This is a genomic window from Hyphomonas johnsonii MHS-2 (assembly GCF_000685275.1).
In the GTDB taxonomy this organism is placed as follows: domain Bacteria; phylum Pseudomonadota; class Alphaproteobacteria; order Caulobacterales; family Hyphomonadaceae; genus Hyphomonas; species Hyphomonas johnsonii.
Genome location: NZ_ARYK01000001.1, coordinates 278,920 through 390,152 on the forward strand (window position 1 = coordinate 278,920; position 111,233 = coordinate 390,152).

The following is a 111,233-nucleotide window of genomic DNA, read 5'->3' on the forward strand; positions in this document are numbered from 1 at the left end:
CCTGTTCTTCTATCAGGTCTATTTCCAGGACGAGGGCCCGCCCGAGGCCGAGCTGGAAAACGACCCGGCCGAGACGATCCGCAAGTTCTATTATGCGATCTCTGGCGACGCGCCGGACGGCACATGGCCCACCGACAAGAAGCATGGCGACACGCTGCTGCACCGCCTGCCGGAACCACCCATGCCGCTGCCCTGGCTGTCGGCAGAAGACGTCGCCTATTACGATGCCCAGTTCCGACAGTCCGGTTTTCGCGGGCCGCTCAACCGGTATCGCAACTGGCACCGCGACCATGCCTTCCTGACGGCGCATGCCGCCCCGATGACCATCGCCCAGCCCTCGCTCTATATCGGCGGCACACGAGACCTCGTGCTGAAGATGTCTCCCGGCGACATGCTGGGTGCGATGAAGGAAAACCTCGGCGACCTGCGCGGCGCCACCCTGCTCGAAGGCTGTGGCCACTGGACCCAGCAGGAACGGCCCGACGAGGTGAACCGGCTGCTGCTGGACTGGCTGGGTGGGCTGTAGGGCGCGCGAAATTCCGTTCCTCCCCGATACAATTTGAAAGGCTCACGCATGTCCATCTGGCGGCAAACCAATATTGATCTCGACCAAATCAGCGCTGCCCAGCAGGATACGATGGGCGGCCTGCTCGGCATCACGCTCGTCGGCATTGGCGACGACACGCTGACTGCGCGCATGCCGGTCGATCACCGCACGATTCAGCCGCATGGGCGCCTGCATGGCGGCGCATCTGTGGCGCTGGCCGAAACGGTCGGCTCGATTGCGGCCAACCTTGTGCTCGATCCGGGCGAGAGCGTCGGCGTTGGCCTCGAGATCAACGCCAATCACATCCGCCCGGTGAAGGACGGCTTTGTCTTTGCCACCGCCAAGGCCGAGGCGCTGGGCCGAACGACCCAGATATGGACCATCCGCATTACCGATGAATCCGACCGGCTGGTGTGCCTGTCGCGCTTCACGGTCGCCGTGATTCCCGCCCGCAGGGCGTGAGCGCGGCAGCGCCTGATGCGCCTGACGCGCTAGAAATTCACCCGGTTGGATATCGCCCCGTCGACGATGAGGTTTGACCCTGTCGTGTAGGAGGAGGCCGGGCTGGCCAGGAAGACGGCTGCGTTGGCGATCTCCTGGGCTGTGGCGCACCGGCCCGTCGGGTTGCGGGCGAGGGCCTGCTTGAAGAAATCCGGCTGGTTGGTCTCGACCATGTGCCAGACGCCACCCTCGAAATAGACCATGCCCGGCGAAACCGTGTTCACGCGCAGGCCGTTGGCGGCGTGCTGCCGCGCAAGGCCCTTCGCCATGTGGATGAGGGAAGCCTTCATCGGCCCGTAGGAATCGCCACGGTCGGCAACTGCAGCCGAGATCGATGTGATGATCACGAAAGCGGCGTCGCCCGAGGCCTTGGCGGCCCGTGTCAGGAACGGCTCGGCCGCCTCGAACGCGTTGACCGCGCCCAGCACGTCCAGCTCGAAATTCTGTTTCCAGGCGTCGGGCGCATTGCCCTGTGCCATGGCGCCGGCATTGGACACGAGGATATCGATCCCGCCGAGTTCCTTGCCGGCCGAGGCGATCCAGGCTTTCAGGCCTTCGCCGTCGGTAATGTCCACGGATGCGCCGGTCGCTTTCACACCGAGCCCTTCAAGCGCCTTGACCGTTTCGGTCACCTGGCCTGCGTTGCGCGCACAGACGGCGACGTTTGCGCCTTCGGCGGCCAATGTATCCGCAATGGCCCGGCCGATGCCGCGGGTACCGCCCAGGATGACTGCATTCTTGCCTTTGAGATGGAGATCCAATACCGTTTTCCTTCTTGCCTGCACCGCTGTCCTCGGGACCGCGCGCGTGATGACCGACACTGTGGCAACAAAAGCGGGACATTCCAACACACGTCATGGTGCATCGTGGTTTGGTGGCGTGTCCGGACCCGGCAGGTGCGGGCGGCGGCGTTTGGTGGTACCCTGAGGCCGGTAGGGGAGACAGGGACATGAGTGACGACGCCGCGACGGTGAAGCCAGCATCGTATGAAACACCCGGCGTGCACGACATGCTGGAACCATCAGCCCGGGCGCTGAGCGAGTATATCGTCCGCATCGCGGTGCTGCCGTTCACCCTGTTGATGATCAAGCCGCGCGACATTGCCCGCCTCGTCGCAAGCGGCGCCTATCGCCCCCTGCCGCCCCCCTTCCTGCTGACCTTCGTGACCGGCGTCGCGGTGTCCGGCGTTGTGTCGAACCTCGGCCTGCTGTTCACCTATGGCGATCCGATGGACGGCGCGACGGGTGCCAGCGGGGCCGCGCAGGCCTTTGTGACCGCCGTGCTGACCTCGTTTCGCGAAGCCGACGGCATCAAGGCCCTGCTGTTTGCGATCCCTTACGTCGCCGCGATCTGGATCTTTTCGGGCATTGTGTCGTGTTTCATGGGGCGGGGCTTTCGCAACGTGGAACCGATCCTTGCCTTCCTGTCATTCACGATGGCCGCGATTGTCGAGTTCGGCATCCTCATCATGGTGATGGTGCACGTCCTGGCCTATGACAGCGAAACGGCGTTCGCCTATGCCGGGCTGGGAACGATCCTGCTGTTCTTCTTCATTCTGGTCATGCTGGTGAAGCTGTTCAGGTACCTGATGCATGTCCGCGCGCCGACGCGCTGGAACTGGATCGGCCTGCTGCTCGGGTTCAGTGTCGCGTCGGTCATCCTGCTGCTTGCCGCGCTGGTGGCCTTCGTTCCGGCCGGCATGATCATCGACAACAAGATCGCGGCAGAGATCGCTGCCACGCCCGGACTCTGACGGCGCGGGCAGGATGCAGCCGGCATCCCGTCAATCGACAGGTCGCTAGTCCTCGCCGCGGTCGATGCCGGCGCGGTCGAGATTGCCGAAGCGGGTGATATTGGCGTCGAAGGCGAGGTCGACCTTGCCGATGGGGCCGTGGCGCTGCTTGCCGATGATCACTTCGGCGATGCCGTAAATCTGGTCCATCCGGGCGCGCCACTGGGTCCATTTCTCGTTGGAGGATGGATCGTTCGGGTCGGCACCCGGTTCGGAACGGGCGAGATAGTATTCCTCACGATAGACGAACATGACGACGTCGGCATCCTGCTCGATCGAGCCGGATTCGCGAAGGTCCGACAATTGCGGGCGCTTGTCGTCGCGCTGCTCGACGGCGCGGCTGAGCTGGGACAGGGCGAGGACCGGGATGTTGAGATCCTTGGCCAGCGCCTTGAGCGCGGTGGTGATCTGGGTCACTTCCTGCACGCGGTTGGTGTTGGAATTGGTGTTGCTGACGGTGATCAGCTGCAGGTAGTCGATCACGATCAGGTCGAGGCCGACAGAGCGCTGCAGGCGCCGGGCGCGGGCAGCAAGCTGGCTGATCGAGATGCCGCCGGTATCATCGATATAGAGTGGCAGGTTCTGCAGCTCTTCAGTGGCCTCGCGCAGGCGTTCGAAGTCTGCCTTGTCGAGGTCGCCCTGCCGGATGCGGTGGGTGGTGATGCCCGTGCGCTCGGCAAGGATACGCGTAGCGAGCTGTTCGTTCGACATTTCCAGCGAGAAGAAGCCGACGATGCCGCCTTCCACGGTTTTCTTCGAGCCGTCATCCTGCACTTCGGCCCGGTAGGCGGACGCCGCATTATAGGCGATGTTGGTCGCGAGCGAGGTTTTCCCCATCGAGGGACGCCCGGCGAGGATGAGCAGGTCGGAGCGGTGGAAGCCGCCAAGCTTGTCGTCGAGGTCGCGCAGCATGGTCGGGATGCCGGCGATCTTGCCTTCGCGCTTGAACGCCGCTTCGGCCGCCTTCAGCGACTCCGTCAGTGCTTCGGAAAAGCTGGTGAAACCACGTCCGGTGGCACCGCGCTCTGCAAGGTCGAACAACTGGCGTTCGGCCAGCTCGATCTGGCGCTCGCCGGTTTCGTCGGGGCCGGGGGTCAGCGCGCGGCCTTTCAGCTCTCCGCTGATGTCGACCAGGGCCCGGCGCATCGCCAGGTCGCGAATCATGTGGGCGTAGTCCGAGACTTCCGGCCCGAAGGCGGCGCTGTCGAGCAGCTGCTCCAGGTAGCGCGCGCCACCGATCTCGGTGAGTTTCTCGGCTTTCTCGAAATGCTCGCGCAGGGTGACCCCGTCGGCCACCCGGCCCTGCTGGATCATGTTGGCGGCGACGTCATACAGCTCCTGGTGGGCCGGGGCGTAGAAGTCCGACGGGCGCAGGATATCGGCGACACGCTGGTAGGAATTGTTGTCGAACAGGATCGCGCCCAGCACGGCGGCCTCGGCCGACAGGTTGTTTGGCGCGGAGATCAGGTGTTCGGAGGAATGATCGTCGAGGGGCATGCGATTGTATTAGCTCACCTGACGCGGGATTTCTTCCCTCATCTGGCAGTGTCCCGTGAAATCGCAGGGGTGATGCACAAAAAAAGCCGCAGCTGTGGATAGCTGCGGCTTTTCTGGTTTGTTTCGCCGAGGCGAACGAAGCCTAGTCCTCGTCTGGACCGCCGATCATGTCGGACAGTTCAGCTGCGGCTTCCTTCAGCTCGCTGGCCTGTTCGTCTGCGAAGGCTGCGTTGGCTTCCTGCAGGGCGGCGACAATGTCTTCGCCCTTGGCCTGACGCTCGGCTTCTTCGGTCGAGCGGGCGATGTTGGCCTGGACATTTACCGTGACTTCCGCGTGCAGGCGGATGGCAACGTCATAGATGCCGATCGCCTTGATCGGCTTGTCGAGGCGAACGCCGCTGCGCGGGAACTTGTGCCCGGCAGCTTCTGCAGCATCGGCGACGTCACGTGCGGTCACCGAACCGTAGAGCTGGCCGGTGTCGCCAGCCTGGCGGATCATCGTGAAGACGGCGCCTTCAAGCGTCTCGCCTTCAGCCTGGGCTGCGGCACGGGCCGTTGCGTTGCGCTGTTCAATCACTTCACGCTCAGCTTCGAACCGCGCGCGGTTCTTGTCATTTGCGAGAAGGGCCTTGCCCTGCGGGATGAGGAAGTTGCGGGCGAAGCCGTTCTTCACGGAGACTTCGTCTCCGATCTTTCCAAGGCGTTCGACGCGTTCAAGAAGGATCACTTGCATGTCGGTGTCTCCTACTTCACTTCAAACGGAAGCAGGGCCAGCATGCGGGCGCGTTTGATCGCCTGGGCAAGCTTGCGCTGGTTCTTGAGGTTGACGGCCGTGATCCGGCTGGGCACGATTTTCCCTTTTTCAGAGATATAGCGCTGCAGCAGTTTCACGTCCTTGTAATCGATTTCCTGGGCGTGTTCGCCGGTAAACGGGTCCACCTTGCGGCGACGTCCGAACGGGCGGCGGGCAGGAATGTTCGTGATATTCAGTTTCTGAGCCATGTGTCCTGTCCTCTCTAGTCGCGACGGCGTTCTTTGCGCGACAGGACAGCCGAAGGCTCGTCACTGTGCGACTCGACGCGGATCGTCATGTAACGCATCACATCGTCGGAAATGCGCAGGCGGCGTTCCAGTTCGTGGATCGCTTCGGCAGGGCCGTCGATGTTCAGGAGCGAATAATGCGCCTTGCGTTGCTTCTTGATCGGATAGGCAAGGTTGCGCAGGCCCCAATACTCGGTGCGGCCGACAGTTGCGCCTTTTTCCTTGAGAAAGCCGGACAGTTCTTCGACAAATGTGTCGACCTGTGCCGGCGAAATGTCAGGTCGTGTGATCACGACGTGCTCATATAGTGCCATGTTTTTATTCCCAAAAGTGAGGCATGCGGCGCAAGACAGGGGGAAACTGTCTGGCGATGGCCCCTCTTCGTCCGGCTCATTCCGGGCTAGTGAGGACCGCATCCCTGCGAGTGAAGGCGCGTCTTAAGCCTATATTGGCGTATATTTCAAGCGCTTGCGCACATCGGCGAGCCCCATTAGGCACGACAAAAATCCGGAGGAAGACACGATGACAGGACTGGCATTCATATTCCCGGGTCAGGGCAGTCAGGAAATCGGCATGGGCAAGGCGCTCGCCGACGCATTCCCGGCCGCACGCGACGTGTTTGCCGAAGTCGACGAGGCGCTGGGCCAGGACCTGTCGGCCCTCATGTGGACCGGCGATATCGACGCGCTGACCCTGACGGCAAACGCGCAGCCGGCACTGATGGCGCACAGCGTGGCCGCCATGCGGGCGCTGGAGGCGGGATTCGGGCTGTCGGCGGCGGATGCGAAATTCGTGGCAGGCCATTCCCTTGGCGAATATTCGGCACTGGCCTCGGCCGGCGCGATCAGCGTGGCTGATACCGCCCGCCTGCTGCGCATCCGGGGCAATGCCATGCAGGGCGCCGTCCCGGCAGGAGCTGGCGCGATGGCGGCCTTGCTGGGCGCAGACATCGCGCAGGCCGAGGCCGCGTGCGAAGCCGGCCGTGCGACCGGCGGCGCCTGTGAAATCGCCAATGACAACGCGCCGGGCCAGCTGGTGCTGTCAGGCTCGAAGGCGGCGATCGACGCGGCCTGCGAACACGCCCGCGCGAATGGTGTGAAGAAGGCGATGGCGCTGAACGTGTCGGCGCCGTTCCACTGCTCGCTGATGCAGCCCGCAGCCGACGCGATGGCAGAAGCGCTGTCGGGGGCGGCCATCAAGGCACCGGTCGTGCCGGTTGTCGCCAACATATCGGCCACCGCGACATCCGACCCGGACACGATCCGTTCGAATCTGGTCGCCCAGGTAACCGGGCGTGTAAGATGGACCGAAAGCGTGCAGTACATGGTCAGCCGGGGCGTCACAGCCACCGCCGAGGCTGGCGCCGGCAAGGTGCTGACGGTGATGCAGCGCCGAATCGAAAAGTCACTGAATGGCTTCACCCTGGGCACGCCTGAGGACCTCGAAGCCTTCGCAGCATTTATCAAGGGAGAAGCCCATGTTTGATCTCACTGGCCGGACGGCCCTGGTTACCGGCGCATCGGGCGGCATCGGCCGGGCGATCGCGCTGGCCCTGTCGGAAGCGGGCGCCAAGGTCGCGCTCTCCGGAACACGCGAAAACGTGCTGGAAGAAGTGGCCGCCACGCTGAAGGGCGAGAGCGCCGTCGTCGCCTGCAACCTGTCGGACGCCGAGGCGGTCGACGGCCTGGTGGGGCGCGCCGAAGAGGCGGTCGGCCCACTCGACATCCTGGTGGCGAATGCCGGCATCACGCGCGACAAGCTGCTGATCCAGATGAAGGATGACGACTGGAACGACGTCCTGCAGGTCAATCTCGGCAGCTATTTCCGCCTCACCAAGAGTGTCGTCCGGGGCATGATGAAGCGCCGCTATGGCCGGATCATCGGCATCACGTCGATTGTCGGCGTGACGGGAAATCCGGGCCAGACAAACTATTGTGCGTCCAAGGCCGGGATGATCGGGTTCACCAAATCGATCGCCCAGGAAGTCGCCAGCCGGGGCATCACCGCCAACACGATCGCACCCGGATTCATCGAATCACCCATGACGGACGGGCTGCCGGAAGCCCAGAAAACAGCCCTGCTTGCGGGTATTCCGGCAGGCAGGTTGGGGCAGGGTGGAGACATCGCCGCAGCCGCAGTATATCTTGCATCCAGCGAGGCCGCTTATGTGACGGGGCAAACGCTGCATGTTAATGGCGGTATGGCAATGATCTGATTTCGCTACAGTAACCGTTGCGGCTAGGGCTTGGCGCTATCGCCAAGTGTGTGCTAGGCGCAACACAATGGTTCAGAAATGAGCCGGCTATCGGGCATATCTAGAGAGGTATTCATGTCTGACGTTCTTGAGCGTGTTAAAAAAATCGTAGTCGATAATCTCGACGTGGATGCCGACAAGGTTGTTGAAAGCGCGAGCTTCATCGACGATCTCGGCGCTGACTCGCTGGACCTGGTCGAACTGGTCATGGCCTTCGAAGAAGAATTCAATATCGAAATCCCCGACGATGTACAGGAATCGATCCGCTCTGTTGGCGACGCGGTGACTCACATCAAAGCACATATCTGAACCCGGCGGTTTCTGAATGTCTGACCGCCGCGTAGTTATTACAGGAATCGGGATTGTCTCACCGCTCGCCTTCGGGCGTGAGGCAACCTGGGAGCGCCTTATTGAAGGCAAATCCGGAGCCGGACGCATTGATGTGTTCGACCCCGAGGACATGCCTTGCAAGATCGCGTGCCAGGTGCCGTGGGCCAATGGCCGGGGCGGCGGTGCGGGTGATCCGCACGCGTTCAAGCCGGAGGACTTCGTGTCCCCGAAGGAACTGCGTCGCATCGACGAATTCATCCTCTATGCCATCGCTGCGGCAGATGAGGCGGTCGAGGATGCCAACTGGCGACCTGAAGAGACCGAAGAACTCGAACGCACCGGCGTGATGATCGGTTCGGGGATCGGCGGTCTGGAATCCATCTACAATACCGCCATCACCCTGCACGAGCATGGCCCGCGTAAGGTCAGCCCCTTCTTTATTCCATCCGCGCTGATCAACCTTGCCTCCGGGCAGGTGTCGATCAAGCACGGCTTCAAGGGCCCCAATCATGCCGTCGTGACGGCATGTGCGACAGGCGCTCATGCCATTGGCGACTCCGCGCGTCTCATCAAGTACGGCGATGCCGACGTGATGCTGGCCGGTGGGTCCGAGGCAGTGATCGGCCGTATCGCCATTGCCGGCTTCTGCGCCGCCAAGGCGATGTCGACGAGTTTCAACGACACGCCGGAAAAGGCGTCACGGCCCTATGACAAGGACCGCGACGGTTTCGTCATGGGCGACGGCGCTGCGATTCTGGTGCTGGAGGAATACGAGCATGCCAAGGCACGCGGCGCGAAGATATATGCCGAAGTGGCGGGCTATGGCCTGACTGGCGATGCCTATCATATCACGGCGCCTGCCGAAGGGGCCGAAGGCGGCTATCGCGCGATGATGATGGCACTGAAGCATTCCGGCATGGACCCGACCGAGATCGATTATATCAATGCGCACGGAACCTCGACGCCGAAAGGCGACGAAGGCGAAGCTGGCGCGGTCGAGCGGGCCTATGGCGACCATGCTGCGAACATGTCGATGTCGTCGACCAAGTCTGCGGTCGGCCACTTGCTGGGCGCAGCCGGCGCGATCGAAGCAGCGTTCTGTGCGCTGGCGATTCGCGACCAGGTGATGCCGCCGACGCTGAACCTCGACAATCCGAGCTTCGAGACCAAGCTGGATCTCATTCCCCACAAAGCCAAGAAGGGCCGCGTACGGGCCGCCATGTCGAACAGTTTCGGCTTTGGCGGGACCAACGCATCGCTCATCCTGCGCGAGGTGGAATAAGCCACTATCGCCGAGCGGGGGCGGGCATGTAGGCTGGCGCAGCCAGGATTCGTGTGAGGCTGTCGTCATGAAGTTCATCAAAGGCCTGATCTCTCTGCTCGTTGCAGTAGTGATCCTGTCGGCCGCTGCGGCTGGCGCAGGCTGGCTGTGGCTGCAGAACGAAGTCGCCCGCGATGGCCCGTCGGTTGCCGAAACCATTTTCATTGTCGAACCGGGCGAGGGCCTGCTCAGCGTCGCTGCGCGCCTCGAAAAACAGGGCATCATCCGGAACGCCCGCCTGATGCACCTGAAGGCGCGGATCGACGGGACGGAAACGGCCCTGAAGACCGGCGAGTTCACGCTCGGGCCGCAGGCCAGCCTCGGCGAGGTGCTCGACATCCTGGTCGAGGGCAAGGCCGTGATGCACAAGCTGACGCTGCCCGAAGGCCGCACGACGGCGCAATTGCTGCGGCTCATCGAGGCCGATCCCGTACTGACCGGCCCGATGCCGGAAACGCCGCCTGCCGAAGGCAGCCTGCTGCCGGACACCTATCTCTACCATCGCGGCATGACGCGGGTGAAACTGATCGCGCAGATGCAGAAGGCGCAGGACGACCTGCTGAAGGACTTGTGGCCAAAGCGCCAGGAAGGCCTGCCACTGGCCAATCCCTACGAGGCGGTGATCCTTGCCTCGGTGGTCGAGAAGGAAACCGGTAACGCCGAAGAGCGCCCGGAAGTGGCCGCCCTGTTCACGACCCGGCTGAAGCGAGGAATGCGCCTGGAAAGCGACCCGACGATCATTTACGGCGTGTCCCGGGGCGAACCGCTCTACAACAAGGCCGGCAAGCGGCGCACGCTGCTGCGCTCGGAGATCGACCGCAAGACGGACTGGAACACCTACCAGATCGACGGCCTGCCGAAGACGCCGATCTGCAATCCTGGCCGCGACGCGATTGCGGCCGTCCTCGATCCACCGGAAACCGAGTACATCTTCTTTGTTGCGGATGGCAAAGGCGGCCACCTGTTCGCCAAGACGCTGGCAGAGCACAATCGCAATGTCGCTGCCTACAGGAAATATGAGCGCGAAGAGATCGCGCGGGAAAGGGCTGATAAATGAGTATTCTGTCAGGCATGACCGGGTTTGCCCGGGTCGCCGGCGAAGCGGACTGGGGGAGCTGGGCCTGGGAAGCGAAAAGCGTCAACGGGCGCAGCCTGGACGTGCGCGTCACCACGCCGCCGGGGTTTGACCCGCTGGAGCGCCGCCTCAAGGCGGCCGCGTCGAAACTGTTCAATCGCGGATCGCTGCAGGTGTCGCTGCGCATCGACATGGCGGCCGGCGCAGACAGCGTGACGGTGAACGAGGCGCTGCTGGCGTCGCTGACGGATGCCGCGCAGGCGATCCACGGCGCGGGCCTGTCGGGCGAGGCGATTGCCACGCTGATGACCCTGAAGGGGGTTGTGGAGACCGGCGGCAGCTCGCTGCGCGACCTGGCGCTGGATGAGGCCAACATGACGCTTCTGGGCGCAGCGGGCGAAGAGGCGCTGGCAGAGCTGGCCACCGCCCGGAAGGCCGAGGGCGAGTCGCTGAAGGCCATCATGACCGGGCTGGTCTCCGAGATGGAGGGACATGCGGCGACGGCGGCGACCTTCGCCGAGATCCAGCCCAGCCTGCTGAAGTCCCGGCTGCACAAGCAGCTCGACGAACTCGATACCGAGGGCCGCGTCGATGCCGACCGCGTCGGCGCCGAGATTGCGATGGCCGCGGCCAAGGCGGATGTGCGAGAGGAGCTGGACCGGCTGGCCGCCCACTTTGCCAGCGCGCGCGACCTGCTGGCAGACGGCTCGCCGGCGGGACGGAAACTCGATTTCCTGGCGCAGGAACTCAACCGCGAAGCCAATACGCTCTGCTCGAAATCGGTCAGCCTGGATTTGACGAATGCAGGACTCGGCCTCAAAGGAGTGATTGACCAATTCAAGGAGCAGGCTGCGAATGTCGAATGAGCAAGGGGGAAAGCGCCGGGGGCTGATGCTGGTCCTGTCGAGCCCGTCGGGCGCCGGCAAGACGACGCTGTCGCACATGTTGCTGAATGAATTCGAGGACGTGAACCTGTCGGTCTCTGCCACCACACGGGCGCCGCGGCCCAACGAGCAGGACGGCGCGCACTATCATTTCAAGACGGTCGACGAATTCAAGGAGATGATCGCGCGGCGCGAATTCCTCGAATGGGCGCATGTCTTCGACAAGTATTACGGCACCCCGCGCGTCGACACCGTGGCGAAGCTGGACAGTGGCGAGGACATCCTGTTCGACGTCGACTGGCAGGGCGCCGATGCGCTGCACGACGAGATGCCGAACGATGTCGTCTCGGTGTTCATCCTGCCGCCCAGCATCGAGGAGCTGGAAGCACGCCTGGCCGCCCGCGAGGGCATGACGCCGGACGATGTGGCCCGGCGGATGGTCGATGCGCGCCGCGAGATCATGCACTGGCGCCGCTACGACTATGCCATTATCAATGACAACCTGGACGAGGCGTACCAGCGCCTTCGGCGTATCCTGCTGGTGGAGCGCCTGAAGCGCCTGCGCCAGATCGACCTTGACGACCACGTCCGCCGCCTATTGGGAGAGGCCTGATCGCAGGCCTTTCGCACCTGTTCCCCTGTTTCCCCCACGCCGGCCCGGAAAGACCTGCGCATGACCGAGAAAGACCACCCGAAAGACGACAATGCCGCCGGCACCCCGCCGGAGGCTCCGCCGCGGCCCAAGGCGCGCCGCGTTTGGCTGCTATGGCTGCTGCCGCTGGCCGCGCTGGTGGTCATCGCCTGGTATTTCCTGCGCGGGGGCCTCGACCGGACCCACACGTTCAGTGAAGTCACCAGCGTCTTCGCCGAGCACGCGGTGGACTAGTTTCGGGCACGCGCTGCTGCGTTTGTTTCGCGGGGCGGATGTGCACGAAAAGCACCTGCAGGTTCTCATGGGACCGATCAGCTCCTGGCAATGAAGGGCGGATCGCCATTCTGGAGAAAATACGGAATGACTAATCGTGTGGATCGACCGCGCCTACTTTTCCGGCCGCATCCTGTTCTTGGATGGAGCTTGAATCCTGGTGGGCAAGTTGTCGTGGGCTTTCGCGACGGGATCGTGCAACGGGTTGGTGAAGATGGCTGGCGGCACGTGCCCGCCCGGGTAGCCAGCAGCGGTCACCGCCTGTGCATTTACGGCTGCTCGTTCACCTACGGGACCGGGCTGGCTGACGATGAAACCTTCACGGCCCTGCTGCAGGCCTTGCTTCCCGACGCGCGGGTGCACAATCGGGGCATTGGAGGCCACGGGACGGTCCAAAACCTCCTCCAGTTCCGAACTGACCTTCGTGAAGGCGCCGTCGACGCGGCCATATTTGCGGTTATCAGCGATCACAAGTACCGGAACATCGTACACCCGCACCGGATGCGCCAGGTGCGTGGTCCTGAATGGCATCGGATCGGCATTGAACACCGGCCCACCGCACACCGGGCGGCCGATGGGACGCTCGCGATTCGTTACAGTCCATTTTGGCGGCCAGGCCTGATGTACAGTGATCTCGATGGCTACCTGCCGGATGCGGAGGATATCCTGCCCGACGACTACTCTATCAATTCCACCACGTTCGCCGTCCTCGAGACCGCGAAAGAGATGGCGCAAAGCCACGGCGTGCCCCTTTTGATCGCACTGCTTGATGATCTCGACCCTGGTTTCAATGCGGGACTCATTCAGCAGTTTCCCGACGCGCTAGACGTTTCCACGCCATACGACCCCGTTCACACGTTTCTTCCAGCGGACATCCATCCGAACGTTGAAGCGAATCGCCTCTTCGCTGAACGTCTGGCGGACCCCGCCGCTTTGCTATGCGAACATGACGGAGTGGCGCGATGATTGAGAATCCGCGCGTCGTCCTTGGTGTATCATCGTATTTTCATGATTCTGCGGCGGCACTGGTCGTGGACGGTCGCCTCGTCGCCGCGGCCCAGGAGGAACGCTTCACGCGAAAAAAGGGCGATGCATCGTTCCCGGACAATGCCATCGAATATTGCCTCAGCCAGGTTCCGCGCGGCAGGGCGATGGAGGCGCTTGCGTATTATGAACATCCCGGCCTAAAGATCGAACGCATCGTCCGGTCAGCGCTCGATAATGCTCCAAAGGGAGCCCTGAATTGGCGCCGCACGCTAAAGACGCTCCGGGAGCTTGATCAGGAACTGCCCAGGGACCTGCTGCGAGTCTTCCCTGACCCGGACAAGGTGCAATTCGTTCCGCATCACAAGTCGCATGCGGCATCGGCTTTCTATCCCTCTCCTTTCGAGCGAGCGGCCGTGCTTGTCGTTGACGGTGTTGGCGAATGGTCGACGACAACGCTCTGGCGCGGGGATGAGACCGGGCTGACGGCGCTGCGTGAGATCAGGTTTCCCCACTCCCTAGGCCTCCTTTATAGCGCCTTCACGCAGTATTGCGGGTTCAAGGTAAATTCAGGGGAGTACAAACTCATGGGTCTCGCGCCGTTCGGGCGGGCGCGCTTTACCCAATTGATTCTGGACAAGCTGATAGACGTGAAGGACGATGGGTCGTTCGCTCTCAATATGGAATATTTCGGCTTCGCCACCAGGCCTAGTACAATCGGTCCTCTGTTCGAGGGATTGTTCGGTGAACCGCCCCGGCCAGAGCGAGCTCCGATGACTCCGCACTACATGGACGTGGCCGCGTCCGGACAAGCGGCGCTGCAGCATGTCATGCGCGCCTTGGCGACCAGCGCGCTTGCGATCAGCGAGCTGGACAACCTCTGTCTCGCCGGAGGCGTTGCTCAGAACTGCGTCGCGAATTCGGACATCGCGCGCAATGTCGCTGGGCTCAAAGGCCTCTGGATCCAGCCAGCGCCCGGTGATGCAGGCGGCGCCGCCGGAGCGGCATTCGTGGTCGCGCAAAAACGACCCCGCCAAGCAACGCCCGGCTCTGCAAGGGACGCCATGTCTGGCGCGCTGCTTGGGCCGGACTATACCGACGATGCCGTCGCGGAAGCGCTTGAGGCTGCCGGCGTCGTCTACGAGCGCCCAGCGACACCTGAAGACCTGATCTCGGAATGCGTGACAGCCCTGCAGGCGGGCGAGGTTATCGGCCACTTTCACGGGCGCATGGAATTTGGCCCCCGCGCATTGGGCAACCGATCCATCCTGGCCGACCCGCGGCCAGCAGGGACATTGCACCGGGTGAACCTGAAAATAAAATTCCGTGAAGGCTGGCGCCCGTTTGCACCCGTCGTCCTGGCCGAAGAGGCGGAACGCCTGTTCGAGCCGCCATTCGACAGCCCGCACATGTTGCTGGTGGCCCAGTTGCGCCAGGAATTTCGTGGCGACAACACATTGCGTCACGCCCGTGCGTCGGGCGGGTACGAGCCTGCGCAATTGCAGGGCGCGGTGACCTCCGATTTCGCAGCGGTGACTCACGTTGACTACAGCGCTCGCCTGCAAACGATCGATTCTACATCTGAATCACGTATGCGGAGCATCCTGGATGCTTTCTTCCAGGCGACGGGCTGTCCGATATTGCTCAACACCTCGTTCAATGTCCGCGGTGAGCCGATTGTGTGTTCCCCAGCGGACGCAGTCGCGTGTTTCCTGAACACCGATCTCGATGTGCTGGTGGCGGGCCCGTTTATCGTCCAGAAGGCAAAGCAGCCTGGACATCTGAAGGCCAGAATGGGGAGAATGCACTTTGATCCGGATTGATGATGTCGAACTGCTGGAGCTGTTCCAGACCGTAATTGTCTCGCAGGCAACGCCGCCGAAGGATGAAACGGCCTTGTCGGGTTCCAGCTATTTTCTGCCCGTGCCAACGACCCTGAACCAGCGCCCGACGAGACTGTCCGACCTTGGGGGTGGGGCGAGCATCATTGCCGCTGTCTCGGTGCAGCTGGAATCCAATGGCGACTCACATCTCGCAGGCGTGATGCGTCAGTGCGAGCGCGCGCTGACACATCCAGCCCTGTTCGTCGACACGGATGGCGAGTCTGATCGGCGCTTGCTGGGGTATGTCTATCCTGTCGTTTGAGACTGGCGTTGCAGGGGGGCAGTGTCACCAGAGGGCACGGCAGAGTGAGCGGGCGCTCCAGCGCCTGAAGGGTGAGCCCCTGCCACTGGCGCCAATTCGCAACCCAGCGCACACTGCGGGTCCTGAAACCTGACGGGAGGAACACGGAATGCGGGAATACCATGTCACGGCGCGGCGCGTGGATTCGCATGGCAGCGAGGCACGGACGAAAGAGGCCGTGCTGGTGATCGATACCGACCTGAAGGGGCGGCTGGATGCGTTCAACCCGGCGGAACTGTTGCTGGCATCCGTGGCGGCCTGCATGCTGAAAGGCATTGAGCGCGTGACGCCGATGCTGGATTTCCAGCTGCGCGGGATCGACATCAGCCTGCGCGGCATGCGCCAGGATTCACCGCCGAAAATGGTGTCCATTGCCTATGAGATCATTGTCGACAGTGACGAGACGGACCAACGCCTCGACCTGCTGCACAAGAATGTCCGCAAGTTCGGCACGATTTCCAATACGGTCGCGGACGCGCTGGAGCTGACGGGAACGCTGACGCGGAAAATCTCGAAAGCATAGGCAGAACGTCGCGGCGCTTGCCGGTGACTTGATTCAGGTCTTCGCCAAACTCGCTGCCAGCCGCCTGAAATCATCCTGGGTCAGGGTTTCTGCGCGGGCGGTGGGGTCGATGCCGACGCTTGTCAGCCAGTCGGTGGCTTTCAAGCCGTGCTTTTTCGCAAACGGCTTGAGGGCGGCGCGCATCATCTTGCGGCGCTGGCCGAAGGCGGCGCCGGTGACCTGTTCCAAGAGGTCGATATGGGCGAAGCGCTCGGCCGCGGGCAGCGGCTCCAGCACGGCGACGGCGCTGTTGACCTTGGGCGGTGGATGGAACGCGCCGGGCGGCAGGGTGAAGGAAATGTGCGGCCGCGTGGCGGACTGGACCAGCACCGCGAGGCGGCCGTAATGGTCCGTACCCGGCGCGGCGCAGATGCGCTCGGCAACTTCCTTCTGGAACATCAGGGCCATCTCGCCGCGCCAGTCACCGGCCTTGAGCCAGCCGACCAGCAGCGGCGTGCCGACATTGTACGGAAGGTTGGCGATGATCATGGCGGGCTGCGTGGCGCCGGCCTCTTGGACCAGTTTCTCGAAATTGACCTTGCGGGCGTCCTTGCGCAGGACGATGAGGCGGCCGTCTTTCGCCTCGGGCCACAGCGCCAGCGCCTCGGCAAAGCGGGGGTCTGCCTCCACCGCGATGACCGTGCCGGCACCTTCGTCGAGCAGGGCGCGGGTCAGGCCGCCGGGGCCGGGGCCGACTTCGATGACGACGCGGCCGGCCACCGGGCCGGCGGCGAGGGCGGCGCGGTGCAGGATGCTGGGGTCGAACAGGAAGTGCTGGCCGAGCGCCTTGCGGGCGGGGGCGTCGGTCAGGCCGGGGCGGTCGCCTGCGGTCATGGTGTGGCCCTCCGGGCGTCGGCCATCGCGGCGGCAAGGCGGATGGCGGCAATCAGGCTGTCGGGGCGCGCAGTGCCGGCGGCGGCGGCGTCATAGGCGGTGCCGTGGTCCGGGCTGGTGCGCACCACGGGCAGGCCGAGCGTGACATTGACGCCGCCCCACAGGTCCAGCGTCTTGACCGGGATCAGGCCCTGATCGTGGGTCATGGCGATGACGGCATCATAGGCGCCGGCGAGGGCTTCGGCGAACACGGTGTCGCCGGGGCGGGCGTCTGACATGTCGATGCCCTTCTGGCGCAGCAGGTGGGCGGCGGGATTGATGATGCGGACTTCCTCGTCGCCGATCGTGCCGTTCTCGCCGGCATGGGGGTTCAGCCCCGAGAAGGCGATGCGCGGAGTGGCGAGGCCGAAGTCGCGGGTCAGGGCGGCGGCGACGATCTCACCGAGGGCGACCAGCGCGGCGGTGTCGAGCGCGCCCGGCACGTCGGCGAGGCGGATGTGGATCGTGGCGAGGGCCACCCTGAGGCCGCCGCCGACCAGCATCATGACCGGGCGCGGCGCGGGCGCGCCGGGAGCAGCGCAGAGATGGGCGACATATTCGGTGTGGCCGGGATAGGCGAAGCCGGTGCCGTAGAGCAGGGCCTTGTTGATCGGGTTGGTGACGAGGCCGCCGGCCTGGTGGGCGAGTGCGTGCGAGGTGGCCAGCGCGATGGCGCGGATGATGGCGGGCGCGGCACTGGCGTCGGGCTGGCCCGGCTGCACGGCCGGCACGTCGGCCAGCGGCAGGACGGGCAGCGCCTCGGCAAACACGCCCAGCGCGTCTGACGGAGCTGAAATTTCGCGGACCGGGGCCATGCCGGCATACAGCGCCGGGGCGCCGATGACATAGAAGGCGAGGCCGGGCTCGGCCCGCAACTGGTGCCAGGCCGCCGCCGTGATGGCGGGGCCGCAGCCGGCAGGATCACCCATTGTCAGGGCGAGGGGGAGTGGGGGCAGGTGGGTCACCGGCGGAGGTGTCGTGCCAAATGCAGGTTGGCGCAAGCCCTAGCGATAGATGATGGTCGCTTCGCGGCGCAGGTTGCGCAGCTCGCGTTCGGAAATCATGCTCAGTTCGCGGCTGCGCAGGCTGCCCTTGAGGTCGTCGCGTGACGGCAGCGCCTCGGCGCCATCCTCGCGGGCGCAGACATACATCACGGCCAGGCCGCCCGACGCGGCGAATATCTCCGTGGGCTGGCCGACTTCAACCGCCAGGATGAGCGCCTTGCCTTCAGGGCCGAGCTCTTCGATGTTGATTTCGTCGAGGTCGTTGGAGCGCAGGTTGGTCTTCGAGTTGGCGACGCTGGAAACGTCGTCACAGGTCTTGATCGAGTCCACGGCCGCCTTGAGATCGGCTTCCGAGCCATCGGTCGCCACGAGGCGCTTCAGGTTCACTTTCGTCACAGCTTCGCTGGGTTCGCGCTTGTTGGCGACGAGCAGGATGTAGACGCCGTTCTCGACCTCGACGGGGTCGAGCAGGCCGGGCTGTGCGGCGCCGGACACGGCGGCGGCCAGTTCAGGCGCCAGGTCGTCGGTCGAGATCCAGCCCATGTCGCCGCCGGTCGCGGCCGTCGGTGCCGAGGAGAGGCGCTGTGCGGCAACCCGGAAGTCGGCGCCCTGGCGCAGCTGCTCGGCGACCGTGTTTGCGGCCGTCAGCGCCTGGACGCGGGTCTCTTCGTCGGGGGCGAACAGGAAGATCTCGGAAACGCGGTACTGGGTTTTCTGCGAGGCAGAGCGCATCCGTTCCAGCTGGTCGTCGACCTGGTTCTCGGACACGCGGATGCGGCTGCCATACAGGCCGCTCATCACGCGGTTCCAGGCGATTTCGGCGCGCATCTGTTCTTCGAGGCTGGCGGGGTTCACGCCGGCGTCCAGCAGCTGGGCTTTCAGCACGTCACCGGTGGTGCCGCCCTGGCGGGCCATGTCCTCGACCGCGCCGTCGATTTCACGGGCCTCGATCTCCATGTCGAACTCGGAGGCTTTCTGCAGTTGCAGGGACTCGTCGATCAGCTGTTCCAGTGCCTGGCCGGTGATCTGCTGCACCTGTTCGGGCGTGGGTTGTTCACCGCCGACGCTGAGCAGCAGGAGCCGCGCGCGCTGGCGGACATCGGAATAGGAAATCGGCTTGTCATTGACGACCGCAGCGACGCCTTCGAGCGCCAGGCGATTGGGGTCTGCCTCGTCCTGCGCGATGGCTACGCCTGTAGCAGCCATTGCGAAGACCAGTGTAGCAAGAAGGAACTGACGGACCATGAATCTCTCCAGCAAGACCCCACCCGGGCCCCAAGTCGTTTATCTGTTGCGGACCATACAAGTCTTATGCCCGTGCGCAACGGATCAGGGCAGTGAACACCGCTGCGTTACGGAAAATTAGGCTTCAGGGCAATGCCGGGCTGAACCGGCTCCATTCCGGGATCAATCAAATTCGCTGGACCCGAAATCGCCGATCGACTTCAGGGAGAAACGGAACTGGAAGTTCTCCGACGGGCCGAGCGTGCGGTCGCTCAGTTCCGAGCGCTGGTAGATGATCTCGAAGCGGGAACAGTCGTCCTCGTAGGCGATGCCGATTTCCTGCTTGGCATTGAGGTTTGCGGTGATGTCCCGCAACTGGCCGAAAACCAGGGAATAGCGGTCGGTGACCTGCAGTTCGCCGCGCAGGAAGATGCCCTCGTCCGGCTCGCCGGAGACGCTGATGCGCTCGTTGATCTGGTAATACTGGCCGGTTGCCCGCAGGCGCTTGTAACTGGTGCTGAGGCGCGCGTCGACGCGGTTCAGCTTGAGGCCGTCATCATCGAGGCGGACACGGGTATCAAGGCGCAAGGCCCGGCCGAAATCGGCAGTCGCGGTGCCGATCCAGTCAGAACTGGTGCCGTCGAGGTTGCTGGCGACGTCGAAGTTCGGGTCGGCACGCGACCGCCACCGGCGGCCGAACGTGGTGCTGAACGCAGGCCCGTCCTTCCAGACGGCACGGGCAGTCAGGCCGGCGGCAATCTTCCCGTCTCCCTCGTAGAGGTCATAGTTCCCGAAGCCGTTGGCCTGGAACAGTGCCGACTCGTCGAATTCGTAGAGCAGGCTGTCCTCGTTCGGGATGGCCGAGTCGTTGGTATTGGCAAATCCCCAGGCGGCCATGACCGTGGGCTCGAGCATGATGTCGACCGTCTTGCCAGGCCGCACCATCGGACGGCCAAGCCTGAACCCGGCATTGCCGACCGCGCGGGCGACATCTGCCTTGCCCGAGAGGTCCTCGTCGAGGGCATAGTAATCGGCGCGCAGTTCGGCAAAGGGCTCGACCGTGAAACCGCCCGGCAGGATGTTCAGGTCCGACCAGTCGCCGCCAATGCTGACACGCTGGCTGTCGACGCCGGAATCGCGCGTGAGCATCGCTGAGGAGGCGTTGACGCTGGCGAAACCATATTTGCCGAGATCCCAGTATTTCTGCCCGTAGAAGACAGGGGCAACGAAGGGCAGGGTGCCGTCACCGTCGCCGGCGCGCAGGCCCTGGAAATCAAGGACTGCGGCATCCGCGTAATAGCTGTCGCCTTGGCCGACCGCGAAAAGCTGCGACAGCAGGCGGCGCGGCTGGCTCTGGTAGAGGCCGCGGCGTTCGTTCTGGCCGCTGAGGTCATAGCGCCGGTCGAAGAGGTCGTCGGTCTGGGTCTCGACACCGAAACCCCATTGCCATTCCGGCGTGATCGCGAACAGGCCCTTGCCGTAGATGTGCCCGCGCCACTTTTCATCGCCAAACCGCAGGCCGTCGCTGTCAAAGTCGGTCTCGCGCGTGAGGCTGGTATTGATCTTGATCGCGCCGGAATAGAACCGCTTGCGATAATCCAGTTCCAGCAACGGGTTGACGTTGGCCGAGACCAGCGGCGAAATCGTGAGGTCGGAATGGTCTGAAATGACCCAGTAGTACGGCTGCTGGTAGAAGGTGCCGAGCTTGGACGAAACGCCCGCCGACGGCACCAGCAGGCCCGAGCGCCTGTCCGAACTCGGGTCCGGGTGCGCCAGGTAGGGGAAGTAGAAAACCGGGATGCCGGCGATCTCGAACACCGCATCGCGGTAGGAAATCATCTGGCTTTCCTGGTCGAGCACGGCGCGCCGGGCCCGCAGGGCCCAGGTTGGCGTCACATCCTCGGCGCAGACCGGGCAGGCCGTGTAGATCACCTGGTCGAGGGCATTGATGCCGTTGGACTGGCGGATTGCGGAATTGGCCACCACGGTCGACCCTTCCGCCAGGCGGGCCGAATATCCGATCGCATAGCCGTCAGCGAGGTTGGAATTGACCTCCAGCTCGTCGGCGAATTGCTGGGTGCCGTCCGATTCGACAATGACGACATTGCCGGTGGCGCGCACCTTGTCGGTGGTCTTGTTGTAGATGATCCGGTCGGCGCGCAGGACCCGGCCCTGGTAGAATGCCTCGACATTGCCCTCGGCGACGATGCTGTTCTCGTCGCGGATTTCGTAGAGATAGTCGGCTTCCAGCACGACGTGTTCGCTGGGAGCAGCCGCTTGTTCCTCGGTGGATTCCGCAGGCGCCTGCGCCACGGCCACCAGGGGCGCGGCAGAGACCATGCCCAGTGCTGCGGCGTAGAAAATCCAGTTCGCCAAGTGAGGGCACCCCTAGTGATAATGCGCCGTCATAGGGCCGGCTGGCCCGCGCAATCTACAATGATTTGACTGGAGGCTTAGAGGTGAAGGCCTGAATCGTCCAGCCATGCACGGCGGATCGTGCGCTTTTCGTGCAGAAGGCGGTGCACACGCGCCACAGCACCGGCATTCAGACCGCCCGCGCAGCAAGGCCGCCGGGCAGTGTCAGGGCGTCGCCGGAAAGCTCGAGTTCCATAAGGATTGCTGCACATCGCGCCGCACCGAGCCCGGTGGCGCGGGCGATTTCGTCAATCGGCATCGGATGCGGCGACAGGGCCTCCAGCACGCGGGCCACCTGGTCGGTCGGTACAGGGGCGTCATCGGGGGCCGATTCAAACGGGCCGGCTGGCGGGGCCGAGACCTGGCCGAAGCGCAGGGAGGAGAGAATCTCCAGCACATCGCCGGCATGCCGGACCAGCGAGGCCCCCTGGTAGATCAGGGCATTGGTGCCGGCCGCACGGGGATCGAGCGGTGAACCGGGGACTGCCATCACCTCCCGGCCCTGCTCACCGGCCATCCGGGCCGAGATCAGCGATCCGGAGCGCTCTGCGGCCTCGACAACAACAACGCCGCGGGACAGGCCGGTGATGATGCGGTTGCGGCGAGGGAAATCCTGCGCCTTGGCGCGGTAACCGAACGGGCTTTCGGACACGATCAGGCCATCGGCGGCGATTTCGGCATACAGGCGTTCGTGCTGGGGCGGGTAGACATGGTCGATCCCGCCGCCGAGGACGGCCACGGTGCCTGTGGCGAGTGTTGCCGCATGGGCTTCGCCATCAATGCCGAGCGCGAGGCCGGAGACGGTCACGAAGCCTGCTGCGCCGAGCCCGGCCGAGATGTCGCGGGCCAGCTTGCGGCCGGCCGCCGATGCGTTGCGGGCACCGACGATGGCGACAGTGGGCTCGGCAGCGAGGGCGGCGCGGCCGAGGAGGGTGAGGACGGGGGGCGGTGGGCCAAGCGTGCGCAGGAGCGGCGGGTAGTCCGGCTCGCAACTGGCCACGAGGCGCGCCCCGAACCGGCCTGTCGCGTCGATCTCGGCGGTCACCTCGTCAATCGCCGGGATGCTGATCGCCCGGCCGCGCCCGGCCTTGTGCGCGATGCCGGGCAGGGCGTCGAGCGCGGCGCCGGCACTGCCATAGCGCCGCAGCAGCTGGGCGAAGGTGACGGGGCCGACATTCTGGGTGCGGGCGAGGCGCAGCCAGTCGTGGCGCTCTGTGTCGGTCAGGGGCCGCCCCGGCGTCATGCCTCGGGTTTGGCCTTCGGCGCACCGAAGCGCGGCTCGGTGCCCTTGAGGAGGCGGGAGAGGTTGGCCCGGTGGGTCCAGAACACGAGCAGGGACAGGATCGCCAGGCCGACGAGGACCGTCTTGTTGCGCTCGCCGAGCAGGAAAGCGCCGGGCGGCACGAGCACGGCGGCAGAGAGGGCGGCCAGCGAGGACACGCGCGTTGCTGCGAAGATGACCAGCCAGACCGGCGCGGCAACGAAGAAGCCGGGCAGCGTGGTGAATGGCAGAAGCCCGGCATAGGTGGCGATTCCCTTGCCACCCCTGAAGCCGAGCCAGACCGGGTAGCAGTGCCCGACAAAGGCCATGGCGCCCGCGATGAAGCCGACATCCCGTCCGGCCCAGAGGGTGAAGGCGAGGGCGATCAGGCCGGCCTTCAGGCTGTCGAGCAGCAGGGTGGCGAGGGCGAGGTCCTTGCGCCCGGTGCGCAGGACATTGGTCGCGCCGATATTGCCGGAGCCGATCTCGCGGATGTCACCGAGGCCCGCCGCGCGGGTGATCAGCAGGCCGAAGGGGATGGACCCGGCGAGATAGCCGCAAACCACCGCGGCGGCATATGCGATCCATGCAGACATGATGCCCTCTCCCGTACGGCCTTGTTGCGACTGGTCTACGAAGCGGAACTGCGCGCGGCAAGGGCTTGCAGGTCAATCGTCAAGCAGGGCGGCGCGCATGGGCTCGTTCCACGTCTCCGTTTGCACATCGTAGACATTGAAATTCCCGGAAAAGCCCCAGTGGCACCACCCGAATCCGTGCTCCTCGGCGGCCTTTCGCGCGGCCCGCACCCATTGCGCGCGGTCCGCGTCGGGCACGCCGCCATAGACACCAAATTCGCCCAGCAGAAGCGGCTGGTTGTGCGCATCACGGAAACCGGCGGCTGCCGCGAAGTCCCGGCGCAGGCGGTCGGTATCGACGCCTGCACCCCAGGACCGGCCGGGCGGCGGGGTCGGCTTGTAGAAATCGGCGCCCTGATGCGTGAAGGCAAAGGGTTCGTAATAGTGGAGTGAAAGGATCGTGAACGGGTCGGCCGGCGGGTTGCTCTTGAGCAGGCCCCTCAGGGTTCCCCATTCCGCCGTCGCGAGGATGACCCAGCGGGTCGGCTGGTCGGCGTGGATATTCCGCACGATACGCTTGTTCAGCGCATCTGTCCGCTGCGGGGTCATCTTGCGGTTCGGCTCGTTCAGCACTTCGAAGATCAGGGAGTCGGGATAGTCGCGGTAATGGCTGGCAAGCTGTTTCCAGATGCCCTCCAGGCGCCGTTCGTGGCGTCTGGGCCGCGCGTTCATCTGGTTGTAGTGGTGGACGTTCAGGATGACATTCATGCCGCGCGCAAGGGCATGGTCGATGAGGGCATCGGTCCGCTCGAGCATGTCCGGCTTCAGCTTGTACTTGCCCCACCAGCCGGCATGGGCCGACCACCTTACCGGGATGCGGATCGTGTCAAAGCCGGCCTCGGCCAACCGGTCGATGTCCTCGGTCCGGACCGTATAGCCCCAGTCGCCCTCGCGCGGGGCTTCGAGCGCGTTGCTCAAGTTCATGCAGCGCTGGACGGGTGAGACGGGCGGGGGTGGCGTGGTGGGCACCGGCTGCGGCGCTGTTGTCAACGCCATGGCGAGGGTTGCGCAGGCAAGCGCAATCCCGAACCGTAACAGCCTGTTTCCTGTGCACCCCATGCTGCGATGTGACAGCAAGCATGGGAGCGGTCAACGCCGTGGATTACCCGCAGGGCAGTTTTGCGCGATGTCGCCCCCAACCGGTCAGCTGGCGGCGAATTCGAACACGGTTTCACCACCGACCAGCGTGCGCATGACGCGGCCCTGCAGGCGCCGGCCATCGAAGGGTGAATTGGTCGAGCGCGAGCGCAGGTGCTCGCGGTCGCAGAGCCAGGGCTTGCCGGGATTGAACAGGATGAGATCAGCCGGCGCGCCGGGTTTCAGGCGGCCCTGTGGCAGGCCGAGCAGGTCAGCCGGGCCGCTGGTGACGGCAGCAAGCGCGTCGAGCAGCGGCAGGCCTGCGTCGTTGACGAGGCTCATCAGGGCGGCGAGCGTTGTCTCAAGCCCGGCGGCCCCGAAGGCGGCCTCGCCGAAGGGCAGCCGTTTTTCTTCGGGCGGCTGGGGATCGTGGGCAGAGACGACGGCATCGATCTCGCCGCGCTTGAGGGCGTCGATCAGGCCCTGCCGCGTTTCCTCGTCGCGGAAGGGCGGGTTGACCTTGCAATAGGTGAGATAGTCGCCGACGTCGCGCTCGTTGAAGAACAGGGTGTGGGCGGCGACGGTGGCGTGGACCTTTGCGCCGCGCGCCCTGGCCTCGGCCACGATTTCCAGCGTGCGGGCGGTGGACACCTGGTCCAGAAGCAGGCGGCACCCCGTCGATTCGGCGAGCATGACATCGCGGGCAGCGCCGATCCATTCGGCCTCGACCGGCATGCCGGACAGGCCGGCACGGGCGGCGAAGGCGCCGGCATTCATCACGCCGGACGCAGACAGGGCACGGTCGTCAGGGCGGGACATGACGAGGGCGCCGCGACTGGCGGCATAGGCCATCGCCCGCTTCATGATCGAGGCATTGGGGACAGGCACGTCGCCATTGGTGAACAGGACGGCCCCGGCGTCTGCCATCAGGCCGATCTCGGCCATCTGTTCGCCGTTCAGGCCCACCGTCAGCGCGCCGGAGGGATAGATCCGGGCCTTCGCGGTTTCGCGGGCCCGCTCGGTGATGAAGCGGACAAGGGCGACATCGTCGAGCGTCGGGCGGGTGTCGGGCATGACGACGAAACTGGTGACACCGCCGGCGACAGCTGCGCGGGACGCGGTGGCGAGGGTTTCCTTCTGCTCGTCGCCGGGTTCGCCGGTCTTGACGCGCAGGTCGATCAGGCCGGGCGCGAGGCAGAGACCGCCGGCGTCAAGGCTGTCCCTGGCATCCTTGTGCGGGCCGGACTGGCCTTTTGCGATGTCCCTGATCTTGCCCTTGTCGATGAAGATCGCGCCGGGTTCGTCCATGCCGGTGGCCGGGTCAAGCAGGCGGGCATTGTGGATCGAGAGGCTCATGTGCGTGTCCCCGCGAGAAGGTCGAGGACGGCTTCGCGCACGGCGACGCCCATCTCGACCTGTTCGGTGATGACGGAGCGGGGGCCGTCGGCAATCGCGCTTTCGATCTCGATCCCCCGGTTCATCGGGCCGGGATGCATCACCGTGGCGTCCGGCAGGGCCAGAGCGAGCCGGTCGGCCGTGAGGCCGAAATACCGGAAATATTCGCGTCGGCTGGGCAGGAAGGCACCGTCCATCCGTTCCAGCTGCAGGCGCAGCATCATGACAATGTCGGCGCCCTTCAGGGCCGCGTCGAAATCTGTCGTCGCGCTGGCGGCGCCCCATGTGTCGGTGCCGGGCGGCAGCAGGGTGCGGGGGCCGCAAAGGTGGACCTCGGCGCCAAGCAGGTGGAGCGCCATCGTGGTGGAGCGCGCGACACGGCTGTGGGCGATGTCACCGCAGATGACGACCTTGAGGCCTTCGATGCGGCCCTTGGTGCGGCGGATGGTGAGCGTGTCGAGCAGGCCCTGGGTGGGGTGCTCGTGGGTGCCGTCGCCGGCATTGATGACGGCGCAGTCGACCTTGCGGGAGAGGAGTTTCGCGCCGCCCGAGGCCGAGTGCCGGATGACCAGCACGTCCGGCTTCATGGCGTTCAGCGTCATGGCCGTGTCGATCAGGGTTTCGCCCTTCTTCACGCTGGAATGGGCGACCGGCATGTTGATGACATCGGCGCCGAGGCGTTTGGCGGCGATCTCGAAACTGCTCATCGTGCGGGTGGAATTCTCGAAGAAGAGATTCACCACGGTGCGGCCGGTCAGCACGGGATCGGCGCGCTGGCCGGCGCGGGTGGCATCCGCATAGCGGTCTGCAAGATCCAGTATGTGCGTAATATCGAGGGGATGAAGACCTTCGATTCCCAGCAGGTGCGCGTGATCGAAGCTGTAAGTGTATCCCGCCTTAGGCATGGAGGCCCTTTCGATTTGGGGCGGTTTAGGCGTGATTCCGGCTGTCTGCAAGTCTCAGGCGCTGACGAGGAGGTAGAGCAGGGGCAGGGTCAGCATGGCGAGGACGGTCTGCACGGCGATCAGGTTGGCCGCGAGGGGGGCGTCGCCGCCGAGTTCGCGGGCAAGGATGTAGGAGCTGGTGGCTGTCGGCGTGGCGGCGCAGATCACGGCAATGGTCAGCGCCATGCCGGAGAGGCCAAAGGCCAGGCCGAAGCCGATGGCGAGCGCCGGCAGGCCGAGCAGGCGGACCAGCGACCAGGTCAGCGTGCGCCGGCCGGCGCGCTTCAGGGCGGAGAGGTCGACACCGGCCCCGGCGGACAGGAGGCCAAGGGCGAGCGCGGCATCGCCGAGAATGCGCAGCATGTCATTGGCCAGCCGGGGCAGCTCGACATTGGTGGCGGCCAGCGCGATTCCCAGCACGCAGGCGAGGACGATCGGGTTGCGGGCCAGCGCGAGCAGCGGCCTGGGGGCCGGGCCATGCGGTGTCTCGGCATGCGCGATGAGGGCGTAGACCGAGAGGACGTTGGCGGTGGGGATCATCACGGCAGCGGCGATGGTGACGAGGGCGAGGCCTTCCTGGCCATAGAGCAGGCTGCCGATGGACAGGGCGATCATCGTGTTCCAGCGCACGTTGGACTGGATGATCGTGCCGACGGCGGGGCGCTCCATGCCGGGCAGGAGGCGGGCAGCCAGGCCGATGCCGGCGAGCACGAGCTGGGCGAGGATCAGGGCGGCGGCCAGGCGCCACGGTGCGGTTTCGAATGGCGTGTTGGCGAGGGTGCGGATGATCAGCGCGGGAAACAGGACGACATAGGACAGGCGCTCGATGGCGCGCCAGCTTTCCGCCGGAATCCATTTTCGGACGGAGAGGACATGCCCCAGCGCGACGATCGCGATGACCGGCAACAGGGCATAGAGGAAGCCCGTCATCCCGCGCGGTCCAGCAGGGCGAGCGTGGATTTCAGGATGATGGCAGCGGCCTGCGCGTCGATGCGCTCGGCAAGGCGCTTGCGGGAGATGGCCGCTTCCAGCATGGCGTTTTCCGCCTCGGCGCTGGACAGGCGCTCGTCCTGGAAGAGGATCGGCACGTCGCGCTTCAGCAGGATATTGTAGGCGAGGGCCCGGGCGGACTGGGCCCGGCGGCCTTCGGTGCCGTCCATGTTGAGCGGCAGGCCGATGACGAGGGCGACTGCGCCGCGTTCGTCATAGATCTCGAACAGGCGGGCGAGGGAGGGGGCCAGCGTCTTGCCGCGGTGCACGACCTCGACGGGGCTCGCGATCATGCGCAGGGCATCGGTCGCGGCGACGCCCATCGCCTTGGCGCCGGGGTCGATGCCGAGAAGGACGCCGGTGCGCGGCAGTGAGTCGAGTTCAATGACAGCCATAGCGCGCTCACATAGCGCCTTGAAGCCTTGTTGCCTATCGCGTATTCCGGCCGCATCGAAGCCAAACGACCGGAGCCCGCGCCATGAGTGTTACCAAGGATGATGTCCGCAAGGTTGCCCGCCTGTCGCGGATTGCCGTGCCGGAAGAGCGCCTCGAGGAGATGGCCGGCGAGCTGAACGGCATCCTCGGCTGGATCGACCAGCTGAACGAAGTGGACATTGACGGCGTCGAACCGATGACGTCGGTTGTGGCGACGACCCTGCCGATGCGCGAGGATGTGGTGACGGATGGCAACATCCAGGACCAGGTGCTGGCCAATGCGCCGAGCAGCGCCGACGGGTTCTTCGTCGTGCCGAAAGCCGTCGAATAGGCCTGCCGCGCCTTTCAGGACATCGAACTTAGTTTCTGCCCTGCCTTATTTAAGGCCGAGGCACGCCCCACCTGTAGGAGTGGACCCGTTTCGGGTCCCAGCACAGGAAGACGATCATGGCCAAGGGTCAGAAGAAGACGAACAAGGAAGTCCGAAAGCCGAAGGCGGAGAAGGTGAAGACCAACGCGTCCAACCCCTCCCTGAAGACCGGCGCGATCAAGGGACTTGAGCACCTCAAGCGCTAAAACGTAATCCGCCACGCCTTGCGCCGCTGTTCCCGTCCGGGACCGGCGGCCAGAGGCGTGGCGGCGGCGACCGGGAAACGAAAACCAGTGTTTACAGGAAGATAAGAACCGGATCGGTGAAATTTCACCGATCGGTTTCAGCATAATTCAAAGGCCGTGTGTCAGGTTGGGACGAAACCGATCTGTCTTTGGCTGGAGAAAACATGTCGATCGCTGCGCCTTCCGTGCCCGTTCCTTTCGAGGACCAGCCAGTCCCGCGCTTCTACAACCGGGAAGCGGCCGCGTTCCACACGCACCTCGGAACCTATGTGCCCCGGCGGATCGAAGACCTGATGGAAGCGGCGGCCCGTGACCACGGCAAGAAGCCGTTCCTGTCGACGGCCCTGCCGAACGGTGCCAGCGCGACGCTGACCTTTGCCGCCGTGGAGAAGCATTCGGCCAATCTTGCCCGTTACCTGCGTGACGAACTCGGCCTGGCCAAAGGCGCCGTCGTTGCGATCCAGTCACCGAACTGCATGTCCTATATCGTGGCCATGCTGGGCGTCCTGCGCGCCGGGCTGGTGCTGACCAATATCAACCCGATGTACACCGCCTACGAGACGCGCCGCCAGCTGCGCGATGCCGGGGCGAGCGTGCTGATCACGTCCAGCCTGTTTCCGGATGCCACGGAAGACGCCCTGCTCGGCACCGGGGTGGAGCGTGTCATCACGCTGGCGCTGACGGACTTTTTCGCGCCGGTCAGCAAGGCGGCGATGAATTTCGTGCTGCGCCACGTCAAGAAGATGGGCCGCCCGCTGGCGGTTGCCAACGTGTCGATGGCGGCGGCGCTGAAACGCGGTGCGCGGCATGCGACCCCCGTCGCCGACTATGCGCCGGACCGCACGGCGGACGAGGACGCCATCTACCAGTATTCGGGCGGTACGACCGGCGTGTCCAAGGGCGTGCGCCTGACCGAGGCGGGCCTTGTGACCAATGTCGACCAGTTCGCCAGCCTGTCGCCGCACATGATCGACAAGCCGGGCCAGACCATGTTGCTGGTACTGCCGGTCTATCACGTGTTCGGCCTGTTCGCGTCGATCATCGCGCTGCGCAACGTGGCGCACCTGGTGCTGGTGCCGAGCCCCAAGCCGCTGTCGAACCTGAAGGCGGCGTTCCGGAAATTCCGGCCGGACGTGTTCCCGGGCGTGAGCACGCTGTTTGAAAAGCTGATGGACGAAAAGTGGTTCTACCAGAACCCGCCCCAGCTGACCCTGACGATTTCCGGTGCGATGGCGCTGAGCCCGTCGGTGCGCGCCGACTGGACGGCCCTGACCGGATCAAGCGTCATCGAAGGCTATGGCATGACCGAGACAACGACGCTGATCAGCGTCAATACGCCGGATGCCCGCACACGGGTCGGTTCGGCAGGCATGCCCCTGCCGGGCACGGCCGTGGCGATCCTGCGGGCGGATGGCAGCCTTGCCGCGCCGGACGAGACCGGAGAAATCGCGGTGGCGGGGCCGCAGGTGATGGCCGGCTATCTTGGCCGTCCCGAGACGACGGCGGCGGCCTATCATGCCGGCTGGCTGAAGACCGGCGATATCGGTTATCTCGACGATGACGGCTATGTCTACCTCGTGGATCGCAGCAAGGACATGTTGCTGGTCGGCGGATTCAACGTGTTCCCGAGTGAGGTCGATGCCGTGCTGGCCGACCATCCGGGCATTGCCGAAGCGGCGGTTGCAGGCGTCACGGACGGCGAATCCGGCGACATGATGCATGCTTTTGTGGTGCGCCGGGATCCGGCCCTGACGGCGGCCGAGGTGCAGGCCCACTGCGCCGGGCGCCTGACTGGCTACAAGCGGCCACGCCGGGTGCATTTTGTCGACGAGCTGCCGAAATCGCCGATCGGCAAGGTGCTGCGCCGGGAGTTGCGGGCCCTGGTCGGCGCCCAGACCTGAAACTTCGCAAAGAAGAGTTGATTACTTCACTTCCTGAAGCGCGTTACTCTACACCCTGAACTACCTGGCAGGGCAGGCCGGGCGTACTCCTGGGCGCATCAACCAACCCACAAGGAGATACACAATGACAACCCGGATTTCCAAGCACCGCACCGTTGCCAAGGCTTTCAATGCGCTGGCAACGGCCCTGTTCTACCTGGCGATTACCGTGATGGTTTTCTTCCCGGCCAGCTACACGGCCTACATGATCACCTGAGCCTGAGGGGTCAGATGATCTCGTCAGCGAATTCCTCGTAGTCGATGAGGATTTCGTCGCCGGGCCTGAGGGCCTGGCGGGCTGTCAGCGTCACCGTCTCGGCGGCGGCGTCGACGACAAAGTCGGCATTCGCCTCGGGACTGTGATTGCACATCGAAATCTCGCCGAAAGCGACCGCCGCGCGCGTCGCGCCGGAGGCATCCTCATCGACATAGAAGACGTAATGGTGGAGCAGCGTGGAGCGCACCGTGGCGGTGTCCTCGTGCGAGAGGATCAGCAGCGGATAGGCTGCAATGATGTCGCCGGCCCGGATGGGGGCGGCGGCGAACAGGCCACGACCGTGGAAGGGCGAATTCTTTACCTCGACGGTCGAGGCCTGTGTGGAATGGGGCATGGCGCCTTGTCTAGCACAGCCGCCTTGCGGCGCTATTCCGATTTTTCCGCTTCGGGCGCCGGCTTGGCCCGGGAATCCCATTTGTGCATGGATTTCACCGTACAGCGCTGGACGCCGAGGCCTGACGTGTTGTTGAAGCCCGAAATGGAATCGGATGTGATGATGTGATCGCCCCGGTTCAGGCAGCTCAGGCTCGAATCGACCGCAAGTTGCTCGGCCTGGTCAAGGTTGAAGCAGTTGCCGTAGACCTCGATGAGGTAATCGTCATTTCCCTTGGACAAGACGACAGTGTCGCGGGTGGCATCATGGAAACCGTCAATGGTTGAAGTGAAGCAGATCTTGTTGACCTCTTCGCCGAGTCGGGCGTCTCCGGCGAACTGGGCGACCCCCTTCGGCTTGGCGTCGCCGGGGGCCTGACTGGCGCAGGCGGCAAGGAAAATGGTGGAAAGTGCAATAACGGTGAGGCGCATGACGAATCCCTTTCAGGTGCTGTCCCGGAAAGCGCTAAAAACCGGGCAAAGTATGAGGATTGTGATGATGCGCCGGGTTCCGGGAACTGACAAGCGCGGACACGGAGACTTGAACTTTCCCCTCAAGCCGTCATAGCAGGCGGGCAGATTTCTTCACGGGATTATACATGACCGATTTGACCAAACTCACCCTCGCAGCAGCACTGGATGGCTTGAAGAACAAGCAGTTTTCCGCGCGCGAGATCACGCAGGCCTTCGTGAGCGCCATCGAGGGCGCCCGGGTCCTGAACGCCTTCGTGGTGGAGACGCCGGAGAAGGCGCTGGCCATGGCCGATGCATCTGATGCGAAACTGGCCAAGGGCACGGGCGGCAAGCTGGAAGGCGCGCCGCTGGGCATCAAGGACCTGTATTGCACCAAGGGCGTGCGCACGACGGCGTGCAGCGGCATCCTGGGCGAGTTCACGCCGACCTATGAATCCACCGTCACGCAGAACCTGTGGGACCAGGGCGCAGTCATGCTGGGCAAGCTGAACATGGACGAATTCGCCATGGGCTCGTCGAACGAAACGTCCAAATTCGGCAATGTGATCAACCCGTGGCGTCGGGAAGGCGACAATCAGAGCCTGACACCGGGCGGCTCGTCGGGCGGGTCGGCAGCCTCCGTGGCGGCAGACCTCTGCCTCGCGGCGACGGCATCCGATACCGGCGGCTCGATCCGCCAGCCTGCTGCCTTTACGGGCACTGTGGGCATCAAGCCGACCTATGGCCGGGCCAGCCGTTACGGCATGGTGGCGTTTGCCTCCTCGCTCGACCAGGCCGGCCCGATCGCCAAGACCGTCGAAGACAGCGCCATCCTGCTGGACGTGATGTGCAGCCATGACGCCAAGGATTCCACGTCCCTGGACGTCGAAACGCCTGACTGGCGCGGTGCCGTCACCCAGGGCGTCAAGGGCATGCGCATCGGCATTCCCAAGGAATACCGGATGGACGGCATGTCGGAAGAGATCGACGCGCTGTGGGAACAGGGCATCGCCTGGCTGAAAGCCGCCGGGGCGGAGATCGTCGATATCAGCCTGCCGCACACCAAATACGCGCTGCCAGCCTATTACATCGTGGCGCCGGCGGAAGCCTCGTCCAACCTCGCCCGCTATGACGGCATGCGCTATGGCGCGCGCGTCGAGGGCAACAACCTGACGCAGACCTATGAAGGCACGCGGGCCAGCGGCTTTGGCAAGGAAGTGCAACGGCGCCTGCTGATCGGCACCTATGTGCTGTCCAGCGGCTATTACGACGCCTATTACCTGCGCGCGCAGAAGGTGCGCACCAAGATCCTCAACGATTTTGTCGAGGCCTTTGAAAGCTGTGACGCGGTGCTGACGCCGACCTGCCCGAGCCCCGCCTTTGCCTTTGGCGAGAAGAGCGGCGACCCGGTCGAGATGTATCTCAATGACGTGTTCACGGTGACGGCAAATCTTGCCGGCCTGCCGGGCATTTCGGTGCCAGCCGGCCTGTCGAAGAACGGCCTGCCGCTGGGCCTTCAGGTGATCGGCAAGGCGCTGGACGAGGCGGCTTGTTTCCGCGTTGGCGGCGAACTGGAACGTGCAGCTGGCTTCGTGGCAAAGCCGGGCCGCTGGTGGTAGGCTGGCGCGCATGAAACGCTTTCTCGTTCTTTTCGCTGTCATGCTCGTTATATCGCTGGCCCTGATGTGGGGAATGCTGGCGCAGAACGGGTATGACCTGTTCGCGCCCAGCATGTCGGGCATGTTGCTGGTGGCCTTCCTTGTGGCGGCCTATGTGGCGTTCCGGGTGTCGCGCATCCTGGCGCGGCGGGCACAACGGGCCGAGGATGCGGCATTGCCGGGCGATGCGCCGAAGTCCGGCCTGCTGGCGGGCCTGTTCAATTCCAAGAGTGCCGCGCACCAGGCACGTGAGGCGCGGGTGGCGGCGCGCCGCAAGCAGCTGATCGCCGAAGGCAAGCTGGAAGATGACACGCCCGCCGAGGCCGCCGCAGCGCCAGCGCCCACGTCCGAAGTGCCGACGCGCGTGCCGCAGTCTGCCTCGGTGCAGGAAAAGATGGATGCCCGGCGCGAGCGTTACCGGCGCGCGAAGGAAGCAGGCAAGATATGATCCCGTTTGAACTGGCAGGAACCCGATGACCACACGCACACCCTACGTACTCAAAGGCGAAACCGGCGACTGGGAAGTCGTCATGGGGCTGGAGATCCATGCGCAGGTGGCGTCCAACGCCAAGCTGTTCTCGGGCGCTTCCACGGCGTTCGGTGCCGACCCGAACTGCAATGTCTCGCTGGTCGATGCCGCGATGCCGGGCATGCTGCCTGTGATCAACTGCAAATGCGTGGAACAGGCGGTGCGCACGGGCCTTGGCCTGAAGGCCGAGATCAATCTCTACAGCCGGTTCGACCGCAAGAACTATTTCTATCCCGACCTGCCGCAGGGCTATCAGATCAGCCAGTTCGCCCATCCGATTGTCGGCGAAGGCGAGATTGATGTCGATGTCGAGCCCGCCCATGGCGGCGAGGCCTACAGTTTCCCGTGCCGCATCGAGCGCCTTCACCTGGAGCAGGATGCCGGCAAGTCGATCCACGACATGGACCCGAACTCGACCTATGTGGACCTCAACCGCTCTGGCGTGGCGCTGATGGAAATCGTGTCGAAGCCGGACGTGCGTTCGCCCGCCGAGGCGGCCGCCTATGTCAAGAAGATCCGCGCCATCGTGATTGCCCTCGGCACCTGTGACGGCGACATGGAAAAGGGCAACCTGCGCGCTGACGTGAACGTGTCGGTGTGCCGCCCGGGCCAGTACGAGAAATTCCGCGAGACGGGTGATTTCAGCCATCTCGGCACGCGCTGCGAGCTGAAGAACATGAACTCGTTCCGCTTCATCCAGCAGGCGATCGAATACGAGGCGCGCCGCCAGATCGAGATCATCGAGGGCGGCGGGACGGTGGACCAGGAGACACGCCTGTTCGACGCGGACAAGGGCGAGACCCGTTCGATGCGGTCGAAGGAAGACGCGCACGATTACCGTTATTTCCCCGACCCTGACCTGTTGCCGCTGGAAATCGAGCAGGCCTGGATCGACGAGATCAAGGCGAGCCTGCCGGAGCTGCCAGACCAGAAACGCGCGCGGTTTGAATCCGAGTACGGCATTTCGCACTATGATGCGGGCGTGCTGATCGCGGACGCGGAGAAGGCCGAGTATTTCGAGGCCGTGGCCAAGGGCCGCGACGCGAAACTGGCGGCCAACTGGGTGACGCAGGAACTGTTCGGCTATCTCAACAAGGAAGGCCTGGAGCTGGCTGACAGCCCTGTTTCAGCCGAAGCGCTGGGCGGCCTGATCGCGCTGATCAGTGACGAGACGATCAGTGGCAAGATCGCCAAGGACGTGTTCGCGCGCATGATTGCGGGCGAGGGCGAGGCAGCCGCGATTGTCGAGAAGCACGGCCTGAAACAGGTGACCGATACCGGCGCGATCGAGAAGGTGGTCGACGAGATCATCGCGGCCAATCCGGAACAGGTCGAACGTGTGAAAGAGAAGCCCCAGACGCTTGGTTGGTTCGTCGGACAGGTGATGAAGGCTTCGGGCGGCAAGGCCAACCCGAAAGCCGTCAACGAGATCCTGAAGGCGAAACTGGGAGTATAGGGCCGCCAGCGTTGCCTAGTTGGTGAAGCAGACCTTGTTTGCGAGGCCCCCCTGCGTTTCGCCGGTAATGTAGCACCGCGTGGTCGGTGCCTTGTAGGGCTCGTTGATCGCGCTTGGCCTGTCGGCATAATCCTGCAGGCGCTGGTTGATCTCGTCCCACTCACTCGGCTTGGGTGGCAGTGACGCCTCAAGCTGCTCTTTCTCGTAACGCGCCCTGGCTGCGTGGAAAATGCCGACAGGGGTCTCGTTGCACATGGTCTGGGCCCATTTGTCAGGCGTCTGCGTCAACAGGCGGTAATATTCCGCTTCACCAGTGGTCTGCGGACTGCGCTTGCCGAACTGCACATCGCCCCAGGCATATCCCCAGAGGATGGAACACCCCTCCTGCACGGCAATGCGCTCCTCATTCGGTGCAGCCTTGTCCAATTGCGACCTGACGCGCCGTGCCCAGACAGATTGCGTGATTTCATGCGGGTGAACGCGCTTGCGCGATGCGAAAGGGTCTTCCACCGTCTCAAAAGTGTCGAGCGGCTGTTCCAGGGCCCATTGCTGGACAGCGTCCGGGATGGCGGGTTCGGGATAGCCGTCTGCCACCTTCGCGCCATAGTCGACCGCCCATTCATAGGCGCCCTCCGGCAGCGGCCGGGTTGCGGCGTGCTCGTGCGATATGGTGCGGTAAACGAGGCTGTAGGTGATGTCGAAGGCATCGAGGCCTGCGACCCGCTGGGCGATTGTTCGATTGTCATAGGCGACCTGCTGTTGCTTCCTGTGTTCGAGGAAGGCGTTGATCGCCGGCAGGCCTGCCTTCGGCACGACCCGGCATGCCTTGCCGGGAGACGAGACGCCCGGCTTGGTCATGTATTCGAACAGAGCGATGCCCCAACCGTCATGGGCTGCCAGTTCGCGCGACAGGTTTTCGGAACCGTAAGTAATCCGTGTGGCGAGCTGCATGCACGCGTCCATGTCGAATTCGCCGCTTGCAAGGCCCAGCTGGTCAAGCGTTGGCAGCGCGGGCGCATCACCGAAACAGGTGCCGAGACTCTTCATCGCATATGCGATTGCTTCAGGTGGCGGGCTTTCCTGGAACAGGTTCTTCAGGGGCTTCTTGTCGAAACCATCGGTGCGGTTCTTGGCGAGCGCCTTGCGGATCGAACCGTTCGGCTTGAAACCGCATTTGCCTTTGGATTTGCCTTCAAAGCATTCGGCAAACCTGTCTTGCTGGTTCACCCAGTTCGGAAACTGCCTGACTTCGCTGAAGCCATAGGCATACCAGTACCAGATGAACAATGGATGCGAATAGTCGTCCAGGAGGCGACCATATATCGGCGCCTCCGACCACATCATGCATGTGGGGCTGTCGAGGGAAGACCTGTCTTGTGCGTCGGCCGTTCCAAAGACGACGAGTGACGCGAACAGAAGTGTAACGAGCCGACTGAACATGAATGCGAATCTCCAAATGCAGGCATTCAGGTTATTCGGAATCTCGCGATTTCCTATCCGCTTTTGGAGAATGAATTGCGATAAATTGAGCGGCCATATCCCTTACAGCTTGGCGCGAATCTTCGCGGCCAGTTCCTCCAGCTCTCCCATGTCTGCCATGCCGGCGGTGCCGTGGCGGACGAGGGGGACGTTTTCCCAGCGGGGAAGCACGTGGAAGTGCAGGTGGTAGACGGTCTGCCCGGCCGGGGCACCGTTGAACTGGCTGATGATCAGGCCATCGGGCTTGAAGGCGGCCTCGACCGCCGTCGCCACTTTCTGGACGATGAGCATGTAGGCGCCGAGCTTTTCCGGCGGCATGTCGAGGAAATTGCGGGCCGTGACATGCTTCGGCACGACCAGCGTGTGGCCCTTGCTTTGCGGGAAGACATCCATGAAGGCGAGTGACGTGTCGTCCTCGTAGACTTTCACGGCGGGCATCTCGTCGCGCAGGATCTTGGCGAAGACATTGTCGGGATCATAGGGGGCGTGAAGGGTCATGAAGGATCGTTTCTTTCATTTGCAGGCCGCTTTTCGGCGCGCCGGATTTCAAAGATCTCGTTCCATGTTATCAGCACCAACGCCAAAAGGAACAGCAAGCCCTTGAGGTTTGGCGGCTCGGCGATTGTCAGCCCGAAATCAAAGAAGGGGACAACGTCAACTTCCGGCATCGTCACCCATTTCGGGGGGATGATCTTGTCGATCAGCCAGAACACGGCGATGCCGAACAGGTTGAACACACCGACAAAGATCGCAAGCCCGGTCCATACGCGCCAGTAACGGTGATGGATTGGGTCCGTCGCCTGCCCGGTGACTTCGATCAGACGCTCTTCGGCTGTCTGGACCATTTCGTTGAGGTGCGCCCGGGCGGGTTCCAGCTGCATCGCGGGAAGACGCACCTGAATGCCGCCAAGCGCCGGCACAAGGTACCATTCGAGTATCGCGTGATTGAGATTATCGATGGTGGCGTCGAAGCCGGCGTCCTGCAGTGCAGAGCAGACGACGAGCGCTTCCTCGACACGGCTGTAACTGCGCAGGACGACGGATGGACTCATCCGTCCTTCTTAAACGGTGCTCTACCTGCGAGATAGTCCATATCGGATTCAACTGCTTCACGTTCGCGGGTGAGATAGTCGGCGACGGCGTCGCGCAGGCCCGGATGGGCGATCCAGTGGGCAGAGCGGGTGAGCATGGGGACATAGCCGCGGGCCAGCTTGTGGCCGCCCTGGGCGCCCGCCTCGACATATTTCAGGCCGTGCTCGATGGCGAAGTCGATGGCCTGGTAATAGCAGGTCTCGAAGTGCAGCATGGAACGGTGGTCGCTGCAGCCCCAGTAGCGGCCATAGAGCGTGTCCGAGCCGATCAGGTTCATGGCCCCGGCGATCGGCTCGCCATCTTCCATGGCGAAGACGAAGAGTAGGTCGCCCGCCATGCGTTCGCGCAGCAGGGAGAAGCTCTCGCGGGTGAGATAGGGCGAACCCCATTTGCGGCTGCCGGTGTCGATGTAGAAATGGAAGAACCGGTCGAGATGGTCTTCGGTGATCGCGTCGCCGGTGAGGTGGACGAAGGTAAGGCCTTCCTGCGCTTTCGCCCGCTCCTTGCGCAGGTTCTTGCGCTTGGCCGAGGACAGCGCCGCGAGGAAGTCGTCGAAGCCGGCATAGCCATCGTTTTCCCAGCGGAACTGCTGGTCGGTGCGCGCGAGCAGGCCGGTATTGGCGAGCAGGTCGGCGTCCTCGGCATCGACGAAATTGATGTGCAGTGACGAGACCTTGTTTTCCTCGGCGAGCTGGATGGCGCCAGCGAGGAGGGCGGCTTTCAGTTGCGGCGCGTCAGGGCCGGGCGGCACGAGGCGGCGGCGGCCGGTGACGGGGGTGAACGGCACGGCGGCGAGGAGCTTGGGGTAATACGCCCCGCCTGCGCGTTCAAAGGCGTCGGCCCAGCTGTGGTCGAACACGAATTCGCCGCGCGAATGCATCTTGGCGTAGAGCGGCATGGCGGCGCGCAATGTGCCGCTCTCGCCGCGGATCAGCAGGTGGCGCGGGATCCAGCCGGTGTTCGGCGTGGCGGCACCGGAGCTTTCCATCGCTTCGAGGAATTCCCAGCTGAGGAAGGGATCGTAGCGCTCGCCGGGCGGGTTGGCGACGGCGTTCCATTCCTGCGGGGATACCTCGGCCAGGGCCGGGACGATGGTGATCTTGAGCGCAGTGTCGTCCATGCCCTTCAATCTAGGGCGCGTGGCATCATGATGCCAGTGGAACGGGCATGTGTTCGAAAATGACGGCGCCGTTCAGCAGGCGCACGCGCTTCAGTTCGACCGGGTTGCGCACGGTCCAGGCAACGAAGGCAATGTCGCGCCCGGCCAGCGTGACGGCGGCGCGTTCCACATCGGCGACGTTGATGCCGAGGAAATCGACATTGCGCTCGACGGCGCGGGCGAGCGTGGCGTCAAAATCGGAAATGCTCGTGCGCTTGACCGGATAGACCAGCTGGCCGCGCATGATCGCTTGCGGCACGGCGTCGACGGCCTCTTCGTTGAAGCTCATTGCGGCGGCCGGGCCGATATGCGTCATCAGGCGTTCGCAGACACTGCGGGCAAACGCGGCCGGATCGGTGACGCCGTCGATCTTCATCTCGGTAAGCAGCGGCAGCGAATTCGGCCAGATGTCGAGCAGGGCATCTAGCGTCGGGATCGGCTGGTCGCTTCCGGCGAGGCGAAAGGAATGCAGGTCTTCCGTGTCCTGCTGCTCGAACTGGGCGTCGACGCCGGTCATCCGCAGCAGGTTCTTGTCGTGGAAGACCATCACCTCGCCGTACTTGGACGGCCGCACGTCATATTCGATACCGAGGCCGGCTTCGGCCGCTGCGCGGAAAGCGGCGAGGGAGTTTTCCGGCGGGCCTTCCGGCGACCAGAGGCCGCGATGGGCGTAGGAAAAGGTGGTCAGGTCAAAATGCCGGGCCATGCGCTTCAGTCCGCGATTTCGAAGATGCCGTCGACTTCCACGGCAACGCCGAGCGGCAGCACCGGACAGGCGACAGCAGACCGTGCATGGCGTCCGGCATCGCCGAACACTTCGACCATCAGGTCCGAACAGCCATTGATGACCTGCGGGATGTCGGTGAAATGCGGCGCGGCATTGACGAAGCCGCCAAGCTTCACGACGCGCCGGACGCGCGACAGGTCGCCGACGGCAGCCTTGCACTGGGCGATCAGGTTGATGCCGCACTGGCGCGCTGCGTGCTGGCCGGCCGAGAGTTCCATGTCATCGCCGAGGCGGCCAGTGATGCGGCCGGTCGGGGTGGCGCTGACCTGGCCCGACACGAACAGCAGGTTGCCGGTGATCACATAGGGAACATAGGTGGCGACCGGCTTCATCGGTGCAGGCAGTTCGATGCCGAGGGCATCGAGGCGGGCTTCAGGTGTAGGCATGGGATGGGGCTCCGGTTCGCGGCCAAACAGAAGCCCACACATGCCGCAGGTCGCGGGTCCGGGCAAGTCAGCCCGTTTCGCCCTTTTCCCGGGCGATGCGTGCGGCGCGCCCGGTGACGACGGCGTCCTTGCCGAACTTTGCGCGGGCGAGGTCGGATGCGCGCTCGGCGGCGGCACGCTTGGCAATGCTGGGGTCGAGCAGGTCGGTGGAATCGGCGCGGTGATCATCAAGGCCCGAGAGGCCGACGCCGATCAGTCGGAATCGCTCGCGCCCATTGGCCTCGCGGGCGAGCAGGGGCCGGGCGGCACGAAAGATCTCCTGCGCCAGCTGGGTTGGTCCTGACAGCGAGATGCGGCGCGTGAGCGTGCGGAAATTGCCGGTTTTCAGTTTCAGCGTGACGACGGCGCCAACCACGCCGGCCGCCTTGGCCCGGTCGGCGGTTTTCACGCACAGGCTCCAGAGATGGTCTTCCAGGGCGGCGAGCGCCGACAGGTCTTCGCGGAACGTGGTTTCGCTGGAGACGGACTTGCGTTCCTCGTCATTGCGCACCGGGCGGGTGTCGATGCCGTGCGCGCGCTGTTTCAGCCACATGCCGGTTTCGCCATAGCGGGCGATCAGGTGCTTCATGTCGGCCTGCTGGATGTCGGCGACAGTGTCGAACCCGTCGGCGGCCAGTTTCTGGGCGAATTTCGGGCCGACGCCGTGCAGGAAGTCGATTGGCCGGGGGCCGAGCATGGCTTCGGCCTCGCCGGGCGAGATGACGGCGAACCCGCGCGGCTTGTCGAGCTCGCTGGCCGTCTTGGCGAGGAACTTGTTGGCCGACAGGCCGATCGAGACCGTGATGCCGACATCGCGCTCGATCTCGCGGGCCAGCCGGGCGAGGCTGACGGCCGGCGGCGCGTGGTGGACGGTCTCGGTGCCGGTGAGGTCCATGTAGGCCTCGTCGATCGACACCGGCTGGACCAGCGGCGTCAGGGCTTCCATCTTTTCGCGGATGCGGGCGGCCGCTTCGGTGTACTTGGGGAAGTTGGATCCGATCACGACCGCATCCGGGCACAGCTTCAGGGCCTGGAACATCGGCATGGCCGAGCGTACGCCGTACAGCCGTGCGATGTAGCAGCAGGTCGACACGACGCCGCGCTGGCCGCCGCCGACGATGACGGGCTTGTCGCGCAGGCCCGGATCGTCCCGCTTCTCGATGGCGGCAAAGAAGGCGTCGCAATCGAGATGCGCGATACTCAGGGTGGTGAGCGAATCATGCGATAGGACCCTGCCTCCGCCACAGTTCGGGCAGGTGGTGAGTGCATCCCGCTCAAGATGCAGGCAGTCGCGACAAAGGGAATGCATGGCAAGGATGTTCATGCCATGTTCCGGCTTTCCGGGCAATCGGGCATGCGGCAGGGTGTAAAGTGGTGTTAAGCATTTAAGGTATAGCTGGACGGTGGCGGTCACCATCTGACCGAATCGCTAACAGTTACGGGGAATCATGACCAAGGCGCGGACCAGAAAAGTGCTGGTTGTTGAGGACAATGAACTCAACATGCGTCTCTTCTGTGACCTGTTGGATGCCTATGGATTCGGCACCTACCAGTGCCGCGACGGCGCCAAGGCTGTCGAGATTGCCCGCAAGGAGCTGCCTGACCTGATCATCATGGACATCCAGCTGCCCGAAGTGTCAGGGCTGGATATCACCCGCTGGCTGAAGGACGACGACAAGGTTGCCCATATCCCGGTGCTGGCCGTGACGGCATTCGCCATGCGCGCCGACGAGCAGCGCGTTCGCGAAGCCGGGTGCGAGGGCTATCTCTCCAAGCCGATCCAGATCATGACATTCATTAAGGCCGTCGAGGCCCTGATGCCGAAGGAGCCTGCAGCATGAGTGCGCGGGTCCTGGTCGTTGACGATATCGAAGCCAACCGCCGCCTCCTGCAGGCGAAGCTGGAAGCGCAGTATTTCACCGTGCTGCAGGCCGAAAACGGCCAGCATGCGCTGGACGTTGCCGAACAGGAACTGCCCGAAATCATCCTGCTCGACGTGATGATGCCCGGAATGGACGGCTACGAGGTGTGCCGCCGCCTGAAGGCCAATCGCCTGACGGCGCATATCCCGGTCGTCATGGTGACGGCGCTCAGCGATTCCGAGGACCGGGTGCGCGGGCTGGAAGTCGGCGCCGAGGATTTCCTGACCAAGCCTGTCGATGATTTCGCGCTGATGTCGCGCATGGGCGCCCTGATGCGCTACAACGCCGTCGCGTCGGAATTGCGCCAGCGCCAGGCAAGCGGCCTGAAGGCCGGCGCGATGGACGAAACCCAGGATGAAGAACTGCATCGCCCGGCGCGTGTCTTCATCATCGACGACAATCCCCGCACCTCGGCCCGCATGGCCACGATGCTGCGCAATGACGGCCACACTGCCACGACGCTGCTCGAGGCGGGCGACATGAGCAACCTGGCGACCATGGGCGTCGACATCATGATCCTGTCGATCTCGGCCAAGGCATTCGATCCGCTCAGGCTGTGCGCGCATTTCAAGATGACGGAAGCGACACGGGCGGTTTCGATCATCCTGGTCTGCGACCCGTCAGATCGCGCGCGGGCCGGCAAGGGCCTCGATATCGGTGCCAGTGACGTGATCTTCTCGCCCGTCGACCGTCAGGAACTGCTGGCGCGTGTGCGGACCCAGACGCGCCGGTCGCGGTATATCGAATTGCTGCGCCATCGCGTCGACCGGGGCCTCGAACTGTCGGTGATCGACCAGCTGACCGGCCTGTACAATCGTCGCTACATGATGAGCCAGATGCAGCAGCTGATGCAGCGCGCGGTGATGGGTGGCAAGCCGGTATCGATCGTCATGTGCGACATCGACTATTTCAAGTCGGTCAACGACACCTATGGGCACGATGCGGGCGACGAGGTGCTGCAGGAAGTTGCCGGCCGCCTGCGCGAGAATGTGCGCCCGATGGACGTTGTCTGCCGGCCGGGCGGCGAGGAATTCATGGTCATCATGCCGGACACGCCGGGCGACCTTGCCTGTGCGGCAGCCGAACGTATCCGCAGGGCAGTGGCGAGCCAGCCGTTCATGGTCAGCGGCGGCAAGCGGGAGATCACGATCACGCTCAGCGCCGGAGTCGCGACGATCCGCGGGCCGGACGACACGATCGCCGATATCACGAAGCGCGCGGACACGGCGCTGTACCAGGCCAAGATGGGCGGGCGCAACCGCGTCGAAAGCGTCGCCGCCTGATTGACTTTGCAGGCCGTGAAGCCCACTTCCGGGCTTCGGATCGGCTGCAGGGACCCGGACATGAATGACCGCTTTGCCGCGTTCCGGCATTCTTCCTACAGCCGTTATTTCACCTCCCGCTTCTTCACGGCCTTTGCGGCGCAAATCGTGTCTGTTGCCGTCGCCTGGCAGATCTATGACCAGACGCAGAATGCCATCTATCTTGGCTGGATCGGGCTGGTGCAGTTCCTGCCGGCGCTGTTGCTGGTTTTCGTGACCGGGCTGGCATCGGACACGTTTGGCCGGCGCGTGGTCATGGGCATTTCGATTATCGTCGAGATGTCGTGTGCGGCAGCGCTCCTGTTCCTGGCGGCCACCAACCAGTTCCACCCGATCTGGGTGCTTGCCATCCTGACCGTGTTCGGCGTGGCGCGGGCCTTCCTGGCGCCGGCCGCATCCAGCCTGGCGGTGAATGTCGTGCCGCGCGACGACTTCCCAAACGCGGTCGGGTGGAACGCGTCAGCCTGGCAGATGGCGTCGATCATCGGGCCGGTCGTGGGCAGCCTGCTCTACGGCATTGCGCATGTGGCGGCCTATGGCACGGCGGTGGTGATGTTCGCCGTCGCGGCGGTGCTGATCTTTTCCATCCCCAAACCGCCACAGAAGGCGGGCAGCGAGCCGAAGACGCTGGGCATGGTGCTTGGCGGGTTCACCTATGTCTGGAAGCAGAAGATCGTCCTGGGGGCCATCTCGCTGGACCTGTTCGCGGTGCTGCTGGGCGGGGCCGTGGCCCTGATGCCGGTCTATGCACGCGACATCCTGCAAGTGGGCGAGACGGGCCTCGGCCTGCTGCGCGCCGCGCCGGGCATCGGTGCGCTGATCGTGACCGGGCTGATCACGTCCTTCCCGATCCGCGACCATGCCGGCATCATCATGCTGGTCTGCGTGGCCCTGTTCGGCCTGTCGACGGCGCTGTTCGGCTATTCGACCGTCGCCTGGCTGTCGATCCTGGCGCTGGTGCTGGTCGGCGCGTTCGACATGGTGTCGGTGTATATCCGGGAGATCCTGCTGCAGCTGTGGACGCCGGACCACGTGCGGGGCCGGGTGAACGCCGTCAATTCGATCTTCCTGGGGGCGTCGAACGAGCTGGGCGAGGCGCGGGCCGGGTTCATGGCCGCCAAATGGGGCGCGGTGTTCACCGTTGTGGCCGGTGGTTACGCGGCCGCAGGCATCGCTGTGGCCTGGTCTGTCCTGTTCCCGGGCATCCGCAAGGCGCGCAACCTGCACGAAGGCAACCCGAACCATTGAGCCCGGACATGCAAAAAGCCCGCTCTTGCGAACGGGCTTTTTCAAAACTTGCAGAAAAACAGGATCTTACTTGATCTTGCCTTCCTTGAATTCGACATGCTTCTTGACGATCGGGTCGTACTTTTTCAGCACGAGCTTTTCCGTCTTGGTGCGCGGGTTCTTCTTGGTGACATAGAAGAAGCCGGTGTCGGCCGTCGAATTGAGGCGAATTTTGATAGTGGCTGGTTTGGCCATGGGATTGGCTCGCTTGTGCTAGCGTCTGAAACTGGAAAGCGGCTTAATGACGGGGCGCGGGGGTGAAGTCAAGCAGTGTTCCTGCTCTAAAGCCGGTCCAGCGAGTGCCCGTTGCGTGTCCAGCGCAGGAAGGGCGGGCCGTGAGGCGTCCCGGGCCTGGCCAGCCGTTCGCCGATTTCGCCCAGCATGAACCGGGTGACGGAGGGCAGGTCGAGGTCGAGCGAGTCGGTCAGCGTCACCCATTGCAGGTCTGACAGTTCGGCGCCATCGACGGGCGGGCGCTCGTCGATCAGCGCGTCCTGGGCGTCGGCCATGAAGAATCGGGCGTCGAACCGTTTCGGGCGGAAGGGCGGCGTGACGGCGCGGCCGATGAACTGGAAGGCCCTGAGACTGGGCATGACGCCCTCGCTGTAATAGCGGTCCCAGCCGGCGGGCGGCTTGCCTTTGGCCTGGCCGGGGCGGCCGACAATCAGGCCGGTTTCCTCGAAGGTTTCGCGGATCGCGGTCAGGGCGAAGGCGTGAGGGGCGCGGCGGGTGCCGATGGCGAGCTTGGTGGCGACGGGGTCCGACAGGGGGGTCAGCGTGGGTGCGCGGGCATCCTGCGGGTCAACCCTGCCGCCCGGAAAGACGTATTTTTCCGGCATGAAGCTGTGGCGGCCCGAGCGCTTGCCGAGCAGGACGCGAGGCTCCGGGCCGTCGCGGCGGACGAGGATCAGCGTGGCAGCATCCTTGGGGCGCGGGCTGGGTTCGCCGGTAAGGACGACGTCGCCATCGTCCTCGGTATCAAAGGCTGATTTCAAACCCGGCAGGTGCTTGTTCATCTCCGCGGACCCTTTGCCTTGCCCTTGCGCTTGTGCTTGGGAAGCGTCTTCTTGTTGAACCTTGGCGCGCCGGACCGCGGCGGTCCACCCTTACGGCGGGGCACGTTGCCGATATCCATGTTGCGCCGCTGTTCCTTGCGGCCTTCCGGGGCAGGCAGCGGATCGGACAGCATTTCGAGCAGGAGGCCGCCCTGCAGGGGCGTGACCTCTTTCAGTTTCACGCGGACGATCTGGCCGAGGGTATAGGTCTTGCCGCTGCCGCGGGCGTAGAGCGCCATGGCGGCCTCGTCCTGGACCCAATAGTCGTTCGAGATCGAGGAAATCGGAATGAACCCGTCTGCGCCGCTTTCGGCGAGCGCGACGAACAGGCCGGAACCGGTGACCCCGGTGATGCGCCCGTCGAATTCGGCCCCGACGCGATCCTTCAGGAAGATGGCGAGGTAACGGTCAGTCGCCTCACGCTCTGCAGCCATCGAGCGGCGCTCGGTGTCGGAGATGTGCTGGGCGGTCTGTTCGAGCTGTGACGCGGCTTCCTTGCTGAGGCCGTCGGGACCAAGCTTGAGCGCCGAGATCAGGGCCCGGTGGACGATCGTGTCGGCATAGCGCCGGATCGGCGAGGTGAAGTGGGCATAGCGCACGAGGTTCAGGCCGAAATGGCCGAGGTTCTCCTCGCTGTAGATGGCCTGGGCCTGTGTGCGCAGGATCATCTGCGTGACCATCTGGTCATAGTCGCCGCCACCCGTCTCGGCGAGGAGGTGGTTGAACTTGTGGGTCTGGGGCCGTTCGCCGATGTGCCATTTGAGGTCGATGGTCTGCAGGAATTCCGCAAAGGCGGCGATCTTGGCGTCGGACGGTGTGTCGTGGACGCGGTAGATCAGCGGGCTTTTCTGGCGTTCCAGCGTCTCGGCAGCGGCGACGTTGGCCTGGATCATCATCTCTTCGATCAGGCGGTGCGCTTCGAGGCGCTGCTTGGTGTAGATGCCTTCGACTTCGCCGGCCTCGTTGAACCGGATGCGGCGCTCGGGCAGGTCGAGGTCGAGCGGGCCACGCTTGTCGCGCGCCTTGGCGAGGGCGGCATAGGCGCCCCAGAGCGGCTTCAGCACGGTTTCGAGCATCTCGCCGGCCTTGCCACCCGGCTTGCCGTCAATCGCGGCCTGGGCCTCCTCGTAGGACAGCTTGCCAGCCGATTTCATCATGCCGCGAATGAAGCGGTGCGAGCGCTTGTTGCCATCCGTGCCGAAGATCATCTCGACAGCCAGCGTGCGGCGCAGTTCGCCTTCCTTCAGCGAGCATTCGTCGGCTGACAGCTCGAATGGCAGCATCGGCACGACGCGGTCGGGGAAATAGGTCGAGTTGCCGCGCTTGTAGGCTTCCTTGTCGAGGGGCGAGCCCTCGGTGACATAGGCGGCGACATCGGCGATGGCGACGATCACGCGCCAGCCATCGTCAAGCTTTTCGGCGAAGACGGCGTCATCATGGTCGCGGGCATCGGCGGGGTCGATGGTGATCAGCGGGACCTGTGTCAGGTCTTCGCGCTCGGCGGCGGCCGGGACGGCCGTGCGGGCCTGTTCCAGCGCGGCTTCGGGGAATTCGGTGGGAATGTCATGGGCGTGGATGGCCAGCAGGCTGGCCGAACGCGGATCGGAGATATGGCCGATGATCTCGGTGATCTCGCCAAGTGCGGGGCCGTACTGGCGCCGGCCCTGGGGCTTTGGTTCCGCGATCACGAGGTCGCCGTCCTTGGCACCATTGCGGTCGGCTTCCTGGATCAGGAATTCGCGCCGGTCCTTGCGAGATGCGGGGGCAACCTTGCCGCCGTTGGGGGCGGCGGAATAGAGGCCGATCAGGCGGTCTGACAGGCGTTTCTCGAAAATGGTGATCGACCGGGCGCGCCATTCGCCGTCGCGCTCGGATATCTTGCACAGGGCGCGGTCGCCGACGCCGGGGGCCTTGGCCTTGGGCTTGCCGGAGGGGCCGGCATAGACGATGTCGGGGCCGAACGGCCCATTGTCGCCGACCGACTTGCCGATCAGGTCGCCGTTCTTGTCGATGCGCTGGAATTCGACCACGCCGGTGGGCGGCGGCCGGTCGGCCTGGGCCCAGGCCCGCTTGCCGGTGCGCTGGAGGACGCCTTCGGATTCAAGGTCCTTGAGGATGGCGCGCAGCACATTGCGTTCCTCGCCCTTGACCCGGAGGCCCTTGGCGATGGCTTGTTTCGTGGTGGCGGTGGGGTTGTCCCGTATGTAATCGAGGACAGTTTGCTTATCTGGAAAAGTCATATTCCGGCATATAAGGGATTCTTGGGCGAAATGCTCGTGGATAGTTCAGGTGGAGGTTGCAACTCCGCCTGCCCCCCCTCTAGCTCCCCCCTTTCAGGGGGGAGAACAGTCCGCAGCGTGTGGAAAGATCGGTGACCTGGGAAAGGGGCTCCTCCCCCTGCAAGGGGGAGGCCGGGTGGGGGTCAATCCCCAGGTTCGGTCCTATCCGCCCCCGGCAATCCCAGCACATCCACGGGCGTCAGGGCGAACGAGCCTGCCTGTTCGCCCCACTCACCCGTCAGGATCTCGTAGTGGAGGTGGCGGGGGATGAGGCTGGCGGCGGTGTTGCCCATCACGCCGATCGTCTCGCCTGACAGCACGCTGTCGCCGGCGGCGAGGTTGGGCATGCTGGCAAGATGGGCGTAGCGGGTGAAGACGCCGTTTTCGTGGGCGATGACCAGCATGTTGCCGAAATCATCCCGGAAGGCGGCCTCGCGCACCGTGCCGTCGGCAGCGGCGTAGATGCTGACGGGATCGGGATTGTAGAGGTCGAGGCCGGTATGCACCTGGCCGTTGCGGGCGCCAAAGCCCGAGGAAAGGCAGGCCGTTTCGACCGGCGCGCGGGCGAGGGTGACGCCGTTCAGCGTGGCGCTCGCCGTGTAGCCGAGAATGTGCAGGCCAGCATCGGCGGGCGGCGCGTTGGCGACGGCGAGCGTCGGGCAGAGCGACAGCGTGACCGGGAAGGCATGGATTTGCGGCAGGGCCGGCTGCGGGACGGGCAGCGCCTCGACCGTTTCGTCAGCCAGCGGCGACAGCGGGGCGGGGCCGGGCCGTAGCGCGAAGATGCCGACCACGCACGTAGCGAGCAAGGCGTAGGGCGCGAACTGGCGTGGCGACGGGGCCATTGCGAGGGACGCCTTCCGGGCCTTGCGGCCCGGACCGGGTCAGTCCTCTGTCTTCGCGGCGGGCTTTTTCTTGGCCGCCGGTTTCTTCTTGGCAGGGGCTTTCTTCTTCGCCGGTGCCTTTTTCTTGGCGGGGGCCTTTTCCGCGCGGGCGTTCACGAGTTCGACAGCCTGTTCCAGCGTGATCGTCTCGGGCGCCATCTCTTTCGGGATCGTGGCGTTGATCTTGCCGTGCTTCACATAGGGCCCGTAGCGCCCGGCGAAGACCTGGATCGGTTCGCCGTCCGGGTGGTTGCCGAGTTCCTTCAGCGCAGTGGCACCGCCACGTCCGCGGCCCGGATTGGCCTTCTTGTCCTCGATCAGCGCTACGGCGCGGTTGAGGCCGATGGCGAAGACGTCGGCAGGGTCTTTCAGGTTCGCATAGGTCTTGCCGTGCTGGACGTAGGGCCCGAAGCGGCCAAAGTTTGCGTAGATCGGCTCGTTGTCTTCCGGGTGCTTGCCGACTTCGCGGGGCAGCATCAGGAGTTCGACGGCGCGTTCCAGCGTCAGGTCCTGCGGCTTTTCCTTTTCGGCCTTGGTGAGGGAGGCGCGCTTGGGCTTCTCGCCATTGGCCATCTCGACATAGGGGCCGAAGCGGCCGGTCTTGAGATAGATCATCTCGCCGGTATCGGGGTGGATGCCGATCTCGTTGCCGTCCGGGTTGATCGCGGTGGCATCGCCATCGGCGCTGAACTGGCGGGTGAACTTGCAGTCCGGGTGGCGCGAGCAACCGACAAAGGCGCCGAACCGGCCAAGCTTCATGGACAACTCGCCCTCCTTGCAGAGCGGGCAGAGGCGCGGGTTCTCGATCTTGTTGCCGTCAGCGTCGATGCGCGGGAAGACATAGGCGCCGAGCGTCTCGTTGAGGGCGTCGAGCACGGCGGAGACGCGCAGTTCCTTGGTGCCGTCAATGTCGGCGGCGAACTGTTTCCAGAACTCGTGCAGGAAGGCTTTCCAGTCGAGCTTGCCGTCGGAGATGACGTCGAGCTTTTCTTCGAGGCCAGCGGTGAAATCGTATTCCACGTAGCGGGCGAAGAAGTTCTCGAGGAAGGCGGTGACCAGGCGGCCCTTGTCTTCAGGCACCAGCGCCTTGCCGTCGATGCGGACATAGCCGCGGTCTTCGAGGGTCGACATGGTGGACGCATAGGTCGAGGGGCGGCCGATGCCGAGTTCCTCGAGGCGCTTGACGAGCGAGGCCTCGGTGTAGCGCGGCGGCGGCGCGGTGAAGGACTGGTTGGCGACGGCCTTCAGCAGGTCGGCATGCTGGCCTTGCTCCATCTTGGGCAGGCGGCCTTCTGTGTCGTCGTCATCGTCGCCGGCGTCGTGGCCTTCGGTGTAGAGCTTGATGAAGCCGTCAAACACGAGGACCTGGCCGGAGGCGCGCAGCAGGGCGCGCTGGTCCTTGGACTTGAGGTCGATCGTGGTGCGCTCGAACAGGGCGGTTTCCATCTGGCTGGCCACCGCGCGGCGCCAGATCAGGGTGTAGAGTTTCTTCAGGTCGCCGTCGCCGTGATAGTCTTCCGGGCGGATGTTGAAGTCTGTCGGGCGGACGGCCTCGTGGGCCTCCTGCGCGTTCTTGGCCTTGGACGAATAGCGGCGCGTGTTTTCCGGCAGGTAGCGGGCACCATAGTTCGACTGGATCATGGCGCGGGCGGCGGCATAGGCCTCTTCGGCCATGTTGACGCCGTCGGTCCGCATGTAGGTGATGCGGCCTTCCTCGTAGAGCTTCTGGGCGGCCTGCATGGTGCGCTTGGCGCCGAAGCCGAGCTTGCGTGAGGCTTCCTGCTGCAGCGTGGAGGTGATGAAGGGCGGCGGCGGGTTGCGCTTGACGGGCTTGGCCTCGACGCTGGAGACGACATAGCCGCCGGCCTGAACGATTTCGAGCGCCTTGTCGGCGTCGCCCTTGTTGCCGAGGGTGAATTTCTTCAGCGTGTCGCCGTCGAGCGCGAAGAGGCGGGCCTCGAAGTCGCTGCCGTCGGGCGCGCGCAGTGTCGCGGCGATGTTCCAGTATTCCTGCGGGCGGAAGAGTTCGATCTCGTTCTCGCGGTCACAGACGATGCGCAGGGCAACCGACTGGACGCGGCCGGCCGAGCGGCTGCCGGGCAGCTTGCGCCAGAGGACGGGCGAGAGGTTGAAGCCGACAAGGTAGTCCAGCGCGCGACGGGCGAGATAGGCGTCGACCAGCTCCTGGTCGATCTGGCGCGGGTTTTCCATCGCCGAGGTGACGGCATTCTTGGTGATCGCGTTGAAGACAACGCGCTCGACATGAATGTCCTTCTTGAGGGCGCGGCGCTTCTTCAGGGCCTCGACGAGGTGCCAGGAAATGGCTTCCCCTTCGCGATCCGGGTCGGTCGCGAGGATGAGGGTGTCGGAGTCCTTCAGGGCGTTGACGATGTCGGTGATCCGCTTGGCAGACTTGGCGTCAGCCTCCCAGAGCATCTCGAAATCATTGTCCGGGTCGACCGAACCGTTCTTCGACGGCAGGTCGCGGATGTGTCCGTAGGAGGCCAGAACCTTGTAGTCCTTGCCGAGGTATTTGTTGATCGTTTTGGCCTTTGCGGGCGACTCGACGACGACAAGTTTCATGTGGGCACCTCTTCAAGGGCGGGAGTGATGGGGTGCGTGAGTGCTGCCTGTCAAGGCCGTAACTGGATCACCCGTCTTCGCGGTAGGCCAGCCAGGTGAGGGTGCAGAAGAGCACAAACAAGGGCGGGCTCCATGCCGCAACCACGGCTGGCGCAGCGCCAGTGGCCCCCAGACTGGAGGAGAACTGGGTGAAGAAATACAGGCCCACCGCCATCAGAGAGCCAATCGCCAGCAGGCGCGATGTGCCGCCGAGGCGCGACAGGCGCAGGCAAACGATGGCGCCGATCAGGCCCATGGCGATGAACAAAGCCGGGGTGGCCATCAGGCTGTTCCAGCGCATCTTGTAGCGCGAGGCGTCGAGGCCGGCCGACTGCGTCTGGCGGACAAAGCGCGGCAGGTTCCAGAAGCCGATCGTGTTGGGCGAGGCGAACCTGTCGAGCAGGGTGACGGCATCCAGCGAGGTCGGGATGGCGAGGTTCTGCTTTCGCTCCGGCGGCAGGTTGGGCACGTTCTCGACCACGTTCTCGAGCTGCCAGAAGCCGTTGCGCAGGTAGGCCCGGTCGGCATCTATGCGGCGCACGAAGGTGAAATCATTGGTCGGGCGGTTGCCGGCGAACAGGCGTTCCTCCTCGATCATCTTGACGTCGACCAGCACGATGCCGCCGTCTTCGACGCGCCGGGCGTGGATCACGATCTGGCTGGTATCGTCGCCCTGGCGCAGCCAGACGCCGGTATCGGACACTGCCATCGCCTCGCGGCCGTCATTCAGCAGCCGGGCGCGTTCGAGTTCGAATGATTCGGTCAGCTTCGCCGCGAACGGGTTGAGGATGGTGGTGGTGAACAGGCCGAGCACGAGGCCGAGCACGATGACCGGCGCCAGGAAGCGCCAGGCCGATATGCCGCTTGCCCGGATGATCGACAGTTCGGACCGCCGGTTGAGCCGGGTGAAGGCGAGCATGGACGAGACCAGGATGGCGAAGGGCAGCGTCTGCTCAATGATCTGGGGCATTTTCATCAGCGACAGGCGCAGGGCCCCGAGCAGGCTGAGCTTGACGTCGCCGCCGACCGTACGGAGCTGTTCGACGACGTCGATCATCAGGATGGCAAGCAGCAGCACGCCAAGCACAAGGACGAGGCCGGCAATGCATTCGCGCAGGATGTAGCGCTGGATCCGGTTGAAGGTCGGCATCATGCCGGCGCCCTGCCATTGGTGAACCGGTCAATCAGTGGTCGCACAGTGCTCCCGAGATGGCGGCCCCGGCGGAAATAGACGACACTGAGGCCGCCAATGACGCCGAGCGGCAGCAGCCATTGCGCGAGGTTGAGTGAGGGATTGCCGGCCGAGGCCGATTGCAGCGCCAGTTGCACGATCAGGACGACGATGGCCCCGGCCGACGCGACAGCGATCCGCTTGGAATAGCCCTTGCGGCTGAAATCGCCGCCGAGCACGGCAAACACCGCGATCATGGCCATGACGATGTTGAGCAGCGGTGTGGTCAGGCGGGAATTGGCTTCGGCCAGCAGGTTGTCGGCGTCCTTGGCCTCGAAATAGTTCGATCGGTCGACGAAGAAGAGCTCGTAGAGATATTTGTCGGACGCCTTGAGGACGAGGTCTGAGTCCTCCTTCATGAAGTCGCTGAGGTCGAACATGTACTGGTCGAACTCCAGGATCGAGAGCTGCTGGTTGTCGTCGAGCTGCTGGCTGATGGCGTCGCGCAGGAGCAGCGTGGGCCGGCCCTCGACCTCGACCAGCGCCGCGCTGCGGGCGAGGATGTCGGTGGGGAATTCGGGGTCCGTCATGTCGGAAATCAGGACGCCGCGCAGTTCGCCGCCGACCTGTTCGCGGGCATAGAAGGTCAGCCGGTCGCCGTTCGAGGTGAACTGGCCAGGCCGGATCAGGGCTGCGGCGAGGTCGGCGCGGGCGACCGAGACGGTTTCGCGCATGGCGCGCTGGGCTGCGGGCTGGACCCAGAGGTTGACCGCCAGGTGCGCCAGAGCGGCGAGAACGGCCAGCCGCATGATGGGCGAGGCAATCTGCCACGGCGTCATGCCGGCAGCCTGGGCGACGACGATTTCGCTGTCCTTGTGGATGCGATTGAGGGCCCAGACGCCCGCCACGAACAGGGCGAGCGGCGTCAGCAGGGCGATGATCTGGGGCGCGCCGAGCATGACGATATAGAAATAAGTCAATGCGGACTGGCGATTCTCGAGGATCAGGTCGGTTCGTGCCAGGCCCTGGGCCAGCAGTGCCAGCATGGCAAGCCCGCCGACGATAATCACCACCGCACGCAGGACTTCATAGAAAAGGTATGTCTGGACTTTGTTCATGCGATCAATTGGATGACAGAATCCCGGCTGGTACAGTGAATACAGGGCATTTTTTTCTTAGCTAACGAGTTGCGCTGCGCGCGTCGACGTTTAGTTTCCGTCACAAATGGAGAAACCACACATGAAAATCACATTCGCCGACGCCGCCCAGGCTGACATCGTTGCATTCATCGTCGATGAAGGCGACGGCCTTCCGGCGGCAGCGTCAGCCCTGGACGCGGCCTCGGGCGGACTTTTGTCGGAAGCGCTGACCGGCGCGCGCTTTGACGGCAAGAAGGACCAGCAGGCGCTGGTCGTGCTGCCGAAAAGCGCCGATGCCCGGCGCGCCGTGCTGGTTGGCGGCGGCAAGCCGAAGAAGCGCGATGCACGGATCCTCGAGGCGATTGGTGCGAATCTCGTCAAGTCGCATGGCAAGAGCGGGTTCAAGTCGCTCGCTGTCCATGCAGGCAGCGCCGAGGATGCCGCGCGGATCGCATTGGGCGCGAAGCTCGCTGCCTATCGGTTCGATACGTATTTCACCAAGCTGAAGCCGGACCAGAAGCCGAGCCTGACATCGCTGACGCTGGTGGTTGACGATGCGAAGGCCGCCAAAGCCGCCTTCGTGCCGCTGGACGCCGGCGCGGAAGGCACGAACCTGGCGCGGACGCTGGTGAACCTGCCGCCGAACGACCTGTACCCCGCCAGCTTTGCCGGGCGCCTGAAGGACCTGTCGGAATTCGGCGTCGAGGTGGAAATTCTCGGCGAGACCGAAATGAAGAAGCTGGGCATGGGCGCGCTGCTGGGCGTCGGCCAGGGCTCGCGCAAGGAAAGCCAGCTCGGCATCATGAAGTGGAATGGCGGCAAGGAAGGCGAGGATCCGGTGATCCTGGTCGGCAAGGGTGTCTGCTTCGACACGGGCGGCATCTCGCTGAAGCCGGGACCGGGCATGGAAGACATGCGCGGTGACATGGGCGGCGCGGCGGCGGTGACCGGCACGATCCGGGCACTGGCGGCGCGCAAGGCGAAGGTCAACGTCGTGGGCCTGGTCGGCCTCGTCGAGAACATGCCTGACGGCGACGCGATCCGCCCGGGTGACATTCTCACCTCGGCCAGCGGCCAGACCATCGAAGTGCAGAACACGGACGCCGAAGGGCGCCTCGTGCTGTGCGACGTGCTGTGGTACGCGCAGGAGCATTTCAAGCCGAAGGCGATTGTCGACCTGGCAACCCTGACTGGCGCCATCGTGATTGCGCTGGGCCACCATCATGCCGGCTTGTTCACGGGCAGCGACGACCTGGCCGACGAACTGACCAAGGCGGGCATGGTCGAGGGCGAGCGCGTGTGGCGCCTGCCGCTGGCACCGGAATATGACAGCCTGCTGAAGTCAAAGTTTGCCGACATGCGCAATATTGGCGGCCGGGCGGCCGGTTCGATCACGGCGGCGCAGTTCCTGAAGCGCTTCGTCAAGGACGGCGTGAAATGGGCGCACCTGGATATTGCCGGCGTGGCATGGGTCGAGGGCGACAAGGCGGCGTTCGACGTGACCTGGGCGTCCGGCTTCGGCCCGCGCCTGCTGAGTCGCTGGATCGCCGAAAACTACGAATAGACACACCGGCCGCACTGTTCTCCCAGACGCTTGTCGGCGGCACGCTGTCAATCTTGCCGCCCGATCCGAATTCGTCTTCGATATCGGAGGCCGTCAACGTGTGGGGGATTGACCATGTATCTGTTTCGGGTTCGCAGCCTTGTGCTGGCTTTGGTGTGCATGGCGCTTGCGCCAGTGCCCTTGGCTTTTGCCAAATCGACGGATGAAACCGTCGATGCCGACACGCAGGCTTGCATGCAGGCGAACGACAATGTGGCCTGCGAAGCCGTCTACGACTACCTGCGCGAAAAGATCGATGATGCGAAGGGCAAGGCGGGCCAGGCGCTGTTGCCCGAGCTGAGGCGCGTGGCGGAAACAGGATGCGCCGCGGGCAATGGCTGGCTGTGCAACACGATCGGGTATGCCCACGGACAGGGCGAGGACGGTTGGGCGCAGGACAGGGCGCAGTCGCTCGATTACTACCTCAAGGCCTGCGAGACCGGGTACGGGATCGGCTGCGGCAATGCCGGTGTGGCATTTGAACTGGGCAGGGCCGTCGCCGAGGACCAGGCTGAAGCCGAACGGCTTTACAGGAAGGGGTGTGGGTTCGGCTCTATGGGGTCGTGCCAGTACCTGGCAAGCTGGCTGCTTGACGACCGGGTGTATGCGGAGCCGGCGGCGACCGAGACGATTGCGGAGATGAAGGCGAACTGCGCAGACATGGCGCTGAACGGACCGTCCTGCGTTGCCCTGGGCGTGGCCTATTTCCGCGGCTCTGCCGGGGTCTCGGCAAACGAGAACGAGGCGGGCAGGTACTGGAGCAAGGCATGCCGGGAAATCCGCTACGCGCCGGCATGCTATTATGTCGGACTGAAGGTTCTGCGTGATGATACGATTGAAGACAAAACGGCGCCGATCATCATTGCCGGTGTCCAATCGGTGATGGCGGCGTGCCGGTTCGGTCTGACTGAAGCCTGCGAGTATGCCGCGCCGGCATTGGTGGAAAGCGCCTTCAATTACCAGCAGTCGATGACCGATGCGCGCTACCAGATTTGCGTTCAGAAACCCAATCTCGAAGACTGCGCGTTTGCCGGGAACGCCTATGCAACGGCGACCTTCCTGAGCCGGGACAGCCCGACCGGCGTGTATCGCGACTTTGGCAAGGCGGCGCTGGCCTGGCTGACCGCGTGCCGCACATTCGATTCGCATTGTGTCGATGCGGCCGACATGCACCTGAAGAAGCTGGATTTCGCCCTGCCGGCGCCCAACCTGGCCATCGGCATTCTTGAGACGGCATGCGGCAAAGGCAACCAGGAGGCATGTGCGCGGCATGACAGTCTCGTGGATGAGACCGGCGGTGTGAATGGCAGCTATATCGACCCGATGGTCAGTGACGACGAACGGTTCATTCTGGCGAAGTTCGACATCGAGGCCGGCAATGTGGATCGTGGACGTGAAACGCTGCAATCGTTGGCGAGTTTGGGCCATACGGACGCCCAGCTGGAGTTGGCGTTGCTGTACGAAGCCGGCTTGTCGGTGGCGCCGTTGGTCGACGGGCGTTCAACATACATTCCGCTGTTCGATCGTGACGAGATGAAATGGGAATTGTTCGAACGCGTCGCCGCCAAGGGTGTTCCGGATGCTGCCATGCGGGTCGCCGTGCACGCGTATGAGGAAAACGACCACGAAGGGGGCGACAGCTACGAGAACGCAATTGCGCGCGCACTGTCGCTTGGCGCGGAGGGATCGGAAGAATTTTATCGCGCCGTCATTGCGCAGGACAAGGCGCGGATGGACGCCCGCCACGAGGCGCTGGTCGCCCTCAACCGCCGCAATGTAGAGGCGCGCGACAAAATGGATCGCGAGACCGTCCAGCGCGCGTGGGACCAGTATGCGCAACGCCAGAAGGAAGCCGAGGAGCGGGCTGGTGGCCGGGTTTGCGGCACCGTCTATGGCCAGGGCAATTCGACCTATCGCACGTGCATGACGCGAGACCATGCCGCGAAATATTATCGTGGCAATTTCTGACGACCGGAACGCCTGCGCCGCCTGAAGGGGGGTGCTCCCCTGCCTGCTGCACGATGGTGGCGCAGGCGGCGGGAGGGGGCGAAGGGTTTCATCGCCCGGTGGATGTGGCGTCCTGCCGGGGTGGCGCCTCGCTCCTGGCTGCGCGATCCGCCTCAAGGCGCAATTTCTCGACAAACGCCATGTAGTCGACCGGAAATGTCCCGCGGCGCCGGGTGCGTTCCCATTCCCTGTTGAAGAGCGGGACCTTCAGGTGCACCAGAATTGTCTTGTTGTGCGGGTCGATCGTGCGGTCGTCCGACAGGTGGTCACGCCACAGGAAATAGCTGCTGGCATGCGCCTGCATCATCAGGCTGAAAAACCATACGAGCCGCTGGACAATGGCCTCGTCGGCCGGAACCTGGCCTCTGACCAGTCGCATATAGTGGAGCGAGAGATCGGGATCCTGCGTCATGATTTCCATCGCGGAATAGAACTTTCCCAGCGTTCGTTCCGTCATGTCGGCCCGGGCGATCTTGATCGACTGTCTCTGCTGGAACCAGATCGCGACGAGCGAGCCGAGGATACCGGCGGCCGCAATGGTCTGGCCAATATAGTAGATGGTTTCCAAGGACATTGTCTCATTCCCCCCGCTGAATGCAGCCACCTTATCATCGTAACGGCCGGGTCCAAAAAGCCCACGACTGCAGGCCGGCGCATCACGGCCATTGATAAGGACAGGCCTCGCATCCTAGAACACTGGAATGCCTGACGCTGCAACATCCCCCGAATGGTGGTTCTACCATCTGTCCCGCACGACGCTGGAGCAGGCGGCGGCGCCGCTGATGGCGAAGTGCCTGGAGGCGGGCTGGCGGGTGCTGGCGGTTTCTCCGAGTGCGGAACGCCGGGCGGCGCTGGATGCGGCGCTGTGGACCTATGACGACAAGAGCTTCCTGCCGCACGGCCAGGCCGAGGCGCCGGGGCTGGACGCGACGCGCCAGCCGGTGCTGCTGTCTGCCAGGCCGGACAATGTGAACGGGGCGGCGGCGCTGGTGCTGATGGACGGCGTCACCGTGCCGGTGGATGCACCCTACACGCGCTGCATGGTGATGTTCGATGATGGCGACAGCGGCGCGCGAACCAAGGCGCGGGCGCAGTTCAAGGCCGCCAAGGATGCCGGCCTCGTGACGCGCTATTTCCAGCAGACGCCAAAGGGCGGCTGGAGCGAGGCGGGGGGATGAACGTGGCGCTGGGAGACTGGGCCCTGTTGGCATTCCTGGCCGTGTTCGTGCCGGTCTGGGGATGGTTCGATCACCGGTCCTTCCTGCGCCGCGAACGGGCAGCCGACACGGACATTCTCTCAGCGGAATATATCAAGACGATCGGGTTTCACGCCGTGATGGCGGGCAGCGTGCTGGGCACCTGGTTCGTGCTGGGCCGGGACTGGACGCCCCTCGGATTCACGCCGCTGAACCTGTCCGGCCATTTCTGGATCGGCAGCCTGATCGCTGGCGCGCTGTTGATGGGGATGGTGCTGAATTTCCTGGGCGGGATGGTCAGTGGAAAAGGCGATGCAGCGCGCATCAAGGCCTATGCCAAGCTGGCGCCGTTCCTGCCGAAGACCGGGCGACAGCACAGGTGGGGCATGGCCCTGTCGGTCAGCGCGGGCATCGCGGAAGAGATTGCCTATCGCGGGTTCGTCATGTGGTTGCTGGCTTTCTTCATGCCGGTCTATGCCGTGATTGCGGTGCAGGCCATTATATTCGGCCTGGCCCATGCCTATCAGGGCTGGGGCGGGGCGGTGGGCACGGCGATCCTCGGCGCGGTCATCGGCGTGGTCTATTGGGCGACGGGGTCTCTGTTCCTGCCGATCATGCTGCACATGCTGGTCGATGCGATGTCGCTGAGCGTCGCCTATTTCACCTTCCGCCGGCAAGCCGGCCGCGAGGCGGGCGTGTGATCATGCGGGGGCGATGCCCGGATAAGGTCTGATGCCGGCGCCTAGCCGCTGCCGGTCGACTTGACGTCTTCGGACGCAGGGCGTTGCGGGAAGATCATCACGCAGCCGACGATAATGGCGAGCAGGACCAACGAGGCGATCGGCCGGCTGAGGGCGAGGCCGCCATGGTCGAGGGGCTTGTCGAGGAAGTCGCCGACCGTGGCGCCGAGTGGACGGGTCAGGATGAAGGCTGCCCAGAACAGCAGGGCGTGCGAGATGGCGGTGCGGTAGTAGAGCAGCGCGACTACGGCCAGCATGGCACCGAACAGGCCCGCGCCGCCGAGATAACCGAGCGGCGTTTCGTCGGCGATCCAGTCGCCGAGCGCGGTGCCGAGCGTCTGCGAGACGGTAATCGTGGCCCAGTAGAACATCTCGACACGCGGTGTCTTCACCGATTCAACCGAGATCGAGCCTTCCGACCGGTTCCAGAGCCAGAGGACCGCCAGCACGCCGGCGAGCAGCAGCACGGACCCACCGGCATATCCGATGCCGATGGAGCGGGTGGCGAAGTCTGCCATTGTCGTGCCGGCCGTGGTGGAGGCGATGATGGTGGCCCAGTAGAGCGCCGGGCGGAACCGGTCGGCAGCGATCTGCAAGGCCACGAGGGCGATCAGGATGGCGAGGAAGATACCGGTACTGACGTGGTAGCCGAGGTTGAGGGACATCGAGACGGTGTCACCGCCGGTTTCGCCAAGCGTGGTGGCAAAGATCTTGATGATCCAGAAGCCCAGCGTGACGGCGGGCACCTTGGCGGCGTGGGATGAGAGGGTCATGGCAAGGCGCGCTCGCGGCGACGGCACATTTGATGGTTGCGGCAGTGTCGTGTCCGCGAGGCACGGGGGCCGCGGCCTTGCGGCACGGGGCGAGCGTCTCTGCGCGGACCTTCGCAGAAGTCGCAGGCGCGGCAAATGAATTCTTGTTGACCTTCCAAGGCGTTCGGGCGCGCCGGGGCGTCTAGGCCTTCTTCACGAACTCCGATTTCAGGCCCATCGCACCGATGCCGTCGATCTTGCAGTCGATATCGTGGTCGCCGTCGGTGAGGCGGATATTCTTCACCTTGGTGCCGCGCTTGACGACGAGGGAGCTGCCCTTGACCTTGAGGTCCTTGATCACGGTGACGGTGTCACCATCGGCCAGCGGGTTGCCATTGGAATCCTTGATCACCTTTTCCCCGGCGTCGGCAGGTTCACCTGCGGCCCATTCATGGGCGCATTCGGGGCAGACCAGCATGGGGCCGTCCTCATAGGTGAATTCCGACTGGCATTTGGGGCAGGGCGGCAGGGCGGTCATGGCGAGGGTCCTCAGCTTGCAGTGATCTCCGCCCGTAAGCCGCTTGCGGCGGGCTGGCAAGCGCAGCGCTGGATGCTTGCCCCGGCGGGCGCGCCCCGCTATAGGCCCGGCCAGCATCCCCTTTCCATGACAACAGGAACCATCCCATGGCCGTCCAGCGTACATTTTCCATCATCAAGCCTGACGCGACCCAGCGTAACCTGACCGGCGCGATCAATGCCGTGATCGAGAAGGCCGGCCTGCGCATCGTTGCCCAGCGCCGCATCCAGATGAGCCAGGCCCAGGCCGAAAAATTCTACGGCGTGCATTCCGAGCGTCCGTTCTTTGGCGAACTGGTGGAATTCATGACCTCGGCGCCGGTTGTCGTTCAGGTCCTGGAAGGCGAAGACGCCGTTGCGAAATACCGCGACGTGATGGGCGCGACCAACCCGGCCGACGCTGCCGACGGTACGATCCGCAAACTGTTCGCGCTGTCGATCGGCGAGAATTCGGTGCACGGGTCTGATTCCGTCGAGAACGCGGCGATGGAAATCGCGCAATTCTTCACGGACGACCAGATCGTCGGCTAAGGCCGCGCGGCCTTTCGAGGCCGTCCGAGATTCATGAAGGGGCCCGCCGCAAGGTTGGGCCCTTTTTGTTTGGGCGGAAGAGCCGCCTTTTCTCGGCGTGCGCAGCGAGGGCGAGCGTCCTGTCGGCGCCGAGCCTGGTGCATTCTGTCCCCGGCCCCGGGCGGCCCAGCACGAAAAGCCGGACGGGCGGGATGCCCTCCGATTTTGCGTGATTAAGGCGAGCGGGGGAAACGGGGCCGCTGGCAGTGTGTTGGTATTGGGTAGGCTGGTTGCGACCCTGCCTCTCCCGCTTGCCGCCACCCGGATGATCAATGGGGGCCGGGCAGCAGGCGCAGTATGGCATGGCGCAGTGTCCGGTCGGACACGCAATGCTGAATGCCGTGTGCGGACGGGACAATGGCCGGGGAGACGAAGGGGGCGCCCCTGCGAAAGCGGCGCCCCCCGGTTGTCAACCTGGGTCAGGCGTGAAGGCCAGTGTGAGCATGTCCTGCCCGGAGGCTTCGTGGACGTACTCCTTGACCTGCGTGAAGCCGTACCGGTCATAGAAGGCGCGGCCGATGGCATTGGCCTTGAACACGTCAAGTGTCACGGCGCCTTTCCTGGCCACGGCGAAATCCATCATGGCGCGGCCGTGGCCTTTCCCGTGATGGTCCGGATGCAGGAAGATGGCTCCGACCTCTGCGCCTACCAGCGCGATGAAGCCGATGGGCATGGCATTGTCTTCCAGCACCCAGATGTCAGCGAATGCGGGATAGACGTTTCTCACATTCTCTTCTTCCATCTCCAGGAACGGAATGGACAGAAATGAATGTGCGCGTGCGACTGCAGCACGCCAGATGGACACCACGGCGTCAGTGTCGTGGTCGGCATAGGGTCTGATCATTGTCAGAGACCCCTTTCATGTCTTGCGGTCCGGCCAGTGCCGGACGCGTATTGTCGGGAATTTTCGGATCAAGTCGAAGGGCTCAACGTGCCGGGCACGGAGAGGCTGATCTTCTGCAACTTGCTTTTGGCCGCACCATGCGGGCCAACATTATCGGGACATAAAATCTCCGGCTCGATACGGCATGGCATACGGTATCGCGGGCTTTTCAACAAGATGTTTCCCGGCTTCAGCCGGCGAGTCTCGCGAAGTCGCCGCCCGTCGGGTTCTGGAACACGCGCAGGTCGAACTCGTGGGCGACCGCCAGAAGATGGTCGAAAATGTCGGCCTGGATGGCTTCGTATTCGATCCAGTTGGTCGTGGTGGTGAAGACGTAGATCTCGATCGGCAGGCCGTGCTCGGTCGGCTCCAGCTGGCGGACCAGGAAGGTGAGCGTGTCGCTGATCTTCGGGTGGGCGCGCAGGTAGGCTTCGACATAGGCCCGAAACGTGCCGATATTCGTCAGGTGGCGGCCATTGACGCGCAGGGACGTATCGACGCCGGCATCGGCATTGTACTTTGCCAGTTCGGCTGTCTTGGCGGCGATATAGTCGGCGATGTACTGGACCTGCGAGAAGCGGGTCAGCATGTCGTCGTCGCAAAACTTGACCGAGCCGAGATCGATGTGGATGGCCCGCTTGATGCGGCGCCCGCCGGTTTCCTGCATGCCGCGCCAGTTCTTGAAGCTGTCATTGATCAGCGCCTGGGTGGGGATGGTGGTGATCGTCTTGTCGAAATTGCGGATCTTCACCGTGGTCAGGCCGATCTCCATGACATCGCCATCGACCGAGTATTGCGGCATCTCGATCCAGTCGCCCACCGAGACCATCTTGTTGACCGACAGCTGGATGCCAGCGACGAAACCGAGGATCGGGTCCTTGAATACCAGCATCAGCACGGCGGTCATGGCGCCCATGCCGGCCAGGAAGGTCAGCGGAGATTCGCCGAGCAGGAGGGACAGGGTGGCCACCGCGCCGAACATGTAGAGCAGCAGTTTGCCAACCTGGACGAAGCTGGTGATCGGGAATGTGCGCGAGATCGGCTTGGTCCGGTAGATGACCAGGCCGGCGCTCATCAAGGCGTCGAGAAACAGCACGATCATCAGCGTGAGGTAGACAAGGCTCAGCGTCTCGATGGCATCGGCGACGGCCGGAAACTCCACGAACACGGCCGGTCCCATCAGGCTGATCACCGCGGCCGGCGCGACGTGGGACAGGTGGGAGAAGACTTTCATCCGGACGAGCAGGTCGTCGGTGCGGGATTTTGACCGTGTAATGACCCGTGCGAGCCCGGCGACGACCACGACGCGCATGACGAGATAGGACAGGCTGGCCAGCGCCAGCATGACGAGTACGGCGGCCGCAGATGTCAGGCCCAGGGTCCATGAGTCCGACAGGCCGAGGCGTTCAATCAGGGGGGAAATCTCGTCAAGCATGTGGGGGCCTTTTCAGTGATCGGTCGTCGCTGGCGTGTTTGACAATTTTCGCGCCGGGACGGAACCCCTGCCTGCACCCGGTGTGCGCAGGTCAGTCGGCTTGCGCGATGCGGGTGCACGCCCTGGCCAGCGCTTCGGGATAGAGTGCATGCTCCAGCGGCAGGAGGCGGGCGGCGAGCGTGTCGGCAGTGTCGCCGGGCAGGATGGGCAGGCTGGCCTGCTGGATGATCTCGCCGTCATCGACGCCGGGGCTGACCCAGTGGACGGTTGCGCCGACTTCCGTCTCGCCCGCGTCGAGGGCACGCTGGTGGGTGTCGAGGCCCTTGTATTTGGGCAGCAGCGAAGGGTGGATGTTGATCATCCGGCCCTGCCATTTTTCCACGAACCAGGGCGTCAGCACGCGCATGAAACCGGCCAGGGCGATAATCTGCGTGCCGGCGCCCACGAGGGCGGTGTCCATGGCGCGCTCGAAGGCTTCGCGGTCCTTGCCGAAGGGCTTGTGGTCGACGGCGACGGCCTGCACGCCGGCCGCGAGCGCGGTTTCGAGACCGAGGGCATCGGGGCGGTTGGACAGGACGAGGACGGGCCTGGCCGGATAGTCCGGTGCGGCGGCGGCCTTGAGCAGCGCGGCCATGTTCGAGCCGCGGCCGGAAATCAGGATTGCGAGGTTCAGGCGCTTCATTTCGCGGCGAGATGGCCGACGAGGACGGGCGTTTCACCCGCCTCTTCGAACTGGGCCATGGCGGCGTCGGCATCGCTGGCGGCGACGGCGAAGACGAGGCCAATCCCCATGTTGAAGGTGCGGTGCATCTCGTCTTCGGTGACGTTGCCGGCCTGTTGCAGCCACTGGAAGACCGGGAGCGGCGTCCAGGCCGTGCGGTCGATGACCGGCTTGAGGTGGCCCGGCACCATGCGCGGCGTGTTCTCGGTGAGGCCGCCGCCGGTGATGTGGGCGAGGCCTTTGACAAGGCCGGAGCGGATCAGCGGCAGTGCGATGGCGGCGTAGAGGCGCGTCGGCGTCAGCAGGGCTTCGCCGAGCGTTGCATGGTCGCTGAAGGGCGAGGGCGAGGCGTAATTCAGGCCTTCGCGCTCGACGATGCGGCGGATCAGGGAATAGCCGTTGGAGTGCGGGCCGGAGGACGCGATGCCGATCAGCACGTCGCCGGCCACCATGTCGTCCATGCGGGGCAGGACCTTGTCGCGGTCCACGGCGCCGACGACGAAGCCGGCGAGATCGTAATGGCCGGGCGGGTACATGCCGGGCATTTCAGCGGTCTCACCGCCGACAAGGGCGCAGCCGGACTGGCGACAGCCCTCGGCAATGCCGGAGATGACGGCTTCGGCGATGCCGCCTTCGAGCTTGCCGGTGGCGAAATAGTCGAGAAAAAAGAGGGGCTCGGCACCCTGGGCCAGAACGTCATTGGCGCACATGGCAACGAGGTCGATGCCGACCGTGTTGTGGATTTCCGCCTCGAAGGCGAGCATCAGCTTGGTGCCGACACCATCCGTACCGGAGACGAGGATGGGGTCGTCATATCCGGCTTTCTTCAAATCAAACAAGGCGCCAAAGCCGCCGAGGCCGCCCATTACGCCGGCGCGGGCGGTGGCCTTGGCCATCGGGCCGATGGCACCGACAAGCCGCTCGCCTGCCTCAATATCGACACCGGCGTCACGGTAAGAAAGGGAGGATTTCGGCGTTTCTGTCATGATGTCTCGCGCGTTAGCATGGGGAAATCGCCTGATCCAGTGCTGCTTGCGGTTCCAGCCCCGGCATCGGCTTGCTACAAGAAGTCCTGATCTGGAGGTCGTTGACCATGATTCGTTTGCTTTTCGCCTCGCTAATCCTTGTTTTTGCGGCCGTCCTTCCGGCTGCCGCCGATACGCGGGAAGTATACACGATCCGCGATATTTCGGTGGACGAACAGGCGGCGAGCGTGATCGAGGCGCGTGATCGGGCGATGGGGGCCGCGCGGGTCAAGGCCGCCACGGCACTGATCAACAAGATCACGCTGGCGGAAGACCGGGCCTCGGTTGGCGGCGTGCCGATCGACTACGATCTCGCCTCGCGCCTGTCGGCGGCCGTTGACGTGCAGGAAGAAACGGCCGGCGCGGGCCGTTATCGCGGCGTGCTGTCGGTTGTGCTGAACCCGCTGATGGTGCGCGCGCATCTCGACAGCCTCGGCATTCCCTATGTCGATACACAGGGGCCGCTCGGCCTGATGGTGCCGCTGGCGACGAACTACCAGCTGCAGGAAGCCTGGCGCGCGGCGCTTGGCGCCAGCAACATGAACGCCCTGTCGCCCTACATCACGGCGTCCGATCCCGGCTATTCGCAGTTCAGCGACTGGAGCGCCGTGGCGCCCGAAGCGGCCACCGTGAACGCCCGGCGCGGCGTGCTGGCCGAACTCAGCGGACGCGACGGGGCCTACCGGGTCCAGCTGTCGACCGTGACCACCGCTGGCACGGAACTGGTCGGCACGACCTATGCTGCGCCGACGCTCAGCGATGCGGCGGCGGCGGCGGTCGCCTACATGGACGAAAACTGGAAGCAGCGCTCGATCATCCGCACCGACGGCCCGCACACTACGACGAATGCCAGCGTCCGCTATACGTCGCTGGCCGAGTGGAACACGCTGCGCACAGCACTGGCGCGGTCGCCGCTGGTGTCGGATTTCAAGATCACCGCGATTGCCCGCGACGGGGCCCTGGTGACCTTTGCCTATGCCGGTGACGCGCCGCGGCTGCAGAACGACCTGTTGCAGCGCGGTGTATCGCTGGTGCCGGATGCCGACGGCATGGTGCTGACGTCGGCTGTGTCCTCCTCGGGGGTGCAGTGACGAAGCAGATCCCCGAAACAACCGGCGTGTCCAGCCAGCTGCGTTTCGGTTTCCCGGCTGCAAGCCTTGGCTTTGCAGACCTGGTGGTCTCTCCCTCGAATGAAAGCGCCCTGCGGATCGTGCAGCGGCCCGAGAACTGGCCGACGCCGGTGCTGTGCCTTGTCGGCGCCCCGAAATCCGGCCTGTCGACCATCGCGCACGCCTGGGCCCGCAAGTTCGGTGGCGACGTGCTGGAAGCGGCGCGCTTCGCGTCGGCCAAGGCCCGCGATGTCGACGCCCGTGCAGCGGGCTTCACGGCGATTGACGGGGCAGACCGGGTGCCGGCCGGCGACCGGCTGCTGACACTGATCAACCTTGTGACGGCCGGATCGGGCCGCCTGCTGCTGACGGCCAATATTGCCCCGCCACAATGGCAGGCGGCCTCGGCGGACCTGAAATCACGGCTGAACTCGATGCCCGTCGCCGAAATCGACCCGCCTGACGAGGCCATGCTGTGCGGCCGGCTGGAGGCGGCGGCGGCGCGACATTTTCTCAAACTCGAAGAGGATGTCGTCAAATATCTGGTTCCGCGGCTTGATCTCTCCTATGAGGCCATTGAACTGTTCATCGAACGGCTGAGCGACGGCGTGACCGAATTTGGCCGGCCGCCGACCGTGCCGCTGGCAAAAGTGGTGCTGGATGAGATGGACGGCTCGGGCCGGTGGCAGATGCCGCCGCCCTGACGAGTGAGAGGCTGACGGGAAACGATGGCAGACGGAGCGACACGCACCAACCGGGCGCTGATGGCATCTCCTGAGCGGTTCCTGAACCGGGAACTGTCATGGCTGGAATTCAACCGGCGTGTGCTGGAAGAGGCGGCCAATACGGCGCACCCGCTGCTGGAGCGGCTGCGGTTCCTGTCGATCTCGGCGAGCAATCTCGATGAGTTCGAAATGGTGCGGTATGCGGGCCTGCGCGAGCAGGTGCGGGCCGGTATCGTCAAGCCGAGCCAGGACGGACTGAAGCCTTCCGAACAGGTCGAGCAGATCGAGATCGCGTCGCTGCGCCTGATCGCTGACCAGCAGGAACAGTGGCGCATCCTGAAGCAGGAAATGGCGGCGGAGAACATCCATGTCCTGTCGGCGGACTCGCTGACCAAGAAAGAACTCGGTGATCTCGAGATCTATTTTCGCAACAATATCTTCCCGATGCTGACGCCGCTGGCGGTGGACCCGGCGCACCCGTTTCCCTTCATCCCGAATCTCGGCTTTTCGATTGCAGTCGACCTGGAGTCGAAGGCGGGCGGCGAAGGGCATGTCGGCATCGTGCCGCTGCCGGCATTCGTGCGCCGTTTCATTCGCCTTCCGAAAAGCGCCAAGGGCAGCATGCGTTTCATTGCGCTGGAAGATGTCATCGGCCTGTTCCTCGACGACCTGTTTCCCGGCTTCGAGGAAAAGCACCGCTGCCTGTTCCGCGTGGTGCGTGACAGCGATATCGAGATCGAGGAAGAAGCCGAAGACCTGATCCGCGAATTCGAGGTGATGCTGAAGCAGCGTCGTCGCGGCCGGATCGTGCGCCTCAGGATGCAGTCGTCTGCGCCGCAGAAGCTGCGCGAGTTCATCACCCACGAGATTGGCGCCGAGCAGGCCGATACGGTCCTGTATGACGGCATCCTCGGCATGGCACAGCTGTCGGAGCTGATTGTCGACGACCGCCAGGACCTGCAATTCCCGCCCTATGAGCCGCGCTATCCCGAACGCATCCGGGAAATGGGCGGTGACTGCTTCGCGGCGATCCGGGCGAAGGACATTCTCGTCCACCACCCGTTCGAAAGCTTTGATGTCGTGGTGCAGTTCATTCGCCAGGCGGCGGCGGACCCGCAGGTCGTGGCGATCAAGCAGACGCTGTACCGCACGACGCTGAACTCGCCGGTCGTGGCGGCGCTGATCGAGGCGGCAGAGTCCGGCAAGAACGTGACGGCGCTGGTCGAGATCAAGGCGCGCTTCGACGAGGAGGCGAACCTGCGGCTGGCGCGCGATCTGGAGCGGGCCGGCGTGCAGGTGGTCTACGGGTTCATCGAGTACAAGACGCACGCGAAAGTATCACTGGTGGTGCGCCGCGAGGGCGCGGACCTTCGTTCGTATACGCATTTCGGCACCGGGAACTACCATCCGATCAATGCACGCATCTATACCGACCTGTCGCTGTTCACGGCGGATGCGGCGCTTGGCCGGGATGCCAACCGCCTGTTCAATTTCGTGACCGCCTATCGTGAGCCACCTGCCACCGGGCCGGTGCTCGAGAAGATCTCGATGTCGCCGCTGAACCTGAAGCAGGACCTGCTCGCCATGATTGCGGCCGAGGCGGCTGCGGCGAAGAAGGGCCATCCGAGCGGCATCTGGGCGAAGATGAATTCGCTGGTCGACGGTGATATCATCGACGCGCTTTACAAGGCGAGCCAGGCGGGCGTGCCGATCACGCTGGTGGTGCGTGGCATCTGTTGCCTGCGACCGGGGGTTCCCGGCATGTCGGAGACGATCACGGTCAAGAGCATAGTCGGGCGCTTCCTGGAGCATGCGCGGATCGTCTGCTTTGCCAATGGCGAGGCGCTGCCGTCACCCAAGGCCAAGGTGTTCATCTCGTCGGCCGACTGGATGCCGCGCAACCTGACGCGCCGGGTGGAGGCGCTGGTGCCGATCGAGAATGCGACGGTCCACCGCCAGGTGCTGAACCAGATCATGGTGGCCAACCTGAATGACGAGACCCAGAGCTGGATGATGGAACCCGATGGTGCGTTCCGCAGGCTGATGCCCGAGCGGCGACCGGGCGCGTTCGAGGCGCACCAGTATTTCATGGACAATCCGAGCCTGTCCGGCCGCGGCAGCGCGCTGGAAGTCAGCCTGCCGCCACGCTTGTCGCACAGGGGGCAGAAGCCCGCATGATGTATCCGAAGTCCGAACGCGTCGCCATTATCGACATCGGGTCGAACTCCGTGCGTCTGGTGATCTATGATGTCCTTGGCGCGTCAACGCTGCCGACGTTCAACGAGAAGGTCATGGCGGGGCTGGGCGAGGGCCTGATGAAGACCGGCGCGCTGTCGCCAACCGGGCGGGAATCGGCGCTGGGCGCCCTCGGACGCTACCGTGCCATCCTGAAGGCCCTGAACCTGCGCAACTATACGGCCGTTGCCACCGCGGCGGTGCGCGAAGCAAGCGACGGGCCGGACTTCATCAAGCGCGCCAACCGTGTGCTTGGCCGCCCGGTGCGCGTGCTGTCGGGCCGGGACGAGGCGCGCCTGTCGGCCCTGGGGGTCGAGGCCGGGTTCCACGAGCCGAAGGGCATCATGGGCGACCTTGGCGGTTCAAGCCTCGAGTTCCAGCGGATCGGGACCGGCAAGGCGATGGGCGAGAGCCTGATGCTGGGGCCGCTGTCGCTGGCCGAGCACGCGCAGGACCCGCGTGAAATCCGCAAGCGGGTGAAGGCGGCGTTCAAGGGATCGAAAGTGCTGCCGGGCGCGCAGGGCCGGTTCTTTGCCGTGGGCGGTGCCTGGCGCTCGCTGGCGCGGCTGAACATGCAGATCGAGGCCTATCCCCTGCACGTGCTGCAGGGGTTCCAGATGACCGAGGGCCAGGTGGCGCGCGCCGCGAAACTGTGCGTCGACAGCCTGAGCAATTCCTCGGCCCGCGCGATGCTGGAAAAGGTTGACCGGCGGCGGGCCAAATACCTGCCGATCGCCGCCATTATCCTGGAAGAGATTCTCAATTTCGGCCAGCTGGAAGGCGTGACGATTTCCTCCGGCGGCCTGCGCGAAGGCGTCCTGCGGGACCTGACGGGCACGGCGCTGACCGATCCGCTGCTGGACGGCGTGATCGCGTTCGGGCGGCTGGACCATAACCAGATCGCGTTCGGGCAGGCGCTGCACGAATTCATCGCGCCGGCCTTCGCGCCCGAGCCGGACCTGTTCGGGTCTCCGGCAGCCGATGCCCGGATCGAGAAGGCCGCCTGCATGATGGCCGACAGCGCCGGGCGCTTTCATCCGGACCACCGGGCGCTGCTGGCCTATGAGCAGGCCTTGCGGGCGCCGTATGCGGGCGTCTCGCATGCCGAGCGGGCGATGATCGCCTTTGCGGTCGGTTGCCGGTACGAGAAGGACTTCAAGCGGCCGACGGCCTATCTGAGCCTGACCAGTGACGAGCAGACGGACCGCGCCCGCCAGATTGGCAGCGCGATGCGGCTGGGCGCGGTGTTCTCCGGACGCTCCGGGCCGATCCTGAAACGGGCAGCGCTGGTGCGCAGCGGAGAGAATCTCGAACTGCGGGTGCTGAAGGTGGACGCGCCGATGGTGTCGGACACCGTGATCCGGCGCCTGTCGCAGACCGCGAACCAGTTGCGCCTGACGCCGAAGGTTGTCGCGGACTAGTGCGGCTGCGGCCTGCGCCGGGCCTGCGGGCTCAGCGCATTGCGATGCCGGCCGCGTCGAACAGGGCGGCCCGCCGGTCCAGGCTGTCCGGTGACCAGGTTTCCTCATAGTCATAGTAGATATCGACACGCCGGTCGCTCTCGGGGATCTGGACCCACGGCTGTTTGGCGGTCGTGAAGATATGCACATCCGGCGGCATCAGGTCAGGATTGTCCAGCGTGCCGACGCGGATGAAGCGAATGCGCTCTCTCAAGCCAGACATGTGGTAATTGCTCCAGACCGCGATGCGGCACCTGGGACAACGCGCGATGATCTGGCCCTTGCCGCTCGGTGACCCGACCGTGAGTTCTTCGACCTCGCCCTGGACGAGTTGCACCCTGTCGGCTTCGATCAGTGCGTTCACGGCAAAGGCCGATCCGGTCTGCCGCTGGCACCAGCGGCAATGACAGCAGTGCACGATCATCGGTTTTGACACCACTTTGTAGCGGACATGGCCGCATGTGCAGCCGCCTTCGCATGCTTGGAATTCGTCGGTCATGGTCTGTTTTCCCCCGTTTGACGTCCCACCCAGAACAGTCCGGAGACTATTCTGGGGGATTTCGTCCGGGAAGATAACCCCGGTGACCCGACACGCGAGGCAAAAAGTTCCGGGGAAACGCCGCGGTCTTCCTGACAGACTGACAGCCGGTTCGGATCAGCGGTGTTCAGGCAAGCCGGGGTGCGACGACCGGTTCCAGCCGGGCTGATTTACGCCCGCGCGAAGGCCGGGTGGGGCAGGTGATTGCGGGTCAGGGCGCCTCAGACGTCGAACAGGCGAATCTCACCACCTTCGAACGAAACGGCGAGTTGTCCACTGAGCAGGGCCTGGGCCTTCTTGCCGAACATGTCATAGCGCCAGCCAGTCATCGCCGCGATCTCTTCGCCCGTCTCGCCGCGTGCGATGCGGTCGATATCGGCGGCATTGGCGATCAGGCGGGGCACGACATTGTTTTCGTCGCTGACATGCTTGAGCAGGACCTTGAGCAATTCGGGCGCACCGGCCGGGATCTGGGCGTTCTGCACGCGCGGCTCCAGTTCAGGCGCGTAGGCGTCCGGATTCTGGATGGCTTCGGTGACAGCTTCCATCAGGCCCTGGCCGTGCCTGGACCGGATGAAGCCGCTGGGCACGGCGCGGAGCTGGCCGTAATCGCCCTCGGTGCGGGGCTTCTGGGCAGCGATTTCCTGGATGGCGTCGTCTTTCAGGATGCGGCGGCGCGGCTTGTCGAGTTCCTGGGCGAGGCGTTCGCGCCAGGCGGCGACAGCCACGACCACGGCGGCATAGTCCTTCTTGGGCTTGCGCAGTTTCAGGCGGTGCCAGGCCTTCATCGGGTCCGTGTCGTATTTTGCCGGGTCTTCGAGATCGGCCATTTCCTCGCGAACCCAACCCATGCGGCCGGACTTTTCGAGTTCTTCGCGCATGATCTGGTAGATGTCGCGCAGGTGCGTGACGTCACCGAGGGCGTAGACAAGCTGTTTCTGGCTGAGTGGGCGGCGCATCCAGTCGGTGAACTGGCTGGACTTGTCGATCTGCCGGCGCACGACGCGCTGGACGAGGTTGTCGTAGGAGATCGAATCACCAAAGCCGAGCGCCATTGCGGCGATCTGGGTGTCGAAGACGGGCCCCGGCGGGTGGCCGATCAGGCGATTGAAGATTTCGATGTCCTGGCGGGCGGCGTGGAACACCTTCACCCGGTTGTCCATGGCGATCAGGTCGAGGAAGGGCCCGATGTCCAGATCCTCGGCCAATGGGTCGATCAGGCCTTCGACGCCGGGCGCTGAGGCCTGCACAAGGCAGAGCTCCGGCCAGTAGGTCGTTTCCCGATGGAATTCGGTGTCGACGCAGATGAAGTCCGATTCGGCGAGCTGGCCGCAAAGGTCTTCGAGCGCCGACTGCTCAGTAATGGGAGTCAAGGTGTTGTCAGTCATCGTTGGTTTGCGTATCGCAGGCCCTTGACAAGTGAAAGGGCTTAAATGCCCCTGCGCCCCTGTTTTCCAATGACTGTCTTTCCGGAGAAACAATCCGATGCATGCCTATCGCACCCACACATGCGGTGAACTTCGCAAGTCCCAGGTGGGCGAAACCGTAAAACTGTCGGGCTGGCTGCACCGCCGCCGCGACCATGGCGGCGTCATGTTCATTGACCTTCGCGACCATTACGGCCTGACGCAGATCGTGTTCAATCCGGGCGCTCCCGGGTTCGAGACGGTCGAACGGCTGCGCACCGAGAGCGTTATCTGCCTCGAGGGCCAGGTTGTGGCCCGAGACGCCGGCCTCGTGAACGAAAACCTTGATACCGGCGAGATTGAAGTCGTGGCCGGGGCTGTGGACGTGCTGTCGGAGGCTGCCGAACTGCCGTTGCCGGTGTTCGGGGAACCGGACTATCCGGAAGACATCCGCCTGAAGCACCGCTACCTGGACCTGCGCCGGGAGACCCTGCACAAGAACATGATCCTGCGCTCGAAGGTGATCACCAGCCTGCGCAACCGCATGGTGGCCGAGGGGTTCACCGAATACCAGACGCCGATCCTGACGGCTTCCAGCCCTGAAGGCGCGCGCGACTTCCTGGTGCCGAGCCGGATCCATCCGGGCGAATTCTATGCGCTGCCGCAGGCGCCGCAGCAGTTCAAGCAATTGCTGATGGTGTCGGGCTTTGACCGCTATTTCCAGATTGCGCCCTGCTTCCGCGACGAGGATGCCCGCGCGGATCGCTCGCCGGGCGAGTTCTACCAGCTGGATGTGGAAATGAGCTTTGTCACGCAGGAAGACGTGTTCAACGCGATCGAACCCGTGCTGCGCGGTGTGTTCGAGGAGTTCGCGGACTGGGACGGCAAGGGCCGCACCGTGCCGGACGAGCCGTTCGTGCATATCCCGTTCGCCGAGGCGATGCTGAAATACGGGTCGGACAAGCCGGACCTGCGCAACCCGATCATCATCTGCGACGTGTCGGACATTGCGACGCGCGAGGACGTGACCCTGGGCGTGTTCAGGAAGATCGTCGACGGTGGCGGCATCGTGCGCGCGATCCCGGCGCCGGCAACGGCGGACCAGCCACGCAGCTTCTTCGACAAGATGGATGCGTGGGCCAAGAAAGAGATGCAGGCCCCCGGCCTCGGCTATATCCGTTTCGTGGACGAGGACGGCAAGCTGACGGGCACCGGCCCGATCGCGAAGTTCTTTGCGCCGGAAGCCCTTGCGGCGCTGGCCGACAAGGCGGGCGTGAAGGCCGGCGACGCGCTGTTCTTCTCGGCAGGCGACCAGACAGCTGCGGTGAAGCTGGCTGGCGCGGCCCGCACGCGGATCGGCGAGGAGCTTGGCCTGATCGAGCCCGGCATCTTCCGCTTCTGCTGGATCGTGGATTTCCCGATGTACGAGTGGGACGAAGACAACAAGAAGGTCGACTTCAGCCACAACCCGTTCTCGATGCCACAGGGCGGGATGGAGAAGCTGCTGGCGGCCGATACGGTCGAGAAGCAGCTGGATATCAAGGCCTATCAGTATGACATCGTGTGCAACGGCATCGAGCTGTCATCCGGCGCGATCCGGAACCATCGGCCCGAGCTGATGCTGAAGGCGTTCGAACTGGCCGGCTATGGCCCGGACGTGGTGGAAGAGAAGTTCGGCGGCATGCTGAACGCGTTCCGCTATGGCGCACCGCCGCACGGCGGGATTGCACCGGGCGTCGACCGGATCGTGATGCTGCTGGCCGAGGTCGAGAACCTGCGCGACGTGATCCTGTTCCCGATGAACCAGCAGGCGCGCGACCTGCTGATGGGGGCACCGAGCCCTGTGGACGACAGGCAGCTGAAGGAACTGAACATCCGTCTCGCGCCTCAGGTGAAAGCCTGAGGCCGAACGCGCCTGGCTGGAGAAGCCTAGTTGGCGGCGACGGTCTTGAGTGCGCCGGGATCGCTGCATAGCGGCAGCAGCAGGCCAGCCGGCATGAGCGTGTCGATCGAGGCGCAGGCACCTGCGAAATCGGCTGAGTCGTAGCCGGTCATGCCGGACAGGTCGGCTGCCAGGAACCGCACATCCCGGAACGAGGCACCCGAGACTCCCGCCCCGGTCATGATCACGCCGGTCATGTTGGCGCCGTTGAGAACGGCCGACGTCATGGTGGCCTTGTCGAACTTGGCACCGGTGAGGTTTGCACCCGAGAGGTCAGCCTCTTCCATCCGGGTCTCGCCCAGGTCTGCCCGCGAGAAGTTCGCGCCGACAACCAGTGCGCCCTGCAGGTTTGCGCCGCGCATCATCGTGTCGCGAAACTCTGCGCCCGTGGCATGAATGCCCATCAGGCGGGCGCCGGACAGGGTGGCGCCGGAGAAGCGGGCCGAGGTGAGGATGGCGGTGCGCAGGTCAACACCGGATGCGTTCGCCCCCTCGAAATTGGCGCCGGCGGCCTGGATGCCACGCATGAAGGCGAATTCGAGGTTGGCATCGGGATAGTTGGCGCCGGTCAGCGTCCAGCCGGACATGTTGCGGCCGGCCAGGTTGCACTTGTCACAGGTTCCGACATAGCCGGGCTGCCAGGCCACGGGCTTGCCCTGCGCGGCGGCCGTACCGGCGACGCATATCGCCGCCAGTGCGGCTGCCCAGAAGGCGCGAAGAGACAGCAAACTCATTCCCCAGAATTATCGCGTTGTTATGGGCAGCTATACTGAACAAACGGTAACAACTGCAGATGCGTCACAGGTGTTGCAGAACTGCCATGCTGTGGCTTCCCCTGGGGAAAGCGCCATCGCGCGCGCCCGAATGTGCGCCCCTTACTTCGAAATTCGTCCTTCTTCGCCGCAGGTGTCACATTCCGTGTCGCCATCCTCGCTGATGGCGAACAGCGTGAAGCTGCCGCAATTCGCGCAGGCGTCGCTCAGGTAATCCGGGGCGTCGAGTTCCGCGGACTCCTCGTCGGCGTCCGATTCGGCCTGTTTCTCGGCGCGGCGCTTGTCGAGGACGACGATATTGTCGGGCAGGTGGCCGCGGGCGTATCCGCGCGAGATGATCTGGGCGGCCTCTTCGGTGAAGGGCGCCGGTTCGCGTGTTGCGTCGCCCGCCCCGCGGCCGAGCCCGTCATGGGTGACGTCGACTTCGGCGAGATCGTCGCGGCCAAGATAGGACACGGCGAGTTCCCGGAAGATGTAGTCGAGGATGGAGGTGGCCCGGGTGATGCGGTCATTGCCGGTGACCTGGCCGGCCGGTTCGAACCGGGTGAACACGAAGGCATCGACGAACTCTTCCAGCGGCACGCCGTATTGCAGGCCGATCGATGTCGCGATGGCGAAATTGTTCATCAGGCTGCGGAAAGCGGCGCCTTCCTTGTGCATGTCGAGGAAGATTTCGCCGAGATGGCCGTCATCGAACTCGCCGGTGTGCAGGTAGACCTTGTGGCCGCCGACGGTGGCTTTCTGGATGTAGCCCTTGCGCCGGTCCGGCAGGCGGGTGCGGGCCGCGGGATGGGCTTCGGTGAATTCGGGCGAGGCGGCCGGGACGGCGGCGTCGTCGGCGAGTTCCTCGGCCAGCGAGATGATGTGCTCCATGCGCTCGCGAACGTCTTCGCCAGCCGGGGCGCGGTGCCCGGCGAGGTGGGCCGACAGGCCGTTCCCGATGATCGCCTCAACCATGCCGAGCCCGGCGCGGGCACCGACCGAAACGACCACGTTGCCGCCAAGTACCTTGCTGCAGGCGGCAGCAAACCGGACTTCGTCGTCCGGGCTGGGGTGCATGGTGAAGCCGCACTGCTGCATCGACTGGGCGGCGATGGTTTCGCCGGCACCGTCAATCGCTGCTTCGGCGCTGGCGATGTCTGCGCGGGAAAAGCCCATGGCGGACAGGACGCCGCGGCCGTCAGCGTCAAAGTTTTCAGGAGTCAGCTTGAGGTCGTGCGAAATGATCTCGTCACCCAGCACCCAGCGCGAGAAGGCGGCATTGAGGGGCAGGCCCTCGCCGATGGCGCGGCTGACGCGTTCAAGCGCCGCTTCGCTGAAGCCGCGGTCGCGCAGGCGGGTGGTGCCGAGGGCGAGGTCGAGATCCTGGGCGCCGGAATGGGTGATCGCCTCGAGGATGCCCGGCAGGGCTGCGGGGGCGCGGATGGCGAGGCCGAGACGGGCGGAGCGGGCGAGGCTTGGCGCATCGTCCCCGAAGGCCAGCACGGTCCGCACGGGTGCGGCACCGTCGCTCTCGCAATCCGGCAGGATCACGGCAGGGTCTGACACCGGCACGATGGCGACAGTACAGGCATGCTTCGGGCCGGCCTTGCGGGCCTGGAGGCCGAGCGCCCTGGCGTTGGTGGCCGTGAAGGCGGCCCCGGTCGCGGCAGACCTGACAAGTGCGGTGAGCGCGGCGCCTGCGGCCAGGCCTTCCGGCGAGGCATAGTCATGGCCGAGCGCCATCACGGCGGCACCGAGGCCCGTGATGACGATGACGCCATCGGTCATCGCCTGGGCGGCTGCCGCGACAGCGGAAACCAGGAACCCGTCCTGCAGGCCGTCGGGGCTGGCTGCCTGCGAGACGTCTACGGCGCGGGCGGGACAGGTCGGCGCGGGCAGCGCGTCCTGCAGGAAATACACCTCGCCGCCTTCGCGCAGGGCGGCGAGCAGAGTCGGTTCGAGCGCAGGTTCGAATGGGGTCGCGGTGAACACGGCGGGGGCGGGTGCCGGCGTGTCGACGGCGGCTGCGCGCAGGCCGTCAGCGGTGCGCAGGATGCCGCCGGGCAGGCGCAGCGCCTCTTCCAGCAGGTCCTGCGGGAAGCCGGAGGCGAGGGCCTCGGCGAGTTCGGCATTGCGGGGCGCCGGCCCGAGACGTTCGAGCATCTCGGCCAGGGCCAGCTGTGACACGCTTTGCAGGCTGGCCGCAGAGGCAGCGGCGCCGATGGTGTCGAGCGCAGCGTAGGTCATCGGCGTCGGCGTGGCCCCGGCAGCGCGGGACAGGCGGCCAAATGGCACCTGCAGGGACAGGAGCCCGTCTGATTCGGCGGCGATCAGGATTTCGTCCCGGGTCTCGTCAGGCATGTGCATTTCCTTGCGAATCACTCACGCAAAGCGTGACCGGTCAGGCGGGCGGCTTCAACCGGTATTGCGCAACTAAATCGGCGAGATCACAAGATTCTGGAGGGGGTGGGCCGGATGGGCCTGTTTGACGGGGAATTCGGCTTGCCATAGCGCAAAAGCCACAGGCTGTCGCGTTCGCTGCATTGCGTGCCCTGCCGCACTGGATTAACAGCCCGGGGGGCGCCATATTGCGGCCATCAAGTCAGGTCAGGACAGGCAAACAATGCTGAAGCAGATTTTCACCTGGTGGAGCGGTAGTACCGTGGGCGCCTCGTTCGATATCAAGCGGCGCAGCGGCTATATCGGCACCGATGAGTACGGCAACAAGTATTTCGAGGAGCGCAAGCCCTCGCTGGAAGGGCGTCATCGCCGCTATGTGCAGTACAAGGGCCTCGCCGAACCGTCCAAGGTTCCGGCCGACTGGCATGGCTGGCTGCACCATACCGTCAGCGAGCCGCCGACCCATATGCCGCTGGAGCGGCGCGAATGGGAAACTGACCACAAGCCGAACATGACCGGCACGCCCTATGCGACAACGCCCAAGGGCAGCCTGTCGTCGGGCGGCAAGCGGCAGAAATCCAACGACGACTACGAAGCGTGGACCCCTGATGCGTGAATCTGTCTTTGAAACCCTGGTCGGCGCGCTGGTCGTCGGCGTGGCTGCGGTGTTCCTGTGGTTTGCGCTCGCTGTCGGCGGCGATGCCCAGCAGAGCGGTGACCAGTACACCGTGCTGGCGCGTTTCAACAATGTGTCCGGCATTTCGCGCGGTTCCGACGTGCGGGTCGCGGGCGTGAAGGCGGGCGTGGTGAAATCCATTGATGGGGACCCAACCGCATTCGAAGCGGTCCTGACCCTGTCGCTGGACAAGAAATGGGAGCTGCCGGACGATACCGACGCGCGCATCTCGACCGACGGCCTTCTGGGAAGCAGCTATATCGCGCTCGAAGCCGGCGGCAGCTATGACATCATTCCGCAGGATGGCACCGGCGAGATCCAGTACACGCGCGGCAGTGTCGACCTGTTGACCCTGTTTGCATCATTCGCCGGCGGCGGCGGTGGTGGAGATGCGAGCGCGGCCAGCGCGCCTGCCCCTGCGACAGACGCCCGTTCGGTGAGCGACGATCCCTATCCTGCAGGAGATGACAGCCAGTGATCCGCTTCCTGATCGCCAGCACAATCGGCCTCAGCCTGCTTGGCGCCGCGCATGCTGCGACGTTCGTGCAGAAGGACCGGGCAACGCTGCGTGCGCTGGACAAGATTACCGGCCGTTCGACGGATATCGAGGTCAAGGTGGGCGAGCCGGTGGTTTTCGGATCGCTGAAAGTGGAACTGAAGGCCTGTTACCAGACCCCACCCGAGGAAGCGCCCGAAAGCGCGGCATTCCTCAAGATCGACTCGACCCAGCCAGTGGCGGTCGAGACGATGGACGCTGCGGTGGCGGCTGAAGAGGTCGAGACGGTCAACGAGGACAATCCGGAACTGTTTTCCGGCTGGATGTATGCCTCGTCACCCGGCCTCAGCGCGCTGGAGCACCCTGTCTATGACATCTGGGTGATCCGCTGCACGGCTTCGGCGCCGGTGAAACTGTCCGATCCGGTGGTGCCGACGGATACCGAGCCGGAACCGGAATAGAAGTTCGCCTTGAGCGGCAGCGCGTCGCGCAGCAGGGCCTTGAACTGGAAGCGCGGAACTTCGATCAAGCCGAATTGTTCGAGATGCGGATTGTGGAACTGCGCATCCAGCAAGGCATATCCCCCCGCAATCAACCGCGCGACCAGATGGACCAGCGCGATCTTTGATGCGTCCGTGGCGCGGGAAAACATGCTCTCCCCGAAGAACGCGCCGCCGACGGAGACGCCATAGAGCCCGCCGACAAGCTGGTCGCCGTCCCAGCATTCAACGGAATGGGCGTGACCTTCACGGTGCAGCGCACTGTAAAGGTTGAGGATCGCGGAATTGATCCAGGTGCTGTCGCGGTCTTCGGTCTCTTCGCCGCAGAACTCCATGACGCGCGTGAAGGCCGTATCCACCGTGATACGGAACGGATCCTTCTTCACGGTCCGCTTCAGGCGGCGCGGGATATGGAACGCGTCGAGCGGAAGGATGCCGCGCATGTCGGGGTCGACCAGGAACAGGTTCGGGTCATCGCGCGAGTCCGCCATCGGGAAGACTCCGCGGCGATAGCAGGCGAGCAGGTCCTGGGTTCCGAAACGCGACGACATCAGACGAATATGAATCCCGCTGGCGCGCCTGTCCATGGGGCAGGCAATGGCGTTTGTGGAGAAAGCCCGTGACCTATTCGGCTGGCAGCTTGTTCTCGTCGAGGAATTTTTCGAGCCAGTGAATGTTGTATTCCCCGGCCTGCACGTCCGCATTGTCGACGAGGCGGCGGTGGAGGTCGAGGGTCGTGTAGACGCCGCCGACAACCATTTCCGCGAGGGCCCGGCGCAGGCGCATGATGCACTCGCGGCGGGTGCGTCCGTGCACGATGAGCTTGCCGATCAGCGAGTCATAATGGGGCGGGATGCGGTAGCCGGCATAGGCCGCGCTGTCGAGGCGCACGTCCGGGCCACCCGGCGCGTGGAAATCGGTGATCAGGCCGGGCGACGGCACGAAGGTTTCCGGATGCTCGGCATTGATACGGCACTCGATGGCGTGGCCGAGCAGCATGACGTCTTCCTGCCGGAAGGAGAGTTCCTTGCCTTCGGCGATCCGGATCTGTTCGCGCACGAGGTCGATACCGGTGATCATTTCGGTGACCGGGTGTTCGACCTGGAGACGGGTGTTCATTTCGATGAAGTAGAACTTGCCGTCCTCGTAGAGGAATTCGACCGTGCCGGCGCCGCGATAGCCGAGCTTTTCCATCGCGCGGGCGCAGATGCCGCCGATTTCCTCGCGCTGGACCTGGTTGAGGGCGGGCGAGGGCGCTTCCTCGAAGACTTTCTGGTTGCGGCGCTGCAGCGAGCAGTCGCGCTCCCAGAGGTGCGCCACGTTGCCGTGCGTGTCGGCGATGATCTGGACTTCGATATGGCGCGGGCCCTGGAGGTATTTCTCGAGATAGACCGCGTCATCGCCGAAGGCGGCCTTGGCCTCTGTCTTGGCCGTCTTCACGGCATTTTCGAGATCGGCCTCGGTCTTCGCGAGCTTCATGCCGCGTCCGCCGCCACCGGAGGATGCCTTGACCAGGACCGGGTAGCCGATCTTCTTGGCGGCTTTCTTGGCTTCGCTGATCGATGTGAGCGCGCCTTCGGAGCCGGGAACGCAGGGCACGCCGGCCTTGATCATGGCGGCCTTGGCAGCGATCTTGTCGCCCATGATGCGGATGTGTTCGGCGGTCGGGCCGATGAAGGCGAGGCCGTGGGCTTCGACCATTTCGGCGAACTGGGCATTTTCCGACAGGAAGCCGTAGCCGGGGTGGATCGCGTCGGCGCCGGTGATTTCGGCGGCAGCGAGAATCTGCGATTTCTTGAGATAGCTTTCCGAAGACGGCGGCGGGCCGATGCAGACACTTTCGTCGGCAAGGCGGACGGCCATGGCGTCACGGTCGGCGGTCGAATGGACCACGACCGTCATCAGGCCCATTTCCTTGCAGGCGCGGTGTATCCGCAGGGCGATCTCGCCGCGGTTGGCGATCAGGACCTTTTTGATCGTGCGTTGTTCCGACATGCTATTCGATCAGGGCCAGCGCTTCACCGAATTCCACCGGCTGGGCATCGATGACGTAGACCGCCTTGAGTGTGCCGGACCTGTCGGCCTCGACGGGGTTGAAGGTCTTCATGGCTTCGACCAGCATCAGCGTGTCGCCCTTGTTGATCTTGTCACCGATATTGAAGAATGGCTGGGCGCCCGGCTCGGCGGCGAGATAAACGGTCCCGACCATTGGCGACTTGATGGCCGCATCCGGTGCGCCGGCGGGGGCAGGCGCGGCCGCAGGCGGGGCGCCGGCGGGGGCCGGGGCTGGCGCGGCGGCAGCGGGTGCAGCCATGACGGCGCTTTGCATGACAGGCGCGGCGGGCTTGCTGACCCGGATTCGCAGGCCGTCATGCTCGATCTCGACTTCGCCGAGGTCGGCCTCCCGCAGGATTGCGGCCAGTTCCCGGACGAGGCCGGTATCGAGTTTGGTCTTTGCAGTACTCATGGGACGCTAAGTATCTCCTTGGCCCGTCAGGGACTTGGCTGCCAGAAGCGCAAGCTCATAACCGTAGGCACCGAGACCTGCAATCGTAGCTTTTGCGACAGGCGCAACATAATTCACATGGCGGAAAGCCTCGCGCGCCGCCGGGTTGGACAGGTGCACTTCTATGATTGGCACCTTGCAGGCCCTGAGGGCATCATGCAAGGCCACAGATGTGTGCGTATAGGCACCGGCATTGAGGATGATGGCCGAGCCCTCACGGGAGGCTTCCTGTACCCAGTCCACCAGTTCGCCTTCATGATTGGTCTGGCGCGCCTCGATCGGCACGCCGCCGGACAGGCTGCGCAGGCGGGTGTGGATATCTTCGAGTGTTTCGCGACCATAGATCTCCGGCTCGCGCGTACCGAGCAGGTTGAGGTTTGGCCCACCGAGAACATATATCGGTTTTGACATGCGCCCCGTCTTGCTCTGGAACGCCCGGCAAGGCAAGGGGGGCAATGATCGGAGGTGCGGGACATGAAGATCACCCTGAATGGCGAAGTCCGGGACGTTGAGCCGGGCACGACGCTGGCCATGCTGGTAGCGGACCTGGCTGCGCACACCGGCCGCGACCCGCGCGGCGTGGCTGTGGAGCGGAACCTGGAGATCGTGCCGAAGTCGGAACACGCGTCGACTGTGCTCGAAGACGGTGACCGACTGGAGTTTGTGCAGTTTGTCGGCGGGGGGTGAGGGCCCGAAGCCGTGCGTTCGTGTGACCGTGAACCGCGCCCCGGTTGCAGGCCGCACAAATTCCAGGATGACAGGATGTCAGGTTGACGCTGGGATCGTACCCGCTCAATACCAGTCGCAATAGTTGCTCAGGATTCACCAAAAGCCATGCCAGACCCGTTGATCATCGCCGGAAAATCCTATGACTCGCGCCTGATTGTCGGCACCGGAAAGTATGCCAATTACCAGCAGAATGCCGATGCGGCGCGCGCGGCGGGGGCAGAGATCGTCACTGTGGCCCTGCGCCGGGTGAACCTGTCGGACCCGAGCCAGGAAATACTGACCGATTTCGTCAAGCCGGACGAGTTCACCTACCTGCCCAATACGGCGGGCTGTTACACCGCTGACGAGGCCGTGCGGACCTTGCGCCTGGCCCGCGAGGCTGGCGGCTGGAACCTGGTGAAGCTGGAAGTGCTGGCCGACCAGAAGACGCTCTACCCCAACATGCCGGAGACGCTGACCGCCGCAAAGGCGCTGATCGCGGACGGGTTCGAAGTGATGGTCTACTGCTCGGATGACCCGGTTTATGCGAAGATGCTGGAAGATGCCGGCTGTTGCGCAATCATGCCGCTGGGCAGCCTGATCGGTTCCGGGCTTGGCATCATGAACCCCGTGAACATCCGCCTGATCGTTGAGCAGACGCGCGTGCCGGTGATCGTGGACGCTGGCGTCGGAACGGCATCTGACGCGGCGATCGCGATGGAGCTTGGCTGTGATGGTGTGCTGATGAACACGGCGATTGCCGCTGCCAGGGACCCGGTCCTGATGGCGAGCGCGATGAAGCATGCCGTGATTGCCGGGCGCGAAGCCTATCTCGCCGGGCGCATGCCGAAGAAACTATATGCCGATCCGAGCAGCCCCTTGGCAGGGCTGATCTAGTTGCGCGCTGCCGTCATTGGCGCCGGACCGGCTGGCCTGATGGCTGCCGAGGCGCTGACGGCGCGGGGTGTGGCTGTCGATATCTATGACGCGATGCCGAGCTTCGGGCGGAAGTTCCTGATGGCCGGCAAGAGCGGGCTGAACATCAGCCATGCCGAAGACATGGACCTGTTCCTGGCGGGCTATCGCGCCGATGAGCGGCTGATGAAGATGGTGCGGGCGTTCGGGCCGGGCGAGATCGTGGACTGGATGCAGGGGCTTGGCATCGCGGCGCATACCGGTTCGACGGGGCGCATTTTCCCACAGATGATGAAGGCCTCTCCGCTGCTGAGGGCGTGGCTGGTGCGGTTGCAGGCGGCGGGCGCCGTGCTGCATCCGCGCCATCGCTGGCAAGGCTGGGACGAGGCCGGGGCACTGGTGTTCGATGCGCCGGGTGGACCGCTGGCAGTGACACCAGACGTGACGGTCGTGGCACTGGGCGGCGCGAGCTGGCGGCGGCTGGGGTCTGACGGCGAATGGGCGGCGACCCTGCGGGAGGCGGGCGTGGCCGTGCAGGCGTTCGGGCCGTCGAATTGCGGGTTCACGCTGGACTGGTCAGACAGGATGAAACGGGATTTTGCCGGCACGCCGGTCAAGGGGGTGCGTCTGTCAGCGGAGGGGGACGAAAGCCGCGCGGAATTCGTGATTACCGAAACAGGCGTCGAGAGCGGCGGCATCTACGCCTTGTCGGCACCGCTGCGTGACGCACTGGCGGCGAACGGCCAGGCGGTTCTGACGCTGGACCTGCTGCCCGATCTGGACCGCGACGTGCTGGCCGCCAAGCTGGCGCGGCCGCGTGGCAAGCAGTCGATGGCCAATCACCTGCGCAAGACGGCGCGCCTGACGGGCGTGAAGCTGGCACTGCTGCATGAAGCCGCTGGCGGCGCATTGCCGGCGGACCCGCAGGCGCTCGCCGCGCTGATCAAGGCCCTGCCGCTGACCCTTACGGGAACGGCAGCGCTGGACGCGGCGATCTCCACCACGGGCGGTGTGGCGTGGGACGCGCTGGACGATGCCCTGATGCTGCGCGCGCGGCCCGGCGTGTTCTGCGCCGGTGAAATGGTCGCCTGGGATGCGCCGACGGGCGGTTACCTGATCACCGCCTGCCTGGCGATGGGCAGGGCAGCGGGCGCCGGTGCAGCGGACTGGCTGGCGCGGGCCTAGCGGTGGTCGACAAAGGCCGGTTCGCGCTTTTGCAGCACGGACAGGACCGCTTCGACCTGGTTCCCCTTGGCGATGATCTTGTCCTGCTCCACGGATTCCTGCAGCAGTGCCTCGGCGTCGGTCATGGTGCCGACCGCATTGAAGATGCGTTTGGAGGCCTGGATCGCGGTCGGGCTCTTCGTGGCGATTTCACGGGCCATGGCCATGGCATCTTCGTGGGGATTGTCCGACAGTTTGGTCGCGAAGCCGTACTCATGGGCCTCGGTGCCGGAAAAGATGCGTCCCGTGAAGGTCAGCTCACGAATGATATCTTCGCGGGCGAGGTGACGCATGATGGCAGTGCCACCCATGTCGGGCACGAGGCCCCACTTGATTTCAAGCACTGACAGTTTGGTGTCGGGATGGGTGATGCGGATGTCGGAGCCCAGCATGACCTGGAAGCCACCACCGAGGGCAACACCGTGAACGGCGGCAATCACGGGCACGGGACACTGACGCCAGACCCAGGCCGCCTGCTGTGCGCGATTGGCGATGCCGTGCGTGCGCGTGGTGAGCGGTTCGCGTCCACCGGTGACGCCGGATTCGCCGGTTGCCATCTGGCCGAAATTGCCCATGTCGAGGCCGGCGCAGAAAGCGCGGCCTTCGCCGGAGAGGACGACACAGCGAACGGACTCGTCCTTTGAGACCGCCTCGCCGGTCGTGACCAGCGCTTCGAACATGGCGTTGTCGAGCGCGTTCATCTTGTCGGCGCGTGTGAGGCGGACGTCGGCAACGCCCTTGTCGATGGTGACGGAAATCCGGTCGCTCATGGCTATTTCCCTTTCGGCGTGGCGGGTGAGAGTTTGTATACCTTGCGGGCAGTGCCGCTGAACATGGCGGTCTTTTCCTTTTCGGAATAGCCCGCCGCGATTTTCTTGAGGCCGTTCCAGAGGGTGCGGTAGCTGATGGAGAGCCGGTCGACGGGAAAATTGCTCTCGAACATGCAGCGCTCCGGACCGAAGCACGCGATGGCGTGGTGGTAATAGGGCGCCTGCGCCTCGACGAATTCGTCGGATGTCGGCGGCAGGGCGCGCGTGTTCCAGCCGAAGCCATTGTCGGGCATGGCGAGGCCGCCGATCTTGGCGAAGACATTCGGGTTTTCGGCAACGGCGGCGATGTCGTCCTTCCACTTGGCGAAATTGTCGTCGCGCTTGCCCTCATAGGGGCCGACGCCGAGGGGCGTGCCGAAATGGTCGAGGATCATGGTCGTGCCGGGAACGGCGGCGGCAAGGTCTGCGAAGTCGAGGATCTGGTGGTGGTAGTTCCAGGTGTCGTAGGTGAAGCCGCGTTCGCCGAGACGGGCAACGCCGCGCTGGAAGTCGAGGTCGCGGTAGAGTCCTGCGGGCGCGCGGCCCGGGATGGCGAAGGTGGCGCTGTCGGGGTCGTGGGCGCCGGCATGGCGGATGCCGCGGAAGAGACCATTGGAGGCGGCGATATGGGCGTCGAGGATGTCGTCGACATTGGCATGGCGCAGGTCGGCATGGCCGATGAAGCCGGCAATGGTGGCCTTGCCGGGATCGGTGGCGGAGCGGGCGGCAGCGGCAGCGATGAATTCTGTTTCGCCGATCGGCCTGAACCGTTCGGGGCCATCGTCACGATACGACGAGCCGCATTCCATGAAGATCGTCTGGGTGACGTTGTGGCCGTCTTCGGTGTCGGACCAGAGTTCTTCGAGGTCGTAGCTGAGGAAGGGCCTGGGCCAGAGGTGGTGGTGGGGATCGACGATCTCGCGATCCGGGTCGATCACGTCCTCGCGGACCTGTACGAGCCACTCCGTATTGTTGAACATGGCCTCGGCCTCCTCCTTGCGCCCGGCTTCTGCGAGCCGTCGCGCCTATTCAGGCGCAATCGGAACGTGAGGCAAGGGGTAGCGTGGGGTGAGCCTAAAGCAGATTGATCTCATCGAACCTCAAACCAATGCGGAACAGGCAATAGCCTGTCTCATCAATGGCGGCTCGCACATCCGGATTTGTGTCTTCAGGCGTTCGCGTACGGGTGAGGGTCCAGTCGCTGGCTGGGCTTTCTGCCGGGAACGGTGCGTCGGCGTGAATGACAAGCCGGTAGGTGGGCGCGCGGCGATGCACATAGAAAGCATACATCGTGGGGTGCCTAAGTTTTCACCAGGCCGATCTCGCGGAGGCGTTCCATCAGGTAGTCCTGCGCGGTGATCGGTGGCTGGGGTGTGCCGCCTTCGGCGACGCATCCGGGCAGGGCCTCGATCACGACGTCCTGGTTGAAGTGCAGGAAGAAGGGCGTCGAGTAGCGCGGGAATTTCGCGCGTTCCGGCGACGGGTTGACGACGCGGTGCGTGGTCGAGGGCAGGACGCCGGCGGTGAGGCGCTGCAGCATGTCGCCGCAATTGATGACGAGCGCGCCGGGTGGCGGGTTCACGCCGAGCCATGTGCCGGAGCTGTGTTTCACTTCAAGGCCTGCCTCTTCGGCGCCGAGGAGGAGGGTGATGACATTGATGTCTTCATGCGCGCCAGCGCGGACGGTGCCTTCGGGCGGCGGGCTTTCCTGCGGCGGGTAGTGGAGCAGGCGGAGGATGGAATTGCCCATTTCGACACGGTCCTCGAACCACAGCTCGTCGAGGCCGAGATGGAGCGCGATGGCGCGCAGCAGGTCGCGGCCCATTTCGTCGAGGGCGGTGTAGAGGGCGCGGGTGGCGCGGTCGAAATCGGCGACTTCCGCCACGGGCGGCGTGTCGGCCATCGTCTCGCGATAGGGCGAGTCCTGCGGCAGCAGGCGACCGGTGTGCCAGAATTCCTTGAGGTCGGCCTTGTCGGCGCCCTTGGCATTCTCGGTGGCGAAAGCGGTGTAGCCACGCTGGCCGCCGCCGGCCCGGCCATCATACCTGGCCTTCACCGCGTCCGGCAGCGCAAAGAACGCTTTCGTGGCGCGCAGGTTCTCGTCAATGACGCTCTGGTCGACCGGGTGACCGGAGACGACGGCAAAGCCGGTTTCACGAAAGGATTCCCCGAATGCGGCAGCGAAGGCGGCCTTGTCCTTGCGCCAGAGGGAATAGGGGATCGGTTTGAAATATTCGGTCATGGTCTTCATCTAGCGCGGAAGTGGGTGGATGGAAACGGCAACACGGCTGTCACCCTGACGTGAATTGACCCCCGCAGGCAAGCAGCGCAATCAGTGCATATCCTTATAGCTTGCAACGGAGCCAGCCCCGCATGACCAAAGAGATTGTCCAGGAATACTATGGAAAGACCCTGCAAGGTAGCGAAGACCTGAAGACCTCGGCTTGCTGCTCGACCGTGCGGCCGCCCGATCCCGTGATTGCGGCGATGGAGCATATCCATCCGGAAGTCTCGGGGCGGTTCTACGGGTGCGGTGTGGTGGTGCCGGACGGGTCGCTGACGGGGTGGCGTGTGGTCGACCTGGGCAGCGGGTCGGGGCAGGACGTCTATATCCTGGCGCAGCTGGTCGGGCAGGACGGCGAAGTGATCGGTGTCGACATGACGCCCGAGCAGCTGGACGTGGCCCGCCGCCACGAGGACTGGCACCGCGAGCGGTTTGGCTATGACCGGTCCAATGTGCGGTTCATCGAGGGGCATGTCGACCGCCTGCAGGACCTGGACATCGCGCCGGGCAGCGTGGACCTGATCGTGTCGAACTGCGTGATCAACCTGGTACCGGAGAAGGCGGCGGTCTTTGCAGGGGCGGCGCACCTGCTGAAGCCCGGTGGGCGGTTCCTGTTCTCCGACGTGTTCGTGGACCGGCCGATTCCGGCAGACCTGGCGAACGACCCGGTGATCCTGGGAGAATGCCTTGGCGGCGCGATGCAGGTGGACCAGTTCGAGCAATTGCGTTCGGAGGCCGGCTTTGCAGCCCCTGTGTGGCGCGAAGTGCGGGACCTGACTGTGGACGATCCGGCGATTGCGGCGAAACTTGAAGGCTTCACCTTCGAGAGCCGGACGGTGGAACTGGTTCGCCGCTAAGGCGGGCATCCTAAGGCAAACGTGCGGATTTCGGGCCGTTTCGGCCAGATTCCCCGATAGGGTTAACAGGAGCGGGTCAGGGCGTAACGCTCTGCCCCTTGGGGCGCGCCTGCATTAACCATAATGCAAAGCTCTGACGTCACTCTTCACCCATCGCCGGACACGGCGGGTGGTGGTTGCCAAAGCAGGACACGGGAAGGATCCCGGCGACGCGGCGGCAAGGTGAAACAGGAACAAGACAATGCCTTTTGCAGATTACGCTCTAGACCTCGCTTCAATGCTCGGCCCCGATTCAGCTCCCGAAGAGCTTTACCAGGCCGGCCTTGTGTATTCGACCGGACTGAACGTGGAGGTCGACATGATCGCCGCGCACAAATGGTTCAACCTGGCCGCGCTTCGCGGTTCGGAAGAGGCCAAGATCCAGCGCGCCGAACTGGCCGACATGATGACTTCGGACGAAGTCAAAATGGCGCTCCAGTCGGCCCGTGAGTGGCTCAAACTGATGAACTAGGCGTTTCGGTGTCCGCGAGCGGCCCACGCAGGCATCTGCCTGCGCGTCAAGCTTAAGGAAATCGCAAACGGCACCGTGCGATCCTGTTCTCAATGGGCCGTGAGGAGCCATAGCTGACCATGCCAGGGACTGACGACTCAGCGCGCACTGCCAGCCTGACTGCCGAACTGTGGCGGGCAAAATGGCTGATGCTGCTGGTGTTCGTGCCGGTCCTGGCGCTGTCCATGGCGGCAATCCTGTCCATTCCTGCCAAGTTTGAGGCGCGGGCGCGCCTGGTGTTGCCCGTGCAGAGCGAGGCGACCAGCGAAGCAGCCCTGCTGCAAAGCCCTGTCGTTGCAACGCGTGTGCTCGACCGGTTTCCGCTGTCGCGCCTTTACCCCGACATCGATACGGCCTGCGAGGCCCGTCGCAATGCCACTGCCGAAACCGCCGAAGCCGATGCCCGTCTGACGGCGGCGTGCCGACGCGCAGCGCTGATCGCGTTGCAGGGTGATCTGCGGGTGACACGCGGCCGCAATGACGCCGACCTGATGGTCCGGTTCCGGCATGACCGGCCGGATGTGTCGGTTGAAGTGCTGAACGCCCTGTTGGGTGCGTACCTGAATTATCGTTCCGACGTTCTGGCAGCCGACGACGCTGCGGTGTCGGAGGTGCCTGAAGACGATTCAGGGCAGGCCCTGCGCGAAGCTGAAGCGGCGCTTGCCGCGTATCGTGCAGGCGGGGGGTCGCTGGCGCCCGGCACCGTGGAAGCCAGGCTGGCCGACCTGTCCCGCACCGCCGGTGAAGAGCTGTTGCGAACGGATGCGCGCATCAAGGAAGTTGACGCCCTGATTGCCGCCTATCGCCGGCAGATGGGCCTGGTGCGGCGCGAACAGCGTATCTTCATTGAAGACCGGACCGGACAGGCGCTGGTCGACCTGAAGCTTGAGCGGGCCGACAAGCTTGCGCGCTATCTGCCGGGGTCGGAAGTTATCAAGGACATGGACCGCCGTATTGCTGAAGCCGAAGCGCTGGTCGCGTCATTCGGCGGCCCGGCGGGCACTGTGCGGACGGGCCCGAACCCGCTTTACCAGCAGGCAGAGGCGCGCCTCATGGACCTGCAGGCCGAGGGGGCCGCGCTTCAGGCGCGCCGGGCTGAACTGGTACGCCAGGCAGACAGTATCGAGGCCCGGCTGGCCGAGGCGGGCGGTGAGGCCCAGCGTTACCGCGACTTGCTGCGCAAGCGGGATGCGCTGTCGCACGAGCGGGCGGACGACAGTAGCCGCGCGCAGGCGGTTCGCCCCCCGCGCCGGGCGGACGTGGGAGATGTCCGGATTGTCGAGCCGGCCAGGTTGCCGGTTCACCGGGCTGACGTGGACTGGTTCCTGCCGGTGCTGGCAGGTGCGTTTGCGTTGCTGGCCGCGTTGCTGGCGGGCCTTGGCCGGGCCAGCATGCGCGCGGGGCGCTCAGGCAGGGGCGGGGGAGCGGCTGCAGTCGCGACAGACTTGCCGGTGCTGGCCAGCGTTCGCGCCTATCATGACACGCCGGGCCGTTGACGATGCGGGACCTTCGGGCTGACCTTGATCCCCTGTGGCAGGCCTTGTCCACAAGACCCGGCCCGCGCGGCGCACACAGCGTGATGTTCGTTGCGGCGCGCAGCGGCGAGGGCACAACCAGCATGGCGGCCTCGTTTGCGCTGATGGCGGCCGGGCATGCCGCGCGGAGCGCCTGGCTTGTCGACACCGATCTTGCGGATAATCCTGCCTTTACCGGGTTCCAGCAGGGGGCGTTTGCGGCGGCCGGTGTGCCGGGGCGCGCCTATGACGCGTCACTGGCCAGCCCGCCAGCCTATCACCTGATACCGTCCGAACGGGAAGGCTTGCGGACGCGGCGACTGGCGGTGCACCAAGTTGGCGAGACACGCCTGCTGGTCACGCGGTTCCGGTCGGACACGCTGGCGCCCGGGCAGAGCGCAGTGTTCCGTCCGCATCCCGACTGGTGGCAGGCATTGCGCCGGACGACGGACTGGATTGTCCTCGATGCACCGGCGGCCGACCGGTCGACGGCAGGCGAAACCCTCGCAGGGCTGGTCGACGCCGTGATTATCGTGGTGAGTGCGGGAGGGGCCGGGCCGGACGAAGTCAACGCGCTGCGGGCCGATATCACACGGCGGGGTGGCCGCGTGGCTGGGGCCGTCCTCAACCGGATGCAAACGCGCCGCCGCCGGTAGGCCGGCATCCGGAACCAGGCAGGTCACACGAGGGCGCGCGTGCCTGCCCGATTCCGGCGCGGCGATTGCGATCAGGCCTTGATGAAGGCGAGCAGGTCCGGGTTGATGACGTCCGCCTGGGTCGTCATCATGCCATGCGGAAAGCCGGGATAGATCTTGAGAGTGCTGTTCTTGACCAGCTTGGCCGCCAGAACGGACGCGTCCTTGTAGGGAACGACCTGGTCGTCATCGCCGTGCATGATCAGTGTGGGCACATCAATCATTTTCAGGTCTTCCGTGAAATCGGTTTCCGAGAAGGCCTTTATGCCGTCATAGTGTGCCTTGGCGCTGCCCGCCATGCCCTGACGCCACCAGTTCTGGACAACGCTGTCGATGACCTTGGCGCCCGGACGATTGAATCCATAGAACGGGCCCGATGCGAGGTCGATGTAGAACTGCGTCCGGCTGGCCGCGAGGGCGGACCGCAGGCCATCGAAGACGTCGATCGGCAGGCCGTCCGGGTTGGAAGGTGTCTTCACCATGATCGGCGGGATCGCCCCGATCGTGACCAGTTTGGCAACACGGCCCTTGCCATGCCGGGCGACATAGCGGACGGCTTCGCCGCCGCCGGTGGAGTGGCCGATATGGACGGCGTTCCTGAGGTCGAGGTGCTGGAACACGGCAGCGGCATCGGCGGCGTAATGCTCCATGTCGTGGCCGTCGCTGACCTGGGCGGAGCGACCATGGCCGCGACGGTCATGCGCAACGACCCGGTAGCCCTTGTTGACGAAGTAGAGCATCTGCGCGTCCCAGTCGTCGGACGACAGCGGCCAGCCGTGGTGGAAGCAGATCGGCTGGCCCGACCGGGGGCCCCAATCCTTGTAGTATATTTCGGTGCCGTCCTTGGTTGTGATCCTGTCCATCTTGGAAATCCTGTCATTGGATGCGGGTTGAAGTGGGGTGCCTGAGAGGGAGTCGGCACAGGCTGGCAGGACCGCTGCCGCGCTGGCCGCCATCAGGACGCCTCGCCGTGAAAATGTATGATCTTGAGAGATAGGCTTGGGGTCGGTCATTGCAGTCTCCGTTGCTTGCCAACGCGGCTTACAATCGTAGATGAGGCTTTCTACGCCAATTGTACGAACGGCGGAATTGCCAACGCATGGGTGACAGGCAATTTTATCAAATTATGTGTCTGAACGGAGTGTCCGGCTTCGGATGGCGTATGGGGCATGGGCCCTGGCGGCAGCCATCCTAACCAAAAGTATATGCGGCGATCCGTTTCCGGCGCACCATTTGTTCCTGACCAAAAGGAGACCTGACATGTTTGAATCCCGCCTTGATATCCCCGCCCACACACGGAAAGCATCGATCGCACTGCTGCAGGCGCGGCTGTCTGATTCAATCGACCTGGAAGCCCAGACCAAGCAGGCGCACTGGAATGTGAAGGGCATGGACTTCTTCCAGCTGCACACGTTCTTCGATGGCGTGCACGCTGTGGTGGAGGACTATGTCGACACGATTGCCGAACGGATCACGGCACTGGGCGGCATTGCCGACGGCCGCGTCCAGACGACGGCCAGGGCGAGCACGCTGTATGAATATCCGCTCGACGCGCGCCATGGCGAGTCGCACCTGAAGGCGCTCAGTGCCGTCCTTGCGCAATTCGGCAAGGCCCTGCGCGGCGACATAGATGCCGCCACCGAGCTTGGCGACGCTGACACCGCAGACCTGTTCACCCAGCTGTCACGGGAAACCGACAAGCAGCTATGGTTCGTGGAGGCGCACCTCTACGACTAGCCGTCAGCCCGCCGCCCCGTCCGTGGCTGTTGACGCGGACGGGGGTGGCGTGCTGTCGCCGGCGACGACATGCTGATTGCAGAGATTAACGCGGAGTGATATGGTGCGAGTTATGGCACACCTGACGACCAGCGTCGAATATGGGACACACAGCCTGCTCTGGCTGGTTGATTCCGGCGGCGCGCCGGTCAGCGCGCGCGACCTGGCCGAGTTCCAGGGAATTCCGCAAGCCTTCCTTGCAAAGATATTGTCCAAGCTTGAGAAAGCGGGCCTCGTGCATGCAGCGGAAGGCGTGCGCGGCGGCTATGTCCTAGCGCGCGAGCCTGGCGACATCAATTTTCTGCAGATCGTGGACGCGATCGAAGGCAAGAAGCCGCTGTTCGATTGCCAGGATATCCGGAACCGCTGCGTGCTGTTTGGCGAGACACCGCCGCGCTGGGCGACAAAGGGGGTCTGTTCCATCCATGCGGTCATGCTGCGCGCGGAAAAGGCCATGCGTGACACGCTGGCCAGTACCTCGCTTGCGGATGTCGCACGGTCGGTCGAGCGCAAGGCGCCGCAGGAATTTGCCGGCGAAGTCCAGGACTGGTTGGCGACTCGCGTGAGTTCGCGGGGCGGCAAGGCGCGCCCGCCCGAAGCCATGCTGGATGACCGGGCAGACCCGGCGCCACGGAACGCCGTTCCGACAGCACGTCGAACACTCATCAACAGCAACCCTGAATCTTGAAAGGAGACGAGATGGCGATGTCCACAAAGAATGAATCGAACGAGCCCGACGCAGTGTGCATCGGCGTCAGCCTGGGAGGCGACCGTGGCCGTAACTAAAGCGGAAAAGGAACGCGCCCATGTCGTTATCGTGGACGATGATGAGGAGGTGCGGACAGCGCTCCGGGAGCTTATCCTGTCTGTCGGGCTGGATGCGACCTGCTTTGCGTCGACCCGCGACTTGCTGGCGGCCGACCTGCCGCGGCGGCCGGGCTGCATGATACTTGATGTTCGCATGCCGGGTTCCAGTGGGCTGGACCTGCAGAACCTGCTCGCGGCAAAGGGTGACGCGCCACCGATCATCTTCCTGACCGGACATGGCGATATACCAATGTCCGTCACGGCGATGAAGGCGGGCGCGGTCGATTTCCTGACCAAGCCGGTTCGGGACCAGACCCTGCTGGATGCTGTGACGGCTGCCATCGAAATGGATATCGCATCGCGGCAGACACACCAGATCATGCAGAAACACATCGACCGCCTAGAGACGCTGACCCCGCGTGAGCGGCAAGTTCTGCGGGAAGTGGCACTGGGGCGCCTGAACAAGCAGATCGCGTTCGACTTCGGGATCAGCGAAGTGACGGTCAAGCTTCATCGCAGCAATGTCATGCGCAAGATGGAAGCAACATCGGTTGGAGACCTGATACGTGCCTGGGAGTCACTGCCACCCGACCTGCGAGAAGCGTGTGCAGCCTAGACTAAAGTACAATTACAATTTTGGTCTGCGCCTGACGAGATAGGAGAGAACTGGCCGGATTGGCCGCGTAATCGAGGTTCCTTCGCTTGTCTAGAATACCCAGAGTGGCAATTGTTGAGGACGACGACGCCGTGCGCCAAGCGCTTTCCGACCTGCTTCAGGTGCTGGGCCTGAATTGTTCCGCGTTTGACAGGGCGGAACCGTTTCTCGCGGAATACGCGCCGGGCCGGTTCGACAGCCTGATAACAGACATAAACATGCCGGGTGTTGACGGGCTTCAACTGCAGGAACGCTTGCGCGCATGCGGTTCGACCATGCCGGTCATTTTCATCACCTCCGTCCTGGATGCCCTGACACGCGCACGCGCTCTCGACGGGGGCGCACACGCCTTTCTGACCAAGCCCGTCAGTGATGACGTGCTCATCCATCACCTCAAGTCCGCATTGAACTGGAACCCGGACGCCGGTGACGACGCAGGGTGGAGCCAATCCGATGTCTGACCCGGCGAGGGAATCCGAAGTGGCAATTGATGGGCTGGCGCGCACGCTTGCCGGACCGGAGACCGACCTTGCCGACCTTGCTGCAGAGAGCGTGATCGTTTGCGACCTCGACGGAATTGTCCAGTACTGGAACCCGGCATCCGAAGCGCTTTACGGCTGGCCGGCCATGGGGATGATCGGCAGCAGGCTGGGAGCGATTGCCCAGCAGCGTTCGCGCCATGACGAGCAGTGGCGCCTCCTGTTGCGGGATGGCAGCTGGAACGGGCAAGCGCGCCGCCGCGCATTGTCGGGTGGTGAGGTTGTCAGCAGCGTGAGGCGCATCGTGCGGCGTCTTCCGTCTGGCGAGATGAGAGATGTCGTCGAGTTCGGCCAGAGACTCGATCTCCAGGTCGGCAGCGAACGCCCGGCGGACCGCGCCGAGAAGTTGCCCGCCTCGGCGGCGTTCTGGGAGTTCGATGTGACGCGTGTTCGGCCACGCGTCATCGACCTCGCCAAACGCACCGGGCAGCCTGGCGCCGACGTGTTTGCCGGCGATCCCGAAAAGGCGCGGGAGTTCCTGTCTGCCATCCTCATCGTTGGCGTGAACGAACGAACCCTGCGGCTGGCCGGAGACTATTCGGGACGAAGTGGCCTGATCGGACAGGCCGTATCGGATTTCTGGCCGCGCGAGAGCGAGGTCGACATCGCCGAACTGATCGTGTCCGTGGTTGGCGCCTGGCCGCACCATACAGCCCAAACACGAAAGATCGCCTCCCCATTGCTCGAGGACTGTTCCGTGACTGTCTGGAGCAGGGACATGCCTGGCCAGGCAGGCAAGGTCTTCGTTGCAGTCAATGGCGAGGTCAGCGGTGACAATTCCTTCCTCTACCTGCGGGCAAGCGAAGACCGGTACCGCAAACTGATACAGCACCTGCCCGTCGCCGTGCTGCAGGTGGACGCCAGGCGTGCGGGAGAAGCGTTCGGCGAACTGAGAGCCAAAGGCATTACCGATTTCGCCGCCTACCTGGAGGCGCACCCCGAGCTGGTGGACTTTGCGAATGACGCCGTGAAGGTGACAGAGGTCAACCAGGAGGCGGTAACCCTGTTCGCCGCGTCGACCGCAGCCGACCTGGCCGGACCGGTCAGGTTCCTCTTCGCCTCGTCCCCGGGAACGGACCGCCGCGTGATGATGGCCCGCTTCCATGGCAAGCGGAATTATTCGGAAATTGCAAAAATCCGCACGCTGGACGGCAGGCTTCGTGATGTGCAGCTGTCGGTGACCTATCCGGCACCGCCGGAAAGGCTGGATGTCACGATAATCTGTATACAGGATATTACGGAAAGGTTGCGAACGGAACGCCAGCTGCGTCAGCTGCAGGCGGAAAACACGCATGCCGCCCGGATATCGATGCTGGGCGAGCTGACGTCGTCGATTGCCCATGAAGTCAACCAGCCACTCGCCGCCATCGTTACAAATGCCGAAACGAGCCTGCGCTGGCTGTCTCGTGAGGAACCGAATATCGACAAGGTCAGGTTGCTGACCACCCGGATTGCCGGCAGCGCCCGCCGGGCCAGCGATATTGTGGGACGAATCCGCGGCATGGCATCGAAGCACGAGCCGGAGCATGTCGCGCTTGATCTCAACGAGATCATTGATGAGGCCATCCTCTTCATTCGCTATGACATCGAGGCACGGTCTATCGACCTGTCAGTGGCGTATGGCTGCGAATTGCCCCGGATTGTGGGGGATCGGGTCCAGCTGCAGCAGGTGATCATCAACCTGCTCGTGAACAGCATCCAGGCCATGAAGCAGGACCAGACAATGCTGCAGCGGATCGAGATCACGACGAGCGTCGGGACTGATGAGTGCGTGGTGCTGGCGATCCGGGACAGCGGCCCCGGCATCGAGGGGCCTGACATCGAGCGGATCTTTGACAGCTTCTTCACGACCAAGGATGCCGGCATGGGAATCGGGCTGGCGATCTGCCGGTCTATCGTCGTGTCGCATGGCGGGAGCATCTCTGCGCGAAATCATCCCGGCGGTGGCGCCGAGTTTCGTGTTGTCCTGCCGACCGGATCGGTCGATCGATAAGACCGCGTCATCTGGCGGGCGAGCCTGTCCTAGACTTTCGCATCGCATGACAAAGCCTTCCGTCGAATGGTTTTGCAGATGACAAGAGCGCATCTTCGTCCTTGCCCAAACAAAACCGCGAAGGAGAAAGAGATGAAGATCGTTGTTATCGGTGGTACCGGCCTGATCGGCTCGAAGACCGTCCAGGGACTGCGCGACCGGGGTCACGACGTCGTTGCGGCTGCGCCGAGTTCCGGTGTGAACACGCTGACGGGCGAAGGCCTGGCCGACGCGCTTGCTGGAGCCGAGGTTGTGATCGACGTTGCCAACTCCCCCTCGTTCGAAGCCAAGGAGGCGCTCGCATTCTTCGAGACCGCCGGTCGCAACCTGCTCGCAGCAGAAGCGGCTGCGAACGTGCGCCATCATCTGGCGCTGTCGGTGGTCGGCACAGACCGTCTTTCCGACAGCGGGTATTTTCGCGCCAAGCAGGCGCAGGAGAAACTGATCAGGAAGGCGCCCATTCCGTTCACGATCCTGCATTCCACCCAGTTCTTTGAATTCATCCGCAGCATCATAAACGCCGGCGCGGATGGCGAGGTCGTTCGCCTGTCTCCCGCCTTCATACAACCGGTTGCCTCGGATGACGTGGCCAATGCGCTGGTCGACCTGGCGCTTGGGCGCCCGCTCAACGGGATGATCGAGATTGCCGGGCCGAAACGCTACGAAATCGATGTGCTTGCCCGCGAAGTTCTTGCTGCTGACGGAGACAACCGCAAGGTGATCGCAGATCCGAACGCGCAATATTTCGGCGCCACACTGCAGGCCGAAACGCTCACGCCGGGAGACCATCCGCGGCTTGGCGCCACGCATTTCGAGACATGGCTGAGGACATCGCTGGTGCGCGCATAGGCGCGCCGGCAGGCCGATAAGCGCTCTACCCATTTCACGCCCAAACCAAGGAAACATGACCATGACCCAACGCCTGAATACTTTCCAAGTCGCCCCTGCCACCGTGAAAGCCATCATGACCGTGGAGAGCGCTATCGCGGCCAGTGGCCTGGAGCATGGCCTGCTCGAGCTGGTGCGGATGCGTGCCTCACAGATCAATGGCTGCGCCTTCTGCCTGCACATGCACGCGATGGACGCACGCAAGGCCGGCGAGACGGAGATGCGGCTGTACATGCTGAACGCCTGGCGGGAATCCTCGCTCTACTCTGATCGCGAGCGTGCTGCCCTTGCCTGGACGGACGCCCTGACTCTGGTGGCGGAAAACGGCGCCTCTGACGCGGACTACGAGCTGCTCAAGGCACAGTTCTCGGAAGTGGAACAGGCCAACCTGACCATCGCAATCGGGACCATAAACTTGTGGAACCGGCTGCAGATCGGAGTCCGCGCTGAGCATCCGGCCGATCCCGGCAAGATCACGGCCTGACCGGCTTGTCCGCGCGCCCTTTCAATCCTGCGATCACGAATGGAGACAGCAATGCTCAAGACAATGCTCATCACGGCAGCTGCAGCGGTGACGGTTATCGCCTTCGTACGGGCGGCCGGGGCGCAACACGACGAATTGGCAGAGGCGAAGGTGACTGTCGTCTTCGATCACACCCTGCCGAATGTTCCGGGAAAGAGCATGAAAGGCGTGCTCGTCGAGTACCAACCCGGCGGCACGTCCGTGGCGCACACGCACCCGGACTCCGCCTTCATCTATGCCACAATTCTGGATGGAGCGATCCGAAGCCAGGTCAATGGTGGCCCCATCGTGACATACCACGCGGGGGAGAATTTCGCCGAGTATCCCGGCGACCATCATGGCATCAGTGAGAATGCCAGTGGCACCGAACCCGCCAGCTTGCTCGCCGTGTTTGTCGTCGACACCGACGAAGCCGAACTCACAACCCCGTACAGCGACTAGATCCGGAGACCAACCGCCATGACACGGTCCGCCACACGAATACTTGCAGGTGTGTCAGTTCCAGATACACCGCTCGTCGAGCGCGCGCTTGAATACGCAAGGCGCGAATGCACGCCGTACCTGTTCAACCATGTAGTCCGCTCGTGGTTGTTTGCAGCCCGTATCGGCCAGATCCAGGACATCATGCATGATGCCGAAGTCGTCGCGGTCGGCACGTTACTCCACGACATCACGCTGAATGACCGCTTCAACGGGCCCCGGCGGTTCGAGGTGGAGGGCGCTGACCTGGCGCGCGTGTTCGTGAGGAAAAACGGCGTGGACGAACGGCGGGCCCAGCTGGTGTGGGACAGCGTCGCCCTGAACTCCACGCCTTCGATCGGCCTCTACAAGGAGGCGGAGATCGCGCTCTGCACGTCCGGCATCTGCCTCGATGTCGTGGGCTTGCAGTTCGAGGTGATCCCCTCCGATGAGATAGCGAGGATCGTTGCCGAGTTCCCGCGCCTTGGGATGAAGGAGCAGATGACAGGATGTTTCTGCCGGATCGCTGAACGTGTTCCGGAGACGACCTACGACAATTTTGTGCGTGATTTCGGGGAGCGATTTGTGCCTGGATACGCGGCGCCATCGTCGGTGGATTCGGTCATGAACAGTCCGTTCGATGAAAGCGCGGAGGTGCAATATGACCAAGCTTGAAAACAAAGGCGTCATTGTCACCGGCGGTAGTTCGGGGATTGGACGCGCCGCTGCGGTGCAGTTCGCCCGCGCTGGTGCCAGCGTACTCATCACCGGTCGCCGGGAAGATGCGTTGAAGGACGCTGCGTCCGGGCACCCTGGCATCGCTTATATTGTTTCGGATTCCTCCATTCCTGAAGATGCCGGGCGCACCGTCGCAAAGGCTGTGGATGCCTGGGGCCGGGTAGATGTGATCCTGAACAATGCGGGCGCCGGTGCGATCTTGCCATTGGCGGATGTCACAGCGGAAAAGGTCAATGCGATATTTGGAGTGAATGTGACCGGCCCGAGCTTGCTCTCTAGGGCAGCGCTTCCCCATCTGACCGCATCTATGGGGGTGATCATAAATGTCTCCAGCACGTTCGGTCACAAGCCGGTTGCAGGTCTTTCCCACTATGCTGCGAGCAAGGCAGCGCTGGAGCATCTCACGCGCTGCTGGGCCCTGGAACTCGCGCCGCAAGGCATACGCGTGAATGCCGTCGCAGCCGGACCGACGAAATCGGGTGCGTTGACCGGAATGATGGGCCTGACGCCGGAACAGGCAGAGGCCATCGAAAACGAGGAGCGCGAGCAGATACCGCTCAAGCGGCGCGGGGAGCCGGAGGATGTCGTCAAATGGATACTCCAGCTCGCCGATCCTGAATCAGGCTGGGTTACGGGGCAGGTCATTTCTGTCGATGGAGGCCTGAGCGTCACCTGATCCCGGCGGAGGACTGACGTTCGGTGCAGCAGGAGGAGAAGCGATGCGAATTGTTGTCGTCGGCGGCACAGGACTTATCGGGTCAAGGTTGGTCAGCTTGCTGCACGCGCGATCTCACCATGTTGTGGTCGCTTCCCGATCTGAAGGCATCGATGCACTGAGTGGACAGGGGCTGGCGACTGCGCTGAGATCAGCTCATGTCGTGGTCGATGTCACGAATACGACTGATGTTGACGGCCGGGAGCCGGTGCATTTCTTCGAAACAATCACCCGGAACCTGATCTCTGCCGAGGCGGCCGCCGGCGTCAATCACCATGTTGCGCTGTCGATTGTCGGCGCAGACAAATTGACCGCGGGCAGCTATTTCGAGGCGAAGGCGATGCAGGAAGAGATCATAAAGGCCTCTCCCATTCCGTATACGATCGTGCGTTCAACGCAGTTCTTCGAACTGATTCATCGCATGCTGGGCCTAGATGACGACAAGCCGTTCATAAGGTTGCCGCGCGCGCTGTTGCAGCCTATCGCGTCCGATGATGTCGCAATGTATCTGGCTGACATCGCCGTTTCGCCGCCGCGCGACGAGACGATTGAATTGGCCGGTCCCGCAAGAATTGAACTGTCCGAAGTCGCACGCCTGATGCTCAGTGCGGAAGAGGACCCGCGTCGTGTGATTGTCGATCCGGCCCAAGCCTATTTCGGCACGCAGCTGGCGTATGAGTCGCTCCTGCCGGGCCCTGACGCGCATATTACTTCCGGCACATTTTCGGACTGGTTGAGACATCAGATCTCGCCGGACTAGAACCCTGTCGCGGCGCGCTGGGCGGACACCATCTCCGCCAGACGGACCTGCGTGATCGTTCGCTATACTACCGGATAGGTCATGCCCGCCTTCCAGTCCAATCGACCGGCATGCACAGGATTCGGTAGTATGAGCGGACCAAGTGAAGGCATGTTGTCGAGGTGTCGAACATGAAGATTGTCGTGATTGGTGGAACCGGGCGGATCGGCGGAAAGCTTGTCGACATCCTGCGATGCGAAGGGCAACTCGTGGTCTCCGCGTCGCCATCTGTCGGAATCAACACAGTGACCGGTGAAGGGCTTGAAGGCGCATTGCGACAAGCCACGGTGGTTGTTGACGTGTCTGACGCCCCGTCTCTCGACAAGGGCGCTGCGGCCACATTCTTCGAGCGATCCGGTCGCAACCTGATTGCTGCCGGACGCGCGGCCGGCGTAAGGCACCACGTCATCCTGTCTGTCGTGGGCACTGATCGCCTGCAAGCGAGTGCCTATTTCCGAGCAAAGATGATTCAGGAGCGCCTGGTCAGGGAATCGGGAACGCCTTTTACCATTCTGAGGTCGACCCAGTTCTTTGAAATCATAAGTGCGATTGCGCAGGAAGGGGCCAACCCTGATGTTGTCGTGCCGTTGACGACCGTCCAGCCGGTCTCTTCACGCGATCTTGCTCGCAAACTGGCGGATTTGGCAACGGGGCGCCCGTTGAATCGCATTGTCGAGGTTGCCGGTCCTGAACGGTTCCGACTTGATTACCTCGCGACCGAGGTGCTGACGGCTTATGAAGATCCGCGTCGCATCATAGCCGACCCGCATGAGCCCTATTTCGGTGCGCCACTGACTGACGAAACCCTTCTGCCAGGGGGCGATGCGATGATTGGATCGCGCCGGTTTGAAGACTGGCTGCGCGACAGCCTGATGACCGAGATTCCCCATCGGTACCCGCTCATTCCCGTGCGATCTCGCTGAGTCAAAGGGTACCGTGGGTCGCAAACGCCGTTCGGTGGCGTGAACGCCACTCGATGGTCAGGTTGGTCCGTGTTCATTGTTCCGAATGGATGCATGCCCTGCAATCAGCATATGCGAGCTCGCCTAAAGGACAATATCGCCGGAATTTGTGATCGCCATAATCGGACGCCACGCCTTCAGTGACCTGACCACGTTCATGGAAGGCAGTGGTTCAATGGTCATAGAAGGAAGCCGGACATGAAACTCTATTTTACACCTTTGGCTTGCAGCCTTGCCGATCACATCGCGCTCGAAGAACTGGGACTCAGTTTCGAGCGGGAAAAGGTTGACCTCAAAACGAAACGAACGGCGTCGGGCGGCGACTTCCTCGCCATCAACCCCAAGGGCTATGTGCCGGTCCTCGTGCTTGATGACGGTGAGACCCTGACGGAAAATATCGCCGTTCTCGACTGGCTGGCGAGCGGGCATCCCGAGATTGCTGTATCAGGACCGCTCGGCCGCACGCGCGCCCTTGAAATGATGACTTACATTTCGACGGAAATACACCGCAGCTTCAAACCGATGTGGCATCCGAGCACCGACGCGGAGAAGGCGAGCGCGCGCGCCACTGTGGCAGGCCAGCTCCGGTTCGTTGCCGACCATATGGCCGGGCCCTACCTGTTTGGTGACACGCCAAGTGTGGCTGACTTCTACCTGTTCGTCATGCTGCTGTGGGCAGCGCGTTTCGATGTGGCCGTCCCGAATGCCCTGATAGGCATGCGTGATCGCATGAAACGCCGCCCGGCGGTGCAGGCAGCGATGCGTGTCGAGGGACTGATCCTGGATGCCGTTACGTTGTAGCGACCGGTACCGGTAGATTGGTGGACGGAGGGTATTCGGGAGTGTCGGCTGGATGCGCCATGCGTGGAGAGTGGCCTGCCCTTTGGCCTAGGCAGTTCACCCGGGAAGGCAGGATGATCACACGCGACCGACCGGGCATGTTGTCTGGGCGAGCCGTGTCAACCGGACGCGACAGAGATGATGAATGCAGGGGTTTTTCCGGTTTCTCCCTGCAGCCAACGAAACGGCAGGCGAGCATCCAACCTGTCAGGTTCGCAAAAATGAAGGGGCGGGTGCCATTCGCGTCCGCCCCGGATGGGGTCGACGAAATCACCACGCGTGTTGGTGTCCCGCAGGACCGCTTTTCCTGGACGTTTGGCGCGCTTGTCGCCTCCGGATCGACGCGTGCAGCATCTAGCTGCAAGTATAGCATGGCCTGACCCAAGGGGGAGTTGGATTGATCGCCCCGGCGTCACACTTTCGGTCGATAGCTCGCTGGTTTGCAATGGAGACCCTTATGCAAGACGCCGCCGTCGCAAAACGATCCCAACTGCCCGGCGACCGGGCATCGTGTTGGAGGACGTAGTGGCAAAAGGTACCAAGAAGCGCGTCGTCGGCGTCGTTCTCTGCCTGGGCGCTGTCCTGGTAGGTGTTGGCGGGTGGATTGTCGCGCGCTCAGCCAGTGAGACATCGACCGATAACGCATATGTCCGGGGTGAAGTGACGTCGCTGGCCGCCAAGATCTCGGGATACGTGGTTTCGGTGGAGATCGACGACAACCAGCCTGTTCATGCCGGCGATGTCCTGTTCCGGATTGACGACCAGGACTACAGGGCGCGGCTGGCGCAAGCGGAAGCGAACCTTGAGGCAGCACGTGCGCGCCTGGCCAATGTCGAAACGGAAACGGAACTGCAGCGGGCCCTGATCCGGCAGGCGCAGGCGCAGCAGCGCTCATCTGCGGCGGACGAGGCCCTGTCGGTGAGGGATTCCGAGCGCATGCGCCGACTGGTCCAGTCGGGCGCAGTCAGCCAGGCGCTGGTTGATGAGAGCGATGCAAAGCGAACACGGGCAGAGGCGGCTGTTTCGGCAGCAAGTGCCACGGTTGACGCCCAGCAGCAGAAGATTGCCGTCCTGGCCAGCCAGAAGCGAGCAGCTGCCGCCGCGATTGCGCAAGCCGAAGCCCTGCGTGACCTGGCGAAGATCGACCTCGATAGTACGGTGGTTCGGTCTCCCGTCGACGGCATCGTCGGAAATCGTCAGGTCCGGGTGGGCCGATTGGTTGCGCCGGGCTCACCTGTGCTTGACATCGTGCCCGCGAACGAAGTGTGGGTCGTGGCGAATTTCAAGGAGACGCAGCTTCGCTTTGTGCGCCTGGGGCAACCTGTACGCATCAGCATCGATGGCTATCCGGACAGGGTTTTCAGCGGCGTGGTCGACAGCTTTGCGCCTGGCAGCGGATCCTCGTTCAGCCTGCTTCCATCAGACAATGCGACCGGAAACTTCGTGCGTGTCGTTCAACGTGTGCCGGTGAAGATCCGGTTTGCCGATGAGCCTCTTCCCGAGCGCCTGGTACCCGGATTGTCCGCGCGGGTCGAAATAGACAGGGACCAGGATCGGTGACCGGAACCGCCATGGCGCGCGCAAGCCGGAGCGGCGGCGCAGAAGGTGCAATCCTGATCGCGGGGATCGTTCTTGCCGCCCTGACCGAAGCGATCGCCAGCACGGCCCTTTCGGCGGGCCGCTTCGACATCATCGGCGATATACACGCCACGCCTGACGAGTTTGCGTGGCTGGACATCGGCTACACGACAGCGAAGTTCATCGGCTTCGTGGTGGCGCCTGTGCTGATGTGCCGTATCGACTCGCGACGCCTGTTGATCGGCTCAACACTTGTGCTGGGCGCTGCGGGCGCGATCGCCATGCTTGCAACCAGCCTGGACACGCTCGTTGCACTCCGGGTCCTGCAAGGACTCTCGGGTGGCATCCTCCTGGTGGGTAGCCAGTCGATACTCTTTCTGGAATTTCCGCGATCCCGCCAGCCGGTATTGCAGGCATTGTTCGCTATCGGGGCGGTGGTGGCCCCCGCAACGATGACGGCAGCCTATCAGGGGTGGTTGGTGGACTACCGGTCATGGGGCTGGATATTCTTCAGTATCGTGCCGGTGTCTCTGGCATCCGCCGGACTGTTGCTGATGGGGGGAGAGTCTGCCGGCAGCGCACGCGAGACGCGCCCGTTTGACTGGCTCGGCGCCGCGTTGTTCTCGGTCTCGCTGTGTTGCTTCACCTATGTGCTCAGCCAGGGCAACAGATGGAACTGGTTTGGAGACCCCATTGTTTCCTGGCTCGTGGTGGCAGGATCGGCTGCACTGCTCGCCTTCCTCGGAACGCAAGTCCTTTCAGGGGAGCGCCGGTTGCTGCAATTCGAGATATTCGAATCCGAACAGTTCAGCTTCGCGTTTTTCATCAGCTTTATTGCCGGAGCCGCTCTGTTTGGCAGCGCGTATCTCATTCCGGCATTCGCCGCGTCTGTCCTGTCGTTTACGCCGACAGGCGCGGGCCTGCTGTTGTTGCCCAGCGGTGGGTTGTTTCTGGGGGCGTTGTTCCTGGCCGCTTTCCTGTTCCAGGTTCGCGGAGCGCCGCCGATCGCAACGGTGCCATTCGGGATCATATTGATCATGACGTCGATGTGGATGCTGTCCGGTTCGACGCAGGACAGCGGGACCGGCGACATGATGACGGCCATTCTGCTGCGCGGCGTGGGGCTTGGATTCCTGTTCCTGTCGATCACCCTGATCGCATTCAGCGATCTCAACGCGCGAGACCTTCCTTTCGGGATAGCGCTGTTCAATATCGGGCGGCAGCTGGGTGGCCTGCTGGGTGTCGCAGGCCTGCAAACACTGATCAGCCACGGCGTCGTGACGAATATGGCGGTGCTGGGCGCAGGTGTCAGCGACGGCAGCCCCCTGGCGCAACAACGCCTGGCAGCAACGGCGGCGGCATTCGCGGGGCGCGGGCTGGACACGGAAGTCGCCAGTCAGGCATCGAGGCGTTTGCTTGGCAGCGCCGTGCAGGGGCAGTCTGCGGTCATCGCATTCGAGACCGCGTTCAATGCTGTCGCGTTGTTTTTTGTCTTCGCCGTTCCCGCGGTGATCGCCGTCAAGATCGCGCTCTCACGTCAGGCGAAAAAGCGTGCTGCGCGTGTCCGGTCCCAGGAAGTCGGCGATGACGGCTCCGGTTCCGGCAGCTGACCTCTTGCGAGGGACAGCGTCAAACCGATGCGTCCCGGGACCTGGCGATATGTCTGAGGAACCGGTTGAGCTCTTCGCGAACGGTGTCTGACATCAGGTAGAGCCCGATGAGATTTGGAATTGAGATGAGGAAGAACAGGCTGTCGATAATGTTGAGGACGGTGCTGACCTTTGCGACCGCGCCAATCGGCAGGAGCCCGCAAAACAGCACGAGATAGGTGATGCGCACCCATTCCCGCGAGCCAAACAGGTAGCGGCAGACCTGCTGGCCGTAATAGCCGACCGCCAGGATGGTGGAAAAAGCGAACAGGCAGACGGCGCACGCGAGCACGTAGGGAAACCAGGCGGCAACCGTGCCGAACGCGGCAGACGTCATGGCGATATCGCTATGCCCGTCCTGCCAGACTCCGGTCGTCACGATGACAAGGGCCGTCGCAGAGCAGATCACGACCGTGTCGATGAACGGCTCGAGGAGCGCGACAAACCCTTCCGATGCGGGGTGATGCGTCTTGACGGCCGCGTGCGCGATGGACGCTGAACCGATGCCTGCTTCATTCGAATAGACTGCGCGCCGCATGCCAGCGACGAATGCCCCGAGGATGCCGCCCGCCGCCGAATGCGCCGAGAAGGCGTCCCCGACGATGAGTGCGACGGCATGCGGCAATTCGGTGATGTTCACGCCGAGTACGATGACAACACCGGCAACGTAGATCAGGCACATCAGCGGCGTCAGCCTGGATGTGACGCGGGCGATCGACCGGGCGCCACCAACAAGAACCAGCCCCGCCAGAAGCGCGATACCGATGCCGTAGGCCAGTGCGCTGGAAGGCGTGTCGCTGAATCCCAGCACCGTGTGCAACTGGGAATAGGACTGGTTCACCTGGATGATCTGAATGAATGCGACAAGCGCGAAGGCGGCATAGATCGCGGCCAGCACTTTGCCGAAGCGGGGCATGCCGCGCTCGGCCAGGCCGTTTTTCAGGTACCACATGGGCCCGCCGGAGACCGAACCATCCGACCCGATCAGGCGGTACTTCACGGCCAGCACGACTTCCGCAAACTTCAGGCTCATCGCGAAGAAGCCGATCACGACCATCCAGAACGCAGCGCCCGGGCCGCCGATCGCAATCGCGATGGCCACGCCCGCGATATTGCCGAGGCCAACCGTGCCGGACAGGGCGGTGGAAAGCGCCTGGAAAGGCGACATTTCCCCGGGCGCATCAGCCGACGTGTAACGGCCGAGCAAGGTGCCGATGCCAATGCCGAATCCACGCAGGTTGATGAACCGGAGCTTCAGCGTGAAGAAGACCATGCCGGCGAACAGCCACAGCGCGATCAGCTGTACCTCGACCCCGAAAACACTGACCGAGGCGAAGACGAACCCGGCCAACCTGTCACCAAAAGCGTTGAGCAGGGCGAGGGCGGTTTCGACCATCGTCAGTCCATCCACTTCACGAGTGGATGACCGGCAAGGGCTGACCTGATCTCCCGCTGGCTTTGCGGGCTCTCGTCCTGTCCCACCTTGAATCGGGGAGTCAGCGTATCGATCCGTATGCGGAACCCCATGATGTGCTTCAGCAGGTCATCGAAGCGTGGTCCGATCTTGTCGACGGTCCAGCCCGAAGCGGTCATGCCTTCCATATGGTCAACAAGACGGGTGACGGCTTCGGCTGACAGGGACGAATCCATGTTGATGGTGCCGGCGGCCTTCAGCGAAACGAAGTTCCAGGTTGGTGCCCAGCCCGGCTTGCTGATCCAGGAGGGCTGGATATAGGCGTTGGGGCCGAGGAACAGCACCACCGCGTCTGGCTGTTCCAGCAATCGGCTGGTCGCAGGTGCCGAGCGGGGCAGGTGGCCAAGGAACGTTGTGGGAGATCCGTTGGCGTCCACTTCCAGCAGCAGTGGCATCAGGAACGCGGCAGACGGGTCGGCGGCCGGGACAATCCATGCCATCGGATTTTCGGCGATGAAACGCGCGATCGATTCATTTGAAACGGCTTCGTAGGGGGATGTCATCTTGCGAGTATCCCGGCCATCCACGTTGCCGCGTCGTTCATCGCGCGATCCGCGCAGGCGGAAATGCCAACCGCTTCGAGGAAGCTGTGCGTTGCGCCGGCATATTCGATGGCAGACACTTCCACTCCCGCAGCTGTCAGGCGTGATTCAAGTTCGCGATTCTCGTCCGCAAGGATGTCGCACTCCGCTATGCACAGGTGGACGGGCGGCAGGCCTTCCAGGTTTGCAAGCAACGGTCTCGCATACGGGTCCGTGGTCTGGGCCGTGCCGAGGTAATCGAGCCAGAAGGCTTTCATCTCGTCGCGGCCCAGCATGTAGGGGTCGCCGTCGTAGAGGTCGTAGGAAGGCCGGGCATCGGTATCGAGTGCCGCATAGTTGAGGAGCACCCCCGCCGGGAGGGCCTCACCCCGGTCGCGCTTTCGTAACGCCGTCGCAAGCGAGAGATTGCCGCCCGCCGAGTCGCCGCCGAGGATGATCTTGCCGGTATTGAGTCCCAGCCCGCTGCCTTCGGCACGCAACCAGGCCATGCAGGAATCGATATCGTCGAGTGCGCGGGGGAACCGGTGTTCGGGCGACAGGGAATAGTCCAGGCCGATCACGGCGCAGCCTGTGCGCTCGGCATACTCCCGCATCAACCGGTCATGCGTATCAATACTGAACATCACCCATCCGCCGCCATGCAGGTAGAACAGCGTTCCGTTGCCTGCCCCCGCCTTCGGAATATGGATGCGCACCCGCAATCCGTCTTGCCCCAGGGCCAGCGTCTGCGTGTGGGCCATCTCGGGCCCGCCGCGCACCCAGGGTTCGCGAACCGCTTCTGCAATCTCCCGCCGCCGTGTGATCGAGACCGGCTGGCCACCCGAAAGCGCCGCGAATTCGGCCGACGTCTTCTCCACGAATGTCAGGATTTCCGGATCGATTGCACCAGGCCGGTGAAGAGAGGTGATGCGCGTGTCATCGGTCATGGTCAAGATTCCTGGATTGGGACGTCATGTTGCAAGGATCGCGAGGTGCGATCAGGTCCTGGAGAGTTTCTTTGCGGCAATACGGGGTTTGCGTTTTTTCCACCAAACCCAGATTCCCGTGATGCACTGCTCGGTCGTCGCGAGGCCGAGGACGAAGATGAAAAAGACACTGAGGCCGCCGGCAAATTCACCACTATGTGTCGGGTAGAGAATCCGGATCATTACCAGTCCCGCGCTATCCGTGTAGGGATTAACCTCGTGGACAAAGGCACCGTTTGTTGCGTCGAAATAGTAATAGATCGGTCCGAGGTTCTTGTAGTTCAGGTGACCATTGTCGGTGAACGTGGTGCCGTAAAGGTTCCAGTTGGGATAGTAGAGCATCGTTGCGGGGTGCCATGAAATTCCGCTTTGGGCAGCTTGCTCAGAAGCCAGAGCGAAACCATCGGCATATGCCAGGTCCGGTATCGTGCCTTCTGGAAAGGGCGCCTCTTGATCGAACAGTGTTCTCTCGAGGGGAGAAATGGTGGTCGCGATGGGAGAGTAGACCTCGCCGAAGAAGTTCAGGGCAACGGACGTGAAGGCGAGGATGAACAGGAACGGGAACAGCCACAGGGCACTGGAGCGATGGATGTCCAGCAGTTGCCGCGCGAAGGAGCGCTTCGGGCTATAGGTCCATGCGGGCCACCAGTTCTTGAAGAATGGGCGCTTTCGCGGAAGCGTCAGGTAGAGGCCGACACCGCTGCTGAGCATCCAGCCGAGCGCGATGAAGCCCATGAAAACCCGTCCGGCATCTCCGGCCAGAAGATTGAAATGAAGTTCTGCGAGAAGCGGGACGATCTGGCACCCGCTCCAGCCCGGGTGCGTGCTGCGCGTGCCCACAACTGCGCCGGTGGCAGGGTCCAGGAACACCTGATCCTGTTCGCCACCATCCATGCCAGGCTTCGGGGTGATCGAAATGGGAATATTCTCGTCAGGAGCCGTGTTCAGCGGAAACCCCGTCACCTGGATGTCGGGATGCGCCAATTCGTACCGGTTCACTGCGTCGATTGTTGCAAGACGGGCCGAGGCGGCGCCGTTATAGGCGAACAGGTCGGCATTCACCCAGCGATCAAGCGAATCGCGTGCGGTCAGCAGGCAGCCGGTCACGGCCGCAATCACCAGGAATGCCGCCGTCAGGATGCCGAACCAGCGATGCAGGAACAGCCAGGTGTTTTTCGTGTTCGTGCCCGCCATCCTTCGCCTCGCACCCGCATGGTCTGGTTCTCACGATAGAGGGAATGACGGGCATCGGCCACATCGAGGCGGGCCTAATATTGACGCTATCGGGTCCTGCGGCGTCAGGCCTGCATGACTCCAGAGCAAGTTTGGCCGAAAAGGGACAGTTCCCGACCCAAAGCCGAAATACAAACGCGACAGCAGATGGTACGAGAACAAGGTGTTCGCATC

General features: G+C 64.0%; 116 protein-coding genes (1 of these 116 running past the window's edge). 60 read left to right on the forward strand and 56 right to left on the reverse strand.

All coding sequences use genetic code 11. From position 1 onward, the window contains the following. Positions 1–526, forward strand: the 3' portion of a protein-coding gene (locus tag HJO_RS01430) for an alpha/beta fold hydrolase (RefSeq protein ID WP_035612809.1). It extends 443 nt beyond the left edge of the window; 526 of the gene's 969 nt are visible here — the last part of the coding sequence; the start codon falls outside the window, past its left edge; it ends in the stop codon at positions 524–526. A gap of 48 nt (positions 527–574) precedes the next feature. After that, positions 575–1,009 (forward strand): PaaI family thioesterase, encoded by a 435-nt coding sequence (locus tag HJO_RS01435; RefSeq protein ID WP_035612812.1) that lies wholly within the window; start codon positions 575–577, stop codon positions 1,007–1,009. A gap of 29 nt (positions 1,010–1,038) precedes the next feature. Here the strand turns inward: HJO_RS01435 and HJO_RS01440 are convergent, their stop codons facing one another. Beyond that, positions 1,039–1,809 carry an SDR family NAD(P)-dependent oxidoreductase gene (locus tag HJO_RS01440; RefSeq protein WP_035612815.1) on the reverse strand — a complete coding sequence of 257 codons (771 nt, stop codon included), beginning with the start codon at positions 1,807–1,809 and terminating at the stop codon, positions 1,039–1,041. Positions 1,810–1,997: 188 nt separating this feature from the next. Here HJO_RS01440 and HJO_RS01445 point away from each other — a divergent pair, with 188 nt between their 5' ends. After that, positions 1,998–2,801 carry a hypothetical protein gene (locus HJO_RS01445; protein WP_051617952.1) on the forward strand — a complete coding sequence of 268 codons (804 nt, stop codon included), beginning with the start codon at positions 1,998–2,000 and terminating at the stop codon, positions 2,799–2,801. A 45-nt stretch (positions 2,802–2,846) separates the two neighbouring features. Here the strand turns inward: HJO_RS01445 and HJO_RS01450 are convergent, their stop codons facing one another. The 4 genes from HJO_RS01450 to rpsF form a co-directional block, all read right to left on the reverse strand. Continuing rightward, the gene (locus HJO_RS01450) at positions 2,847–4,337 is read right to left on the reverse strand and encodes a replicative DNA helicase (RefSeq protein WP_035612822.1); all 1,491 of its coding nucleotides are present in this window, start codon (positions 4,335–4,337) and stop codon (positions 2,847–2,849) included. A 142-nt stretch (positions 4,338–4,479) separates the two neighbouring features. Next, complete coding sequence (gene rplI, locus HJO_RS01455; RefSeq protein WP_035612825.1) at positions 4,480–5,070, reverse strand: 50S ribosomal protein L9; 591 nt, start codon at positions 5,068–5,070, stop codon at positions 4,480–4,482. A gap of 11 nt (positions 5,071–5,081) precedes the next feature. Then, complete coding sequence (rpsR, locus tag HJO_RS01460; RefSeq protein WP_034737477.1) at positions 5,082–5,339, reverse strand: 30S ribosomal protein S18; 258 nt, start codon at positions 5,337–5,339, stop codon at positions 5,082–5,084. A 14-nt stretch (positions 5,340–5,353) separates the two neighbouring features. After that, positions 5,354–5,692: a 30S ribosomal protein S6 gene (gene rpsF, locus HJO_RS01465; RefSeq protein ID WP_034737475.1), complete on the reverse strand. Its 339-nt coding sequence runs from the start codon at positions 5,690–5,692 to the stop codon at positions 5,354–5,356. A gap of 208 nt (positions 5,693–5,900) precedes the next feature. Here rpsF and fabD point away from each other — a divergent pair, with 208 nt between their 5' ends. The 12 genes from fabD to HJO_RS01525 all read left to right on the forward strand — a co-directional run bounded on the left by fabD (position 5,901) and on the right by HJO_RS01525 (position 15,858). Continuing rightward, the gene (fabD, locus tag HJO_RS01470) at positions 5,901–6,863 is read left to right on the forward strand and encodes an ACP S-malonyltransferase (protein ID WP_035612829.1); all 963 of its coding nucleotides are present in this window, start codon (positions 5,901–5,903) and stop codon (positions 6,861–6,863) included. Beyond that, the gene (fabG, locus tag HJO_RS01475; RefSeq protein WP_035612833.1) at positions 6,856–7,593 is read left to right on the forward strand and encodes a 3-oxoacyl-[acyl-carrier-protein] reductase; all 738 of its coding nucleotides are present in this window, start codon (positions 6,856–6,858) and stop codon (positions 7,591–7,593) included. Before fabD ends, fabG begins: the two co-directional genes overlap by 8 nt. Before the next feature lie 114 nt (positions 7,594–7,707). Further along, a complete protein-coding gene (locus HJO_RS01480; protein WP_034737469.1) occupies positions 7,708–7,941 on the forward strand; it encodes an acyl carrier protein in 234 nt (77 codons plus the stop codon). A 16-nt stretch (positions 7,942–7,957) separates the two neighbouring features. Beyond that, positions 7,958–9,244: a beta-ketoacyl-ACP synthase II gene (gene fabF, locus HJO_RS01485; RefSeq protein ID WP_035612836.1), complete on the forward strand. Its 1,287-nt coding sequence runs from the start codon at positions 7,958–7,960 to the stop codon at positions 9,242–9,244. Positions 9,245–9,311: 67 nt separating this feature from the next. Further along, positions 9,312–10,340, forward strand: a complete 1,029-nt coding sequence (mltG, locus tag HJO_RS01490; RefSeq protein ID WP_035612839.1) for an endolytic transglycosylase MltG — start codon at positions 9,312–9,314, stop codon at positions 10,338–10,340. Continuing rightward, on the forward strand, positions 10,337–11,224 hold the full coding sequence (locus HJO_RS01495; RefSeq protein ID WP_035612842.1) for a YicC/YloC family endoribonuclease: 888 nt from the start codon (positions 10,337–10,339) through the stop codon (positions 11,222–11,224). The genes mltG and HJO_RS01495 overlap by 4 nt, the downstream gene beginning before the upstream one ends. Further along, a complete protein-coding gene (gene gmk / locus HJO_RS01500; protein ID WP_035612845.1) occupies positions 11,214–11,855 on the forward strand; it encodes a guanylate kinase in 642 nt (213 codons plus the stop codon). Before HJO_RS01495 ends, gmk begins: the two co-directional genes overlap by 11 nt. A 60-nt stretch (positions 11,856–11,915) precedes the next feature. Next, positions 11,916–12,128, forward strand: a complete 213-nt coding sequence (locus HJO_RS01505) for a hypothetical protein (protein ID WP_035612847.1) — start codon at positions 11,916–11,918, stop codon at positions 12,126–12,128. Between the two features lie 126 nt (positions 12,129–12,254). Further along, positions 12,255–13,133 carry an SGNH/GDSL hydrolase family protein gene (locus HJO_RS01510; protein ID WP_035612850.1) on the forward strand — a complete coding sequence of 293 codons (879 nt, stop codon included), beginning with the start codon at positions 12,255–12,257 and terminating at the stop codon, positions 13,131–13,133. Further along, complete coding sequence (locus HJO_RS01515) at positions 13,130–14,974, forward strand: carbamoyltransferase family protein (protein WP_035612853.1); 1,845 nt, start codon at positions 13,130–13,132, stop codon at positions 14,972–14,974. The genes HJO_RS01510 and HJO_RS01515 overlap by 4 nt, the downstream gene beginning before the upstream one ends. Continuing rightward, positions 14,961–15,296, forward strand: coding sequence for a hypothetical protein (locus HJO_RS01520; protein ID WP_035612856.1), 336 nt, complete (start codon positions 14,961–14,963; stop codon positions 15,294–15,296). Before HJO_RS01515 ends, HJO_RS01520 begins: the two co-directional genes overlap by 14 nt. A 148-nt stretch (positions 15,297–15,444) precedes the next feature. Further along, positions 15,445–15,858 (forward strand): OsmC family protein, encoded by a 414-nt coding sequence (locus tag HJO_RS01525; RefSeq protein ID WP_035612859.1) that lies wholly within the window; start codon positions 15,445–15,447, stop codon positions 15,856–15,858. Positions 15,859–15,891: 33 nt separating this feature from the next. On the opposite strand, the gene rsmA is transcribed toward HJO_RS01525, so the two are convergent. From rsmA to ruvX, 11 genes are all read right to left on the reverse strand, one after another. Continuing rightward, positions 15,892–16,731, reverse strand: a complete 840-nt coding sequence (rsmA, locus tag HJO_RS01530; RefSeq protein WP_035612864.1) for a 16S rRNA (adenine(1518)-N(6)/adenine(1519)-N(6))-dimethyltransferase RsmA — start codon at positions 16,729–16,731, stop codon at positions 15,892–15,894. Next, positions 16,728–17,735 carry a 4-hydroxythreonine-4-phosphate dehydrogenase PdxA gene (pdxA, locus tag HJO_RS01535; RefSeq protein WP_241764647.1) on the reverse strand — a complete coding sequence of 336 codons (1,008 nt, stop codon included), beginning with the start codon at positions 17,733–17,735 and terminating at the stop codon, positions 16,728–16,730. Before pdxA ends, rsmA begins: the two co-directional genes overlap by 4 nt. Before the next feature lie 39 nt (positions 17,736–17,774). Beyond that, positions 17,775–19,019, reverse strand: a complete 1,245-nt coding sequence (locus HJO_RS01540) for a peptidylprolyl isomerase (RefSeq protein ID WP_035612867.1) — start codon at positions 19,017–19,019, stop codon at positions 17,775–17,777. A gap of 162 nt (positions 19,020–19,181) precedes the next feature. Further along, entirely contained in the window at positions 19,182–21,374 is a 2,193-nt protein-coding gene (locus HJO_RS01545) for an LPS-assembly protein LptD (RefSeq protein WP_035612870.1), read from the reverse strand. A gap of 169 nt (positions 21,375–21,543) precedes the next feature. Continuing rightward, positions 21,544–22,656 (reverse strand): DNA-processing protein DprA, encoded by a 1,113-nt coding sequence (gene dprA, locus HJO_RS01550; RefSeq protein WP_035612873.1) that lies wholly within the window; start codon positions 22,654–22,656, stop codon positions 21,544–21,546. After that, a complete protein-coding gene (gene plsY / locus HJO_RS01555; protein ID WP_035612876.1) occupies positions 22,653–23,270 on the reverse strand; it encodes a glycerol-3-phosphate 1-O-acyltransferase PlsY in 618 nt (205 codons plus the stop codon). The genes dprA and plsY overlap by 4 nt, the downstream gene beginning before the upstream one ends. Positions 23,271–23,342: 72 nt before the next feature. Further along, complete coding sequence (locus HJO_RS01560) at positions 23,343–24,305, reverse strand: glycoside hydrolase family 5 protein (protein ID WP_051617958.1); 963 nt, start codon at positions 24,303–24,305, stop codon at positions 23,343–23,345. A 147-nt stretch (positions 24,306–24,452) separates the two neighbouring features. Next, positions 24,453–25,742, reverse strand: a complete 1,290-nt coding sequence (locus tag HJO_RS01565; RefSeq protein WP_035612879.1) for a dihydroorotase — start codon at positions 25,740–25,742, stop codon at positions 24,453–24,455. Continuing rightward, complete coding sequence (locus HJO_RS01570) at positions 25,739–26,686, reverse strand: aspartate carbamoyltransferase catalytic subunit (RefSeq protein ID WP_035612882.1); 948 nt, start codon at positions 26,684–26,686, stop codon at positions 25,739–25,741. The genes HJO_RS01565 and HJO_RS01570 overlap by 4 nt, the downstream gene beginning before the upstream one ends. 54 nt (positions 26,687–26,740) lie before the next feature. After that, positions 26,741–27,655 carry an AEC family transporter gene (locus HJO_RS01575; RefSeq protein ID WP_035612885.1) on the reverse strand — a complete coding sequence of 305 codons (915 nt, stop codon included), beginning with the start codon at positions 27,653–27,655 and terminating at the stop codon, positions 26,741–26,743. Beyond that, positions 27,652–28,110, reverse strand: a complete 459-nt coding sequence (gene ruvX, locus HJO_RS01580; protein ID WP_035612888.1) for a Holliday junction resolvase RuvX — start codon at positions 28,108–28,110, stop codon at positions 27,652–27,654. The genes HJO_RS01575 and ruvX overlap by 4 nt, the downstream gene beginning before the upstream one ends. Positions 28,111–28,193: 83 nt before the next feature. On the opposite strand from ruvX, the gene gatC reads away from it, so the two are divergent. The 4 genes from gatC to HJO_RS18785 all read left to right on the forward strand — a co-directional run bounded on the left by gatC (position 28,194) and on the right by HJO_RS18785 (position 30,922). Further along, positions 28,194–28,481, forward strand: a complete 288-nt coding sequence (gene gatC, locus HJO_RS01585) for an Asp-tRNA(Asn)/Glu-tRNA(Gln) amidotransferase subunit GatC (protein ID WP_035612891.1) — start codon at positions 28,194–28,196, stop codon at positions 28,479–28,481. A gap of 116 nt (positions 28,482–28,597) precedes the next feature. Then, entirely contained in the window at positions 28,598–28,726 is a 129-nt protein-coding gene (locus HJO_RS18780) for a hypothetical protein (protein WP_277813145.1), read from the forward strand. Between the two features lie 203 nt (positions 28,727–28,929). Continuing rightward, positions 28,930–30,666, forward strand: coding sequence for an AMP-binding protein (locus HJO_RS01590; protein ID WP_156945382.1), 1,737 nt, complete (start codon positions 28,930–28,932; stop codon positions 30,664–30,666). Between the two features lie 124 nt (positions 30,667–30,790). Beyond that, entirely contained in the window at positions 30,791–30,922 is a 132-nt protein-coding gene (locus HJO_RS18785) for a hypothetical protein (protein WP_277813146.1), read from the forward strand. A 10-nt stretch (positions 30,923–30,932) separates the two neighbouring features. Here the strand turns inward: HJO_RS18785 and HJO_RS01595 are convergent, their stop codons facing one another. Together HJO_RS01595 and HJO_RS01600 are read right to left on the reverse strand one after the other, a co-directional pair. After that, on the reverse strand, positions 30,933–31,316 hold the full coding sequence (locus HJO_RS01595) for an SET domain-containing protein (protein WP_035612893.1): 384 nt from the start codon (positions 31,314–31,316) through the stop codon (positions 30,933–30,935). A gap of 32 nt (positions 31,317–31,348) precedes the next feature. Continuing rightward, on the reverse strand, positions 31,349–31,786 hold the full coding sequence (locus HJO_RS01600; protein ID WP_035612896.1) for a DUF6491 family protein: 438 nt from the start codon (positions 31,784–31,786) through the stop codon (positions 31,349–31,351). 167 nt (positions 31,787–31,953) lie between these two features. Between HJO_RS01600 and gatA the strand changes: the two genes are divergently transcribed. The 3 genes from gatA to gatB are packed head-to-tail and all read left to right on the forward strand — an operon-like array spanning position 31,954 to position 35,450. Continuing rightward, the gene (gene gatA / locus HJO_RS01605; RefSeq protein WP_035612905.1) at positions 31,954–33,426 is read left to right on the forward strand and encodes an Asp-tRNA(Asn)/Glu-tRNA(Gln) amidotransferase subunit GatA; all 1,473 of its coding nucleotides are present in this window, start codon (positions 31,954–31,956) and stop codon (positions 33,424–33,426) included. 10 nt (positions 33,427–33,436) lie between these two features. Beyond that, entirely contained in the window at positions 33,437–33,913 is a 477-nt protein-coding gene (locus tag HJO_RS01610) for a hypothetical protein (RefSeq protein ID WP_035612908.1), read from the forward strand. Positions 33,914–33,938: 25 nt separating this feature from the next. Then, positions 33,939–35,450, forward strand: coding sequence for an Asp-tRNA(Asn)/Glu-tRNA(Gln) amidotransferase subunit GatB (gene gatB, locus HJO_RS01615; protein ID WP_035612910.1), 1,512 nt, complete (start codon positions 33,939–33,941; stop codon positions 35,448–35,450). A gap of 15 nt (positions 35,451–35,465) precedes the next feature. Here gatB and HJO_RS01620 read toward each other — a convergent pair whose 3' ends face one another. The 7 genes from HJO_RS01620 to HJO_RS01650 all read right to left on the reverse strand — a co-directional run bounded on the left by HJO_RS01620 (position 35,466) and on the right by HJO_RS01650 (position 41,716). Beyond that, a complete protein-coding gene (locus tag HJO_RS01620) occupies positions 35,466–36,890 on the reverse strand; it encodes a hypothetical protein (protein WP_035612912.1) in 1,425 nt (474 codons plus the stop codon). Between the two features lie 102 nt (positions 36,891–36,992). Continuing rightward, positions 36,993–37,427, reverse strand: coding sequence for an HIT family protein (locus HJO_RS01625; protein ID WP_035612914.1), 435 nt, complete (start codon positions 37,425–37,427; stop codon positions 36,993–36,995). Next, positions 37,424–37,981, reverse strand: coding sequence for a hypothetical protein (locus HJO_RS01630; protein ID WP_035612916.1), 558 nt, complete (start codon positions 37,979–37,981; stop codon positions 37,424–37,426). The genes HJO_RS01625 and HJO_RS01630 overlap by 4 nt, the downstream gene beginning before the upstream one ends. Next, complete coding sequence (locus HJO_RS01635) at positions 37,978–39,141, reverse strand: GNAT family N-acetyltransferase (RefSeq protein WP_035612917.1); 1,164 nt, start codon at positions 39,139–39,141, stop codon at positions 37,978–37,980. The genes HJO_RS01630 and HJO_RS01635 overlap by 4 nt, the downstream gene beginning before the upstream one ends. Positions 39,142–39,166: 25 nt before the next feature. Further along, complete coding sequence (locus HJO_RS17445; protein WP_051617962.1) at positions 39,167–39,886, reverse strand: glycerophosphodiester phosphodiesterase family protein; 720 nt, start codon at positions 39,884–39,886, stop codon at positions 39,167–39,169. 5 nt (positions 39,887–39,891) lie between these two features. After that, positions 39,892–40,353 carry a RidA family protein gene (locus tag HJO_RS01645; RefSeq protein ID WP_035614202.1) on the reverse strand — a complete coding sequence of 154 codons (462 nt, stop codon included), beginning with the start codon at positions 40,351–40,353 and terminating at the stop codon, positions 39,892–39,894. A 67-nt stretch (positions 40,354–40,420) separates the two neighbouring features. Beyond that, entirely contained in the window at positions 40,421–41,716 is a 1,296-nt protein-coding gene (locus HJO_RS01650) for a DNA polymerase IV (RefSeq protein WP_241764648.1), read from the reverse strand. A 124-nt stretch (positions 41,717–41,840) separates the two neighbouring features. Between HJO_RS01650 and HJO_RS01655 the strand changes: the two genes are divergently transcribed. Genes HJO_RS01655 through HJO_RS01665 form a run of 3 tightly spaced genes read left to right on the forward strand, consistent with a single transcriptional unit; the run spans position 41,841 to position 44,884 of the window. Beyond that, a complete protein-coding gene (locus HJO_RS01655) occupies positions 41,841–42,233 on the forward strand; it encodes a response regulator (RefSeq protein ID WP_035612919.1) in 393 nt (130 codons plus the stop codon). Continuing rightward, positions 42,230–43,597 carry a PleD family two-component system response regulator gene (locus tag HJO_RS01660; protein WP_035612922.1) on the forward strand — a complete coding sequence of 456 codons (1,368 nt, stop codon included), beginning with the start codon at positions 42,230–42,232 and terminating at the stop codon, positions 43,595–43,597. Before HJO_RS01655 ends, HJO_RS01660 begins: the two co-directional genes overlap by 4 nt. 60 nt (positions 43,598–43,657) lie before the next feature. Beyond that, on the forward strand, positions 43,658–44,884 hold the full coding sequence (locus tag HJO_RS01665) for an MFS transporter (protein WP_035612923.1): 1,227 nt from the start codon (positions 43,658–43,660) through the stop codon (positions 44,882–44,884). A gap of 66 nt (positions 44,885–44,950) precedes the next feature. On the opposite strand, the gene rpmG is transcribed toward HJO_RS01665, so the two are convergent. The 7 genes from rpmG to HJO_RS01700 all read right to left on the reverse strand — a co-directional run bounded on the left by rpmG (position 44,951) and on the right by HJO_RS01700 (position 54,052). Then, positions 44,951–45,118 (reverse strand): 50S ribosomal protein L33, encoded by a 168-nt coding sequence (gene rpmG / locus HJO_RS01670; protein WP_035612925.1) that lies wholly within the window; start codon positions 45,116–45,118, stop codon positions 44,951–44,953. Positions 45,119–45,204: 86 nt separating this feature from the next. Next, a complete protein-coding gene (locus tag HJO_RS01675; RefSeq protein ID WP_035612927.1) occupies positions 45,205–45,939 on the reverse strand; it encodes an NUDIX hydrolase in 735 nt (244 codons plus the stop codon). Then, positions 45,936–48,218, reverse strand: a complete 2,283-nt coding sequence (rnr, locus tag HJO_RS01680) for a ribonuclease R (protein ID WP_035612929.1) — start codon at positions 48,216–48,218, stop codon at positions 45,936–45,938. Before rnr ends, HJO_RS01675 begins: the two co-directional genes overlap by 4 nt. A gap of 182 nt (positions 48,219–48,400) precedes the next feature. Continuing rightward, positions 48,401–49,102: a M23 family metallopeptidase gene (locus HJO_RS01685; protein WP_084141312.1), complete on the reverse strand. Its 702-nt coding sequence runs from the start codon at positions 49,100–49,102 to the stop codon at positions 48,401–48,403. Between the two features lie 39 nt (positions 49,103–49,141). Continuing rightward, positions 49,142–51,724, reverse strand: coding sequence for a type I DNA topoisomerase (topA, locus tag HJO_RS01690; protein WP_035612931.1), 2,583 nt, complete (start codon positions 51,722–51,724; stop codon positions 49,142–49,144). Between the two features lie 67 nt (positions 51,725–51,791). Beyond that, the gene (gene lptG / locus HJO_RS01695) at positions 51,792–52,916 is read right to left on the reverse strand and encodes an LPS export ABC transporter permease LptG (RefSeq protein WP_241764649.1); all 1,125 of its coding nucleotides are present in this window, start codon (positions 52,914–52,916) and stop codon (positions 51,792–51,794) included. Further along, complete coding sequence (locus tag HJO_RS01700) at positions 52,913–54,052, reverse strand: LptF/LptG family permease (protein ID WP_051617966.1); 1,140 nt, start codon at positions 54,050–54,052, stop codon at positions 52,913–52,915. The genes lptG and HJO_RS01700 overlap by 4 nt, the downstream gene beginning before the upstream one ends. A 121-nt stretch (positions 54,053–54,173) precedes the next feature. Between HJO_RS01700 and HJO_RS01705 the strand changes: the two genes are divergently transcribed. Both HJO_RS01705 and HJO_RS17450 read left to right on the forward strand, forming a co-directional pair. Further along, entirely contained in the window at positions 54,174–55,637 is a 1,464-nt protein-coding gene (locus HJO_RS01705) for a leucyl aminopeptidase (RefSeq protein WP_035612933.1), read from the forward strand. Between the two features lie 114 nt (positions 55,638–55,751). Next, positions 55,752–57,644 carry a tetratricopeptide repeat protein gene (locus tag HJO_RS17450; RefSeq protein ID WP_051617969.1) on the forward strand — a complete coding sequence of 631 codons (1,893 nt, stop codon included), beginning with the start codon at positions 55,752–55,754 and terminating at the stop codon, positions 57,642–57,644. Positions 57,645–57,732: 88 nt separating this feature from the next. Here the strand turns inward: HJO_RS17450 and HJO_RS01715 are convergent, their stop codons facing one another. Continuing rightward, a complete protein-coding gene (locus tag HJO_RS01715; protein ID WP_035612935.1) occupies positions 57,733–58,257 on the reverse strand; it encodes a hypothetical protein in 525 nt (174 codons plus the stop codon). Between the two features lie 127 nt (positions 58,258–58,384). On the opposite strand from HJO_RS01715, the gene HJO_RS01720 reads away from it, so the two are divergent. Both HJO_RS01720 and HJO_RS17455 read left to right on the forward strand, forming a co-directional pair. After that, a complete protein-coding gene (locus HJO_RS01720; protein ID WP_035612938.1) occupies positions 58,385–58,861 on the forward strand; it encodes a DNA polymerase III subunit chi in 477 nt (158 codons plus the stop codon). Beyond that, positions 58,858–59,580 (forward strand): CPBP family intramembrane glutamic endopeptidase, encoded by a 723-nt coding sequence (locus HJO_RS17455; RefSeq protein WP_051617971.1) that lies wholly within the window; start codon positions 58,858–58,860, stop codon positions 59,578–59,580. The genes HJO_RS01720 and HJO_RS17455 overlap by 4 nt, the downstream gene beginning before the upstream one ends. A gap of 41 nt (positions 59,581–59,621) precedes the next feature. Here the strand turns inward: HJO_RS17455 and HJO_RS01730 are convergent, their stop codons facing one another. Next, positions 59,622–60,392 carry a COG4705 family protein gene (locus HJO_RS01730; RefSeq protein ID WP_035612944.1) on the reverse strand — a complete coding sequence of 257 codons (771 nt, stop codon included), beginning with the start codon at positions 60,390–60,392 and terminating at the stop codon, positions 59,622–59,624. Between the two features lie 181 nt (positions 60,393–60,573). After that, positions 60,574–60,909, reverse strand: coding sequence for a zinc ribbon domain-containing protein YjdM (locus tag HJO_RS01735; RefSeq protein WP_035612945.1), 336 nt, complete (start codon positions 60,907–60,909; stop codon positions 60,574–60,576). 146 nt (positions 60,910–61,055) lie between these two features. On the opposite strand from HJO_RS01735, the gene ndk reads away from it, so the two are divergent. Then, positions 61,056–61,478 carry a nucleoside-diphosphate kinase gene (ndk, locus tag HJO_RS01740; protein WP_035612947.1) on the forward strand — a complete coding sequence of 141 codons (423 nt, stop codon included), beginning with the start codon at positions 61,056–61,058 and terminating at the stop codon, positions 61,476–61,478. Between the two features lie 448 nt (positions 61,479–61,926). Here ndk and HJO_RS01745 read toward each other — a convergent pair whose 3' ends face one another. The 4 genes from HJO_RS01745 to purM all read right to left on the reverse strand — a co-directional run bounded on the left by HJO_RS01745 (position 61,927) and on the right by purM (position 65,542). Then, positions 61,927–62,361, reverse strand: coding sequence for a GNAT family N-acetyltransferase (locus HJO_RS01745; protein WP_035612949.1), 435 nt, complete (start codon positions 62,359–62,361; stop codon positions 61,927–61,929). Between the two features lie 229 nt (positions 62,362–62,590). Then, positions 62,591–63,835 carry a mechanosensitive ion channel family protein gene (locus tag HJO_RS01750; RefSeq protein ID WP_035612950.1) on the reverse strand — a complete coding sequence of 415 codons (1,245 nt, stop codon included), beginning with the start codon at positions 63,833–63,835 and terminating at the stop codon, positions 62,591–62,593. A 91-nt stretch (positions 63,836–63,926) separates the two neighbouring features. Beyond that, positions 63,927–64,517, reverse strand: a complete 591-nt coding sequence (gene purN / locus HJO_RS01755) for a phosphoribosylglycinamide formyltransferase (protein WP_035612951.1) — start codon at positions 64,515–64,517, stop codon at positions 63,927–63,929. Continuing rightward, positions 64,514–65,542 carry a phosphoribosylformylglycinamidine cyclo-ligase gene (gene purM, locus HJO_RS01760; protein ID WP_035612953.1) on the reverse strand — a complete coding sequence of 343 codons (1,029 nt, stop codon included), beginning with the start codon at positions 65,540–65,542 and terminating at the stop codon, positions 64,514–64,516. The genes purN and purM overlap by 4 nt, the downstream gene beginning before the upstream one ends. A gap of 107 nt (positions 65,543–65,649) precedes the next feature. Between purM and HJO_RS01765 the strand changes: the two genes are divergently transcribed. The 4 genes from HJO_RS01765 to HJO_RS01780 are packed head-to-tail and all read left to right on the forward strand — an operon-like array spanning position 65,650 to position 71,071. Beyond that, complete coding sequence (locus HJO_RS01765) at positions 65,650–66,672, forward strand: hypothetical protein (protein ID WP_035612955.1); 1,023 nt, start codon at positions 65,650–65,652, stop codon at positions 66,670–66,672. Beyond that, entirely contained in the window at positions 66,669–67,394 is a 726-nt protein-coding gene (locus tag HJO_RS01770) for a P-loop NTPase family protein (RefSeq protein ID WP_035612957.1), read from the forward strand. The genes HJO_RS01765 and HJO_RS01770 overlap by 4 nt, the downstream gene beginning before the upstream one ends. Positions 67,395–67,418: 24 nt before the next feature. Next, entirely contained in the window at positions 67,419–69,593 is a 2,175-nt protein-coding gene (locus HJO_RS01775) for an RNA degradosome polyphosphate kinase (RefSeq protein WP_084141314.1), read from the forward strand. Next, positions 69,590–71,071, forward strand: a complete 1,482-nt coding sequence (locus HJO_RS01780) for a Ppx/GppA family phosphatase (RefSeq protein ID WP_035612959.1) — start codon at positions 69,590–69,592, stop codon at positions 71,069–71,071. The genes HJO_RS01775 and HJO_RS01780 overlap by 4 nt, the downstream gene beginning before the upstream one ends. Positions 71,072–71,102: 31 nt before the next feature. Here HJO_RS01780 and HJO_RS01785 read toward each other — a convergent pair whose 3' ends face one another. Next, a complete protein-coding gene (locus HJO_RS01785) occupies positions 71,103–71,609 on the reverse strand; it encodes a GFA family protein (RefSeq protein ID WP_035612961.1) in 507 nt (168 codons plus the stop codon). Positions 71,610–71,869: 260 nt separating this feature from the next. Beyond that, positions 71,870–73,036, reverse strand: a complete 1,167-nt coding sequence (gene rnd, locus HJO_RS01790) for a ribonuclease D (RefSeq protein WP_035612963.1) — start codon at positions 73,034–73,036, stop codon at positions 71,870–71,872. A 97-nt stretch (positions 73,037–73,133) separates the two neighbouring features. On the opposite strand from rnd, the gene aspS reads away from it, so the two are divergent. Then, positions 73,134–74,957 (forward strand): aspartate--tRNA ligase, encoded by a 1,824-nt coding sequence (aspS, locus tag HJO_RS01795; RefSeq protein ID WP_035612965.1) that lies wholly within the window; start codon positions 73,134–73,136, stop codon positions 74,955–74,957. A gap of 26 nt (positions 74,958–74,983) precedes the next feature. Here the strand turns inward: aspS and HJO_RS17460 are convergent, their stop codons facing one another. Both HJO_RS17460 and HJO_RS18625 read right to left on the reverse strand, forming a co-directional pair. Continuing rightward, positions 74,984–75,730, reverse strand: coding sequence for a pentapeptide repeat-containing protein (locus tag HJO_RS17460; RefSeq protein ID WP_051617975.1), 747 nt, complete (start codon positions 75,728–75,730; stop codon positions 74,984–74,986). A gap of 141 nt (positions 75,731–75,871) precedes the next feature. Further along, entirely contained in the window at positions 75,872–78,112 is a 2,241-nt protein-coding gene (locus HJO_RS18625; RefSeq protein WP_051617976.1) for a TSCPD domain-containing protein, read from the reverse strand. Between the two features lie 262 nt (positions 78,113–78,374). Here HJO_RS18625 and HJO_RS01810 point away from each other — a divergent pair, with 262 nt between their 5' ends. From HJO_RS01810 to HJO_RS01820, 3 genes are read left to right on the forward strand one after another with little or no spacing between them, the layout of a single operon-like run. Next, the gene (locus HJO_RS01810; RefSeq protein WP_035612967.1) at positions 78,375–78,767 is read left to right on the forward strand and encodes an NADH:ubiquinone oxidoreductase subunit NDUFA12; all 393 of its coding nucleotides are present in this window, start codon (positions 78,375–78,377) and stop codon (positions 78,765–78,767) included. Further along, positions 78,760–79,305 carry an outer membrane lipid asymmetry maintenance protein MlaD gene (gene mlaD, locus HJO_RS01815; protein ID WP_035612969.1) on the forward strand — a complete coding sequence of 182 codons (546 nt, stop codon included), beginning with the start codon at positions 78,760–78,762 and terminating at the stop codon, positions 79,303–79,305. The genes HJO_RS01810 and mlaD overlap by 8 nt, the downstream gene beginning before the upstream one ends. Continuing rightward, positions 79,302–79,784, forward strand: a complete 483-nt coding sequence (locus tag HJO_RS01820) for a DUF2155 domain-containing protein (protein WP_051617978.1) — start codon at positions 79,302–79,304, stop codon at positions 79,782–79,784. The genes mlaD and HJO_RS01820 overlap by 4 nt, the downstream gene beginning before the upstream one ends. On the opposite strand, the gene aat is transcribed toward HJO_RS01820, so the two are convergent. From aat to aroQ, 4 genes are all read right to left on the reverse strand, one after another. Continuing rightward, positions 79,691–80,374 carry a leucyl/phenylalanyl-tRNA--protein transferase gene (gene aat / locus HJO_RS01825; protein ID WP_035614229.1) on the reverse strand — a complete coding sequence of 228 codons (684 nt, stop codon included), beginning with the start codon at positions 80,372–80,374 and terminating at the stop codon, positions 79,691–79,693. The genes HJO_RS01820 and aat overlap by 94 nt on opposite strands. Before the next feature lie 73 nt (positions 80,375–80,447). Beyond that, the gene (accC, locus tag HJO_RS01830) at positions 80,448–81,818 is read right to left on the reverse strand and encodes an acetyl-CoA carboxylase biotin carboxylase subunit (RefSeq protein ID WP_035612971.1); all 1,371 of its coding nucleotides are present in this window, start codon (positions 81,816–81,818) and stop codon (positions 80,448–80,450) included. Between the two features lies 1 nt (position 81,819). Then, complete coding sequence (accB, locus tag HJO_RS01835; RefSeq protein WP_035612973.1) at positions 81,820–82,290, reverse strand: acetyl-CoA carboxylase biotin carboxyl carrier protein; 471 nt, start codon at positions 82,288–82,290, stop codon at positions 81,820–81,822. Positions 82,291–82,296: 6 nt separating this feature from the next. Further along, positions 82,297–82,740 carry a type II 3-dehydroquinate dehydratase gene (gene aroQ, locus HJO_RS01840; RefSeq protein ID WP_035612975.1) on the reverse strand — a complete coding sequence of 148 codons (444 nt, stop codon included), beginning with the start codon at positions 82,738–82,740 and terminating at the stop codon, positions 82,297–82,299. 63 nt (positions 82,741–82,803) lie between these two features. Here aroQ and thiS point away from each other — a divergent pair, with 63 nt between their 5' ends. From thiS to HJO_RS01855, 3 genes are all read left to right on the forward strand, one after another. Further along, the gene (gene thiS, locus HJO_RS01845; RefSeq protein ID WP_035612979.1) at positions 82,804–83,016 is read left to right on the forward strand and encodes a sulfur carrier protein ThiS; all 213 of its coding nucleotides are present in this window, start codon (positions 82,804–82,806) and stop codon (positions 83,014–83,016) included. Between the two features lie 147 nt (positions 83,017–83,163). Further along, positions 83,164–83,934, forward strand: coding sequence for a thiazole synthase (locus tag HJO_RS01850; protein ID WP_035612981.1), 771 nt, complete (start codon positions 83,164–83,166; stop codon positions 83,932–83,934). Continuing rightward, complete coding sequence (locus HJO_RS01855) at positions 83,935–85,137, forward strand: TIGR03862 family flavoprotein (RefSeq protein ID WP_035612982.1); 1,203 nt, start codon at positions 83,935–83,937, stop codon at positions 85,135–85,137. It abuts the gene before it with no gap. Here the strand turns inward: HJO_RS01855 and HJO_RS01860 are convergent. The 4 genes from HJO_RS01860 to HJO_RS01875 form a co-directional block, all read right to left on the reverse strand. After that, the gene (locus tag HJO_RS01860; RefSeq protein WP_035612983.1) at positions 85,134–85,946 is read right to left on the reverse strand and encodes a crotonase/enoyl-CoA hydratase family protein; all 813 of its coding nucleotides are present in this window, start codon (positions 85,944–85,946) and stop codon (positions 85,134–85,136) included. The genes HJO_RS01855 and HJO_RS01860 overlap by 4 nt on opposite strands. Before the next feature lie 2 nt (positions 85,947–85,948). Next, positions 85,949–86,965: an amidohydrolase family protein gene (locus HJO_RS01865; RefSeq protein WP_035612985.1), complete on the reverse strand. Its 1,017-nt coding sequence runs from the start codon at positions 86,963–86,965 to the stop codon at positions 85,949–85,951. 94 nt (positions 86,966–87,059) lie between these two features. Then, positions 87,060–87,275 (reverse strand): hypothetical protein, encoded by a 216-nt coding sequence (locus HJO_RS01870; RefSeq protein WP_035612986.1) that lies wholly within the window; start codon positions 87,273–87,275, stop codon positions 87,060–87,062. A gap of 10 nt (positions 87,276–87,285) precedes the next feature. After that, positions 87,286–88,227, reverse strand: a complete 942-nt coding sequence (locus HJO_RS01875) for an isopenicillin N synthase family dioxygenase (RefSeq protein ID WP_035614231.1) — start codon at positions 88,225–88,227, stop codon at positions 87,286–87,288. 131 nt (positions 88,228–88,358) lie between these two features. Between HJO_RS01875 and HJO_RS01880 the strand changes: the two genes are divergently transcribed. The 4 genes from HJO_RS01880 (at position 88,359) to HJO_RS01895 (ending at position 91,846) form a co-directional block, all read left to right on the forward strand. After that, entirely contained in the window at positions 88,359–89,126 is a 768-nt protein-coding gene (locus tag HJO_RS01880) for a methyltransferase domain-containing protein (RefSeq protein ID WP_051617980.1), read from the forward strand. A gap of 241 nt (positions 89,127–89,367) precedes the next feature. Further along, complete coding sequence (locus HJO_RS01885) at positions 89,368–89,637, forward strand: SEL1-like repeat protein (protein ID WP_035612987.1); 270 nt, start codon at positions 89,368–89,370, stop codon at positions 89,635–89,637. A gap of 119 nt (positions 89,638–89,756) precedes the next feature. Further along, positions 89,757–91,172: a GumC domain-containing protein gene (locus HJO_RS01890; RefSeq protein ID WP_035612989.1), complete on the forward strand. Its 1,416-nt coding sequence runs from the start codon at positions 89,757–89,759 to the stop codon at positions 91,170–91,172. Positions 91,173–91,174: 2 nt separating this feature from the next. Continuing rightward, positions 91,175–91,846, forward strand: a complete 672-nt coding sequence (locus HJO_RS01895; RefSeq protein WP_035612991.1) for a P-loop NTPase family protein — start codon at positions 91,175–91,177, stop codon at positions 91,844–91,846. 71 nt (positions 91,847–91,917) lie between these two features. Here HJO_RS01895 and HJO_RS01900 read toward each other — a convergent pair whose 3' ends face one another. Beyond that, positions 91,918–92,748: an alpha/beta fold hydrolase gene (locus HJO_RS01900; protein WP_051618235.1), complete on the reverse strand. Its 831-nt coding sequence runs from the start codon at positions 92,746–92,748 to the stop codon at positions 91,918–91,920. 370 nt (positions 92,749–93,118) lie between these two features. Between HJO_RS01900 and dps the strand changes: the two genes are divergently transcribed. The 15 genes from dps (at position 93,119) to HJO_RS01975 (ending at position 106,806) form a co-directional block, all read left to right on the forward strand. Beyond that, positions 93,119–93,622, forward strand: a complete 504-nt coding sequence (gene dps, locus HJO_RS01905) for a DNA starvation/stationary phase protection protein Dps (protein WP_422120063.1) — start codon at positions 93,119–93,121, stop codon at positions 93,620–93,622. 112 nt (positions 93,623–93,734) lie between these two features. Beyond that, positions 93,735–94,349, forward strand: coding sequence for an RrF2 family transcriptional regulator (locus HJO_RS01910; RefSeq protein ID WP_084141320.1), 615 nt, complete (start codon positions 93,735–93,737; stop codon positions 94,347–94,349). 84 nt (positions 94,350–94,433) lie between these two features. Beyond that, positions 94,434–95,084 carry a response regulator transcription factor gene (locus HJO_RS01915; RefSeq protein WP_035614240.1) on the forward strand — a complete coding sequence of 217 codons (651 nt, stop codon included), beginning with the start codon at positions 94,434–94,436 and terminating at the stop codon, positions 95,082–95,084. A 104-nt stretch (positions 95,085–95,188) separates the two neighbouring features. Next, positions 95,189–95,584 (forward strand): response regulator transcription factor, encoded by a 396-nt coding sequence (locus tag HJO_RS01920; protein WP_206741788.1) that lies wholly within the window; start codon positions 95,189–95,191, stop codon positions 95,582–95,584. Beyond that, positions 95,577–97,655 (forward strand): PAS domain-containing sensor histidine kinase, encoded by a 2,079-nt coding sequence (locus tag HJO_RS01925; RefSeq protein ID WP_084141324.1) that lies wholly within the window; start codon positions 95,577–95,579, stop codon positions 97,653–97,655. Before HJO_RS01920 ends, HJO_RS01925 begins: the two co-directional genes overlap by 8 nt. Before the next feature lie 132 nt (positions 97,656–97,787). After that, positions 97,788–98,543, forward strand: coding sequence for an SDR family oxidoreductase (locus tag HJO_RS01930; RefSeq protein WP_035612995.1), 756 nt, complete (start codon positions 97,788–97,790; stop codon positions 98,541–98,543). Positions 98,544–98,604: 61 nt separating this feature from the next. After that, the gene (locus HJO_RS01935) at positions 98,605–99,066 is read left to right on the forward strand and encodes a carboxymuconolactone decarboxylase family protein (protein WP_035614249.1); all 462 of its coding nucleotides are present in this window, start codon (positions 98,605–98,607) and stop codon (positions 99,064–99,066) included. A 51-nt stretch (positions 99,067–99,117) separates the two neighbouring features. Beyond that, positions 99,118–99,546, forward strand: coding sequence for a cupin domain-containing protein (locus HJO_RS01940; protein ID WP_084141508.1), 429 nt, complete (start codon positions 99,118–99,120; stop codon positions 99,544–99,546). 18 nt (positions 99,547–99,564) lie between these two features. After that, on the forward strand, positions 99,565–100,239 hold the full coding sequence (locus HJO_RS01945; protein WP_035612997.1) for an HD domain-containing protein: 675 nt from the start codon (positions 99,565–99,567) through the stop codon (positions 100,237–100,239). Then, entirely contained in the window at positions 100,226–100,978 is a 753-nt protein-coding gene (locus tag HJO_RS01950) for an SDR family NAD(P)-dependent oxidoreductase (protein ID WP_035612998.1), read from the forward strand. Before HJO_RS01945 ends, HJO_RS01950 begins: the two co-directional genes overlap by 14 nt. A gap of 43 nt (positions 100,979–101,021) precedes the next feature. Then, positions 101,022–101,777: an SDR family oxidoreductase gene (locus HJO_RS01955; protein ID WP_035612999.1), complete on the forward strand. Its 756-nt coding sequence runs from the start codon at positions 101,022–101,024 to the stop codon at positions 101,775–101,777. Between the two features lie 170 nt (positions 101,778–101,947). Further along, positions 101,948–102,739: an SDR family oxidoreductase gene (locus HJO_RS01960; RefSeq protein WP_051617981.1), complete on the forward strand. Its 792-nt coding sequence runs from the start codon at positions 101,948–101,950 to the stop codon at positions 102,737–102,739. Positions 102,740–102,976: 237 nt separating this feature from the next. Then, the gene (locus HJO_RS01965; RefSeq protein ID WP_035613002.1) at positions 102,977–103,579 is read left to right on the forward strand and encodes a glutathione S-transferase C-terminal domain-containing protein; all 603 of its coding nucleotides are present in this window, start codon (positions 102,977–102,979) and stop codon (positions 103,577–103,579) included. 564 nt (positions 103,580–104,143) lie between these two features. Beyond that, the gene (locus HJO_RS01970; RefSeq protein WP_035613004.1) at positions 104,144–105,178 is read left to right on the forward strand and encodes an HlyD family secretion protein; all 1,035 of its coding nucleotides are present in this window, start codon (positions 104,144–104,146) and stop codon (positions 105,176–105,178) included. 11 nt (positions 105,179–105,189) lie between these two features. Beyond that, positions 105,190–106,806, forward strand: coding sequence for an MFS transporter (locus HJO_RS01975; protein WP_035614258.1), 1,617 nt, complete (start codon positions 105,190–105,192; stop codon positions 106,804–106,806). 19 nt (positions 106,807–106,825) lie between these two features. On the opposite strand, the gene HJO_RS01980 is transcribed toward HJO_RS01975, so the two are convergent. The 4 genes from HJO_RS01980 to HJO_RS01995 are packed head-to-tail and all read right to left on the reverse strand — an operon-like array spanning position 106,826 to position 111,020. Next, positions 106,826–108,241 (reverse strand): alanine/glycine:cation symporter family protein, encoded by a 1,416-nt coding sequence (locus tag HJO_RS01980; RefSeq protein ID WP_035613006.1) that lies wholly within the window; start codon positions 108,239–108,241, stop codon positions 106,826–106,828. Between the two features lie 2 nt (positions 108,242–108,243). After that, positions 108,244–108,822: an FMN-binding negative transcriptional regulator gene (locus HJO_RS01985; protein WP_035613008.1), complete on the reverse strand. Its 579-nt coding sequence runs from the start codon at positions 108,820–108,822 to the stop codon at positions 108,244–108,246. Then, a complete protein-coding gene (locus HJO_RS01990) occupies positions 108,819–109,787 on the reverse strand; it encodes an alpha/beta hydrolase (protein ID WP_051617983.1) in 969 nt (322 codons plus the stop codon). The genes HJO_RS01985 and HJO_RS01990 overlap by 4 nt, the downstream gene beginning before the upstream one ends. A gap of 51 nt (positions 109,788–109,838) precedes the next feature. Then, positions 109,839–111,020 carry a PepSY-associated TM helix domain-containing protein gene (locus HJO_RS01995; protein WP_051617985.1) on the reverse strand — a complete coding sequence of 394 codons (1,182 nt, stop codon included), beginning with the start codon at positions 111,018–111,020 and terminating at the stop codon, positions 109,839–109,841. Between the last annotated feature and the right edge of the window lie 213 nt (positions 111,021–111,233).

Bases quoted from the DNA above. Each gene is read 5' to 3' on its own strand.
- HJO_RS01435 (WP_035612812.1), top strand. From the start codon at position 575: ATGTCCATCTGGCGGCAAACCAATATTGATCTCGACCAAATCAGCGCT.
- HJO_RS01445 (WP_051617952.1), top strand. From the start codon at position 1,998: ATGAGTGACGACGCCGCGACGGTGAAGCCAGCATCGTATGAAACACCC.
- HJO_RS01450 (WP_035612822.1), bottom strand. From the start codon at position 4,337: ATGCCCCTCGACGATCATTCCTCCGAACACCTGATCTCCGCGCCAAAC.
- rplI (WP_035612825.1), bottom strand. From the start codon at position 5,070: ATGCAAGTGATCCTTCTTGAACGCGTCGAACGCCTTGGAAAGATCGGA.
- rpsR (WP_034737477.1), bottom strand. From the start codon at position 5,339: ATGGCTCAGAAACTGAATATCACGAACATTCCTGCCCGCCGCCCGTTC.
- rpsF (WP_034737475.1), bottom strand. From the start codon at position 5,692: ATGGCACTATATGAGCACGTCGTGATCACACGACCTGACATTTCGCCG.
- fabD (WP_035612829.1), top strand. From the start codon at position 5,901: ATGACAGGACTGGCATTCATATTCCCGGGTCAGGGCAGTCAGGAAATC.
- fabG (WP_035612833.1), top strand. From the start codon at position 6,856: ATGTTTGATCTCACTGGCCGGACGGCCCTGGTTACCGGCGCATCGGGC.
- HJO_RS01480 (WP_034737469.1), top strand. From the start codon at position 7,708: ATGTCTGACGTTCTTGAGCGTGTTAAAAAAATCGTAGTCGATAATCTC.
- fabF (WP_035612836.1), top strand. From the start codon at position 7,958: ATGTCTGACCGCCGCGTAGTTATTACAGGAATCGGGATTGTCTCACCG.
- mltG (WP_035612839.1), top strand. From the start codon at position 9,312: ATGAAGTTCATCAAAGGCCTGATCTCTCTGCTCGTTGCAGTAGTGATC.
- HJO_RS01495 (WP_035612842.1), top strand. From the start codon at position 10,337: ATGAGTATTCTGTCAGGCATGACCGGGTTTGCCCGGGTCGCCGGCGAA.
- gmk (WP_035612845.1), top strand. From the start codon at position 11,214: ATGTCGAATGAGCAAGGGGGAAAGCGCCGGGGGCTGATGCTGGTCCTG.
- HJO_RS01505 (WP_035612847.1), top strand. From the start codon at position 11,916: ATGACCGAGAAAGACCACCCGAAAGACGACAATGCCGCCGGCACCCCG.
- HJO_RS01510 (WP_035612850.1), top strand. From the start codon at position 12,255: ATGACTAATCGTGTGGATCGACCGCGCCTACTTTTCCGGCCGCATCCT.
- HJO_RS01515 (WP_035612853.1), top strand. From the start codon at position 13,130: ATGATTGAGAATCCGCGCGTCGTCCTTGGTGTATCATCGTATTTTCAT.
- HJO_RS01525 (WP_035612859.1), top strand. From the start codon at position 15,445: ATGCGGGAATACCATGTCACGGCGCGGCGCGTGGATTCGCATGGCAGC.
- rsmA (WP_035612864.1), bottom strand. From the start codon at position 16,731: ATGACCGCAGGCGACCGCCCCGGCCTGACCGACGCCCCCGCCCGCAAG.
- HJO_RS01540 (WP_035612867.1), bottom strand. From the start codon at position 19,019: ATGGTCCGTCAGTTCCTTCTTGCTACACTGGTCTTCGCAATGGCTGCT.
- dprA (WP_035612873.1), bottom strand. From the start codon at position 22,656: ATGACGCCGGGGCGGCCCCTGACCGACACAGAGCGCCACGACTGGCTG.
- plsY (WP_035612876.1), bottom strand. From the start codon at position 23,270: ATGTCTGCATGGATCGCATATGCCGCCGCGGTGGTTTGCGGCTATCTC.
- HJO_RS01560 (WP_051617958.1), bottom strand. From the start codon at position 24,305: ATGGCGTTGACAACAGCGCCGCAGCCGGTGCCCACCACGCCACCCCCG.
- HJO_RS01565 (WP_035612879.1), bottom strand. From the start codon at position 25,742: ATGAGCCTCTCGATCCACAATGCCCGCCTGCTTGACCCGGCCACCGGC.
- HJO_RS01570 (WP_035612882.1), bottom strand. From the start codon at position 26,686: ATGCCTAAGGCGGGATACACTTACAGCTTCGATCACGCGCACCTGCTG.
- HJO_RS01575 (WP_035612885.1), bottom strand. From the start codon at position 27,655: ATGACGGGCTTCCTCTATGCCCTGTTGCCGGTCATCGCGATCGTCGCG.
- ruvX (WP_035612888.1), bottom strand. From the start codon at position 28,110: ATGGCTGTCATTGAACTCGACTCACTGCCGCGCACCGGCGTCCTTCTC.
- gatC (WP_035612891.1), top strand. From the start codon at position 28,194: ATGAGTGTTACCAAGGATGATGTCCGCAAGGTTGCCCGCCTGTCGCGG.
- HJO_RS18780 (WP_277813145.1), top strand. From the start codon at position 28,598: ATGGCCAAGGGTCAGAAGAAGACGAACAAGGAAGTCCGAAAGCCGAAG.
- HJO_RS01590 (WP_156945382.1), top strand. From the start codon at position 28,930: ATGTCGATCGCTGCGCCTTCCGTGCCCGTTCCTTTCGAGGACCAGCCA.
- HJO_RS18785 (WP_277813146.1), top strand. From the start codon at position 30,791: ATGACAACCCGGATTTCCAAGCACCGCACCGTTGCCAAGGCTTTCAAT.
- HJO_RS01595 (WP_035612893.1), bottom strand. From the start codon at position 31,316: ATGCCCCATTCCACACAGGCCTCGACCGTCGAGGTAAAGAATTCGCCC.
- HJO_RS01600 (WP_035612896.1), bottom strand. From the start codon at position 31,786: ATGCGCCTCACCGTTATTGCACTTTCCACCATTTTCCTTGCCGCCTGC.
- gatA (WP_035612905.1), top strand. From the start codon at position 31,954: ATGACCGATTTGACCAAACTCACCCTCGCAGCAGCACTGGATGGCTTG.
- HJO_RS01610 (WP_035612908.1), top strand. From the start codon at position 33,437: ATGAAACGCTTTCTCGTTCTTTTCGCTGTCATGCTCGTTATATCGCTG.
- gatB (WP_035612910.1), top strand. From the start codon at position 33,939: ATGACCACACGCACACCCTACGTACTCAAAGGCGAAACCGGCGACTGG.
- HJO_RS01620 (WP_035612912.1), bottom strand. From the start codon at position 36,890: ATGTTCAGTCGGCTCGTTACACTTCTGTTCGCGTCACTCGTCGTCTTT.
- HJO_RS01625 (WP_035612914.1), bottom strand. From the start codon at position 37,427: ATGACCCTTCACGCCCCCTATGATCCCGACAATGTCTTCGCCAAGATC.
- HJO_RS01630 (WP_035612916.1), bottom strand. From the start codon at position 37,981: ATGAGTCCATCCGTCGTCCTGCGCAGTTACAGCCGTGTCGAGGAAGCG.
- HJO_RS01635 (WP_035612917.1), bottom strand. From the start codon at position 39,141: ATGGACGACACTGCGCTCAAGATCACCATCGTCCCGGCCCTGGCCGAG.
- HJO_RS17445 (WP_051617962.1), bottom strand. From the start codon at position 39,886: ATGGCCCGGCATTTTGACCTGACCACCTTTTCCTACGCCCATCGCGGC.
- HJO_RS01645 (WP_035614202.1), bottom strand. From the start codon at position 40,353: ATGCCTACACCTGAAGCCCGCCTCGATGCCCTCGGCATCGAACTGCCT.
- HJO_RS01650 (WP_241764648.1), bottom strand. From the start codon at position 41,716: ATGAACATCCTTGCCATGCATTCCCTTTGTCGCGACTGCCTGCATCTT.
- HJO_RS01655 (WP_035612919.1), top strand. From the start codon at position 41,841: ATGACCAAGGCGCGGACCAGAAAAGTGCTGGTTGTTGAGGACAATGAA.
- HJO_RS01660 (WP_035612922.1), top strand. From the start codon at position 42,230: ATGAGTGCGCGGGTCCTGGTCGTTGACGATATCGAAGCCAACCGCCGC.
- HJO_RS01665 (WP_035612923.1), top strand. From the start codon at position 43,658: ATGAATGACCGCTTTGCCGCGTTCCGGCATTCTTCCTACAGCCGTTAT.
- rpmG (WP_035612925.1), bottom strand. From the start codon at position 45,118: ATGGCCAAACCAGCCACTATCAAAATTCGCCTCAATTCGACGGCCGAC.
- HJO_RS01675 (WP_035612927.1), bottom strand. From the start codon at position 45,939: ATGAACAAGCACCTGCCGGGTTTGAAATCAGCCTTTGATACCGAGGAC.
- rnr (WP_035612929.1), bottom strand. From the start codon at position 48,218: ATGACTTTTCCAGATAAGCAAACTGTCCTCGATTACATACGGGACAAC.
- HJO_RS01685 (WP_084141312.1), bottom strand. From the start codon at position 49,102: ATGGCCCCGTCGCCACGCCAGTTCGCGCCCTACGCCTTGCTCGCTACG.
- topA (WP_035612931.1), bottom strand. From the start codon at position 51,724: ATGAAACTTGTCGTCGTCGAGTCGCCCGCAAAGGCCAAAACGATCAAC.
- lptG (WP_241764649.1), bottom strand. From the start codon at position 52,916: ATGATGCCGACCTTCAACCGGATCCAGCGCTACATCCTGCGCGAATGC.
- HJO_RS01700 (WP_051617966.1), bottom strand. From the start codon at position 54,052: ATGAACAAAGTCCAGACATACCTTTTCTATGAAGTCCTGCGTGCGGTG.
- HJO_RS01705 (WP_035612933.1), top strand. From the start codon at position 54,174: ATGAAAATCACATTCGCCGACGCCGCCCAGGCTGACATCGTTGCATTC.
- HJO_RS17450 (WP_051617969.1), top strand. From the start codon at position 55,752: ATGTATCTGTTTCGGGTTCGCAGCCTTGTGCTGGCTTTGGTGTGCATG.
- HJO_RS01715 (WP_035612935.1), bottom strand. From the start codon at position 58,257: ATGTCCTTGGAAACCATCTACTATATTGGCCAGACCATTGCGGCCGCC.
- HJO_RS01720 (WP_035612938.1), top strand. From the start codon at position 58,385: ATGCCTGACGCTGCAACATCCCCCGAATGGTGGTTCTACCATCTGTCC.
- HJO_RS17455 (WP_051617971.1), top strand. From the start codon at position 58,858: ATGAACGTGGCGCTGGGAGACTGGGCCCTGTTGGCATTCCTGGCCGTG.
- HJO_RS01730 (WP_035612944.1), bottom strand. From the start codon at position 60,392: ATGACCCTCTCATCCCACGCCGCCAAGGTGCCCGCCGTCACGCTGGGC.
- HJO_RS01735 (WP_035612945.1), bottom strand. From the start codon at position 60,909: ATGACCGCCCTGCCGCCCTGCCCCAAATGCCAGTCGGAATTCACCTAT.
- ndk (WP_035612947.1), top strand. From the start codon at position 61,056: ATGGCCGTCCAGCGTACATTTTCCATCATCAAGCCTGACGCGACCCAG.
- HJO_RS01745 (WP_035612949.1), bottom strand. From the start codon at position 62,361: ATGATCAGACCCTATGCCGACCACGACACTGACGCCGTGGTGTCCATC.
- HJO_RS01750 (WP_035612950.1), bottom strand. From the start codon at position 63,835: ATGCTTGACGAGATTTCCCCCCTGATTGAACGCCTCGGCCTGTCGGAC.
- purN (WP_035612951.1), bottom strand. From the start codon at position 64,517: ATGAAGCGCCTGAACCTCGCAATCCTGATTTCCGGCCGCGGCTCGAAC.
- purM (WP_035612953.1), bottom strand. From the start codon at position 65,542: ATGACAGAAACGCCGAAATCCTCCCTTTCTTACCGTGACGCCGGTGTC.
- HJO_RS01765 (WP_035612955.1), top strand. From the start codon at position 65,650: ATGATTCGTTTGCTTTTCGCCTCGCTAATCCTTGTTTTTGCGGCCGTC.
- HJO_RS01775 (WP_084141314.1), top strand. From the start codon at position 67,419: ATGGCAGACGGAGCGACACGCACCAACCGGGCGCTGATGGCATCTCCT.
- HJO_RS01780 (WP_035612959.1), top strand. From the start codon at position 69,590: ATGATGTATCCGAAGTCCGAACGCGTCGCCATTATCGACATCGGGTCG.
- HJO_RS01785 (WP_035612961.1), bottom strand. From the start codon at position 71,609: ATGACCGACGAATTCCAAGCATGCGAAGGCGGCTGCACATGCGGCCAT.
- rnd (WP_035612963.1), bottom strand. From the start codon at position 73,036: ATGACTGACAACACCTTGACTCCCATTACTGAGCAGTCGGCGCTCGAA.
- aspS (WP_035612965.1), top strand. From the start codon at position 73,134: ATGCATGCCTATCGCACCCACACATGCGGTGAACTTCGCAAGTCCCAG.
- HJO_RS17460 (WP_051617975.1), bottom strand. From the start codon at position 75,730: ATGAGTTTGCTGTCTCTTCGCGCCTTCTGGGCAGCCGCACTGGCGGCG.
- HJO_RS18625 (WP_051617976.1), bottom strand. From the start codon at position 78,112: ATGCCTGACGAGACCCGGGACGAAATCCTGATCGCCGCCGAATCAGAC.
- HJO_RS01810 (WP_035612967.1), top strand. From the start codon at position 78,375: ATGCTGAAGCAGATTTTCACCTGGTGGAGCGGTAGTACCGTGGGCGCC.
- mlaD (WP_035612969.1), top strand. From the start codon at position 78,760: ATGCGTGAATCTGTCTTTGAAACCCTGGTCGGCGCGCTGGTCGTCGGC.
- aat (WP_035614229.1), bottom strand. From the start codon at position 80,374: ATGTCGTCGCGTTTCGGAACCCAGGACCTGCTCGCCTGCTATCGCCGC.
- accC (WP_035612971.1), bottom strand. From the start codon at position 81,818: ATGTCGGAACAACGCACGATCAAAAAGGTCCTGATCGCCAACCGCGGC.
- accB (WP_035612973.1), bottom strand. From the start codon at position 82,290: ATGAGTACTGCAAAGACCAAACTCGATACCGGCCTCGTCCGGGAACTG.
- aroQ (WP_035612975.1), bottom strand. From the start codon at position 82,740: ATGTCAAAACCGATATATGTTCTCGGTGGGCCAAACCTCAACCTGCTC.
- thiS (WP_035612979.1), top strand. From the start codon at position 82,804: ATGAAGATCACCCTGAATGGCGAAGTCCGGGACGTTGAGCCGGGCACG.
- HJO_RS01850 (WP_035612981.1), top strand. From the start codon at position 83,164: ATGCCAGACCCGTTGATCATCGCCGGAAAATCCTATGACTCGCGCCTG.
- HJO_RS01860 (WP_035612983.1), bottom strand. From the start codon at position 85,946: ATGAGCGACCGGATTTCCGTCACCATCGACAAGGGCGTTGCCGACGTC.
- HJO_RS01865 (WP_035612985.1), bottom strand. From the start codon at position 86,965: ATGTTCAACAATACGGAGTGGCTCGTACAGGTCCGCGAGGACGTGATC.
- HJO_RS01870 (WP_035612986.1), bottom strand. From the start codon at position 87,275: ATGTATGCTTTCTATGTGCATCGCCGCGCGCCCACCTACCGGCTTGTC.
- HJO_RS01875 (WP_035614231.1), bottom strand. From the start codon at position 88,227: ATGACCGAATATTTCAAACCGATCCCCTATTCCCTCTGGCGCAAGGAC.
- HJO_RS01880 (WP_051617980.1), top strand. From the start codon at position 88,359: ATGACCAAAGAGATTGTCCAGGAATACTATGGAAAGACCCTGCAAGGT.
- HJO_RS01885 (WP_035612987.1), top strand. From the start codon at position 89,368: ATGCCTTTTGCAGATTACGCTCTAGACCTCGCTTCAATGCTCGGCCCC.
- HJO_RS01890 (WP_035612989.1), top strand. From the start codon at position 89,757: ATGCCAGGGACTGACGACTCAGCGCGCACTGCCAGCCTGACTGCCGAA.
- HJO_RS01895 (WP_035612991.1), top strand. From the start codon at position 91,175: ATGCGGGACCTTCGGGCTGACCTTGATCCCCTGTGGCAGGCCTTGTCC.
- HJO_RS01900 (WP_051618235.1), bottom strand. From the start codon at position 92,748: ATGGACAGGATCACAACCAAGGACGGCACCGAAATATACTACAAGGAT.
- HJO_RS01910 (WP_084141320.1), top strand. From the start codon at position 93,735: ATGGCACACCTGACGACCAGCGTCGAATATGGGACACACAGCCTGCTC.
- HJO_RS01925 (WP_084141324.1), top strand. From the start codon at position 95,577: ATGTCTGACCCGGCGAGGGAATCCGAAGTGGCAATTGATGGGCTGGCG.
- HJO_RS01930 (WP_035612995.1), top strand. From the start codon at position 97,788: ATGAAGATCGTTGTTATCGGTGGTACCGGCCTGATCGGCTCGAAGACC.
- HJO_RS01935 (WP_035614249.1), top strand. From the start codon at position 98,605: ATGACCCAACGCCTGAATACTTTCCAAGTCGCCCCTGCCACCGTGAAA.
- HJO_RS01940 (WP_084141508.1), top strand. From the start codon at position 99,118: ATGCTCAAGACAATGCTCATCACGGCAGCTGCAGCGGTGACGGTTATC.
- HJO_RS01945 (WP_035612997.1), top strand. From the start codon at position 99,565: ATGACACGGTCCGCCACACGAATACTTGCAGGTGTGTCAGTTCCAGAT.
- HJO_RS01950 (WP_035612998.1), top strand. From the start codon at position 100,226: ATGACCAAGCTTGAAAACAAAGGCGTCATTGTCACCGGCGGTAGTTCG.
- HJO_RS01955 (WP_035612999.1), top strand. From the start codon at position 101,022: ATGCGAATTGTTGTCGTCGGCGGCACAGGACTTATCGGGTCAAGGTTG.
- HJO_RS01960 (WP_051617981.1), top strand. From the start codon at position 101,948: ATGAAGATTGTCGTGATTGGTGGAACCGGGCGGATCGGCGGAAAGCTT.
- HJO_RS01965 (WP_035613002.1), top strand. From the start codon at position 102,977: ATGAAACTCTATTTTACACCTTTGGCTTGCAGCCTTGCCGATCACATC.
- HJO_RS01975 (WP_035614258.1), top strand. From the start codon at position 105,190: ATGGCGCGCGCAAGCCGGAGCGGCGGCGCAGAAGGTGCAATCCTGATC.
- HJO_RS01980 (WP_035613006.1), bottom strand. From the start codon at position 108,241: ATGGTCGAAACCGCCCTCGCCCTGCTCAACGCTTTTGGTGACAGGTTG.
- HJO_RS01985 (WP_035613008.1), bottom strand. From the start codon at position 108,822: ATGACATCCCCCTACGAAGCCGTTTCAAATGAATCGATCGCGCGTTTC.
- HJO_RS01990 (WP_051617983.1), bottom strand. From the start codon at position 109,787: ATGACCGATGACACGCGCATCACCTCTCTTCACCGGCCTGGTGCAATC.
- HJO_RS01995 (WP_051617985.1), bottom strand. From the start codon at position 111,020: ATGGCGGGCACGAACACGAAAAACACCTGGCTGTTCCTGCATCGCTGG.